Here is an 83,343-nt window from a genome sequence, read left to right on the forward strand (position 1 = left end):
GCGAATAAAGAACTTAAAAGATTATTGCATATGTGTGCATTATCTCTAATTCAACATAATCAGGAATTCAAAACATATTACAACAGAAAAAAGGATGAAGGGAAGCACAGCATGAGCATAATTAATGCCGTCAGAAACAAGATAGCGTTAAGGGTTGCTGCAGTTATAAAAAATCAAGTCAGCTATAAAAATAACTATAATATAGCTGCTTAAAATTTGTTTTTATCATAACAATCATCTCGACTGAAGCGCAGCGAAATGGAGAGATCTTTAAATAGATTTAGCTTCGCTGAGCACTGCGTGGTTCTCGACTACGTTGCACTCCGAAATGACGACACTGGAGTGGCTGTCCCTAATATTGATTTTTATGAAATAAATTAACCCTCAGCATTACAGGCTCCGCTAGTTATTTCCCACAGATTACGCTGAATACGCAGACTGGATTATTATTGCGAACCGATGGGTTGCTGGTGGGGTAGCGTGAAGCAATCTATTAAAGAGATGCTTCGCTGCGCTCAGCATAACAGCTTACTGAGGTGCCCTAAAATGTCTAAGGTGGTAGAATTAATTGAAGATCTGCGCTAATCCTTTTATATTTAAGGATGATTATTCAATATAAGTTAGATGTTAATCTTTGGAATGTAGACCGCACAAGAACCGATAACAATGGACAATGACATCGCTTATAAAATCATCCAGCCCGATCAAACTCTTTCGGATTTTGTAGATAGTTTTTGGTTTTTGCGCAATACATCAGCCAGCGACAAAGAAACAACCGAATTGCCCGATGGCCGCATTGATTTAATTCTTTTCCAATCGGCCACAGAACCGTTTCGCATTGCCTTACTAGGGCTCGGCACCGCGCACAACCAAACCATTATACCGGCCAACACTGTGATGTTTGTAATTAGCTTTAAATTGCTCGCCGTCGAATATATTTTTCAGGAACCCATTGCTGATCTCGTAAATAAAGGAAAATTGATGGTAGCGGATTTTTGGAATTTCTATGCCGGTGACCTGACCGATTTCGAGTCGTTTTATAAAAAGGCCAGCCTTAAAATCACATCGCTCTTACCTGCTGAAATTGATGAGCGCAAGCGCAGATTATTTGAGTTAATCTATGCCACAAAAGGATCGGTTACTGTTAAAGAACTTTCAGAAAAAGTGTTCTGGACCAGCCGGCAAATTAACCGCTATTTTAACCAGCAATACGGCATTTCATTAAAAACCTATTGCAACATCCTGCGTTTTCGGGCATCTTTAGATCATATTGCAGCAGGAGAACGCTTTCCCGGCGAGAATTTTTTCGACCAAACACATTTCATCAAAGAGATAAAAAAGTTCTCTGGCGTGATACCTAAAAAGTTATCCCAGAATGAAAACGACCGATTTATACTATTATCAGCCTTAGCTAAGCAATAGTTTTGCATTGTAAAACAAATTTCAAAGTAATGCTGATAGCAAATAAAAAGATAGCCATTATTGGCGGAGGAATGGCGGGCTTAACTTTAGCACGTTTGTTGCAACTGCAAAATGCCGAAGTGAAGGTTTATGAACGCGATTTTAACTGCGAGGTACGCGTTCAGGGTTCAACACTCGATTTACACGAAGGATCTGGTTTAGAAGCAATGAAACGTGCAGGTTTACTCGCCGATTTTTATGCCAATTATCGCCCAATGGCAAGCAAGTTGCGGATTGTAGATAAAAGCCTCGATATAAAATTTGATGACCACAACTTCGATAAAACGATTGCAGAAAACAGGCCCGAAATAGATCGTGCACCCTTGCGCAATATCTTGTTGAACGCGCTCAAACCCGATACAGTTGTTTGGGATAGCCAGTTTGTGGCTATGCAAAGGGAAGGAAGCGGTTGGTTGCTGCAGTTCGGCAACGGAAGCAGTGCTTATGCCGATCTGGTAATCGTTGCCGATGGCGCGAATTCAAAAGTCCGACCGTATTTAAGTGCCGAAAAGGCTGTGTACTCGGGCATAACCCTGGTTGAAGGCAATATTTACCATGCGGCAGAAAATGCACCTAAGCTTTTTCAGTTATCAAAAGACGGAAAAGTGATGGCTTTTGGCGATGAACAAACGCTGATGTACGGAACAAAGGGCGATGGCTCAATGATGTTTGTGGCAAGCTTTAAAGTGCCACAGAACTGGCTTGACCAAAATGCTATAGACTTTAAAAATAAGGAACAGGTGCTTGACTGGTTTAAAACTGCTTATACTGGTTGGAGCGACGAATGGCAGGAGCTTTTTACCAGTAATGAGGTGAACTTTATACCGCGGCCGCAATATTATTTTCCATTCGATCAAAGCTGGGAAACACAGGAGAACCTGACCATGATTGGTGATGCAGCACACCGTATGCCACCATTTGCAGGCGAAGGAGCAAACGTAGCCATGCAGGATGCTTTTGAACTCGCAGCTTGTTTAACCGGCAATTCGTTCACTGATATTAAAACAGCGATAGCGCATTTTGAAAAACAAATGGTTGAAAGGGCTGCAATAGCAACTCAGGAAACGCTGGTAAATACTGAACTTATGCATTCAACTGATGCATTGGCACAAATGGTCGGTTTTTTTAGCCAGGTAGAAGGTGTCTGAGGTGGTGAGCTGTGGTTTGTAGTAATTGCGAACCGAAGGGTGGCTGGTGGGGTAGCGTGAAGCAATCTATTAAAGAGATGCTTCGCTGCGCTCAGCATGACAAATCCCGTTGCTGTTATGTTCCGTGTATTAGATTACCCCTCATGCGATCAAATACCTTAGATGTACTTAGGTGTCTGAGGTGGTGAAATATGTGATGTGACATTTTAAAGAGATGCTTCGCTGCGCTCAGCATGACACCTTTAGACTTGCTCCAGTTTTAGCACCCTGCTAACAATTAAACAATTAACCAGTTTAAACAATTAACCAATTAACCCGCCAATTAAAACAAAATCACCTCGATTCGAGCGGGTAGGCGAGGTCGCGTTTAACTTCGTTTACCACAAAACTGCTATGCGATTTGAGCACATTTTCAAGAGTCATCAGATCTCTGGTAATGAAACGGGTGTATTCCTGCATGTCTCTAACCACAATTTTAAGCAGGAAATCATAATCGCCGGTGGTGTGGTAGCACTCGAGCACCTGCGGAAATACAGCTACTTTTTCCTGGAAATTGGTGAGGGCATTGCTGCTGTGGTCTCTGAGGGTAACGTGCGAGTAAGAAACCATCAGTTCTTTAAACTTTTCGCGGTTAATGATGGTAATGTTACCAGCTATAAAACCCCGTTCGCGCATGCGGTTAATCCGCTCGTAAATGGTGCTTGGCGATTTGTGAAGTTTATAAGCGAGTTCCTTATAATTTAAATCGCCTTGCGTTTGCAACAGCGATAAAATCTCGTAATCAAGCTTATCCAAAATATCGTCGTGCATGGCGCAGGTCTTTTTTAGCTATTTTTTTGCGGTAAATAATCAGGTAAATTGATATTGCCGATTGAGCTCCCGGCATTGCAAACATAATAAGTTTATTTTTAACTCCCAATTCCGGAAACATTATTTGGAATTTGGTTTAGTGCCTATACGGGCTCAAAATTATGTTTGGCTTTTACTGTCGCTTCTCGAATAATCTTCGAACTAAAATCAACTGCAAGGAATTCTGTCCAACTCTTTCCAATTTTGTTTTATCAAAAACTAAAATAAACAAGCCTGCAGCTGGCTCCTTACCAACTGTATGCAAGTCCTTGAATTTCAAAAAAGAATATGAATAAAGAAACAATATTAGTGATCGGAGCCTGTGGGCAGATTGGGAAAGAGCTGTTGGTTGCCCTTAGAGCGAAAAACGGACATGATAACGTTATTGCTGCAGATATCCTTCCGCAAGAGAACTTGCCGGCTGATACTGCGCCTTATGTTAAGCTGAATGTTTTAGATGCCCAGGCCCTTGAAGCTTTAATTGTTGATCAGAAAATTACCCAGATTTATCACCTTGCTGCAGTACTTTCGGCAAAAGGAGAAAGCAACCCAACATTGGCATGGGACCTTAACATGAACAGCTTGTTAAGTGTATTGGATCTTTCGGTAAAACATAAAGTAAATAAAGTATTCTGGCCAAGCAGTATTGCCATTTTCGGACCAGATTCGGAGAAAATTAACTGCCCTCAGCAAGGAGTTACCGAACCATCTACGGTTTATGGAATCAGTAAGGCTGCAGGAGAGCACTGGTGTAAATATTATTTTGAAAAATACGGTCTGGATGTGCGCAGTTTGCGTTATCCCGGACTAATTAGCTATACTGGTGCCCCAGGTGGTGGTACTACCGATTATGCAGTAGATATTTTCCACCATGCCGTACAAGGCAAACCATTTACCTGCTTTTTGAGCGAAGAAACGGCATTACCCATGATGTTTATGGAAGATGCAATTAACGCTACGCTACAGTTAATGGATGCTCCGGCAGAAAATGTTCAGATCCGTACGGCTTATAACCTGGGCGCATTGAGCTTTACCCCAAAAGAACTGGCTGCAGAAATTAAAAGCCATGTGCCTGATTTTGTGGTAAGTTATGCACCCGATTTCCGCCAGGCCATAGCCGATAGCTGGCCATCGAGCATTGATGATAGCGCTGCAAGAAAGGATTGGGGCTGGAAACCTGCTTACGATTTAAAAGCAATGACTGACGTGATGCTGGAAAACCTTTGGGTATTGCAGGCAGATTAATTTGACCGGAAAGTATTAAAATAATTAACCCGAAAGGGTTGGTATCTAGGGAAAACCCCTATTTGTTTTTTTGTAAGTCATTTAAGGTGACTGAAATAGGTTTTAGTTAATAAGCGGTTGTTTCCGGATGGAGACAATCGCTTTTTGTTTTATACGGGTTTGCGTGCCAATCCATCCTTGGCGGGATTAACAGAAAAGGAGTACCTTTGTCCGGTTTAAAGAATTTTCGTTAAAATCGTATGGCTGCTGTGAAGGTAAAAGGATATGTATGTGCGCTGGTATCGGCGGTAACTTATGGTTTAATCCCCCTTTTTATCCTGCCCTTAAAGGCCATGCATTTTTCGATGGATGTAACCCTCTTTTACAGGTTTTTTATTTCTGCGGGGATCATGTTAATCCTGTTGCGGTATAAGAAGGAACATTTAAAATCGACGCCGAAAGAGATGGGTATATTTCTGGTACTCGGCATATTGTTTAGCCTGAGCTCCGATTTCCTCTTTCTGGCTTACGACTATTTATCGGCGGGGATTGCCTCAACCATTCTTTTTGTTTTCCCTGTAATGGTGGCCCTTATCCTGGCTGTTTTTTTTAAGGAAAAGATCAGTACCGTGATGCTGCTTTCGATGGTAATTACCTTAGCCGGAGTGTACCTGTTAAGCGGAGCCTCAGCTGCCGGCGTTAATTTTGTGGGGCTTGGCCTGTCTCTGGGTAGTGCGCTGGCTTATGCGATATATATGGTTACGGTAAACAAATCAAATATTAAAGCATCAGGGGTTAAAATCACTTTCTATTCCCTGCTTTTTTCTTCCCTGTATTATATGGCCAAATCTCTTGTTGCAAAAGAATCGCTGGTGATACCCGATTTACATATCCTTCTTCATATCTCACTATTTGGGCTCATTACTTCGGTTATTTCCATTACTACACTGGTATATGCCATCGGATATATCGGCTCTACACCAACAGCCATTCTTGGCGCATTAGAACCCGTGGTAGCCGTAACAATTAGTGTAACACTTTTTGCTGAAAAGCTAACCTATGCCTTGCTGATTGGAGGGGTTTTGATCCTCACCGGGGTTTTAGTAAGTATAGTGTTTTCGAAGCATGAAGAATTATCGGACGAACGGCCTACCTTGTAAGTGATTTTTTAAACGAAAGGATACTATTATATTTTTGATTTGAATTTCTTAATTTTGTGTTATGGCAGCTAAAGTCGAGCGTTCTGTATCCGAATTTAATAATGACCTGAAATTAAAGGGCTTTAATGTATGGGAGATAGAAAGTGATAGCAACGCCACCAAAATCTACAGCAGAAAAGATTTTTATAAAATTTGCCTCACTACCGGCAAGAGCGTTATTCATTATGCTGATCGTAGTTTCGAACAGGAGGGGACAGTTTTGTTTTTCGGCAATCCACATATCCCTTATTCCTGGGAAACGCTTTCTACTACTTATGTGGGGTACACAGTGTTGTTTTCAGAAGATTTTCTGGGACAATCAGAACGTTTAGAGAGTTTGCAACAATCGCCTTTTTTCAAGATTGGTGGTACTCCTGTACTTAAAATTAGTGAAGCGCAGCGGTTGTTCCTTAACAGTATCTTTCAGAAGATGATGGAAGAGCAGCAGACAGACTACCGTTACAAAGACGAACTGATTCGCAATTACATCTATCTGATTATTCACGAAGCACTTAAATTGCAGCCTTCTGAACATTTCGATCAACATAAAAATGCATTGAGTCGCATTGCTTCTGTTTTTTTTGAGCTTTTAGAACGCCAGTTCCCTGTAGAAACAGCAGAGCGTCCGCTAACCCTGAAAACTGCTAACGATTATGCCAATGAATTGGCTATCCATGTCAACTACCTCAACAAGGCAGTGAAAGAAACTACTGGCAAATCGACCACAACACATATTGCCGAGCGTATTTCTCGCGAAGCAAAAGCGTTATTGCAGCATACCGATTGGAATGTTGCCGAAATTGCCTATGCGCTGGGCTTTGAATATCCTACCTATTTTAACAATTTTTTCAAAAAAAACACGGGAAGCAATCCTGGTGCGTTTCGAGAAACTATGGTTTGAATTTCTTAATCATTGGTTTGAAATCCTTTATCCTGTAGGTTCTTTTTGACGGAACTTTGCGGTATGAAAAATATCTTTGAAAGATTAACGGCGGGAGATCTTGTGCAGCTCAACGATCCCGAATTTCAAAAAATCGACGAAATTGTTTCGCATACATTGGCACTTTTGCCAGCTTTAAATGCTGCAACCAGCACCAATGAGGTTAGGAACAAACTCAGCGAAATTATTGCATCGGATGTAGACCATAGCACTACTCTATTTGCACCTTTCTATACTAATTTTGGCCAATTCATTAGTCTGGGAAAAAATGTATTTATCAATCACGCCTGTTCCTTTCTTGATATGGGTGGCATTACGCTTGAAGATGATGTTCTGATTGGGCCAAAAGTGAACCTGATTACCGAAAATCACCCAATAGATCCTTTAAATCGCCGTGGTATGTTGTGCCAGCCAATTCTAATTAAGCGCAATGCCTGGATTGGCGCTGGCGCTACGATTTTGCCTGGAGTAACCATAGGCGAAAATGCTGTTGTAGCCGCCGGGGCAGTGGTAAGCAAAAACGTTAACGACAATACGGTAGTGGCGGGTATACCTGCTAAAATAATTAAACAAATCCATTAAATATGAAAAAGACAATATACATCGCGGCTATTTTGCTGGGCTTTGGAAGTCAGCTATTTGCTCAAACGACTAAACAAGATAAAGTAAAACAAATGCAACAAACTTCAAAAAAAGATCAATATACTTTCACTTTGAGTGATCTGGTGACAAGGAAAAAGGTAAGTTTTAAAAATAGATATGGTATCACTTTGAAGGGCGACTTGTACCTGCCTAAAAAAAGTGGCAACCAGGCATTACAAGCGCTGGCCATAAGCGGGCCATTTGGTGCAGTGAAAGAGCAGTCATCTGGTTTGTATGCCCAGAGTATGGCCGAACGTGGCTTTGCAGCGCTAGCTTTCGATCCTTCGTACACGGGTGAAAGTGGCGGATCGCCACGTAATGTAGCATCGCCCGATATTAATACTGAAGATTTTAGTGCAGCAGTAGATTATCTTGGTCTGCAGGCTTTTGTCGATAGAAACCGCATTGGCGTAATTGGAATTTGTGGCTGGGCAGGTATGGCGCTAAACGCTGCTGCTGTAGATAAGCGCATTAAAGCTGTGGCTACCACGAGTATGTACGATATGTCGCGCGTAATGGCAAAAGGCTATTATGATAAACTTACCACAGAAGAACGTACAAAAATGCTGGAGCAGATGAGCCAGCAGCGCTGGGAGGATGCACAAAAAGGTACACCGGCACCATCACTAAATAATTTACCTGAAAAACTGCAGGGCAATGAGCCACAATTTGTTGTAGACTATTTCAATTATTATAAAACAGCCCGCGGTTTTCATCCTCGTTCTATCAATTCGAATGCCGCATGGACCGCAACCAATGCGCTTTCATTTATGAATATGCCCTTATTGAATTATATTAAAGAAATTGCCCCACGTGCCGTGCTGTTAATTGCCGGTGAAAAAGCACATTCGCGTTATTTCAGTGAAGATGCATTCAAGGCAGCTGCAGAGCCCAAAGAACTAATGATTATCCCCGGGGCCAGTCATGTTGATTTGTACGATCAGCTAAACATTATTCCTTTTGATAAACTAACAACTTTTTTTAAAAACAATTTAAAATAGCGCTGTATTGGTTTAAGTATTGCTAATTTAAATGATTTAATAATAAAATATGGAAATTACAAGAGTAGGTTCAAAAGCATCGGTTAAAGGTCCAGAGGATTGGTTTACCGGAGCAGTAAGGATTGATTCCTTATTTGATGCGAATAATTCGAGGCGGGCTGTGGCGGCAAGTGTTACTTTCGAGCCGGAAGCAAGAACAGCCTGGCATACCCATCCGCTTGGGCAAACCTTAATTGTTACTGCCGGTTGTGGCTGGGTGCAGCGCGAAGGAGGCCCGGTAGAAACCGTATTTCCGGGCGATGTAATCTGGTTTGAAGCAAACGAAAAGCATTGGCACGGTGCATCTGCCACTGTTGGGATGACACACATTGCCATTCAGGAAAACCTCAACGGAAAAGTGGTAGATTGGCTTGAACAAGTTACAGACGAGCAATATAATGCCAATACTACTTTGTAAGGTGCTATTAAAATAATTTTATAATCGATTTTATTGGCCGACAGCTTTTAGACCGACCGATAGAATCGATTATGATCTTAGTAGCTAGCCGGCCTGCAGATGTTCTTCTGATTTGTTATAATTGGCCAGAATAATGCCTTTGCCGGTTGTTTTACTGTCTGTTAATGTAAAGGTGGCTGGAAGTCCGCTATCAAACAACTTTTTTCCTTCGCCCAGTATAAGCGGATAGATTTTGAGGCGAAGCTCATCAACCAGATCGTGCTTAAACAATAGCTGAACCAACTGGCTGCTTCCCCATACCTGAATATCGGCACCCGCTGAGTTTTTAATTTTTATGATATCATCCAGGCTTTCGATAAACTCGGTGTTTTCCCAATCAGATTCTTTTCTGGTGCCTGTAAGCACATATTTGGTGCCGCTATTGATACCAGGCCAGAAGTCGCCATGGTGTGGCCAGTAATTTTCCCAGATATTAAATGTTTTCCTGCCCAGAAAATAATCTGCCGGCTGTTCGAGTTCTTTTTTAACTTCAAGGCCGCTAAGCTCGTCGTTGTAGCGCATAGCCCAGCCTCCATATTTAAAACCATTGGATGTATCTTCCTCTGGTCCGCCCGGAGCCTGTATTATCCCATCCAGGCTTATCATGGCCAACACAATTATTTTTCTCATCAGATCTGTTTTTGTTGCGTATAAATTTCGCTAAAAAAATACCGTGCAGGCTGTAAATATTATGACAAGTTTAGTGGGGTGATGCGACAGCTTCAATGGAAAGGGTTTCGTTCATTTTGGGTATTCAGCAACACGTGCTCTCCGAAGATACATATACCTTTTTTAGAAGGTTTTAATGTGTTTTTCCAGGTCCTCGCGAAAGTTACGCCCGATCGGGATTTGCTGGCCGTTTAAGAAAATACTGTTGCGATCGAGCTGCTGAACTTTTTGCAGGTTAACGATAAAAGATTTGTGCACGCGTAAGAAACGGTTGGATGGAAAAAGATCTTGCATCGCTTTGATCGAGCCTTTTAACAATATTTTTTTAGCAGGGGTGTGGATGATGGCATAATCTTTTAAACCCTGGATATGCGTTACCTCACTGAATTGAAGTTTAATGCGCTGCACGCCACTTTTAACAAAAATAAAATCATTACTATTCTCGGGGTTTTCTTCCAGGTGGCTATGCTCTTTTAAAGCCAGAAGCTCACGGGCTTTGGTTATGGCCTGTTCAAATCGGTTAAAGGCAATGGGTTTTAATAAAAAATCAATTACGCCCAGCTCGTAACCTTCAAAAGCATAGTTGCGGTAGGCAGTGGTAAAAATGGTTAATGGCGGGTTAGGCAGTCGCTTCAGGAACTCGATTCCGCTCATTTCAGGCATTTCGATATCCAGTAACAAAAGTTGGGTTCCTGTTCCTTTTAATCCGGTTAAAGCAGCCATCGCATTAGGGAAAATCAATACTTGTGCAATGCCAGGCAGTCTTTTTAAATAGCCTTCCAGTACTTCACGGGCCAGCGGCTCATCGTCTACTACAGCAATTTTCAATAGTGTTTCCATCACAGTTCAATTATCAATAAGACACTAAAACGGCTTGACTCATCCAGGAGTTGTAAATCATGTTTGCCCGGGTAGAGCAGTTCGAGGCGTTTGCGCAGGTTGCTGAGACCAATGCCACCCTTGGATGGCAACGCAGGCGTAAGTGGTTTGGTGTTTTCTACCTGTACGGTTAATGCAGTTTCCTTAAATGCAATCGCAATATGCAGTTCGCTATCAGTTGTTTGCCTACTCAATCCATGTTTAAAGGCATTTTCTACCATGGGCAATAACAGCAGTGGCGCAATGGTTAGTCCGGGAGGTATTTTAGTTGTGTTAAACGTAATTGTGGCTTCTGTACCAAAACGCAGCCTCTCCAGTGCTACATAATTTTGCAAATATTCCAGTTCCTTATCAAGCAGTACCCTGTCATCGTTGCTATCGTACAGCATATACTCCATCATGGATGATAGCTTCAGTACCACATCTGGAGCCAGCTCCGATTTTTTAAGGGTAAGTGCATAAAGGTTATTGAGGATGTTGAACAGGAAGTGCGGGTTTACCTGGGCACGTAAAAAATCTACTTCGGCATTTAATTTTTCGACTGTAATGCGCTGGATGAGCAATTGCTGGCTGTACCAGTCGATACTTAATTTTAGGGCAAGCATAAGTCCCAGGTACCATAAAGTGCTGAAAAAGTTATAAGAGAGCGACTCGTACATGTTGCTGCGATACAGCGGCCCCACAATATAGCCGTATAAATACCAATCGTACAGGCTTTGTATAACGAGGTAAGCCAGTACCGAAAGTAAGATGGCGGCTGCATAAGCACCGTATCGCTTTTTGATGAGGTATTTGGGTAAAAAAATGTGTAAATTAAGGTAAGCAATAACGATAAGCAGGAAGAGCCTTACACTTACGCAAGCCAAAAAATAAGGCATATTGGCTTTATAGAGCAAATACTTTTTCTCATACAGGAAAAAACCGGTAACCAGTATCCAGTAAGCGAAGTAAATCAGGTTCTTTTTGTTTAAAAATCGGTTCATGCCCAAAGGAACTTAAAAACGTTGGCCCGGCAAATAAATGTCGACTAACGACTTAAATAATAGAGGAAGATACAGATAAAAATACGCTTGTCGATTAGATTGGTCGTTACTCTACTATTTTTTAGCGGTGTTTGCTGAACACCTAACTTGGTTTTAAATCAAAAAATAAACGATATGAAAAAGTTATTAGTTTGTGCTTTCCTGGTTGTTGCACTGGGAAGTTTAAGTTTCACCACCAGATTTGGATTGGATGGTTATGAGATATTCCTCAATAACAAATCGGTGCTCAAACAGTACATCAATCAGCCGCTTAATTTACGGGTGTTAAACCTGGATAAGGCTAAAGAAACCGATCAGCTACGCATTGTTTACAAACATTGCCGCCTGGATAATGGTGCAGGTACCGGGAGGGGCATTGCACTTAAAGACGAAGCCGGTACAATATTGCACCAATGGACTTTTACCGATGCAGGCCAGATGACCATTCTGGTAAAAGATTTGCGCCTGGCAGAAAAGAAAAGTGGTAAAAACAAACTCAGCCTGTATTACACTGCCCGCGAGCTTGAAAAAGGGGAAATGCTGGCGATGGTTAGTTTGAAATAAGCATTCGGGATACAGCTTACTGTATAAGTCTGCACATTGCTACGCCAACAGCTGTATAATGTTGTGTTACTTTATACAATATATGCTACAATGTAGCTACATGGTGTTGAAATGAGGAAGGAGCTACTATCTTTGAAACACAATCGCCTCACTCGATTGAAACAAATTTTGTCTGCTCCAGTGAAGTTTCACTGGAGTGGTTTTTTTTATGGCTATTGGGTTTTTAGCTAAAGTACAGTCAGTTTGCACTGCCTAGCCTGCCGGATAAGGCAATTTGAAAAGGCCATTGGGTTTAACGTAAACCACTTTACGATCGGCGCTGATTACAATATTGAACCGTTTAAGCAACTCACCACCAATTATACTCATCTTCTGACGACCAATTGCCCCTTTAAAAAATCCGGCTGGTACTGAATCCAATCTGTTTTCGCTGAGCAGCAAGGCAGGTAATACCGCTTTTTTAACAGTAAGGATATTTCCAAAAGAATCTTTCAGGTCTTTTTCACTAATGATTTTGAGTTTTTGATCCAGCTGGTTGTTATTGGTAAAGCTATCATCAAAAAGAACTGCACCTGCATATCCCGAGTGGATGAGAAAAGGTAGGCTAAGCAGTTCTGTGCCGATTTTACAAGAGGCATTGATGAATAGCATGTCGTCTTCGTATTTGGCCTCGAGTTTGGAATAGCTTTTTAATTTAGCAGGTAAATTGTTGCTGATGGTGATGATTTTCCGGTCGAAATCAATATCAATAACCTGACCTGCAAAAAGTTCAGGGCCAAACTTACCGCCGGTTCCGGGGCCTGAATTCAGGTTTTCCCACAATGGGGTATGTTCCCATTTGTTTTTTCCGATCTGGAGCAGGTTGTCTTTGCTGTAACGCGAAGGGTTTTCTCCTCCGCCCCAGCTTTTTACGGTATCGGCACCTTCAAAACGCAGGCTTTTCATCTTTGCTATGGCCTCGCTGGTGAGGGTAAGCGAATTTGCCGCCGTATGGAACATAAGCGAAACAGTATCTTGCCCGTTAATGAGCGCGCTGATGGCAATATTGTTTTGGCTGGTTAGCTTAAATGGAATGGTATATGTTTTTGGGCCTGAAGATTGCGCAACGGCCAGGCTGCTGTAAATAACCCAAAACGATAAGGTGAGCAGTAGTTGAGTGCGTTTTTTAGTAGTTGGCGTTTTCATGATGCTAATGTAATCATTTCAGGTAAATGGATGAGGGAGTTTATTTCAAAATAGCCATCAGGAAAATGCCTGTAAAAAAAGAACCTCACTGATTTTGCAGTGAGGTTCTTTTAAGTCAATAAAGCATCTATTACTTCAGCTGCACTTCCGCTAAAACCGGGAAATGATCAGAAGGAAACTTTCCGAAGTAGGTATCTGTTAAAATGCCCCATTTGCTGGCCGTAAACTGGCTGCTCATAAAAATATGATCGATAACAGAATTGCCGCGTGGGGTTCTAAAGCCATTAGATGATGAATTGTTGGCGTATGGAAATTTCACCTTGCTGTGCACATCAACCAATTGCTCAGAAGTGGCTATGGTTTTGTACCATTCGCTGTCTCTGCCGCCGTTAAAGTCGCCGGTTAACAAAACAGGTTTATTACCAGCGATTTCAGTTATCTTTTTCAAAATCAGTTTACTGCTTTCGCGGCGGGCAATTACCCCCTGGTGGTCGTAGTGCACATTAAAGGCGTAGAATTGTTTTTTGGTTTTCAGATCTTCCAGATAAACCCAGCTGCAAATTCTGTTGCAGCAGGTTACGTCCCAGCCTTTGCCAGGTACATCTGGCGTTTCTGATAACCAGAAATCACCACTTTTGAGCAATTTAAACCTGTCTTTTTTGTAGTAGATTGCTGAATGTTCTCCGGCTTGTTTTCCGTCGTCGCGACCTTTTCCGTACCGTGCATATTCTGGTAAGGCGGCAATAATATCGTCGAGCTGGTTTTTCAATCCTTCCTGTACACCAAGGATATCAAAGCCATGAAAGCGGATTAAATTCGAAACGATGGGCGCACGGTCAACCCAGAGATTACCCGAATCGCGTGGGTTATCATAGCGGATATTGAAAGTGCCGATGGTGATTTGCTGAGCTTTAAGCCCAACCGATACTAAAGAAAACAGCGATGCAACGAGCCAAATTTTTATTTTCATCTGTTTGTGATTTAAATAGACGGGGACTTATTCCCAGCCCTTGTTTTGTTTAAGATTAGGATTTCTTTGAAGGTCGGCCAATGGGATCGGGTAGTAGTAGTTACGCTCATTCCATTTACGTGGAATTTCTTTCATCCAGGTTAACTCGCCCGAACTGCCATTTTTAAGGAGTTGAGAATTTACGGCAGCACCAATATTGGCCGAAACATCTACATAAGTTACACCCGATACAGCCGGCGAGGGGCGTGTTCCCTGGTAAAAGGCAACATCAAGAATTCCATCTTCATTCAAATCCATTGGAGTATTTAACGTTGGTACATAGAAACCATTCCATTCCTGCTCCATTAAAGGTCCGCGTTTCCAGCGCAGTAAATCTGCATAGCGCAAACCTTCCAGACTCAGCTCTATGCCGCGCTCTCTTCTGATTTCCAATAAGGTGGCATCAGATATCCCCGGGAAATAGTTAGTCACCAGATAGGGATCTGCTACAGTCGGTTTAGTGGTTAATCCACCTGTAATACCTGCCCTTGCCCTGAGTGCACCTACGGTAAGTGCCCAGTCTGCATCACTTAAAGTACCCAATTCGGCCTTCGCTTCTGCATAGTTTAACAAGACTTCGGCATAGCGGAATAATGAGATCGCGTTCGTATTTAATGCACCTGCATCAAAGTAAATATCATCCAATGTCCATTTAATAGGCTGGTAACCGGTAAAGGTGTAAGAGAAAACCGGAGGAGCCGGTACCTGCTGGCCACTGCTAATGCGTTTATAATCGCCCAAACGTATGGTTTGCTTCAATCTCAGGTCCCTGTTTTTAACCTCATCTTTAAATAACATGGTTTTATAGGCCGGATCATTAGTATAAGGCGTTCCATCAAGCTTTAAATAGGTATTGATGAATGTACGTGTAAAACTTGCTTTTGCACCGTAGGTTCCACTTGTCCACCACCAGTTGGCCTCGTTAAGCACACCAAGATTGATGTCGGCCACTGCAGCTTGTAAAACCTCGTTTGCCATTGGCGTATTGCTGGTAAATACCTGACGGTATGAAACACCGGCGCCACCCGCTGTGTTTAAGGAATAACCTCCCTTTTTTATAATTTCATCAGCAGCAGATGCAGCGTCTTCCAGCCATTTACCGGCTGTAGCCGATAGGCTTAAATCGGTATGGTATTTACGGAAAGTCCCTTCGAAAAGGCATAATCTCGATTTAAAGGCATAAGCAACCCATTTGGTGATGGTTGTACGGCTGGCATCGTTCGTACTGGTAATGTTTGCACAGGCAAAATTAATGTCGGCCAGTACCGAATCCATAACCAGTTCGCGTTTGTCTCTGCCAGCGTTTAATGCCGGATCATCGATATTCAGCGGTTTTCCAATCCAGGGCACATCACCAAACCTTTTCACCTTTTCCATATAGAAATAGGCCCTGAAATAACGGGCAATACCAAGGTAGTTGTTGCGTATGGCTACCGGAACTGCGGGATTTTTACAGTTTTCGATAAAGTAATTGATGTTTCTGAGGTCTCTCCAGGTCCAGCCAGAGCTGTTATTGGCAGCAAAGCCACCCTCGCGGATAAAATCAGGAACAGATTTCACAGCCAGGTAATCAGACATGGCATCCTGACTGGTTGAGTTCTTCGGCAGGAAATCCATGCCATAAAATGAATTGGTGTAGAGTTTAAGCCCGTTTTCTGTTCCGAAAACCGCATCTTTTGTTGCACTTGATTCGGGCTTTTGATCAAGTTTTTTGCAGGCTGCCAAAGCCAGGCAGGCCAGTAAAATATAGATATAATGTTTTTTCATCTTCTTTTTTATCAAGCTATTTATAATCCAATGTTCAATCCCAGAGAGTAGCTCTTCATTAAAGGATAATTGTAACCATCTCCGTTTGTGCTGCCTGCGTTCAAATCCTGATCGGAAGGCACAGCATTTTCAACATCGATGGTATGTTTAACTATTTTATACATTGGCGAATAGGTAAACAGGTTCTCGCCCGAGAAAAATATTTTGGCACTGCGCACACCAATGCGGTTTATCCATTTGCCCGGCAATGAATAGCCAAACTGCAGGTTTTTCATGCGGAGATAGGCCACATTTTGCAGGTAACGGGTTTGCGCCACACCCAATGTACGGTTGGTATTGCTCGATGCTGCCCTCGACATTGTTCTCGGGAAATAAGCATCGGTATTGTCTGGTGTCCACATGTTGCCCAAATGGAAGGTTGGGATATTGTTGTATGGCCTGTTGTACTGTCCCCAGAACATTTCTGTTTCGGTGCTCGGGTACCATTGCTGTTTGCCAACTCCCTGAAAGAAAACAGAGAAAGAAAAGTTATGCCAGTCGGCACCAAGGCTTACACCATACAGGTATCTGGGAGCAGAATTTCCGATAATTCTCCGGTCACCCGATTTGCCTACCTTGTTTTCGCCCACATTGATAAAGCCATCGCCGTTCAGGTCTTTTAGTTTAATATCGCCGGGGAACCATTTACCGGTAGGCGAGGCCCTCATTTGCGGATCTTGTTTGGCATGTGAAGCAATGTCTGCATCGTCGATAAAGAAACCTTCGGTTTCGTAGCCCCATATTTCGCCCAGCGTTTGCCCTTCGTAATAATCGCTCAGCAATTTATCGGGGTTATTGTATTTGTCTATTTTGGTTTTGCTATCCGATAAAGTCAATCTTACATTGTAATTGAAAGGCTTCGATTTTCCTATTTTATCGTTCCAGGTTAACGAAAGCTCCCAGCCACGCGTAGTTAAGTTGGCATAATTTCCTTTGGGTACATCGGCTCCGAAAACAGCAGGTGGCGTTAAACCGAAAGTAAACATATCAGTTGTTTTGCGGATGTAGGCATCGCCGGTAAAGCTCAACCTGCCCGAAAGCATGGTTAAATCGAGACCAAAGTTGGTGGTGGTCGAAGTTTCCCAGGTTAATCCATCGGGAAGTACATTCGGGATGCGCGTGGTTTGTGGTCTAACACCGTTTAAGATAACGCCCGACTGGCTGATGTTAAAGATTTCCTGAAAGGCATAAGATGCGATGTTACCGTTTCCAAGCGAACCGTAAGAAGCCCTTAATTTTAAATCTGAAATCAGCTTATCAGAAACTCCCCAGAATGGTTCTTTGTTAATTCTCCATCCGGCCGAAACAGAAGGGAAGAAGCCATAGCGCTGATCGGCAGGGAATTTAGAAGAACCATCGTAACGGGCATTAACTTCTAAGAGGTAACGGTCTTTAAAAGTATAATTTAACCTCGAGAAACCACCCAGGATGGCCCATTGCTCGTAACCACCACCGGTAGTGATAGACTGGCCAAGTGCCAGGTTTAAATCTGTTGCATCTTCGAAAATAATTCCGTTTCGTTGTACTGCAATGCGGTTATAGGTAGATTGTTCGTAGTTGTACCCCGCCATAGCTTTCAGGTAATGGTCGGTACCAAACCTGTTTTCGTATTCGGCGTAAATATTGGTTGCCAGATACTGGGTTTCGCGCTGATCGAACAACAGATCGTTGGTGGTGGTACCAACAAAGGCGGTAACCCCGCGGGTATTGCTGTATGGAACCTGAACCCTTTTCTGCTCGATGTTGTTATTGGTATTGCGGAAAGTAAAATCGGCATTTACCCTAAACTTGTTGTTGAAGAAATTGGTTCTCAAACCTGTTATATTTCTAAAAACCTGGCGACGGGTATCGATGCCGTTCTTTCCATAAATAAAATCGCCCACTGTGTAAGCTGCAGCAAAAGTTAATGAACCATCCGGATTGAAAATCGGCATGGTAGGTTTACCTTCGTCGGCAATATTTCTCCAGATTCCACCTCCTTCACCAACATTGATCGGGTTGTGGTAATTCATCACCGAGTAATCGGCGTTATTTTCAATGCTTAACCACGGAAAAACCTGAACCGAGCCTCTTGCACGGATGTTTTTCATGTCGTAATCGTCGGTGTTGTACCTGAATAAACCATCCTGGTTAAGGAAACGCCCCGATACCAGAAACGATGCTTTATCGCTGCCACCGCTTACCGAAAGGTTATTTTCGGTAGCTGCAGTATTTTTTTTGTACAGTTCGGCATAGTAATCGGTACTTCCATAATAGGTATACTCGCCTGTGGTAGGGTTTATTTCTATCTGGTTGTAAGGCTGACCCGATTCTGATCTTTTTTTGAATTCATCAAGATAGGCCTGCGAAAATTTCTGTGTTTTATTTGCATTCTGCGGAAAAGCGCCATCACCGTTTACAAAAGCTTCTGCAAACATCTTAGCCCAGGTATAACCATCGGTTACAAAATCAGGAACCTGTAAGGGGTTTTTAATGGCATAGTTGGTTGAGAAAGCTACGCTGGTACGGCCTTTTTCGGCTTTTTTAGTGGTAATGAGCACCACACCAAATACCCCTCTTGCACCATAAATGGCGGCTGAGGCTGCATCTTTTAAGATGGAAACACTTTCCACATCGTTGGGGTTAAGTAAGCTTGGATCGCCTTCAAATCCATCAATCAGGATTAAAGCGCTACCACCTTGCCCGATTGAAGTAGTACCACGGATATTGTAACTTGGCGACTGTGTAGGCTTTCCGTCCATCATTTTCAAATTCAGGTTGGGAAGTAAACCTTGTAAACCCTGTGTAAGGTTGGTAATGGGTCTGTTTTCTAATTTTTTCGCGGTAATCTGATCTACAGCACCCGTGGCGTTTTCCCTTTTCTGGGTTCCGTAACCCACAACAAGCACCTCATTCAAACTCCCCGATTCACCTTTTAGGGTTACATTTAAAGGAGCGTTTTCGCTTGCTTTTACCTGCACTTTACCCAAAGTAACCGTGGTATAAGAGATAAAACTGATCTGGATGGTATAAGTGCCTGTTGGAACACTCAATTTAAAGCTTCCATCCGGATTGGTTTGCGCAACTTTGTTTAATTCTTTTACGAGGATGCTGGCGCCGGGAAGGGGATCGCCCTTCTCATCAACCACCTTACCACTAATTGTTCCTTGCTCCTGGTTTTTTAAAGCAACAGGATGATTGGGTAGATTCGCCATGGCTATGACAGGTGCGCCGGGTGCTGTGGTAAGTAATGCAGTTGCCGAAGCAAACAGCACCGCCCTCAGCATGGCTGTTAAGTTTTTTTTCATTAGCTTAATAATTAGTTTTGAAACTAAAGCGTTTTAGCAAGTTTCTGTGGTTCCTTTACAATGGCGCAAAGCTAGAGGGCCTATATAAACCCAATATTAATTTACTTTAACTTTTGACGACTGTTTTCGGTGTGCTTTGTATTGTTTTTGTTAAAGGCGGGGAGTTTTGATACAAAAGGCAATAGATTTTTTGTTTGCAGGTTAAAATAGTGCAAAAATACAATAGCTTTTAAGGTGTTTTTTAATGGCGGGTTGTAATGTGAGGTGTTATGGTGATGAATCGGGGAGCTAAAAATAAACTTACTTAAGTTTACAAACGAAAACGAGATCGGTAATGATTAGTCCATCTTTATCAGGAGCGCTATAGCGTTCTATGCTTAGGGTTTCGAACCCGCTTTGAATAAGGGCTTGTGATAAATAATCTTCGCGATGATAATGCACGAACACGCGGTCGCCGGTACTGGATATTTGGTGCCTGGATTTGTTGTTTTCATCTTCCTCCATGGTGCTTAAATAGAAAACACCACCTGGATTTAATAATGCCGATACATTTACAATCAAATCGATAGCTTCTTGGCGTGTTAGGTAGGGCAGGCAAAAGCCACAGGTAATGCCGTCAAACTTTTGTTCGAGCGTAGCAATTTCACGGCAGTCCATGAGCAGAAATTGTGCTGTTGGATTGTTGATTTGGGCAAGTTCGAGCATATTTGGCGAAAGATCGATTCCCAAAATCCGGTAAGCAGGTTTCAGCTCAAGCAAATATTTGCTAATGTTTCCGGGACCACAGGCAATATCCAATATACTGGCATCTTCGGTCTTAATGTTATCGCAAAACGTTTTAAACGGTTCGGCATACAAGCTAACATTCATAAACTTATGGGCATATATTTTAGCCGATTTATCAAAAGCCTCCTCAGGTTTTAGTGTTTTCATGATCATGAGTTATTTAGCCTGCCATATTTGCAACCATTTACATAAAGTTATGAAAAATAGCAGGATAACCGTTTTTTGTTATCTGGATAACTATCTTAGCTAAAACGTTAAACCCAAATGAATGGCGGCATGTTAACCTGCCGGATTAGCGTAAACCTAACCTTTTATAAACCCATGATCAGAAAAATTTTAGCCGGTATATTTTTACTCCACTGTACATTATTCACATTTGCACAGCAGAAAGCCCGGGAGTACAACGCTGACATCGTTATTTACGGCGGAACCTCGGCCGGAATTATTGCCGCAGTACAGGCCGCCAAGCTGGGTAAAAGTGTACTGGTTGTTTCTCCTGATACCCATCTGGGAGGACTTTCTTCATCAGGTTTGGGCTTTACCGATACCGGCGATAAATCGGTTATTGGTGGGCTGGCCCGAACATTTTATGCAAGGGTTTACCAGCATTATCAAAAAGCCAGTGCATGGAACTGGCAGGCACAAGCTGCTTATGGCAATAAAGGGCAGGGCACGCCGGCCATTGATGGTAAGGAACGGACGATGTGGGTTTTTGAGCCTCATGTAGCCGAGCAGATTATGGAAGAAATGGTTAAGGAAAATCACCTGAAAATTTACCGGAATGAGTGGCTGGATAGAAAATCAGGATTGGAGATGAAAGCAGGAAAGATTGTTAAACTGACTACACTGTCTGGGAAAAAGTTTGCTGCCAAAATATTTATAGATGCCAGTTATGAAGGTGATTTAATGGCAGCAGCTAAAGTAACTTATCACGTAGGAAGGGAAGCCAATAGCACCTATTCAGAACAATGGAACGGCGTGCAGGCACTTGTTTTTCAGCATGGCCATCATTTCAAGAATAAAATAGATCCCTATCGTGTTGCCGGTGATAAAAACAGCGGAATTTTAAATGGTATTTCTACTAACCTGCCGGGAGAGAATGGTTCAGCCGATCAAAAAATACAGGCCTATTGTTACCGGATGTGCTTAACCGATCAACCCGAAAACAGGATTGCTTTCCCCAGGCCAGATCATTACAATCCGATGGATTACGAATTGCTGTTAAGGGTTTTTAACGCTGGCTGGAATGAGCTCTTTAATAAATATGATCCGATTCCCAACCGCAAAACAGATACCAATAACCATGGCCCTTTCAGTACCGACTTTATCGGGATGAATTACGACTATCCGGAAGCTTCGTACGAAAAAAGGAAGCAGATTATTAAAGCACACGAAGACTACCAGAAAGGCCTCATGTATTTTATGGCTAACGATCAACGTATGCCCCTGCAAATCAGAGAACAGTTAAAAAACTGGGGATTGGCAAAAGACGAGTTTAAAGATAACAACAACTGGCCATACCAGCTTTATGTGCGCGAAGCCAGAAGAATGATCAGCGATTTTGTAATGACCGAAAATGAAGTACTAGGCAAAAAAACTGTTCCCAATCCCGTGGGGATGGGCTCTTATTCGCTCGATTCGCATAATGTTCAGCGTTACGTTACAGCCGAAGGCTTTGTTCAGAATGAAGGTGATATCGGCGTAAAGGCACCAAAACCTTACAGCATTGCCTACCAGTCTATTGTGCCAGCCAAAAAAGAATGTCAGAATCTTTTGGTACCGGTATGTTTATCTGCTTCGCACATTGCTTATGGTTCGGTACGAATGGAGCCTGTATTTATGATATTGGGCGAATCGGCAGCAACCGCCGCGGCTCTGGCTATTGATGGGGGTAAAGCCGTACAGGATATCGATTATGATGTATTAAAAAAGATGCTGCTCAACCAGAAACAGCATTTGGTATTGGGCGATTAAACCTCAGCAACAGGCATTGCGAATGGCTATTGCTATTAATTATGAAACGTGATATTGAAACTCGTTTCCTGCCCGGGTATCGATGTAACTGCAATGCTCAGGTTTAAATAACTGGCAATGCTTTTTACAATGGCAAGCCCAAGGCCGTAGCCCGTGTTTTCTGCATGACCTGTTTTTTTGAAACGGTCAAAAATGAACGGAATTTCTGAGGTTTGTATGCCTTGCCCGCTGTTGTTTACCTGGATAATGTATTTGCCTTTTTCAAAATGATCGGCAATACGGATGTGTCCGTTTTCCTGGTTAAACTTAATTGCATTATTAATTAAATTGTAAAACAGTTGAAACAGCAGGTCGTGGTTCATTTGATTAAGCGTTTTGTTGTGCTTGAGATCAATGTCCATGCGAATGTTTTTTTCTTCTAAACGATGGCCTATTTCCTCCACAATTTCGTTAATCAGTTTGAGTGGTTCTATTTGTTCCTGCTTCGAAAACTGTTCATTTTCTATTCGCGAAATCAGGAGGAGTGAGCGCGAAATCTTTTTTAACCTTTCAAGCGTTCTCATCATATCCACAATATGCTCCTGTATTGCTTCTGGTTCAATATCCTCCGTTAGCAAGTTTTCCATCTTGTTTTGTAAGATACTGATGGGGGTCATAAATTCATGCGAAGCATTGGCGGTAAACTCGCGTTCTTTTTCAAAAGCCTCGTTAATCTGGTTCATTAAGGAAATGAGCGATTGATCGAGGTATTTGAAATCGTGTGTATTGGTTTTAATGGCTTGCTGGTTTCGTTTAAAAGGGAAGCGGGTGTTGGCCAGCCTCAGCTTAATAATTTGTCCCAATGGGTTAATCAGCCGACGGGTAAATATCAGGTCGATGATGATACTAAGGGCAATCAGAATAATCAGTACGTAAAGGGCAAAACGTTGCAATGCATCGTTATAGAGGTTAATGCTGGCAGTGGTTTTGCCAATTTCAAGCAGGTAATTTTTCTGACCTTTGGTAAAGGTAAAGCTTAATACCCGGTAAGCCAGCGTATCCTGTTCTACAATACGTCTGGTATCCCTGATGGTATCCAGCTTAAGGTTTGGTGCTGCAATTTCGAGTGCAATGTACTCATCTTTAAGCATGGTATAACTGCCGTAGCTATCCTGGCCTTCGAGATAATAATCCAAACCTTTGTTGTTGATGTTCTGGATCACTTTCTTTCGCTGGTTTTTGAGCGAAAAATTGGTGTAACTGGAAGCAACCTGCCCAATTAAAAAGGGAAGCAACAGAATAAACAGTCCTACAATGGCGAGTTTAGAACCGGTAATAAATAAAGTAAGTTTTGTAGAAAGTTTCAATTACTTTTTAATTCTATAGCCAACACCCCTTACTGTTTCTAACCATTCGGTTGGGGCGTAAATGTTTAATTTTTTCCTGATATTTTTAATGTGGGCATCAATATAATTGGAATCGTAATCTCCGTCTGTAAAGGTTCCCCAGATGTGTTCGCTTAATTGAATCCGGGTAAGCACCCTGTTTTTGTGAAGTAACAAATAACTTAATAAATCAAATTCCTTGCGCGAGAGTTCGATCTGTTCTTCTTCAAAGAAAACAAAGCGCTTCTGGAGATCGATATTGAAATTTCCCAGCGGCAGCAGCTCTTCCGAAACTTTAAATTTTCGCCGGGCAATGGCCTGCATGCGCGATTGGAGCTCGGGCAGGAAAAAAGGTTTGGCCAGGTAATCGTCTGCGCCCATATCCAGTCCGGCAACCCGGTCTTCGAGCTTGCCCCGGGCTGTAAGGATGATATAGGCCGCATCGGGATTGCTTTTCTTTGCCTTTTGCAGCAAATCGAAACCATCTCCGTCTGGCAACCCCAAATCGATCAGCACATAATCATATTGGTTAATCTCCAGCTTTTCTACGCCCTGGTTAAAACTATGGGCAAGATCGCACAGAAAAAACGCCTTTTTGAGGAATTTCTCCATCTCAAAAGCCAGTGTTTTTTCATCTTCTACGATTAATACCTTCATATTTTAAAACTGATAATAAGCTGCAAGGCCAAAAAAAGATTGCTGATGCTTTACATCTTCTTCTTTGCTGTTTCCTAATATAGAAAACTGATAGCTGGCTTCGGCCAGGAAATTTCCGCGGCTAAAGTTTAGGGGGAATTTAAAGTTATAGGCCAATAATTTGAATTGATTGACCGAATTTTCGACAATCTCGGTGGTATTCCCCTTGGTAATGCCAGGTGCCGAACCGCTTTTCCCATTGCCATTTGAATTTTGCCTTTTGCTTTTTTCGATAATGTAACTTTCGTAAAAGCGCGTAGTACCAGCGGTAATTTCGATGGCCGGGCTTATTGAAATTAAGTTTTTTTCGTTGAAAATGGTGCCTAGCTCAATTTCTTTTGAGTTTCCAAAGCTGAGAAATATATCGCGCTGCTTCCCGAATGCAAAATCGAGACTAAGGTCGGTTTTAAACCAGGGCCATATATAGGCTCCAGAAGCATTAATATTATTGCTGTTGGAGGCTTGCAGCAAAGGCGAGCTGGCAGGAAAAAAGGAATGAGAGTAAGCTAAACCTGCGCTAAGCTTGTCATTAAAATCGTGGTCGTAACCAATGCCCAAATCTGTTTCCGATATGCCCGAACCATAATTTAAAAGTTTATAACCACCACCCGTAAAGTATAAACCACTGGGAAATCTTAATGTGGCATTAAATAAAGCATAAGGATATTTTTCGGCTGTTACCTGTCCGTAATAATTAATATTGCTGTTGTACATGGTAGCAAGGGTAAGTGTAGCTTTAGTCGAATCTTGCTGGGCCTGAACTTTAGCAGTAACCAAAAACGAGCAGATAATTAAGAGACGGATGTTCATATATTTATCCCCTAAGGTCTTTTAATTTTTGGTTTAATAATTTTAATTGGTTTAACTTTTACATTAGGCTTAACGGCCATCGGTTTTAGCTGCCTTCTGGCTTTTGGTACTTCTTTAATTTTAGCCGGTTCTGGCTGCTGTTGTTTCTGGTCTGGTTTATTGTTTTGCTTTACGTTTTCCTGTTCGTGATCTTGTTTAATTGTTAGCAGGCTTGCCGATAATGTATCTTTTTGCAACGCAAAAGTGTGGCTGCAGATCAGAAAGGCCAGGCAGAAAAGGAAGGTAAATCGCTTCATTTTATAAATATAAAAAAGTTTACCCTACAAGAGGGTAAACTCTTACCAAAAACCATCATAACAATGGCACTTATTGCTTCAAATGTAAATGGCCAACATGAAAATAAGATGAAAAAAATAATTTTAAAATTTCATGTTGGTTTCATCTTCGGCTTTCAACTTTGAGGAATAAAATCTATACATTATGAAAACAAAATTTGTGAATAGCATTTGGATAGTCCTGGTAATAGCAGGCATGATTGCTTTTAATGGCTGTAAGAAAAATGGATCGGGAGAGGGGACTACTAAAGTTCAGATTAAAATGACTGATGCTCCGGGTAATTTCGATAAGATTAATTTAAGTGTAAAAGAAATTGTGCTGGTATCGGGAGATAAACCTTATGTTTTTGCGGCAAGTACCGGAATATTCGATATCCTCGATTTTCGCATTGGTACAAGCAATCCAGATATTTTAGTAGCCTCGGGCGAAATGCCAGCCGGCGAAATTACAGAAATCAGACTGGTACTGAATGAAACCGGAAATACTATTGTGGTAAATGGCATTCAGCAAGAGCTTAAAACACCAAGTGCCCAAACATCGGGCTGGAAGGTGAAACTAACTGCAAACCCTAATTTGGTTGAGGGTTCTGCCTACACTTTGTTGTTAGACTTTGATGCAGCTAAATCAATTGTAAGTACAGGAAATGGTAAGTATTTATTAAAACCGGTAGTGCGTGGGGTAGCTGCTGCAACTACAGGCCTAATTTCAGGAACCGTTTTGCCTTTAGCCAGTCATCCGGAGGTATTGGTTATTGCCGGCACTGATACTGTAGGTACTGTTGCAGATCCCTTAAGCGGTAAATTTACAGTTGGTGGTTTAGCCGCCGGTACATACTCGGTTAAATTTGCACCGGTTGCAGGTTATAAAGATAGTACGGTTACAGCTGTAAAGGTTGCCCTCGGACAAAACACTGCGCTGGGTACCATTACCTTAAAACAGTAAAAATAATTACCATCTAAATATTAAACAGATGAAAAAGTTAATCCTGTTGTTGTTACTCGTAACGGGTACCAGCATCTCTTTCCAGACTAAAGCACAGGTAAGTGTAAATATAAATATTGGTGCGCAGCCACAATGGGGGCCATCGGGGTACGATTATGTTGATTACTATTACTTACCCGACATAGAGAGTTATTACTATGTGCCGAAAAAACAGTTTATTTATTTGGGAACTGGTGGCTGGGTTTTCTCCCTGTCATTACCGCCCAGGTATCGTGGATATGATTTATACGACGGATACAAAGTTGTAATCAATTCGCCCCAACCATACCGCTATTTTACTACGCACAAGGTGAAGTATGCTAAGTTTAAAGGTAACCATGGTCAATCGTTCATTGCAAAAAGCAAAGGCAGGAAATATAGCGGTAGCCATGCTGATGCGGGCCCGCAGTACCGTGGGTATGCTTCCGGTCAAAAAGATAAGCCGATGAAGATGAAACATAATGGTAATGGCAAGGGAAATGGCCACGGTAATGGAAAAGGAAAGCATTAGTTGTTTGTGTTATCTAAAAAGAAACCCTCCAATTTTGGAGGGTTTCTTTTTTTTATTCTTTTTTTGTTGCCCTGGTGCAAATGGTTTCGCCGATTTAGAACTTTAGTGATTAATAGCAACTAAAACCAGGATGCCCAAAAAATATGGACACCCCGTTTTTTTTGATAAGCGATAACATTATAGTCTGTTAAAAATAGGACTGTAGTTACATGCCGTCTGAGCGCATGGCATAAACTAATTTTACATGCCTGAAAGCGTTTGTTTCGCTCCATTCATTATCGTAGTTTAAGCCGTATGGCCAAAAATGACCACCTCCGGTATGTATAGCGCCGCTGGTACCGTCAAAAATTTTAACCAGTGCCACCGTATTGGCTCCAAGGAAATCGCCTGTTGAGGTATTGGTTGTCCAACCGCCACTAAGGCCTACGCCATAAGTATGTGCAATTTCGTGCATGGCTGTACGAACGTTTTGATAGCTGGTATTTGCTCCAAAGCGAATGTTGCCGTTTGTGCTGCCGTCGGCCGTAGCTACACCAGTATTGTATTGTACAGTAAGGGTACGCGAAGGCCAGTTTGCACCAGCATTATACCTGGCGCAGGCATCGTTCATGGCATTGGTAATGCGGGTAACCACATCAGCTGGTACGCCTGTACTGGTGAGCGTCCAGCTTAACTGACCGCCGGCATTAACCGTTAATAACGACCATTGCTGATTTTCGCCTCCCCAATAAGTCCATTGGTCTACATTGGCACCATTATCAATAGATTGACCGGCAACATCGAGGTCTTTACCACTGTTTCGGTTAATAATGCGGTAGTAGCCGTTGCCGATTGAGGTAAATTGCCATTGCTGGTTGTTGGCGCCAGTATTGGTAGAGATGTTTACGTTATCGCCATCGGCTGTGCCAGCCTGGTCTACCTGGAGCGCCTTTGAACTGTGTACACCAATAACCGAATAATAACCACCCGAAAGTGCGGTTAGCGTCCATTTTTGGTTGGTGCCGCCTGTACCGGCATATTGAGAAACATTAGAACCGTCGGCGGTTTGAAATGCACCTACATCGAGCACCTTGCCGCTTTTGCGGTTTACAATATAAAAGGTACCATTAGCCACCGTAAGTTGTGGTTCGTTAGGTGGTATGGCTCCCAGTTTGCCCTTTATGGAAAGCGTTTCGCTGGGGCTGGCATCGGGAAGATCATTTTTTTTACAGCCGCCCGAAAATAGCAGGATACCAAGCATAAGCGCGCTGGCTGAACGTAAGATAGAAGGTTTAGTTTTCATAATGTTAAGTAGGGATGAGTGAGCATGCGTATAAAATGCCCGTTTGGTTAATTTAAAGAAGGCATACGCCCGGTTAAACCGAATCCTTCTATGCTTATCAAAAAGACTATAATGACAGTTTAGGGGATTTGAGCTGCAGTAGCCAAATGTTTAAGTACCAGTAGTTTCCGGTAAGAGATTTTAGCGTATAATTTAGTTTTTTCATAGGTAGGTTTTTGCTGTTTTAAAGGATGATTCTTTAAAAGAATACATGATCAAATGCCACAAGCGTTTAGCTCCCTAGTAATGAACATGTATTTTTTGTTATATCTGGTTTGAGCAAATTAACTACAAAAACGATGCGTTAAGTGAGGGGGGATTTGATAAAAATGAGGGGGCAAACTCTTATATTTTACTGTTTTACAGTATCATATTGAGTGCTTCACAGAAAATGAATAATTTTTGAATGTATTAGCTACGCCAAGCGCGCTCTTATTTTGAAATCAATCATTAAAAATTAATCCAGCGCTTTAAGCCTGAACGAGAATGTGGATCCCTTTCCGCTGCCGCTTTCCAGTTCAATGCGGCCGCCATGGAGTTCGAGGATGGTATAGACCAGGTAAAGTCCGATTCCAAAACCACTAATGGTTCTGGTTTCCGCGGTTTGTATCCGGTAAAATTTTTGGAACAGGTGTTTCTGGTCTTCTTTAGAGATCCCGATTCCATTGTCTTTCACGCTCACGATAAGTGCGTTATCCTGTTTTTTGCAGCTAATACTTATTTCTCCACCATCAGGCGAATACTTTATGGCATTGCTAATGAGGTTAATCAGCACCAGCGAAATTTTTTCAGCATCGCCGATTGCCAATGCCTGTTGTTCGCCAAAATAGCTGAAATGATGTTTGGATGTGGTTATGGTAGCGTCGGCTATACAATTGTTAATCAGTGCTGATAAATCGAAAGAGTTTAAGTTTAGCTTTAACTGCCCATCCTCCATGCGCGAAATGTTCAGGAAATCCCTGATCATATTTTCCATTTTTTTAGTTTGCAGTTCAGCTTTGGAAAGCGCTTTATCAATAAAGTCGTTGTTTTCTTTCCTGGCTTTAAACAAGGCAACCTGTACATAAGAACGTAAAGAGGTAAGTGGTGTTTTCAGCTCATGACTTACCAGACCGATAAATTCTTCCTTTTTCTTATCCGCCTGTTTTTTTTCGGTAATATCTCTGGCAATTTTAGAGAGGCCGATTACCTTGCCTGTGCTGTCTTTAATGGGCGAGATGGTTAAGGATACGTCTATCAGTCTGCCATCCTTACGGCGGCGTATGGTTTCGAAATGATCTACACGTATGCCCTGACTAAGCTGAGAAAGGATTTTGGGTTCTTCATCCAGTCGGTCTTGAGGTATGATTTTGAGAATTGATTGTCCAATCATCTCTTCGGCACTGTAACCAAATATCCGCACAGCCGATTCGTTCCAGCTGGTTACCATACTGTTCAGGTCTTTACTAATAATCGCATCGTCTGATGATTCGATTATGGCGCTCAGCCTTTTACTGTTCACCTCTGCCGATCTGCGTTCTGTAATATCGCGTGCAATTTTCGATACCCCAACAATTTCCCCTTTCGAATTTAGAATGGGGGATATGGTAAGTGATACATCAACCAGACTGCCATCTTTGCGCGTACGCCTGGTTTCAAAATGATTGATCTTGATCCGTTGATGCAGTTTCGAAATGATTTCGGTTTCTTCATGCAGCAGATCGGCCGGAATAAGCCTGAGTATAGAAACGCCAATCATTTCTTCGGCAGTATAGCCAAAGATGCGCGATGCTGAACTGTTCCAGCTGGTAATAACCCCATCCAGGTTTTTACTGATGATGGCATCATCCGAAGATTCGTTAATAGATTGAAGTATAGCGTTCTTTTCTTCGGCAGTTTTTAATACCGCATTTAAACGCTGCAACTGATCTTTGTTGAGATTGAGATCTAATGCAAGTTTTTCCAGTTCACCTATTACTGCGGCAATATCATTAGATTCTGTCATGCGATGTTATGAGCAAACAATATAGGTAATATTTATATGGTCAGTTGGCTTGTTATGATAATGACCGTAAAAAATCGGGTGATTTCACTGGGTTGTAACGAAAATGCTACGCGTTCAGGTGCTTTCGAAGAAATTTAAGGCCGGGTACCTCGTTTTTTGAGTAAAAGTTTATCCTTTTTAATGCTTTCTCTTAAAATCCTTAGGTCAGTTTTTCTGGTTATCAGCTGCTACCGTTTGCTGAAGGAAGGGGGTGTCCAGAATGGTGATCCGTTTGCCCTGAGCCAAAATTTTACCACCTTTAGTAAATTCAGTAAAAATCTTGAAAAGTGTTTCATAGGTGGTCCCTGAGTAGGAAGCTACATCCTGACGGGAGATATCAATATCTATAGCGCCCGAGGTATCGGTGCCGAACTGAGTTTGTAAAGATAAGATAGCGTTAGCAATTCTCCCTTTTACCGACATGTGGGCCAGATTGCGCATCCGCTTATGCGATTCCTGAAGTTCAGCAGCAAAGAAATGCATAAGCTCGTAGGTAAAATCAGGGTTAACGCGCAGGCTCGATCTAAAAAACTGGAGGTCGATAAAACAGACTGTTGCCTCTTCGAGTGCAGTAGCTGAAACCGGATAAACGGGGTTTTTCCCTAGTCCAAGGTGGCCAATTACATCGCCTGATCGGGCAAAGCGTATAATCAGTTCCTTTTCATTATCCCACTTCTTGTGTACTTTGATTGTTCCTGAGTAAACAAAAAAGATACCGTTTACCACATCACCTTCTGAAAAAAGCTGTTCGCCTTTTTTGATCTGGAAGTTTTTTTTCTGCTGGGCAACCGCAGGCAGCCAGTCTGCTATTATGCGGCTGCACAGATAGCAGCGATTGAGGTCACAGGCATTGTTGCATTCTTTCATCGTCAGGTTCTTACCGAGGCAAAAATACGATTATTAATCAAGTTGCCTGAGATATTTATAAATATATTATAAAATATATTATTTTATGTTTATTAGCTATATTAATCGATTTAAATATTGTTTAAAATATATTTTATGCTTTACTTTTGCTTTTTTATTTCTACTTTTGTGTCATTCTCAAATAATGAAATGAATAAGACAAAAAATATCATACCGATAGCGCCGGCGCTAGGCATTTTCGGTAAGTTTAAAATGGGTAAGCACAAAGAGAAGAACTCAAAAAAGCGCCTTCTATTTATATCAATGCTTTCGGTTGGTGTAGCTATCGGAATTTCTTTCATCGCAAAAGTGCTGGTGTCGCTAATTAATCTGGTAACCAACATCTCTTTTTACCAGCAGTTCGATTTCAGTTTTCATAGTCCTGCCGATCATCACCTTGGTTTACTGGTAATCATCGTTCCGGTTATTGGCGGGGTAATAGTAGGCTTTATGGCCTTCTATGGGTCGAAAGCAATTAGGGGGCACGGTATACCTGAAGCCATGGAGCAGGTACTAACGAACCAAAGTAAAATAAAACCTTCTATAGCCATATTAAAACCAGTATCTTCTGCAATTGCAATAGGTACGGGCGGGCCATTTGGTGCCGAAGGACCAATTATAGCTACCGGTGGTGCATTGGGCTCTACGCTGGGACAGTTGTTTACTGTAAGCCCTGTTGAACGCAAAATTATCCTCGCTGCAGGGGCAACTGCGGGTATGTCGGCCATTTTTGGTACACCGCTGGCCGCGGTATTTCTTGCCATCGAACTGTTATTGTTCGAATTTTCTCCGAGGGCAATTATACCAGTGGCACTTGCCTGTATCACAGGAGCGGCAGGACACCATCTGCTTTTCGAAGCTGGACCTGTGTTTCCCATGCCAGTGCTTTCCGCGCCGTCAAATGCAGCATTGGGTATTTACAGTCTCATCGGGATTCTTGTAGGGCTCGCATCACTGGGGCTTACCAAAGTGGTTTATTTTATAGAGGATGCCTTTGAGCATTTGCCTATACACTGGACGTGGTGGCCGGCAATAGGTGGTCTGGCAGTTGGTGTTGTGGGGTATTTTGCCCCCCGCACATTGGGTGTAGGTTACGATAATATCATTTCGCTCTTAAGCGGGCAGCTCTCTATCTCGGTTATTCTTTCCTTGTGCCTGTTTAAATTTATTTCATGGGCCATTGCCTTGGGTAGCGGAACTTCGGGCGGAACACTTGCACCTTTAATGACCATTGGTGGTGCAACCGGCGCAGCATTGGGTTACCTGCTGCATGCTGCTTTTCCAGCTTTAGCTATAAGTATTCCGATGTCGGCGTTGGTGGGCATGTCGGCCATGTTTGCAGGTGCTTCGCGGGCTTATTTAACCAGTATTCTTTTTGCGCTCGAATCGACCCAGCAAATACAAGGGCTGCTGCCATTGCTTGGAGCCTGTTCTGGCGCTTATCTCGTTTCAGTGTTTTTAATGAAGAATACCATCATGACCGAAAAAATTGCCCGCAGGGGAATCCATACACCAGATAGTTATGAACCAGATTTGTTGTTGAAATTGCGTGTTACGGAAGTGATGGACCGTAATCCGGTTTTTATCAGTTCGTATAATACCATTGCCGAGGTGCGGAAATATTTTGTGGCAAATCCGCCTAAAGAAAACCAGTACGCCGTTCGCGATACGGCAGGAGCTTACCTGGGTACCATTTCCGTGCTGGATATTTTTCAATGGGTGAAAGAAGATATGGCAAGTATCACGGCTATTATCAGATCAGGGGATGAGCAGATTAAAGGAAATGAACCCGTTAGAAAAGCATTAGAATTGATGCACAGCTCCGGAAACGATTTTGTGGCAGTAGTTAGTGGTAGAGATGGTACATCGTTCGAGGGATTGTTAAGTTATAAAGATATCGTGAGGGCCTACAGTACAAATCAGGAAAAGGAGAGCAGGGTTGGCAGAAACCTTTCGATGGACAGGCAAGCCAAAAAGATGATTGTGAAGGGTAAAAAAATGATGGCCGACCGAAGAGTTTAATGGTATTATTTAATTAAAGTTATGAAAAAGACAAGTTATTACCTGATGGCAGGCGGCCTGGTGTTGCTGCTGGTTACCTTATTAACGGGCGGACCGCTCAATGCGATCAATCCGGTAGATTCTCACCCCTGGACCATCAATATCAATGGAATCCGCTCGTTTCCCTGGCCAGAGTTTACCGGAGGCTTGCTGATTGCGCTGGGGTTTATTTTTAATATTGCTACCTGGCACCAGAAAAAATCGAGGATAGCCTAATCGTGATGGGGCTATTTGCAACTTTCAATTAACAGGTTTACAAAGTATTAATCAGCCCAAATGATATGATAGCGGAGAATAATGCGCTTGAAGAAGCCATAGTGCAACTCAAAGCCAAAGGATATACTTTAACCTTTAGCCCTGATGATGACCACACTGCGGCCTGGGGTGTGGCTGGGCCCTGGCCAACGGATATTGAATATCATATTGATGAAGAGCTATCCTGCAGGGTTTACAACGATGGAGAAGAAACCCGGATCAGGGTGCTGGCGATTACGACCAAGCCCTTTGGTTTAAAAGGGATCCAGTTGCTAAACGCTGAACAGCAACGCTATTGGACAGTTGATGAGATTTTAGTTAGCTTTTCAAAAATGCTGCAAGCAACCAAAACATTTCTTTTCGGTTCAAAGGCAGGTTAGTTATCCTGCTATTGGCCTTAATGCCTATACTGCTCAGGTGTTTTCGGATTTACTCCGGAAGCACCTCCAGTTTTGCAGCGATTTCAGTAATAATCGTCATGCTAAAGGTATGTCTGCCCGAAAGCCATCTTTTAATTTCATCGGGATTAACATCCAGGGCAATAGCCAGGTCTTGTTCTGATAACTCATTATTGGCAATTGCGGCTGCAGTTTTTGCCGCAACAGCAAGGTTTAGCTGCGATAAGCGTTCGATAGCAGGGTTTCCGGTTTCTTCCAGCCAGATAGCAACAAAATCGTTTTCTTCCATTCTATAATCGTAATAATTGGTTTTCCAGCCCATAACAGCCGGTTTATTCAGGCGGCAAATTTAACGATCCTCAGCCAATCATTACCATGCTTTTTCCATTTTTCGACTGGTAAATACGGAGATATCTGATTTATTTAGTTAATTTCAGGTTTTAACCTGCCTGCGATTAGCAATGATTGTGAAATAGCTGTTTTAAGCCTGGCAGGCGCTACATTCATAAAAAACGTTTCTTTCTCTTAAAATTGCGCCCATGGTCCCGAATTTTTCAGCCGCAGAACAAGCCGTTCACTACCCCGCGGATCGACGAACTTTTATTGGATTAAAACCACAGGTATGGTATATTTTAGCTATTGTATTAATGGCAACAATGGGCCTTGCCTGGTTACAATACTTAATATGGGGCCTGCCAGCGGATCCGGCACTAAGCCCTATACCTCATGAAAAGCTTGCTGTGGGCTTTCCTTGGTGGCTAAGGCTAAGCCATTGGGTAAATTTCTTTTTCTTAATTACCATTATCAGGAGTGGTCTTTCTATATTGGCCGATCATCCGCGTTTATATTTTAACAACAGTTGCACACCGGGTTCTGAATGGGCCAAATTTACGCCATTAAACATTCCGGCAGGGAAGGTGTGGACGGCTAAAGAAGATGCCCGTTATATTAGCCCGGTATTGGGCTTACCCGGGTACAGGCATACTGTTGGTTTAGCGCGTTGCTGGCATTTTATCAATGTGCCATTTTTCTTGTTAAATGGCGTTATATTTATCGTTTTGCTCTTTTCAACCGATCAGTGGCGTAAACTGGTGCCGACCTCGTGGAGCATTATTCCCGATTCGTGGAGTGTATTTGTGCACTATGCTACTTTCAATATGCCCATAGAGCCGAACGGATTTTATCAGTATAACGCCCTGCAGCAAATATCTTATTTTGCCGTGCTGTTCTTGCTGGCACCTATCGCTATGCTCAGTGGGATGGCAATGTCGCCCGCCATCGAAAATCGTTTTCATTGGTTTCCAAAGATTTTTATTAACCGTCAGGGCGCGCGCTCTGTTCACTTTCTGGTGATGCTGGCTTACCTGGCCTTTCTGGTGGTGCATGTGGCCATGGTGGTGGCAACCGGGTTGGTTAGAAACATGAACCACATTGTTCAGGGTAGCGATAGCGAAACCGATCGGACGGGTTTATACTTTGGCATTGGCTTCCTTGTTTTTCTGGTTTTGTTTGCGGTATTTGCCCATTGGCTCTCCTGGCATAAGCCAAGGCTGCTGCAAAGGTTACAATCGATAATTAACGGCACACTTTGGGAGAAAACCATTAACAAGTTGAAACCTAAACTAACCTATCGCAAGGAGGATATAACCCCTTACTTTTGGGCCAATGGTAAAGTACCCGAATCGGCTGAATGGAAAGCGCTTGCTGCCAATAACTTTCATGATTTTAAGCTTAAAGTTGGTGGACTGGTAGAAAACCCAATGGATTTTTCGCTGGAAGAACTAAAAGCTTTAGGGCAGGATGAAAACATTACCATGCACCATTGCATTCAGGGCTGGTCGGGCATAGCAGAGTGGGGCGGTTTACCCATGAGCAAGCTTATTGCAACAGTAAAGCCGCATCCATCCGTTAAAACTGTTGTATTTTATTCTTTTGGCGAAGGTTTGTATGGCGGAGATTATTACGATACGCACACCCTCGATAATTGCCAGAAACCGGGTGCTTTACTGGCCTGGGAAATGAATTACGAACCCTTGACCGAACTTTATGGCGCTCCTTTACGCTTGCGGGTAGAAAACCAACTGGGCTATAAAATGGTAAAATGGATTGCCCGGATAGATTTTGTTACTTCGCACACTACAGTAGGTAAGGGGTACGGCGGTAAGAACGAAGACGACGAATATTTCGATTTACTGGCCAACACCTAAATCTGTACAATATGGGTTTAGCACAACGGATAAAAGAAATGCCACCGGCTTATTTCTCGATGGTAATGGCTACAGGTATAATTGGCATAGGCTTTTCTTTACAGGGATGGCCTCTGCTGGCTAAAATTTTCCTGCTTTTAAATCTAAGTATTTTTAGCGCATTGATTGCCGCTAACATTTACCGTTTTGTTCGGTTTTACACCGACATAAAGGCCGATTTTCATAGTTACGAACGGGGACCAGGTTTTTTAACCATTATAGCTGCCTGTTGCATTGTGGGCAATCAGTTTGTTTTAATAGGTTTCGATCCCGTAATCGCAATCATTTTGCTGTCTTTTGCTGGTGCAGTTTGGTTGTTTCTTGCTTATGGACTTTTCTTCAGCCTTACGGTTGCCCATCAAAAGAAAAGCTTAAAAGATGGCATAAACGGAGGCTGGCTGCTTTTTGTAGTTGCGCTTCAGGCGATATCGGGTTTAACCACGCTAATTGCCCGGGGAGACGAAAACTTAATTTTCATTTCGTTGTGTTTTTTCTCTGTTGGCGCTTTATTCTATTTGTATATCATGTCGCTGATTATTTACCGCATGTCTTTCTTCGAACTTCATGCGGCCGAATTGGGCGCTCCTTACTGGATTAACATGGGCGCAACAGCCATAACGGTACTGGCAGGTTGTATGTTAATGCATTTTGCAGGAGTATTGCCGGTAATTGCCGAAATTACGCCTTATTTAAAAGGAATAGTTGTGCTTTTTTGGGCTGCAGGTACCTGGTGGATTCCTTTATTGCTATTGCTGGGTGTTTGGAAACATGTAATCAAAAAGGTTAAAGTTCCGCTTACTGCCCAGGGCTACGATCCGGGTTACTGGTCGCTGGTTTTTCCTATCGGTATGTATTCGGTAAGCACATTCAGGTTAAACGAGGTGCTCCATATTAGCTTTCTGCCTTTTATTTCTACCTGTTTCTGTTTGTTTGCGGTAGCTGCATGGGCTGTGGTAATGACTGGTTTTTTGCGAAAACTGTTTAATTCAGCTCAAAAAGGTTAATTGCAAAACTTACAGTTTAGCAATTTGCGGTCTGAGGCAGGTAGCGGTTAACCATGGTGGTAAGTCTGGCAATATCAAAAGGTTTGCGCAAGTAGTTATTAAAGCCCATTTTTCGGTAAGTAAGGTCGATGTCGGGATTACAACTCGACGCAATGAGCGTGGTATGAGGGCATAAAGTTCGGATAACCCTGCACAACCGCGCAGGCCTCAGAAGATCCTGAAAACAATCCATAATAATCAGATCGGGAGCATAGCTTACTACTGCTGTAGCCAGATCACCATCCCAGTATGGAAGCGTTTTTACCTCGCAACCTTCCTCAGATAATATGAGGCTTATGATTTCAAAAATAGCAACATCTGGTTCGTGAAGATATATCCTTTTCATGGTAGTCCTCCGAAAAAGATAGATCCCATACGTCCGGCGGGAATATTTTAAGGATATTACAATATAGCCAAAATAAGCTTACAAAACCAATTTTTGGGCAATATAATTTACTCGCTGCTAATACAATATGCTTTAATTTACGCCCTTTATTTGATCGAGGTTAATGTTAACCAGGCATCTGGAAGTCCTGGCGAACTTACCTCCAGTTTAATGTCGCCTGCTTTAGCCGAACTTTTCAAAACTACCAATGCACGGCCGTTCCAGGCTTTTCTTTCCTTAGCCGTGTAAGGTGTAATGTCTTTAAGATTGGCATTATCTGTAGCCACAATGCTTGCAGGTCCGGATAATTTAAAAGTTAAGTTATGTTCTGCATCCGGCCTGATATTTCCTTGCTTATCTACTATTTCTACCGTAACAAAAGAAAGGTCCTGCGCATTTGCGTAAAGCTTTTTTCGATCGGCCTTTAGTTTTATCTGTGCAGCCTGACCGCTGGTGTTTAAAATAACCGCTTCTTTTTCTTGTCCATTTAGTAGCCCCACAGCTTTTAACTGGCCTGGCTGATAGGCGAGGGGGAATGTTGCTTTAAATTGTTGGTTTACCGTTGTTGCTTGTTCTCCAATTAACTTGTTATTGAGGTACAGTCGTACAGCAGGGTATTTGCTGTAAACTTCTATCTGTATTTCCTTGCCCTCGTAACCTGGCCAGGTCCAGCTTTCCCATGTTGGCCAAACCGACCACATGGTTTCTTTAATCGAGCCATTAGCCGGATTCGGCTCTCTTACAGCCATGTAAATTTTTTCGTTGTCATTGTATAACATGCTTCGGTAGTGCGAAATTGGCTTTCTCCAGCCAGTTAAATCAATATCTCCACAATAAGCACCATGCCAGGGAAATAAATCACGCTCCCAATGTTGTCCTGCCAGTTCGCCTGGGTAAAAATAACGTCCAATTCCGGATTCGCCAAGGTAGTCCATGGCAGTCCAGACAAAGTCGCCGATGATATAATTGTTTTGCTGTACCAGCTCCCAGTTGGCAAAAGCATCTCTCGGATAGGATTCGGTTTGTACAATGATGCGCGAGGGCACCCGCTTATGGTCTGCTGTGGCATGGTGCAGCTGGTAGTTATATCCGGCCACATCGTGGGCTGCCATTAGCGGATCAAACATTTCCCAATCTTTATCCCAGGTGGTCATCGCCGAAGTTACTGGCCTGGTCTGATCATGTTTCTTTACATAGGATGATAGTAGTTTGGCTGTTTCAACTGCCTGGGCTTCCTTTCGCTCAATAATTTCATTGCCAATGCTCCAGATAATGATGGCGGGGTGGTTGCGATCGCGTTTAACCATTGCCGCAATATCGCGTTCAGACCAATCGTTAAAATATAAAGCATAGTCATATTTGTTTTTTCCGGTGCGCCATCCGTCAAACGCCTCATCAATAACCAAAAGACCAAGCTTATCGCAGGCATCTAAAAAAGCCGGCGAAGGTGGGTTATGGGAAGTACGCACAGCGTTAAATCCTGCTGCCTTCAGTAGTTCTGCCTTTCTTTCCTCAGCGCGGTCAAATGCTGCTGCACCCAGGCTTCCATTATCGTGGTGTACACAACCACCATTTAGCTTGATGGTTTTCCCGTTCAGCTCAAATCCTTTGGTTGGGCTGAACCGTATAGAGCGGATGCCAAAATTTTGTACTTCTTTGTCTAATAGTTTTTTATTATCCTTAATCTCAACTATTGCATCATACAGGTTTGGTGTTTTTATATCCCACAAAAGTGGCTTATTCAGTGCCAAATTTTCGGTTATGCTGTTTGAACTACGCGGTTGAAGCTTAACCTGTACTGTTTTGGTTGCAGCTTTGCGGTGGCTTTTATCGTAAATTGAAATGGATACGGCTACATTTTTTGACTGGTCGGTATCGTTATTTAACCTGGCCTCAACCCGAACAGTAGCTTTTTTGGTGCTTACTGCAGGAGTGGTGACAAAAACACCCCATTGATCGAAATGTACAGGATCATTACTCATGAGCCATACGTGGCGATAAATCCCTGAGCCGCTATACCAGCGCGAATTTTTTTGTTGCGCATTATCTACACGCACCGCTATGGTATTTTTAGTGCCGTATTTCAAATACGGACTCAGATCGTAGCTAAATGAAGAATATCCGTAAAGGTAAACACCAAGCGATTTGCCATTTATAAAAACCTCCGCATTCATGTAAACTCCTTCAAAATAAACAGCTATCTTTTTGTTTTTCCAGTTAGCGGGTAACGAGAAGGCTTTTCGGTACCAGCCTATGCCTGCCGGAAAGTATCCGCCGTCATTGCCCATTGGATTTTTTGCATCTATCTTACCTTCAATGCTCCAGTCGTGTGGCAAATCGAGCGTACGCCAGTTTTGGTCATCCAGTTCAGCCGCACTGAAGTTAGCTGATTTATCTGCCAGATTAAATTTCCATCCATAATCAAAAAGCTGCTTATCGCCGTTAAAAGCTTGCTGTGCACTTGATTTTAGCGCTATAAGCATCAACAAAACGATTACAGCCGGATAATGAAGACCTGGATAAGCATATCTTTTCATTGTAAAATGGGTTTATACATGGTTAAGGCATGAAGATACAAATAATAAGCGTTGTATGTACGTTTAAAATTTGAAATACAATCTGGCTATTTGCAGCAATCAGCTGGTTAATGAATGTACAGTTGATTTATTTGAAAAATGAAGAAGATATCCAGCGGAGCTGTTTGTATTGAATGGATTACAGCCTTTAATGTGCTGCTGTTTTTAAGAGAGAGGAGAAGTTCTGAACCAGAGATGAGCAGATCGGTGTTTAAACTTTGATGTTTTTTGAGCCGAATAAAAAAATCTATTCGGCCCTTTAAACTTAAAACCGCCTTTCTCGGCCTTTGTTACGAAGTAATTCGATCAAAATACCGAAACCAGAAAGTAGTGAGAATACGCCGATGATTAGGTTGGTTCTGTCATCCATGAAGTTTTTAGTTTAGGTTTTCAAGATATAAACTTCAGATGACATTAAAAAGACATTTTACGAAAAAAGAGCAAAAAAGAGTAAAAAAAATTCGTAAGCTTAAATCCTGACTTAAGCTACACACACGATTTTGCACTTTCCTTAGCCTCAATTACCAGATTTTAAAAACCATTATTTGTGGTAAAGGTTTCTTTAATAGCCGTTTCAGTTTAATGGCATTTAACATTTGGTTTAAACAAAAAACGATGAGTTTACAGGCCTACAATCAAAAACGGGATTTTAAAAAGACCACTGAGCCTAAGGCTGGAATAAGCAAAGATAGTAAAAGGCTGATGTTTGTGGTGCAAAAGCACGACGCTTCCAGACTCCATTACGATTTCCGACTGGAGATGGGCGGTGTTTTGAAAAGCTGGGCAGTACCCAAAGGTCCATCGCTCGATCCTAAGATTAAACACCTGGCCATGATGGTAGAAGATCATCCTTTCGATTACCGCAATTTTGAAGGGATTATTCCAAAAGGAGAATATGGTGGCGGAACTGTGATTGTTTGGGATCAGGGCTGGTACGAAACCATCACCGATATTAAAGGAAAGAAAGCACAGGAGAATAATTTGCTTAAAGAGCTGGCTAAAGGTTCGGTTAAAGTGCGTTTGCATGGTCAGAAATTAAATGGGGAGTTTGCGTTGGTAAAAACCAAAGGCATGGGAGAGAATGCCTGGCTGCTGATTAAACATGATGACGAGTATGCTTCTAAAAAGGACATTACTAAGCAGGATGGATCTGTACTGTCGGGAAAAACCCTGGCAGTAATGGAAGAAACCAGTGAGAAAGTATGGAAATCGGGGAAGGAGCAAAAGCTGAGCACTGATAAATTAGCTAAAGTTGTTAAAAATAAAAAGGGCAGGGATGAGGGGCAGAATGCAGCACCTGATGTTGCCAAACTACTCCGCAATGCTCCTAAATCGGCTATACTGAAAAACATAAAACCCATGCTGGCCACTTTGGTTGATAGCGCTTTTGATGATGAAGACTGGCAATATGAAGTGAAATGGGATGGTTACCGGGCGCTTGCTTTTTTAAACAAGGATAAAGTAGAGCTGCTTTCGAGAAATAAAAAATCATTTAACGAAAAATTCTATCCCATTTACGAACTGCTGAAATCGTTGAAAATCAATGCGGTTTTAGATGGCGAGGTGCTGGTATTGAATGATAAAGGCATTTCGAACTTTGGCCAGCTTCAAAACTGGAGAAATGAAGCCGACGGGACACTGATTTATTGCGTTTTCGATATTTTGTGGTACAATGGTAAAGACCTTACCGGACTCACTTTAGTAGAACGACAGACTATATTGAAGGAGATATTGCCTCAAACCAACGATAGTATCCGTCTTTCTAAAGTATTTGATACCAGTGGAATTGAGTTTTTTAAGGCTGCCGAAAAGATAGGGCTGGAAGGAATTATAGCCAAACGTAAATCTTCTGTTTATACCCTAAACAATCGGTCTAAAGACTGGCTCAAAATAAAAATCAGCAAAAGACAGGAGGTGATTATTGCAGGTTTTACCAAAAACAAGGCTACTTCCAAATCTTTCAGTTCGCTTATACTGGCCGTTTACAAAAAAGGGAAACTAAGTTTTGCCGGCAAGGTAGGTACAGGATTTTCTGATCAGCAACAAAAACAGATGATGAAAATGTTCGAGCGCTACATAAGCAAGAAGAGTCCGTTCGAAGTTGTTCCGGATGTTAATAAGCGTTCTAGATTTCAATGGATGCAGCCTGATGCAGCGATAACCTGGATGAAAGCCGAACTGGTTGCTGAAGTTGAGTTTACCGAAATTACCAGTGAAGGTGTGTTCAGGCATCCCTCATTTAAAGGTATGCGCGAAGATAAAAAGGCTAAAGAAGTAGTAAGAGAAGAAGCAGAACCTACTGAAGATATTATTGAAAAAGATGATGATAAAAAAATAGTAAACAAAGAGATATCAAAAATGGATTCAAGCGGATTGTTGAATGCTAAAGGAGACAGACAGGAAATAAGAATAAAAGGGAAAACCCTCGAGTTTAATCACCTTTCTAAAGTTTACTGGCCTGGTGAGGGGATAACCAAGCGCGATTTGTTAAATTATTATGCCGATGTTGCCGAATACATGTTGCCATATTTAAAAGATAGGCCGCAATCGTTAAACCGTTTTCCGGGCGGGATAAAAGGCAAGCCATTTTACCAGAAAGATGTTAAAGGCAAGGCACCCGACTGGGCAAAAACTTTTCCTTACTCAACTGGCGATGGCGAGAAAAAGGAATACCTGCTGGGCAACGATCTGGCTACGCTTTTATGGATGGTATCGTTAGGTTGTATTGAAATCAATCCCTGGTTTTCGCGGGCTAAAAAGCCCGATTATCCTGATTATTGTGTGATTGATCTCGATCCCGATCAACAGGATTTTGACCAGGTTATTGTTGCAGCGTTGCAGGTAAAGGAAGTGCTGGATGCCATCGATGTGCCCAGTTATCCTAAAACCTCTGGGTCGACGGGCATTCACATCTATATTCCGATGGGAGCGAAGTACACCTATGAGCAAACTCAGCTTTTTGCCCGCATTGTTGTAGAGGCTGTTCATGCTGCTTTGCCCGAATTTACGACGCTTAAGCGCAGTATAGCGGCCAGGAAAGGGAAAATGTATCTCGATTTTTTACAAAACCGGCCAGGCGCAACCATTGCAGGACCATATTCGGTAAGGCCAAAGCCCGGCGCAACTGTTTCCATGCCATTAGCATGGGATGAGGTAAAACCAGGCTTAAAGATGAAAGATTTTACCATTTTTAATACCATGGCCAGATTAAAGGAAAAAGGCGATCTTTTTAAAGGTGTGCTGGGCAAGGGGATTGATCTGAAAAAAGCCATTCAGAAAGCTAAAGTTGGCCCTGGTGCGGTATGCTGAACTTCTGCCAAGTCGGATGTTTAGCTACCGAACCTGATGCAGAAAGCTGGTCGGTGCGGACACCGACCAGTAGATCAACGCTATCGGTTGGTGTCCGCACCGACCGAAACAGATAATCTGTAGCTGATCCACAGCTCAAAGCAATTGGCCTCGCCTGTGCGGTATGCTGAACCTCTGCCAGATCGGATGTTTAGCTACCGAACCTGATGCAGAAAGCTGGTTGGTGCGGACATCGACCAGTAGATGAAAATAAGAGTTCCTGAAACAAGTTCAGGAAGACGATCGTATGAGATAAACGCTATCGGTTGGTGTCCGCACCGACCGAAACGTAGCTAACCCACAACTCAAAACAATCGGCTTCGCCTGACTGTTAGTATTGAAGCTTAAAATATAGTTATGAGATCGATCTGGAAAGGTTCAATTGGATTTGGGCTGGTTAATATCCCCGTTAAGTTATTTTCTGGCGTACAAAACAGTCATTTAGATTTGGATATGCTTGATGAACGCGACCATGAGAAAATCAGGTTTTTGCGCGTTAACGAAAAAACACATAAAGAGGTGCCCTTTGATAAAATTGTGAAAGGTTACTTCCTGAAAGATCGCTACATTGTTTTAGATAAACACGATCTGGAAGAAGCGGCTCCTGAAAAAACGAAGATTATTGAACTCGAGAATTTTGTCGACATTCAGGATATTAATCCGATATATTACGAAACTTCGTACTATTCAGAACCCGAAAAGCAGGGGAAAAAAGCGTACGCCTTGTTGTTAAAAGCATTGGTGAAATCGAAAAAAGCCGGCGTTGCCCGCTTTGTGCTGCGCAATACCGAAAATCTATGTGTTATTCACCCGATGGACAATGTAATTGTAATCACTAAAATCCGTTTTCAGCAAGAAATCAGGAGCTTATCCGAAATTAATAAGGTAGAGGATATCAATATCACTAAAAAGGAAATGGATGTAGGTATGGCCTTAATTAAACAATACAGCTCGGCATTTGATTTAGGTGCATTTAAGGACGAGTATAGTGAGGAGCTGCTTAAAATTATTAAAGCCAAGGCCAAAGGTAAGCGGGCTACTGTAAAGAAAATGAAACCACAAAAGGCAGCTAGCGATGATCTTTACGATCAGTTGATGGAAAGCCTGGGATCTAAAAAAGGAGCCTAAGGCCAAATGCATGGAGATGCAATTTGGTTAGACAAGCTCCCTGTAAACATTTGTAGCCTACCATAAGGCAGGCTACATAAAATTGCTATCAGGTTCTGGCTGGCTAATTAACCAAACTTACGTACCCGGTAAATTAACGATAACATAAAATAACGACCCAGGCGGTTTACCTGCCTGTCGACAATTACGTTATCAAATACATCTCTCGAAATGCCCGAATTCTGATCAAAAAGATCAAAACCTTCTACACGGATAGCTGCCATATCGTTTTTCATAAATTTGTACTCCATCGACAGACGTAACAGGGTAGGGTTGCGAACGGCTCCGTTATCGAATCCATTATTAATCTGCTTGCTGAAATCGTAACCCAGGGTTAGGTCTTTAAAGAAATAATTACGGCCTTCAATGCCATACTCAAAGCGGTTCGATTGGCGGTTGCTTAAATTGGTGTTGGTGTAGCTGGTCAGGTTTTGAGAATAAGACGTTTCGATCTCGAAATTGGTAATATCCTTAAGGTCTACCCTGAACTCCAGCTCTTGTCGCCACGAAATGTTTTTCGCTTCGATCCTGCTATTATCGGTAAAAGAAATGTTGTTGTTCAATTGCCCCGAACCCGAATACCCGATGGTAAACTTCCGTTCAGACGATAGTGGCTTACTGATGTTGTAATCGCCTTGTATAGTGTAGTAGCCATCGGTATTGGTGTAACTCGTTAACTGGTTTACAGTGCCGGGTACACGTGCTTTGGTGGTTACAATTTTGTCGTCAGTTCGTTCATATCTGAAATTAGCCAGAATCACTTTACCTGCACTCCAGTCGGCCAGTTTGTAGTGGGCGTTAACGCTGTGTACAAATTCCGGCTTCAAATCGGGGTTTCCGGTAATTTCATTCTGCAGGTTGGAGTTATCGGTAATTGGTTGTAACTGCAGAAAACCCGGTTGGTTATTTCTGCCCCAATAATTTACATCCAGCGACTGCTGATTAGAGAATTTATACGAAAACCTACCCGATGGGATCAGGTTAAAAGTACGGTTCTCGGTTTTAACGTTACGGCTAAGGTTCTGTCCGGTTAAAACAGCCGGCTGGGCATTAATCCCAACGGTATAATTCAACTTTTCGCCAATGTAACGGTAGTTCATACCAACTTTGTTGGTTACAAACTGATAATCGTAAATGTTGCTTAGCTGTGAATTGAAAACCTGGCTAGCACCCATTACATCGTAGGTTTCTTTCGTATTGTTGGTCGAAGTACGGTTCCAACTATAGTTAAGCTCGATAAAGGTTTTATGCCATAAAGGCTCCATGTACGATGCCCCAACGTTTAAACCGAAGTTATTGTTATCCTGATTGTTTAATTGGTTTTGAATTAACGAATCAGTTTTGCTGCCCTGTATATTAATGTACTGGTTGTACCCATTTCTGTTATTGCCACCGTTAGAGTAGTTAATGTTACTCCAGCTGCTCAGGTTACGCCCTTTTTTCGCAAACTTGTGGTTATAAAAAATATTTGCCTTGGCACTAAAGCTGCTCGAACTGTTTGCATTGGTCGATTCGCGGCGCGTAAACAGCGTATCTTGGGTAACCAACGATCCGCCGGTACTATTGCCTATACCAGTGTTATAGTTAAAGTTTGGCGAAATCTTCAGGTAGTTCATCGTATCGATTTTATACTCGAGGTTACCACCCATCCAGTGACTATAGTTATCGCTCTTATTGTTGTTTTGTGCATCTTCAATGCGATTGATGTTTTGCCCCGCATCTTGCAAAAAGTTCTGCGTGTAAGTAGTGCTGATGGTATTATTACGATCGTTGTTGAAATTATAACCGGCATCAAGCGAAAGTTTGGGGCTAAACTCATTTTTGAAGTTTAAGCCCGCTGCATTTCTGGTTGTTACCCCATCGCCTCCACCGCCACGCATATTGGCATTGGCTGAGGTTGCATCAAACGAAAGTTGTCTTTCGCCTTTCATGCTGTTACCTCTAAGGCTGGTATTATAGCGGTCGGCATTACCCACACCCGCCGAAGCACGGGCAAAATAGCCTTTCTTTTTATCTTCCTGGATGGTTAGGTTCAGGATTTTCTCGGGTTCGCCGGTTTTAATGCCGGTTAATTTAGCCTGATCACCATAGTCATCAATAAACTGCAGGTTTTTAATAATATCGGCCGGAAGGTTTTTAATGGCAGTTGCCACATCCGTTCCGAAGAAATCTTTTCCGTTAACCCGTATTTTGGTTATGGGCGATCCCTGACTGGTTACATTTCCATCTTTATCTACTTTTACGCCGGGCAGCTTTTTAAGTACTTCGTCTACAGCATCACCTTCTCTCACCGGAAAGGCTTTGGCATTAAAACTCACCGTATCTTCTGTTACTTTTACCGGGGGTACACCCGATATCACCACGGCATCGAGCGTATTGGAAGATGGCTTTAGTTTAATGTTTTCGATAGTAAGGCTGTTTCCTTTTTCAATCAGATATTGTTTGGTAAAGGTATCGTAGCCAATAAAGGCAGCCGATAAGGTAAACTGTTTGGATTTAATTTTGCCAATGATAAAGCTACCATCCGGATTGGCTGAGATGCCAACGCTATCGGTTTTCGATTTAATTCTAACTACAGCTCCGGGTAAAGGCTGTCCAGCGGTATCGAGCACGATACCCTTAACAGAATAATTTTGGGCAAAGCTGTTTGAGCAAAATCCTGCAAGCAGGAGCAGCAGCCAGGCCGACTTAATAAAAAACTTCATAATACATTTGTGTGCTATAAAGGTACACTACAGGCTTTTAAAAGCTGTGGCGCGTAATCAACATGTTACCGATTGTTCTGTAAAGGATATGTGATAAAGCAGACAATGGTCAATAGCCGGATCGAGGGGAGATGTGCAATGGCTTTTACGGGGATAATGTAAAGACTATGAAGCATTGAATGATCAAAACTTGTATCATAAATCGTCATTTCGACCGGTGCGCCTGCCTTTACAGGCGGGAGAAATCCTTTTGGCGTTTCTACACCAATCGAAATGACGGGATTAAAGGTTATTTATTGGTAATAACAGTCATTTTAACATTGGCGCTATTTTCGCTTCTGTCGCCGGTAGCAATAATGGTGTAAATTTTACCACTTTCGATTTTTACCTTTTCAAGGCTATTGATCACCTGATTATTTCCGTTTTCGCGTAAGTCGAAGTCTACCTCGGTAGCTACCGCCATGTTTTCGAAGTTGGTTGAACTTTTATAAGCCAGGTTACTAAATATGGGCTGTTTTCCGCGTACGTTTAAATCGAGCCCTTTTGCACCCTGACTTAAGTTAACAAAACGGATTTTTCCACTGTCTTTTACCGGTACATTAAGGTTATCTTCTATTAAAACAAGCGTGGGAGCGCTTGCTGTACCGCAGATAAATACCGAGTAATTGCGACCTGCGGTAAGGGTAAAATCGGTACTGGCAAGCGTAGCCGACGAACCTGTGTTGCTTACTTTAATTGTTGATTTTCCTTCAGGTACTTCGCTGTAATCGCTGTGGATCAGCGCATCGAGACTCGCTTTTTTAGTGCCATTAACGTAGAAGTCGAATTTGCCAGTAAGATCGAGGCCGTTGTTGAACGAGAGGGTAGCAGTTGTAGCTACAGGTTGATCAGTGCTGCTTTCCTTTTTGCAGGCAGCAAAACTAAGGGTTAGCAGGGTAATGGCCAGGATGTACTTCAAATAATTTACTGTTTTTTTCATAATAGAGATAGGGATTTTGTTTCGCCATAGAAACGGGCCCTGGAATCTTTTTGCTACAAGAAATCAGATTGTATCGGTTTCTTTGAGCTTTAGAGGCTGATTATCTAGGGTTTAAATTTGATATGCTAAAGGATTAAATGGAGTTATTAGCAGGATTGATGGTCGCTCAGCTATTTTTTTTTCAAACTTTTACCAAAGGGTTTACGCGAATGTGTACAGGCAGAGGCACTTCCATAGGGTAATAGATTTTAACTATTTGCACATAGAATTATGTGATTGTGATTATTGACAGGAATCCCTTAATTTTATATCAGTTCATAAATTTAAACTAACAAATCATAAGATAAAAGATGGAAAAAGACCCGAACGATATCAGCAAATGCCCGTTCCATAACGGCAGCATGAAAAACAATGTAGGTGGTGGCGGTACCAGAAATAACGACTGGTGGCCGAAGCAGTTAAAGCTTAATATTCTCCGTCAGAATTCAGCTTTATCAAATCCATCTGATCCTGATTTTAATTACGCCGAGGCTTTTAAAAGCTTAGATCTGGAAGCTGTGAAAAGTGATCTGCATACTTTGATGACTGATTCGCAGGATTGGTGGCCTGCAGATTTCGGGCATTATGGTGGTTTATTTATCCGTATGGCCTGGCATAGCGCAGGTACTTACCGGGTGGGTGATGGCAGAGGTGGCGCAGGAGCCGGATTACAGCGTTTTGCACCTTTAAACAGCTGGCCTGATAATGTGAGTTTAGATAAAGCGCGTCGGTTACTTTGGCCAATTAAACAAAAATATGGTAATAAAATTTCATGGGCCGATTTAATGATTCTTGCCGGCAATATTGCTTTAGAATCAATGGGCTTTAAAACCTTTGGCTTTGCCGGTGGTCGCGAAGATGCCTGGGAAGCTGACGAATCGGTTTATTGGGGTGCTGAAACAACCTGGTTAGGGGGCGATTTACGCTACGCACATGGCTCTGATGGTGCCGATAAAGCACATGGTGTAGTGGTAACCGACGATGATGCTGATGGTGATATCCATTCGCGTAATTTAGAAAAACCACTGGCCGCAGTACAAATGGGCTTGATTTATGTAAATCCGGAAGGGCCAGACGGCAACCCTGATCCAATTGCAGCAGCCAAAGATATTCGCGATACTTTTGGTCGCATGGCCATGAACGACGAAGAAACGGTTGCTTTAATTGCAGGCGGCCATACTTTTGGTAAAACCCATGGTGCAGCTTCTGCCGATCATGTGGGAAAAGAACCTGAAGCGGCCGATATTGCCAGTCAGGGTTTTGGCTGGAGCAGTAGTTTCGGTTCGGGTAAGGGCGCAGATACCATTACCAGCGGATTGGAAGTAACCTGGACAACCACGCCAACAAAATGGAGCAATAACTTCTTCGAAAACTTATTTGGTTATGAATGGGAATTAACCAAGAGCCCTGCGGGTGCACACCAGTGGGTAGCTAAAAATGCCGAAGCGATTATCCCCGATGCGTACGATAGTGCAAAGAAACATTTGCCAACGATGCTAACCACCGATCTTTCATTAAGGTTCGATCCGGCTTACGAAAAAATATCAAGAGGCTTCTTAGAAAATCCTGATTCATTTGCCGATGCCTTCGCGCGTGCATGGTATAAGCTTACACACCGCGATATGGGGCCGCGCGAGCGTTATCTTGGTGCCGATGTGCCGCAGGAAGAATTGCTTTGGCAAGATCCGATTCCGGCAGTAAACCACATTTTGGTTAACGAAAGCGACATTGCTTCACTAAAATCTACAATTTTGGCTTCGGGTCTTACTACCTCTGAGCTGGTAGGTACCGCCTGGGCTTCAGCTGCAACTTTCCGTGGTTCAGATAAACGCGGTGGCGCTAATGGTGGTCGTATCAGGTTAGCACCACAAAAAGATTGGAAGGTAAATAATCCGACTCAGTTGCAAAAAGTATTGGGCGTTTTGGAGAATATTCAGCAAGATTTTAATGCAGGTCAAACAGAGAATAAGCGGATTTCTTTGGCCGATTTAATCGTACTGGCTGGTAATTTAGGAGTAGAGCGTGCCACAAACAATAGCGTTAATGTTCCATTTGCTGCAGGGCGGATGGATGCTTCACAAGAGCAAACCGATGTAGAATCGTTTGGCTATTTAGAGCCGGCTGCCGATGGTTTCCGTAACTACCGCAACCCAAGGGTACCTGTGGCTACAGAAGAGCTGTTGATTGATAAGGCGCATTTATTAACTTTAACAGCACCCGAATTAACTGTGCTAATTGGTGGTTTGCGTGTGTTGGATATCAACTTTGATGGTGCTAAGCATGGTGTATTCACGCAAAATCCAGGTCAGTTAAGTAACGATTTCTTTGTGAACCTGTTGGATATGAATACGGCCTGGAAAGCCACTTCTGAGGATAGGGAACTGTATATTGGTAGCAGCCGCCAAAGCGGACAACCCAAATGGACAGCTACTCGTGCCGACCTGGTATTTGGCTCAAATGCAGAACTAAGGGCAATTGCCGAAGTTTATGCCAGCACCGATGGGCAGCAGAAATTTGTTAAAGACTTTGTAGCCGCCTGGACCAAAGTGATGAATTTAGATCGTTTTGATCTGGCTTAACAGTTTTTATTAGTCTTAAATACTGAAGGATTGCTGCATGGGGCAATCCTTTTTTTATCTCACTTCATTGTCATCCTGTGGGTTAATTTATTTCATAAAAATCACTATTAGTGACAGCCCCTTCGGAGTCGTCATTTCGAGCGGAGTGCAACGTAGTCGAGAACCACGCAGTGCTCAGCGAAGCTAAATCTGTCTCTATAGATTTCTCCATTCCGCTGCCAGTGAAAAACTGGCTTGCTCCAGTCGAAATGACGATTCTTCTATTGTGGCAGTCAATGGTAGGTGAGTTGAATAATATCGTTAAACAATGCTAGCTCACTTTTCTTAACCATAAAAGCAGATAAGCGTCCTGTAAATCTAAATGCCCTTAAATGTCTTAGGTGGTGAAAAATAACTTAAGCAATTAGCATTAAGATTCCCGCTTTCGTGGGAATGATGATCCGGAAAGTTAAATGCCCTTATATGTCTTAGGTGGTAAAAAAAAAAAATAAACAATTAGCAATAAGGACCGCTTTCGCGGCAATGATGATCCCCAAAAAACTTAACCCAACAAATACATCACTGCTAACAACGCCGGTACCGAAATCAATACCCATAAAACCAGTCCTTGCAAAATGGGTTTAAAACCAACTGAAGTAAATACCTCTCTTGATAACCCCGAGCCAATCAGAAACAAAGTAAGTGTTAAACCAACTTTAGAAAGCTGTACGATTTGGCTTCCAATAATTTTTACAAAAGGCAAATACGTATTCAACACAATAGCCAGTACAAACAAAGCAATAAAGTAGGGGATTTTGATTTTAGCCCCCTTATTCCTGAACAACAACGAGCTAAGTATAGCAATTGGAATAATCCATAAGGCCCTGGTTAACTTAACCGTGGTGGCAATTTGCAAAGCTTCAGCGCCGTATTTGCTGGCCGCGCCAACTACCGAGCTGGTATCCTGAATGGCAATCGCACTCCAAATCCCAAATTGTTGCTGCGAGAGGTGCAGACTTTGGCCGATCAGCGGGAAAATAAATAAAGCAAAGGCATTGAGAATAAAAATAGTACCTAAGGCAACACTGATTTGTTTTTCCTGAGCTTTAATTACCGGTGAGATAGCCGCAATGGCGCTACCGCCACAAATGGCTGTGCCTACTGTAATGAGAAAAGACGATTTGCGGTCTACCTTTAAAAGCCTGCCCAGTAGATAGCCCATAACCAGTGTGGTTAAGATAGATAAGATGGTAAAGGTAAAACCACTTTTGCCTGCCTGCAAGGCTGAATCTACATTCATGCCAAAACCAAGCCCAACAACCGAAAATTGGAGCAGGATATGTGTAGCCTTGTGGTTAAGGTGTAAAAAAGGATGGCCGATAGATTGTGCCACAACAATTCCCATTAAAAGTGCTACGGGAGGAGAGACAAAGGGCATCAAACACAACAAGAGAAAAGCAAAAAAGATGATTTCCCTAACTGTGACCGATTTATTCAATATTTTGTTATCCATGATTTTGTTGTTTTTACACCACAAAGATGGACAAGTAAGAAAGCGTTTAGAAATGAATAATTGCTATATCTTATAACTTAAAGTTATGAGAGGTGAGATGTTTGATGAAAATTTCCTGCAAGTCGGGTGTATCGCCCTGCTGTGTAATGAAATAGAATACACGTGTAATATCGAGTCCTTTAACATCAACCACTTTTAGTTCACCGCTTTTAAGCTCTTTGAGTATGGCGTGGATAGAAAGGAAAGCGAAAGCAGTTGTATTAAGGAGGTAAGCCTTTATACTTTCGGCACTTTCCAGTTCCAGATCCCTGTTAAGTTGCGATAAGCTTAAGCCTGCGTTTTTCAGCGCAGCAGCCACTACTTCAAGCGAACCAGAACCCGGCTCGCGCAAAACCAGGGGTAGTTTCTGGAGTTCAGTCAGGCTAATAATGGCTTTTTTGGCCATCGGATTAGTATTGCTGGTACAGAGTACAATTTCATCCTGAACAAAAGGCGTATATTTAATGTGCGGGCGTTTAGATTGTCCTTCAACTAATCCAAGGTCAATTTTATTTTCAATCAGCAGGTTTTCTATCGCTTCGGTGTTGTTCGATTTGAGCGATACCATTATATCGGGAAATTGTTGTCGGAAAGAAGCCAGATATTTGGGTAAAAAGTATTGGGCAATGGTTGTACTCGCCCCCATGCGAAGTGTTCCTTTGATATTTTTAGCGAGTGTGGAAAGCTCAAAATCAATGTTACGGTGGATGTTTATCAGGGCTTCGGCGTGTTTCAAAAGGATATTGCCAGCCTGGGTAATTTTAATTTTCGTTCCATTACGATCGAAAAGCCTGGTTTTATAAAAAGCCTCTATCTCCTGTATGTGCTTGGTAACTGCGGGTTGTGTAATAAATAATTCTTCAGCAGCCCTGGTAAAATTAAGCCGCTTGGCAACGATATAAAAAACCTTCAGTCTAAAGTCAAACATCTAAAAAATGGGTTAAGCTTTTGCAACGCGCTAAATTAACGAAATATGTGATTTAGTCAGGTAAATTAGCCCAAAGCGTGGCTGATATGCTAAAGATATGTAAATACTTAGTTCATTGATTACAGTTTACGATTAAATCCGGGCATATGTTTTATTTTTGCAGCCGAATAATACCTAAAAGGGATGATGAACATAACCGACCTGATTATAAGCGATAAAGAACAGATCCAGTTAAATGATTTGTTTTTAGACGAATATAACCGAACCATGCTTAACCAGCTGATCAGAGAGCATAGTTACATAGAACAGCTGCGCAAGTACGAATTGCCGGTTAATAATAAAGTGATGTTGCATGGTAGCTCGGGTTGTGGTAAAACCACTACTGCTAAAGCCATTGCAGCTGCTCTGGGTAAGAACCTGCTGGTGCTTAATCTCAGCAATGTAATCAGCGCCCGCTTAGGTGAAACCGCCCAGCATGTTAAAATGGTTTTCGATAAGGCCAAACGCGAGAAAGCGGTTCTTTTTCTCGACGAGTTTGATCAGATCGGTAAGGCCAGGAGCGAAGGCGATAAAGATGTGGGCGAAATGCATAGGTTGGTTAATACGATGATTCAGATGATTGATTATTTCCCTGAAAACGCGCTGTTAATCTGTGCCACCAATTACGAATCATTTATCGATCCGGCTTTGTTAAGGCGTTTTCAGCTTCGCTTAAGTTTTACCATGCCTGGCAACGGAGTGTTGGATGCTTACTACGATAAACTGCTTTCGCGTTTTCCTGAGCATATCCGGATCATTGAGCGCAAATATGGTATTTCCTTTGCCGAAGCCAAAGATCATGCTTATCGCCTGGTTAAAGATGCGCTAATCAGTGAATTTGAGCTGCAAGCAACTTTGAGTGAGGTAGAAGAAACCCAAACACTGGTTAATTAGCATTCAAATACAGGCATGTTACAAAACCGGGTAAATCCATTTGGCGAAATCATTAAAACCAGGCATAGGGGCAGCTGGCTGGGTAACCGTGGTGTAATCCACAACAACACTCAAGAAATTGTACGCCAGTTTAAAGTTAAAGCATGGATAACCTGTGTGCTCGAATTTAGGGGCAGGCACCGTGAGGTGATGCAACCCAATCGTTGGACCGAGCTTTTCTTTTTAGACGAAGCTACTGCTTTTGCAGCCGGACACAGGCCCTGCTTTCAGTGCCGCTATGCAGATCACCAACGTTTTAAAATATTTTGGCTAAAAGGTAATCCAGGGTATCAGTTCAACATGAAAACCGCTGTAAGCGAAATAGATAATATCCTCCACAACGAAAGGATTACAGCCGATAAAACGAAAGCTTATTACCACGAAAGTTTGGATGTATTGCCTGACGGGACTTTTGTGTCTTATCAAAACAATCCTTATCTCGTTAAAGATAAACAACTGTACCTGTGGACACCAGCAGGTTATGAGGAGCCTGTTCCTTTTCCCGTTTTGGATAAAATAGCGGTATTAACGCCTAAATCCTTTGTAAATATGTTCGCTGCCGGCTATGTGCCACAGATGTTGGCTTAGCTTTTTTACTGAATGCTGAGATTAGCTAAAAAATCTCAATCTTTCTTGGTTTTGTCTCTATTTGGCACCTTGCCCTTAAGTTCAATTGATAAAATATTATCATTGCTGTTCAACACACAACACAATGAACTTAAGTATTACACCAAACGGCCTGTTAAAAACCAAACAGCATTTCGAAATTTTAGATGGTCTCAGAGGACTGGCTGCGGTAGCGGTCGTCGTTTTTCATTTTATGGAGTTTGCTACTCCCGACTACAAAGACAACTTTATTGCACATGCTTACCTGGCAGTCGATTTCTTTTTCTGCCTTTCGGGTTTCGTTATTGCCTATGCTTACGATCACAAAATAGCCGATCTGGGTATTATTCCTTTCTTAAAACTCAGGTTCATCCGCCTGCATCCGCTCGTAATTATCGGTTCCGTTATTGGTGTATTGGCTTTCATTTTCGATCCATTTAGTAATCTTCAGGCGGTTTATGGCTTTGGACAAACCTTTATTATGTTTCTTTCTTCATGCTTTATGGTGCCTTATCCGCTGGTGCAGGAGCGTTATTTTAATCTCTTCCACCTCAATCCGCCAACCTGGTCGTTATTTTGGGAGTATATTGCCAACATTGCTTATGCGGTGTTGCTCATTAAATTGCCCAATAAGGTACTGTGGTTCCTAACCGCAATTGCTGCGGTAATGCTGGGCTTCGAGGCGCAAAAGGCAGGTTACCTGGGCGTAGGGTGGGGTGGCGATAATTTTTTAGGCGGGGGCATCAGGGTTATGTATGCTTTCCTCGCCGGAATTTTAGTGTACCGTTCTAAATGGATTATCCGTTCGAAACTGGGCTTCGTTTCAATGGGAATTTTACTTCTGGCGGTTTTTCTTGTCCCATTCTCCAAAGCAAATTCCATTATCGATCCGCTTCTGGTAATAATTTATTTTCCTTTTTTAGTGGCCCTGGGGGCCGGCGCTACACTGCAACCAAAGCTGGCCAAAATCTGTAAATTCTCAGGCGATATCTCTTATCCGCTTTATGTAATCCATTACCCTTTTCTTTGGCTCTTTTTAAGTTATATCGAAGTGAATAAGCCCACTATGGCAACTATGCAATGGCTCATCCCTACAGGAACAATTGCATTGGTTTTGCTGGCCTATGGCATACTTGTTTTTGTCGATCTTCCTGTGCGGAAATACCTTAAAAGTATTATGTTTAAAAGGACTTAGACCATTGGATATTCACCTTTTTTAATCATCATATCAATTTCTGACTGGTAAAGATTCTCTTTTTTATATTTATCTGTTGTTTTAATTAATCTTCATAAGTTATTGATTATAAAAATTATAAAATGATTATTTTTAAGCTTTTGTCATTTTAATAACGCATTGATCTGAGCAGGATCGTGACCAGTTAGATTCGTTTTCTAAAACTAACCATATTAGTATTTCCAATAGTGTGAAATTTATGAATTGAATTTGAAAGTTAGTCGTTTTTGGGAGAAAAGATTCTGGCAGAAATGCTATTATTTTTAGTAATTATTTTGTAGGTTTGTTTGTCCCTACAAAATAATTATGATCGAGTTAGATTATTTCTTTACGCAAAATGATGAAAAATCAGGCCATTATCAGCTTATTCAGTTTGCGCAGAACGAGCCATGGCGTTTGGTACAAGATGGAGAGCTATTGGGGAGTTTAGAAAAGTGGAATGGTAAATGGCAGCAGTTAAGTGGCAATCCACTTTCTGATGCTTTGCTGCAGGGCATCAGTAAAATGATCGAATCGCAGCACTATCATCAGCTCCCTGCGCAGCTCTTATCACGCTGGGGAAATGTAATTGCCGAAGTGGTTACTAAATCAGATCATGAGTACCTGATCATTTGTAAAGAGGAGGTGAGTTTCAGAAGTTTTGTAACCATATTCTCAAAGTTTGTTTCTACTATGCTTAAAGATGAATGGCCGGTAAGTTTTAAGCTTTTTAACGCTGATTTTAGCGAAGATTTCGAACTTACCGCCCATCCTGTTAAAGCAAGCTATAGCTTTGGTTGGAAAGATTGAAGCTACCAGCCAATACCATAATCTTCGCCATGGTTACTCGAACCACCCCATAATGTACCATGTTCACGGTCAAAATAAATGGCATTAATAGGCCCGCTGGTGCGATCGCCAAAACTGAGTATATAGCCCATATTTTTTAAGGCCGTTCGTACTTCTTCTTTCGTATTGCTGTTGAGTAAAATTTGTCCGGCTTTTGGTGCCCTGTCTGCTGTTTTGCTTCCACCCAGCGAAAGCCACAATTGGTTGGTGTTAAAGTTGGCGGCTTCGGTTGCCTTTTGCACCGTCATGCCAAACTCTGCCATATTTAAAAAGAACTGTAACAGGTTCTGATCTTGCGTATCGCCACCTTGTACAGCCGCCGATACATAGGGTTTGCCATCCTTTAAAAATAGTGATGGCGATAGGGTTACCCTTGGCCGTTTGCCGGGCGCTACTACATTAAATGGGTTTAGGGTAGAGTCGAGCACAAAGCTTTGCATACGCTGGCTCATGCCAATGCCCGTATTGCCGGCAATGCAGGCAGGTAACCAGCCACCGCTTGGTGTAACCGAAACTACCCAGCCTTCTTTATCAGCAGCCTCTATAGAAGTTGTTCCTCTCCATAAGCGGTCTTCATACACTTCCTTTGGCGTATAGTTCCCTAAATCATGTTTCGGGGCAAAGTTGCGTTTGGTCGTATCAATTTCAAAACCCCGGCTTTTTAGCAGGTTAAGGTAGGGGTTCTTTTGTCCATGGAAAGGATATGGGTCGCCAGGACCAATTTTAGCGTCGTTTTTTTCAAACTGAATTAACGATGCACGTTGTTTGGCATAATCTTTACTCAATAAGCCTTTCATGGGTTCTGTAGGTGCCTGATTGGGATCGCCATAGTAAAAGTCACGGTCGGCAAAGGCCATGTTCATTGCCTGGTAAACCGTATGGATATATTTCGGACTGTTATAGCCCATTTCTTTCAGGTTAAAATTTTCGAGGATATTTAAGGCCTGCAAAAGCATCGGCCCTTGTGTCCACTGTTGCAGTTTGTACACCTCAATGCCTTTGTAATTGGTAGTTAAGGGCGCTTCTTCAATGGGTTTCCATTTGGCCATGTCTTCCATGGTAATTAAACCGCCTTGTTCTTTGCTGCCCCTTACAAACTCACGGGCAATGTCTCCTTTGTAAAAACGATCATAAGCAGCCATTAAAGCCTCTTTGCGGCTTTTCCCTTTTTTCAGGGCTTCTTTTTCGGCTTCAACCATTTTGGTTAAAGTGCCAAGCAGGTCCTTTTGAACAAAAATTTCTCCTCCTGCGGGTGCTTCGCGTTTTTCGCCAGGATGAGTTAAAAATACTTTTTTGCTGTATGGCCAGGTTTTAATGCGTTCTTTATCGCGCTCTATGCTGTTGGCTGCCTGCGCTTCTATAGCGTAACCTGCCGCCATCTGCATTGATGGAGCCAATACCTGCCCAAGGCTCATGGTGCCATATTGGCTCAGCATGTAAATTAATCCACCGGGCGTACCAGGTGTTGTGGCTGCCAGCGGACCATATTCAGGCGGAAAATTATAACCTTTACTTCTGAAAAAATCGACAGTTGCACCTGTTGGCGCAATACCCATGGCGTTAATGGCGATTACTTTGCCCGTTTTAGGATTGTAGATGAGCGCTTGTGTTTCACCTCCCCAGCTTAGTGTATCCCACATGGTGCAGGTAGCGGCCAGCATGGCACAGGCTGCATCTACAGCGTTACCCCCTTGCTGGAAAATCATCGATCCGGCAGTGGCCGCCATTGGTTTTCCGGTAATGGCCATCCAATTACTGCCATATAACATGGGTTTTTGGGTTTGCTGGGCCATGGTGCGTGCAGTTACCATGCCGCATAAAAGAAACAGAACAAGCTTTTTCATGAAACTAAGGTAAAAAAAGCCCGATTCAAGCCCGCAAGATAATGCAAACATGTTTGTTACAATATGTGGTCAGCAGGCTGTATATCACAGGCCTAAGCCCTTCAAGCCTATACCAAAGCCAAAAGAGACTATAATTTTACAAATCTAGGTTTAAAAAACTGTGAGTTTAAATAACTTTGTCCTTTCGGTTGTATTAAAAAAACGATTTAACTAGATTTAAATTTTTAAAAATCAAATGCTTTTAATAATTCTCAACAGCATCTTCTGTTTATCCTTTATCGGTTTCGCTTATGTTAACCTCAACGATGAAGATCCTTACCTTTGGGTATCTATTTACATGAGCGCTGCAATTTGTTGTGGTTTAGCTGTTTTTGGTCTGTACTATCCTTTGGTTTATTTGTTCTTAATGGCCTTTTATCTTGTTTATGCCACTATTCTGTTTTTTGCAAAAGATGGCGTTCGCGATTGGGTAATGAAATATAAAAGACCCAGTTTGGTAGAGAGCATGCAGGCTACAAAACCTTATATCGAACAAACAAGAGAGTTTTTTGGCTTATTGATTATTACAGGAGCACTGCTAATCGATTATCTGGTAGCCGCGGGCACCGTCTAAAAAGCATTGATCCTAAATTTCGTGATGATGAAAGCATGTGATGTGGTAACAGCAAATAAATTGTTACTGGATATTATTAAAACCAACTTAAGCGGCGAGGCACTGAACTGGGTTGAAGCCTGGGAAGCAACGCCAGATCAGATAAATGGGTTAGGAAAAGCCTTTGTAATGGCACCGCGCAAAACCGGGAAAGCTATTGTTCAGCCTTCAGTATTGCAGTTAGCGGCACTGGAAGATGCAGGATTAGCTAACGTATCGCAATGGAGTATCGACAGACTTTTCAGGGTTTGGTTATTGGGAAATTTGCCAGCTACCGCTCAGGATAAGTTATATGCTGCTATCGATCAGTTATTCTTGTCGGCAGAAATGAACGAAGCTGTGGCATTGTACTCAGCGCTTCCTTTTTTACCTTTTCCGGCCATTTGGGCAAAGCGTTGTGCCGAAGGAATCCGGAGTAATATCGGTTCGGTATTGGAGGCCATTATGGAAAACAATCCTTATCCTGCGCAATATCTCGATGAAGCAGCATGGAACCAGCTGGTATTAAAAGCATTCTTTACCGAGAAAAATATTAACCTCATTGTTGGCTTAGATGAGAGAGATAACCTTGAACTGGCTTTAACGTTAACCGATTATGCTAAAGAACGTTGGGCTGCCGGACGTAAAGTAAATCCGCAGTTGTGGCGCCTGGTGGGTAAGTTTACCAATGAGGAGATTTTTGAAGTATTAAAAACCGGTTTACAACATTACGATCAGGTAGAACAACGCGCTATTGCACTGGCAGTTGCTGCTTCTGATTATGAACCGGCAAAAGATTATATTGATACTTTTCCTGAGCTTAAAGCCGTTTTAGCAGAAGGCAGTTTAAGCTGGGATAAATTTTAACATTAGAAAGAAAAATATAGATTACATATGTGTTGCAGTAATTCAATTGAAAGAGATAAAGCGATGATGGGAGAGCCTGAAGCGTTTGATATTAGTGTGGTAAGTGGCATGAAATTCTTCGATCCACATGTTCACATGACTTCCAGAACAACCGACGATTACCAGGCGATGGCCGATGCCGGAGTAGTTGCATTAATAGAACCTGCATTTTGGCTGGGGCAGCCACGTACAGGCTTAGATAGCTTCAGGGATTATTACAGCAGTTTAATCGGTTGGGAAAGGTTCCGTTCATCGCAGTTTGGCATTAAACATTATTGCACCATTGGTTTAAATTCGAGAGAGGCCAACAACGAAAGTCTGTCGGAGCAGGTAATGGAAATTTTGCCACTGTTTATTTATAAAGAAGGTGTGGTAGGGATTGGCGAAATAGGCTTTGATGACCAGACTGCTGCAGAAGAAAAATATTACAGGTTGCAGTTGGAACTGGCAAAAGAAGCTGGCCTTCCGGTGCAAATCCACACGCCGCACCGCGATAAGAAAAAAGGTACGCAACGCAGCATGGATATTGCTATTGAGCACGGATTAGATCCTTACAGCATCATTATCGATCACAACAATGAAGAAACCGTAAAAGAAGTATTAGACAGAGGTTTTTTTGCTGCTTTTACCATTTATCCTTTTACCAAAATGGGTAACGAACGTATGGTCGAGATTGTAAAACAATATGGTCCTGAACGCATTATGGTTAACTCAGCCGCCGATTGGGGGATCAGCGATCCGCTTGCTGTGCCTAAAACTGCAGCTTTAATGAAAATGCGTGGTTTAAGCAACGAAGCTATCGAACTGGTAACCTACCGCAATGCCATTACAGCCTTTGCCCAAAGCGGACAGATTGATGAAGCTGATTTTAATGCGCCACAAAGTATCGATCAATCTGTAAAATTTGAAGGCAATACCATTTTACGTGGCGGACAACAACCACGTACAGATAAATCATCAATAATCATTAGCTAGTACCTTGAAAAAAATAATCGTTTACCTGCGCATTATGCGCCCGGCAAATGTGGTTACTTCGGTAGCCGATATTTTAGCTGGTATTGCTATTTCCGGTATTTTAACTGCGGGTTTTGTCGTTCCATGGTTATCTGTTTTTTATTTATGCGCATCTACTGCCTGCCTTTACGCAGGAGGTATTGTTTTTAACGATGTTTTTGATGCCGAATTGGATAAGATAGAACGTCCGGAAAGGGCTATTCCAAGTGGAATTATTAGCCTGCAAAATGCCACACTTTTGGGCAGCCTGTTATTATTGGCAGCTATTGGTCTGGCTTTTTTGAACAGTGTAGAATCAGGCACGTTAGCGATTTTGGTCGCTATATTTGCTTTGCTTTACAATAAATTTGGCAAGCATCATTCGTTTTTTGGACCTTTAAACATGGGGCTATGCCGTGGTTTTAACCTTTTGTTAGGCTTAAGTATAGTACCCGAAATGCTTTACAGTCACTATTACCTGGCCATTATTCCGGTAATTTATATTTTCTCGATCACGATGACAAGTCGTGGAGAGGTGCATGGCGGTACGGCTAAGAATTTATACATGGCTGCTTTGTTATATGGCATCGTAATCTGTGCCATTGCTTATTTTGCTTTTATTAACGACAGGTTATGGTGGTCGCTGCTGTTTTTATTGCCTTTTGCCTTTATGATTTTTAAACCATTGTTAAAAGCCATTAAGCAACCAATTGGTAAAAACATTGGTGCAGCGGTTAAAGCTGGTGTAATATCCTTAATTTTGATGGATGCCGCCTGGGCAGTAACTTTCGATGCATTGATCCTCGCTTTTGTAATTGCGGCATTGCTACCCGTTTCGATGTGGCTCTCTAAATTATTTGCCGTAACCTGATCCGATTTAACCTGATTATCCAATTATTATGGAACATTTACAACAATCCTTTACTGTACAATACAATTATAATGTTTTCTTTACCTCAGCACTTTTTGCTGCTGAAAATAAGTTATTCAGTGATTTTCTAAGCCAGCTTAACCCGGCTGTAACCATAAAAAAGATCCTTTTTGTAATTGATGAAGGGGTGGCTGAAGCGCATACAGCTTTAACCGCTGAAATAAAGCAATACTTTAATAAGTATAATCAAACACAACTTGTTCAGGATATTATCGTAATTCCCGGTGGCGAACTGGTTAAAAATGATACCCAATATCTCGATCGGATTTTAGAAGCCATCAATACCCATGGTATCGACAGGCATTCTTTCGTAGCAGCTATTGGTGGTGGTGCCGTGCTCGATATGGTGGGTTATGCGGCAACCATTGCGCACAGGGGTATTAAACACATCCGCATACCGAGTACAGTACTTTCTCAGAACGATTCGGGAGTTGGCGTTAAGAATGGTATCAATTATTTCAATAAGAAAAACTTTCTGGGCACTTTCTCACCGCCTGTTGCAGTGTTTAACGACGAATTGTTTTTAAATACCCTGTCTGATCGCGATTGGCGTTCGGGCATTGCCGAGGCGATTAAAGTAGCCCTGATAAAAGATCTTGAATTTTTTGAGTGGTTAGAAGCCAATGCTACGGCGTTGGCTCATCGTGATAGGGAAGCCATGAATTACCAGATCTGGAAATGTGCCAAACTACACCTGGAACACATTCGCAGCGCCGATCCTTTCGAAAACGGATCCGCACGCCCGCTTGATTTTGGCCACTGGAGCGCACATAAACTCGAATATTTAACCAATTTCGAAATCAGACATGGAGAAGCAGTGGCAATGGGCATTGCTTTAGATACCGTGTATTCGAACCTATCGGGTAGGATAAGTGCTGCAGATGCCCAAAGGGTTATTGCGGTAATCCAGGCTTTGGGCTTTGAATTAACGCATCCATTACTTCAGGTAGAGGGCGATAACAGCCCTATTTTACAAGGTTTAGAAGAGTTTAGAGAACACCTGGGTGGACAGCTTACCATTACCTTGCTCACGGCCTTGGGTAAAGGAGAAGAAGTTCACGAAATAGATGCCGTAATCTTAAAACAAGCGGCCGAATCGTTGCAGAATCAGGCTGCTGCACATTCAACTACTACCGCATTATGAAACTAAGTTCAGGTCATTTAACCTTTTGTACCAATATATATGCCGGCGAAAGCTGGTCAGCACATTTTGCAGTACTGAAAGATAGCTTTCCAAAGCTAAAGGCAGCTTTATCGCCCGATGAACCCATGGGTATTGGCTTGCGTCTTTCTAATCTGGCCAGTATCGAATTGCTTGAAGCAGCACAGCTAACAGCATTTAAACAATGGCTGGATGCAGAGGGGGCTTATGTTTTTACCATGAACGGTTTCCCTTACGGAGGCTTTCACCATACCCGCGTTAAAGATCAAGTACATGCACCCGACTGGACTACAACAGAACGATTGGATTATACCTTACGTTTAGCTGAAATACTGGCACAACTGGTTCCTGATAATATGGATGCGGGTATTTCTACCTCGCCATTGAGTTATAAACCCTGGTTTAAAGCGGATTCGGAAAGACAGGCAGCAACAGTTAAAGCAACAAGTCATGTTTTGGCTATAGCTGAAGCGCTGAACAAAATATACCAGAATACCGGCAAACTGATTCATTTGGATATTGAGCCAGAACCAGATGGTTTTCTGGAATCTGGTCCTGAATTTATCAACTGGTATGAAAACGAACTTTTACCAGCCGGAAAAACTGCATTTGCAGCACAGGCTGGTTTAACTCCCGAAAAGGCTGTAGAAATAATTAAAAGACACATTTGCCTGTGTTACGATGTTTGTCACTTTGCCATCGGCTACGAACCGCATGCTGCAATTGTACAAGAGTTGCAGGAAAAAGGCATTCAGGTGGGTAAGATCCAGATCAGCGCTGCTTTAAAGGCAAAACTGCCTGAAGCCAGTGCCGACAGGAGCGCGGTATTAGCTGCACTTGCTGGTTTTGATGAACCGGTTTACCTACACCAGGTAATTGCGCAACAGAAAGATGGCAGTTTAATCCGCTATCCTGATCTGTCAAACGCATTGGCTGATGCCGAAAGACAAGAAGTGCAGGAGTGGCGCGCGCATTTCCATGTGCCAATCTTTGTAGAGGAGATGGGTTTAATTCAATCTACCCAGGCCGATATCAGGGCAGTGTTGGCATTACAAAAGAACAATCCTTTTACCAATCACCTCGAGGTAGAAACTTATACCTGGGAGGTATTGCCTGCACAATTGAAGGCACCTTTAAACGAATCTATTATCCGCGAACTCGATTGGGTAAAAAATACATTAGCACAGTAAAAACATGCATAAAACAGTTGTAATCGATATTGTAGGCTTATCTAAGTCAGTTATTGGCGCAAATACACCTTTCTTACAGAAATATATTGCCGAAAAGCATTTAACTACAATAGCGCCTTTGCTGCCTGCAGTTACCACTGCTGCACAATCGGCTTATTTGACAGGGAAATACCCTGCAGATAATGGTATTGTTGGCAATGGCTGGTACGACCATGCAGAAAGTGAAGTAAAGTTCTGGAAACAATCGAACAAACTGGTTCAGGGCGAAAAGATTTGGGATAAAGCCAAACAGGAGGACCCTAATTTTACCTGTGCAAATATGTTCTGGTGGTACAATATGTATTCGACTGTTGATTATTCGGTAACCCCGCGACCAAATTACCTTGCGGATGGGCGTAAACTACCCGATTGTTACTCGCAACCTGCTGAATTAAGGGACCACCTTCAAGCGAAATTAGGTCAATTCCCCTTATTCCAGTTTTGGGGACCAGGGGCTAACATTAAATCGACCCGATGGATTGCTGATGCAGCTATGGAAACCGAAAACCTGCACAACCCAACACTAACGCTGATCTATTTGCCGCACCTGGATTACTGCTTGCAGAAGTTTGGTCCGGATGAAGCTAAAATCGGTACTGAATTGCAGGAGATAGATCAGGTAGTTGCCGATTTGGTTGCTTTTTACGAAAATAAAGGTGCACGCGTAATTTTACTCTCCGAGTATGGGATTGCACCGGTAAATAACCCCATTCACCTTAACCGTTTGTTCAGGGAGAATGGTTTGATTCAAATCCGTGAAGAACGTGGTTTGGAATTGCTCGATGCTGGTGCTTCAAAAGCATTTGTAGTAGCCGATCATCAGATTGCGCACGTTTACATTAATGATAAATCGGTTACCGAACAGGTAAAAGCTTTGCTTAAAAACTTACCGGGTATAGAACTTGTTCTCGATAAAGCGGCACAACAAACGCACCACATTAACCACGAACGCTCCGGCGATCTGGTATTGATGGCCGATGAAAATAGTTGGTTTACCTATTATTTCTGGTTAGATGATGCCAAAGCTCCCGACTACGCCAGAGTAGTTGATATTCACAAAAAGCCAGGTTACGATCCGGTTGAAATGTTTATGACCTCTAAATTAAGGGCGGGTTATAAATTGTTGCGAAAGAAAGCAGGCTTCAGGTACGTGATGGATGTGATTCCACTAGATGCTACCTTAATAAAAGGATCGCACGGACGAATTAACACCAAAGAAGAATTCAAGCCCGTATTGGTTACGCCTAATAAAATCGATAAAGCTTTAACGCCGGTAGATGTTTACCAGGTGATATGGGATAGTTTGACTTTGTAAGGGGAGCTATTAGTATCAGGTAGCAAGTATCAAGTATTGAAGATCGGTTAGACTGTCTTGAAACTCAATACCTGATACTTTTTTTCCTAATTAACCGTAATCCATTTGTTCAGGCTATTATTCGCACCCTCTACAATAATTTTATAAAAAGTAGCCGGATAATCTTTCAAATCGGCAAAATAGTGCTGTTGGTTGAGGTCTACAGTCGCCAGTAAATGGTAATTGTCTTTCCTGCCTGTTTTAAACTCATTGGTAGTAGCCAGCCATATTTTTACCTTTCCATTCTTTTCGAGTGCCTTCCAGCTAATATCGAGGTGTTTCTGCATAGGATTGAGTTTAAGGTTAGCCAAAGAAACAGGGCCGATAAATGGTGTTCCATCAATTTCCTGTAAAACACTTTCGGGCAGTTGTACATGGAGGTAACGGGCTATCGAAGGCATAATATCTACTACACCCAGATCAAAATACTGTGCATAGGTATTCAGGTTTTTGTAATTGCTAACCATCCAGGTAGATCTTTGCCTATCCGATTGCCCACCATGACCACGCCCGGTTTTCTCATCGCGGCCATGGTCGGTAGTGATGATAATTAACCAGTCTTCTTTAAATTTCTGCTGACGATAGTTAATTGCATCCCAAATTTTTCCTACCTGTGCATCAAGCAGCGCAATGGCATTAGAAAACTCCGGGCTATCTCCGTAGCGGTGCCCCATGTCATCAGTATATTCCAGATAGATCCATGAAAGATCAGGAGCATTTTGTTGCAGGGTATGGGCAGCCTGTTTGATAACTTCTTCATCAATCTGATGCATATAAGCCGATTTTTTGTCGTGCTTAAATCGTACAGTATCCAGTTCATAGCCATCAAGAGCATAATCGGGCTTAAAGTTGCCGGTAGCAGCAAGCCCATCGCCAAGCAATTTGGTTCTGTTATCGGTCCAGCTCGAAAATATAGCTGTTTTTTTATCAGGATACTGGTTTTTGAACACCTTGAAAATATGCTGATAATTGTAATTAGGCGCCTTAATATCGTTATCAGGCACATTGTGCTTATTTACCCAGGTACCGGTAAGTAAACTGTTATAGCCTACAGCCGAGATGGTTGGTGTTTCGTTATAGGTGCCTTTGTCGCCACCCACATGCATACGCGAGTAAGCACCTGCCGTGATGATCTTCTTAAAATTAGGCAGGTTTTCTCGTTCTATCACATCTGCAGGAATGCCATCAGCGATGATGTAAACCACCTTCTGCTGACGCTGTTGTGCATTTACAATGGTTGATAAACCCATGCAGGTAGTGAAAATAACAATCTTTAAGCGTTTCATATTTTTTTAGCTTAAATGTTAAAAGGAGTGAGGATAATAGGTGTTTTCTACAGTGCCATCAGTATATAGTTTTAACATGGCGTATCCCGGAGGCGTTTCCAGATAATAACCCGGGCCAGCTGATTCGGCATCGCCTTTACCCCACCAAAAACCACTCATTGCACCATTACAACAATAAAGCACACCGTTGTATGCCGTGTGATCGGAAAGGTGGTTATGGCCACTTAAACAGATTTTAACTTTATCGCGGTGTTTATAGAAAAGATCCTTTAGCTTTTTGGCATCCGAATGACCTCCACCTACCAATACCTGTGTGGTACCCAAAATAGGATAATGCGACATGATTACCGCAGGTGTAGCCGCTGGTAATTTTTCCAGCTCCTGCTGCAACCAGTCATACTGCTCATCATCAAGTGATATTTTACTGTTGTTGCCATCCAGAATAATAAAGTGCCAGTTCTTTTTCGAAAAGCTATAATAACGGTGTGGGATTTTTAAACGTTTAACAACATAGTCTTTACCGTACATTTCATCAGTTTTTGCAGGGGCTTTCCACCAGGGATCGTGATTACCAATGCAGCTGTATACCTTATGTTTTTCCATGCCTTTCAGGCAATCGTCCCAAATTGCCCATTGTTCGGTAACCTGATCGCGTACCACATTATCGTACGATGCATCGTTAATGGAATCGCCTCCATTTAAGAAAAAATCAGGCTTATGCTTGCTGATGATCTGTTTTAGGCAGCTCTTAAAACGCTCAGGTGCATTATCACCCGGCCGGATGTGTACGTCGGTAATGTGTGCCACGCTAAGTGCCAGTTTTTTATCCTTTCTGTTTTCGCTTTCATTAGCTGTAGCGAAGGCAGGAAGGCTGCCGGTTGCTAAAGCACCGGCAGCCAAGCCTACTGTTTTTAATAGTGTTCTTCTTTTTATTTCCATGGTTTACCAGCCAAAAATCTGTTTAAGTTTAGGGTTTAGGGTAACTTGTTGTTGTGGGATAGGGCGGTAGTAGAATTTAGGCTCTTCAAAATTCCTGATTACATTTTCGGTTACTATGTTACCTCCACCATTGCCAGCTTTCAGGTACACGGTAGCATCCGTTCCAATGGTTCCGGCACGGTAATATACCAGTTTAACACCCAACGAATTTTTCTCTTTTTGTTCTTCTGCCGGAACGGTAGCTGTTCTGTCGATTAGAATAATGTCATCTACACCATCGCCGGTAAGGTCGTATTTACCCAAGCCAGCAAAGTACATGCCTTCCGGACTTCTGGTTAATAATTTACCTGCTTTCCAACGCATCAGGTCATCGTATCTTAAGTTTTCGAAAGCAAATTCCACCCTGCGCTCGCGTCTGATTTCGAAGATTACACCTGCATTGGCCGTAACATTAGGATATTGAAGCTGTAAAAAAGCATCTGGTCCTGCGTTTGCTACTCCCATGTCGAGGTTTGGCATGCCCGCTCTTTTTCTTAGTAAATTTACCGATTGGTCTAAGTCTGATTGGGTTAAAGTGCCCAGTTCGGCAAGTGCCTCCGCATAGTTAAGCAAGATCTCTGCATAACGGTAAACCGGGAAATCGACACCATTTAAGATGTTATTATCGGTACTGTTTACATAACCTTTTAGCTGGTGGTAACCGGTAAAGTTTTTGTTTAAACGCTGAATGTAAGGTGTTGCATCGGGTACCCTGGTCCAACCGGGATATACCATCGTTTGCGACATGCGAGGATCGCGGTTTTTAAATTCATCAACAAAACTCTTTTGTGCATAACCAGCTATATCAGTAAAACGCGTACCATCTTTCATCAGGTAGGTAAGCAGCAAGTCTTTTGCTGGAGCCTGTTCGTAATCGCCAAATACCACACCGTTAACGTTTTGTCCTTTACTTTTGCTCAGGTCGAAAATGTTGGCTAAAATCACTTCACTGTTTCCGGTTAAATCCTGGCTTGCAAATAGCGTGGCATAATCCTGATCAGGGCGGTTAGTGTTGTAAATGCTGAATTTTTTGGCTGCTATAATTTCGCCTGCAACCTTTGCAGCGGTTTGTAAAAATGTATTGGCAGAACCTCTAAGGTTTAATTCGCTATGGTATTTGCGATAAGTACCTTCGTATAAAGCCGCACGGGTGTATAAGGTTGCTACAGCCCATTTGCCCGGGGTACCAACAGGTACGCTTTCCCTAACATTTTTATAGGCGAAATCTAAATCAGCCATAATACTATCGGCGATTAATGCGCGTGTATCGCGTGGCTTATAAAGTTCTTCATCACCAGGCTCTAAGGTACCTGAGTACCAGGGCACATCCGAAAAGCGCTTTATTTTATCGAGATAGAACTCTGCACGGTAATAGCGGGCAAGACCGGCATAGTGGTTTTTAATCGCACCATTAACCTGTGCTTTCTTAAAATTCTCTAAAAAGTAATTGATGTTACGCAATCTGCTCCAGCTCCAGCCAGTTGTAATGTTTTGGGCGTTAGCAGTGCCCAGCATGATGTTTTTAACCTCAACGGCGGCTGTAGTGGCTACGTTATCGGTACTCTGATCGTTCAGGTAACTGTTGCGATCGGGTTGCGATAACAGACCGTTTACATACAAGGCCAAATCCTCTTCTGTATTGAAGAAAAGATTGGGTGAAATAGAGGTTTGCGGATAGCGGTCTAACTCGCCTTTTTTACAGGCGGCAAATGTACCGGCAAGACCAATAAACAATATATATATGTACTTTTTCATTTAATTGTTTTTGAAATGTGATGAATCTTTGTTGGATTAGAAATCAAGGTTTAAACCTACAGCATACCTGCGTTGGTAAGGATAAGCCCAGGCTGTTGGCCCCTGGTTAACTGCTTCAGGATCGATAAATTTCTTAATGCTAGAGAACTCGTAAAGATTATCGGCTGTTACAAATAAGCGCAAACGGCTGATGCTTACTTTTTTAGTCCATTTAGCAGGAAAGGTATAACCCAACGATACGTTTTTGATACGCAGATAAGCACCGTTTAACAGGTATTTGGTTTGCGGAATATCCAATCCGGCACCGTAGTTGGCATCAGCTAGCCACGATTGTAATACAGGATATTGCGAATCGGTATTGGCATCGGCCAAACCAGCTGCCAGATAAGAAGCCGAGTGTTTTGCACGTTGCTCTGGAGAATCTGCTGCACCACGGTAAAAATCAAGGTTCCATGGATATACGTTTGCATAAGGCTGCTGATAAGGTCCCCAGAAAAGGTAATGGTGTGGATAAAAATCTCTTTTCAATACCCCTTGTAAGAATACCGAAATATCAAAACCGTTCCAGTCCATATTCAGGTTTGCACCAATGGTATAGCGGTCGGCGCTGTTACCAATTATTTTTAAATCTTTCGGATCGTTAGCGCTTAAACCGCGTTCTATTTTCTTATTGCCATCCAGATCTACATATTTTGGCCAGCCTTCTACAATAGATAATGCACCCCATGGAATAATAGCCGATTCATCTAAAGCGGCAATTTCTGCTTTACTGCGGAAAACACCATCGTTTTCCAATCCCCATATTTCGCCAAGGGTTTGTCCTTCACGGTAGTTCGAAAACAGGTTCTGATCGTTCTTGAATTTGGTGATTTTGGCCTTAGAATCGGCAAGGAATATTTTGGTTTCGAAATTGAATGGTTTATCTGCTACCATAAACTTATCTCTGTACGATACCGAAAGTTCCCATCCTTTAGTGCGTAAATCGGCAGAATTTTGTCTTGGTACTGATGTACCAAGCACACCTGGTAACTCCTGACCAGCCGTTAACATCCCTTTAGTATCGCGGATGTAGTAATCGAATGTGAAAGAAAGTTTATCGTTTAATAAACCGATATCAGTACCCAGGTTTAAAGTCGATACCCTTTCCCAGGTATAGGTCTGAGGATCTACGTTTAAGCCCGGTGCTCCGGTTATAATCTGGTTCTGGCCAGCACCACCAATCAGGTAACCTGAAGTACCTGCAGCCAACGACTGGATGTAACCGAAATCGCCTACGTTTTGGTTACCCAAATCGCCATAAGAAGCACGTAATTTAAAAGTGTTGAAAGCAGGTGAAAGCGGTTTAAAGAATTCTTCGTTACTGGCTATCCAGGCTACAGAGGCCGATGGGAAGAATCCCCAGCGTCTTTCAACAGGGAAACGCGATGAACCATCATATCGTCCGGTTGCCTCTAAAATATATCTGTTTTTATAGGTATAGTTTAAACGGCTGAATGCACTGTTGGTGGCATAGGCAGAATATCCTCCCGTGGCTGTAGCCGCACCACTGGTAAGCGAAAGATAAGGTGTTGATGAAGAAATAAGCACCTGTCTCGACGCATTTACTGTAGAATAATTGTAGTCTTCGCTGTTAAAACCAGCCATGGCACTAAAGAAATGATCGCCTATTGTTTTTTTATAGGTGGCATATAAGTTAAAGGCATTATTGTACAGGTAACCATTGTTTTCGGTTACTGAGCCGGTTCCGCCTTCTTCGCGGATATCGTTAGGACCATAACCAATTTTATATTTTTTGGAGTCGGCATGGCTTTTCCAAAGCTCGCGTTTAAAAGAAGCATCACCATTTACCTGTAAATCGCCATTTAAGAAAAGGGCAGTTGCACTGGTAATATTCTGGAAACCAAACATGTTTTGTAAGTTGTTTCCACCATCAACCAATCTTGCAGCCAATCTTCCGGCTGACGTATTGGCCCAGGTACCATCCGGGTTTGTAGCCACATCGGTTGGCATCAGGTAATAAAGGTCGGTAATACTCGAGTTTGGTAATGCCCGTTTGGTTTCATAAATGTTCAGGTTATTATCAACCTTAAGCCACGAAATTGGCGAGAAACCTACTTTTGATCTTAAGCCATAACGATCCCAGTAATCGGCCGTTAATTTGTTTAAACCATTATCTTTAGCATAATCAGCCGATAGATAATAGGTTAGTGGCTTGTTATTTACAGTAGCACCGCCCGAAAAAGTAAGGGTGTGGCTTTTAGATAAACTCTGGTTGTTAAAAAAATAGTTGTACCAGTCCTTGCTACCCATATAGGCCCATTTGGTTGGGTCTTTCGGATCAAGACGGGTATCGGCTATAGATGGATCGTCTGATCTTTCCTTAGCCCAACGGTAGTATTCGTCAGAATAATTAACATAATCCCATGGGGTATTATCTGTTGCTGTTTCCAGCACCCTCGAGAAAATGTAAGGATCGGTTACAGGCTTAGGTAACAAAGTTGGTTTAGCCCACGATAGGTAGGTGTTGTAACTGATTACATTACGACCTGCAGCACCTTGTTTAGTGGTGATCAAAATTACCCCGAAAGCCGCTCTGGCACCATATATAGCAGACGAAGCTGCATCGCGCAATACGGTAAACGAAGTAATATCAGAAGGGGTTAAGCGCAACATATCGTCGTTGCTTGTAGCCGGAATACCATCAATTACAATTAAAGGAGAACCACCGTTAATGGAAGTATATCCCCTGATATTGATATTGGGCAGTGAGCCTGGCGAACCACCGGCATAGGTAATGTTTAAACCCGGGCTAATACCCTGCAAGCCTTGCAGTACATTGGTTACAGGCCTTGACTCGAGTTGCTTACCCGAGATCTGATCGATTGCACCGGCAATGTTGATTTTTTTCTTTGTGCCAAAACCAACTACTACAACTTCATCCAGGTTAGCGTAATCGGGCATTAGGGCTACATCTATTTTGGTTTGCCCGTTTAAAGCAATTTCCTGTTGTTTATAGCCAATGTAAGTGAAAACCAGAACGGCATTTGCCTTCAGGTCGTTAATAGTGTAAGCACCATTGCCATTAGTAGCGAGGTGCAGATTGGTTCCTTTTACCGAAATGTTTACGGCAGGGAGGGTTTCCTTAGTCTTTGCATCAGAGACTACCCCTTTTACGGTAATCCCCTGGGCAAAGGCGCTGGCCGATAAAATCAGCAGCGTAAAAATCCATAATAGTTTTTTTTTCATTTTGCTTGATAATTGTTTGGTTTAAATGTGATAGTTGTTTTTTTGCGGCCGCTAAATTGAACATATCATATTAAGGTTAAGTTAAAACTAAATTAATATATTGATTGAACATTCATTTAATTTATTTAAAAAATAAATTTTGCTAATGCTGCTACTTTTGGTTAGTTTGCCCCTTTAAATTAACAGCAGTATGGGAAGGAAAAGCCTAAAAGAGACAAGGCAACTGGAAATTATCAAGGTATTTTATCAGGTAGCCAAGAAAGAAGGTTATGAAAATAGCTCTATAGCCAAAATTGCCAAAGTAATGGATATTAACCCAAGTTTAATTATTCATTATTTTAAAACTAAAGAAGACCTCAGCTATGCACTGATCGATTATATATTGGAACGGTATTTACTTATTTATACCATAAAAGATAAAGGCGAACCCAGGCTCGAAGACCTTCAGAAAACGGTAGAAATGTTGTTTTCTAAAAAATGGAACCTGCTTTTTGATGATGGCTTGTTTTATACTTTTTATGCGCTGGCCTTTAGGGAGAAAAAGATCAAAGCGAAGTATAAATTAATACTGGACTCGCTGCGCAAAGGATTGGCTGATATGATTGAGGTTTGCAATGCCAAAGGATTAACCTCAATTAAAAATCCGCAAACTACGGCAGATCTGATTTTTGTACTGGTAGATGGGGCGTATTTTTACCTATCGCTGGAAAGCGATAAAAAAGCCTATACAGAAAGGCTTGGCTATTACAAACATAAGGCTTATCAGATTTTGGGGATAGAACAGTTAAGCCTCGCTGGTACGCTTTCTGCTGGTTAACTGCCGGCCAAGCGCGTAAATGCCAATGGTCATCCACAAGAGGTTGGCCGCTGCATTAGGCAGGTCGCTGGTATCAAGCGCGGTTAACGCCAGGCACAGGCCACCCACAACGTTAAGCAACTGAAATGTCCACGATTCTGCCTTAATTACTTTTAAACTTAATAAGAGGTAACCTAAGGTACAAAGCAGTACACCGAGCCAGCCAATACAGGTCATGATTAATTTTGTCATATCGCTAAAAATTGCGTCCAATATAACAAATTACCATTAGCAGTACAGTCTATTTTGAATACATTATAAAAGATCATCGATTGCTGGTTAATTGCAGCATGCTTAAAAATCTTAGTAAAAGTTTTTGCCCGATATGAAACAAAATGTTCGATATCGGGCATTTTTTGTTTCTGAATAATTTTTAAACAATTGTTTTTCAGTGTTTTAACTTTGGTATTGTGCTTGTAATGGATGTGCTAAAAATATTTAGATGGACACACTCATTGCCGAAGAAGTTTTAGCGAAAAAGAAGCAGAAAAAATACCTCATTGCCGGGATCTTCCTGCTGGTAATTGTAGCCTGTATCTGGTGGGTAAGGTTTTATTTTAAACCTGCCTTAACCCTTGCCGATATTACCACAGCAAAGGTAGAAGTTGGTATCATCGAAAATACCATTAACGCTACCGGTGAGGTGCTACCCGAATTTGAAGAAGTTTTAACCAGTCCCATTAATGCATCGATTAAAAAAGTTTTAATGGATGCCGGCAATAAGGTTACCAAAGGCCAGTCGATTTTAACCCTCGATAAATCTGTAAGCCAGACAGATTATGATAAACTTCAGTTCCAGATGGAATCGAAGCAAAACGAGATCCGCAAGCTGAGACTCGATCTCGAAAAAAGTTTTTACGATATCAAATCCAACAACAGCATCAAACAATTGCGGATCAGTAACCTTACCGATGCGGTTTCTTCGGCCAAAAGATTGCTTAAAGCGGGTGGCGGTACCAAAGAAGATGTTGAACGTGCCGAACTTGAACTTAAAGTAGCCGAACTCGAAAAGTTACAGCTCGAAAATGAAATCAGGAGCAAACAGCAAACGATGAAAATCGAGATCAGGGAGGCCGAAATTGCTTTGGCCATCCAGCGGAACGACCTCGATGCATTGAAACGCAGGCTCGATCTGGCTGATTTAATTGCTACAAGACCGGGTGTAATTACCTGGGTAAATAAAAACATTGGTTCGGCGGTTCACGAAGGTGATGCATTGGTGCGCATTGCCGATTTAAGTGGCTTTAAGGTTGCGGGCAGCATGTCTGATAATTTATTGGACAAAATCCACAACAATATGACTGCGATTATCCGCATAGGCGATACGCAGTTAAGGGGCTCAATTGTAAATATTTCGCCAGCAGTAAACAATGCGATTGTTTCCTTCGATATCCAGCTGAACCAAAAAGACAGCAAGGTGCTAAGGCCAAACCAAAAAGTAGATGTTTTTTTGGTTACGGCTACACGTAATGGTGTTTTGAGGGTGGCCAATGGTCCGGCATTTAACGGTACCAATCTGCAGGAAATTTTTGTGCTCAAAAATGGTATTGCCGAACGCAGGACTGTTAAAACGGGGTTGAGCAATTTCGATTATGTTGAAATTTTAAGTGGTTTAAAAGCCGGCGACGAGGTAATTACTTCGGATATGGGCGACTACAAAAATGTTAAAACAGTAACCATTAGCAATTAAGTTATGACAAAGCAATTTTTAATAATGCCTTTGTTATGGTGGATCGGTTTAGGGGTTTTTGCCTTTCCCAAAAACGATACGCTAAGGTTAAGCCTGCCCCAGGTGGTAGCAATGGCTAAAGCCAATTCCATTGCTGCCAAGCAGGCCCTCACGGTTAAAGAAACCAAATATTGGGAGTGGCGTACATTTAAATCCAATTATCAGCCTCAGCTGGCTTTAGAAGGGGTGTTGCCGGGTTATACCAAAACCTATACCCAGGTGCAGCAACCCAACGGAAGTATTCTTTTTCAGCCCGTACATTACGATAATTCGTCGCTTACTTTAAATTTTAGCCAAAGTATTGCAGCAACCGGTGGTACCATTTACGGCACTACGCAATTGCAGCGCTTCGATGATTTCGACCGCAAAAACGTACTTTACAATGGTATTCCTTATGGCTTAGGCTATACGCAACCCTTGTTGCAGTTTAATGCCCTAAAGTGGGACAAAAAAATAGAACCCCTGAAGTTTAACGAAAGCAAGCAGGCTTTTATAGAAACACAGGAGAAAATATCGGTTACCGTAACCGAATACTTTTTCGATTTGCTTTTGGCGCAGGTTAACCTCGATATTGCCGAACTGAATTACGCCAATACGCAGCGGATATTAACCATTGCCGATACCAAATTTGAACTGGGGAAAATTTCCAAAAATGAAATCCTGCAGTTGCAGTTGGAGGTTTTAAATGCCCAAAAGGCAGTAGGCACAGCCAAACGTGATGTAGAAATTGCCACATTGAACCTAAGAAGTTATACTGGTATTGAGGGCGACGACCGGATCAAACTGAACATGCCGGCGGTAGTTGCACAAATGAGTGTAGCTACAGAAAAGGTATTGAGCGAGGCTTACGAAAACCGCTCGGATGCCATTGCATTTGTACGCAGGTTGGCCGAAGCCAGAAGAGATGTGGCTAAAGCCAAAGGTGAAAATGGCTTGAAAGCCACTTTGAGGGCTAATTTGGGTTATTCAAATGCGGCAACAAATGCCTTTGATGTGTACCGCTCGCCTAAAAACCAGCAATCAGTAGAGCTGCAGCTTTCAATTCCGGTGATGGATTGGGGTAGGTCTAAATCGCGCACCAAAACCGCACAGGCCAACGAGCAATTTACCATTTACGCTGTTGAACAGGATAAGCAAACCTTTAAACAGCAGATTGTTACACAGGTTACCCTTTTTAACATGATGAAAGAACAAATACAACTGACGGATAACGCCGAAAAAATTGCTGCAGAGAAGTACAAAATAGCCGGTGAGCGTTATGTATTGGGAAATTTGAGTATTACCGATCTCAGTATTGCCTTTCAGGAAAACGACCGCGCCAAACGCGATTACGTTTCTTCATTGCGCGATTTCTGGGCTGCCTATTACCAGCTGCGTTACTTGTCCCTTTACGACTTTGAGCAAAATAAAAAAATCAGCTATTAAATACATATTTAAAACCTTACATTTTACATCAAACATTATGATACGCTTACAGAACATCGAAAAAGTTTACCGCACAGATACGGTAGAAACGCTGGCCATAAATGGCATTAACCTCGACATTGCCAGGGGCGAATTTCTATCCATCATGGGACCTTCGGGTTGTGGTAAAAGTACTTTGCTTAATATTATGGGCTTGCTGGATGAACCTTCAAAAGGCAAAATACAGATCGATAGTCAGGATATCAGCAGTTATTCAGATCAGAAACTGGCCCGGTTCCGGAACGAAAAACTGGGGTTTATTTTTCAAAGCTACCACCTCATTAACGATTTGCAGGTGCTTGATAATGTAGAGTTGCCGCTATTGTACCGCAATTCATCGGCCAAGGAACGTAAAAGACTGGCTACTGCAGCTTTAGAAAAGGTGGGCCTGAGTAATCGTTTAAAGCATTTTCCTACGCAGCTATCTGGTGGTCAGCGCCAGCGGGTGGCCATTGCACGGGCAGTTGTTGGCAATCCGCAGATTATCCTGGCCGATGAGCCGACCGGTAACTTAGATAGTGCTATGGGTAATGAAATTATGGATATCCTGATTAACCTTAACCAGAATGAGGGTACCACCATTGTGATGGTTACGCATGATGAAAATATGGCGCACAAAACACACCGTTTGGTTCGCCTCTTCGATGGTTCTCAAGTTCAATAAAATACCGCTATGTTAAAAAACTACTTTAAAATCGCCATAGCTGTCCTCAAAAGGAGGAAGTTTTTCACCTTCGTAAGCTTGTTCGGAATCAGTTTTACACTAACCATTCTAATGGTTACCGCTGCGTTTATGGATAAAGTTTTAAGTCCGGATTATCCCGATTTGAAACGCGAACGCTCGCTCTACGTGGGCAGTATGGAATACAAAAATACCAAAGAAGGCTGGCTGAACCGTAGCGACGTTTCTTTCTACTTTTTCAAACATTATGTATCAACCTTGAAAACAGTAGATAAGATGGCCATTTCCTCTAATCCAAAAGCTTCTAATGCCTACGTAAACAATAAAAAGATTGTTATTGCCTATAAATATACCAATGCCGATTACTGGAATGTACTCGAATATCGCTTCCTGGCAGGCAAACCTTATTCGCAAAAGGAAATAGAAAATGCCGATAAGGTAGCTGTCATTTCAGAACAAACCCGAAAGGCTTATTTCGGCAATGTAGCCAATGTGATTGGTCAGTACATATCGGCCGATAATATCAATTACCGTGTAATTGGCGTAGTGGCTAATGTATCTAAAACTGTGAATAGCTTAAGCGGCGACATGTACCTGCCATACACCGTATCGACCGAAAATTACAATAAACCCGATTTAATGGGCCCATATAACGCAGTATTGCTGGCCAAAAGCAAAGCTGATGTACCTAAAATGCAAAAGGAATTTCAACAAATGATGCGCAGGGTACCGGTACCCAAAGATTTTGACAGGGTATACAGCAATGCAGATCCTTTTTTCTCCTCGATGACCAGGAGAATAGCAGGCGATGGCGCAAATAACGGTACAACCCGGGTGGTTTCCATCATGAGTATTTTTGTTTTGCTCTTTTTGTTGTTGCCCACCATTAATCTGGTAAATATTAACGTTACCCGCATTATGGAGCGCTCGTCAGAAATTGGTGTACGTAAGGCTTTCGGCGCTTCTTCTAAAACCCTGGTTTACCAGTTTATCGTCGAAAACATGATCCTGACTTTTTTAGGTGGCCTGATTGGTATTATACTTTCCTTACTGGCTATTTACCTCATCAATGGTGCAAATGTCATTTCAAATATGCGCCTTAGCATGAATTTTACCGTATTGTTTTACAGTTTTATTGCCTGCGTATTTTTTGGTTTAATTTCTGGCGTTTACCCGGCCTGGAGAATGTCGAAACTTAACGTAGTTAAAGCACTTAAAGCGCAATAATCCTAAACCGAAGCTATTATGATGTTCAGACATTTATTTAAATTAATATGGAACAAGCGGAAACAGAATTTCCTGTTCCTTTCCGAAATACTCGTTTCCTTTATGGTGATATTCGCCGTATTTTCTTTCCTTACCTTTTATTACCAGAACTATAGCAAGCCGCTAGGTTTTCAATATAAAAAAGTATGGTCAATCAGTTACGATAACGGCTTGCTGACCAAAGACCGCGATTCGCTCAGCATCTTTTACGATAATTTGTATAAATCGCTCAAAGCCATGCCCCTCATTGAGGAAGTAACCTATACTGGTGCAAATTTTCCCTATTCAAACAGTACCATGAGTACCGGTTTGCATTTAAACGGTAAGAAATTTAACCCTGTATACAGTTATAACGTGAGTGAAGATTATAGAAAGGTTTGGAATATAACTGTAATTGCCGGCAGGTGGTTTTTGCCCGAGGATGCCGTAACCAGGAATAAAAACCTGGTGATTAACGAAACCCTGAAGAAGCAGATGTTTGGCGAGGGAAATGCGATCGGTAAACTCATCGGCGATTACGACGATAAAGAAAAAATGAAAGTGATTGGCGTAGTACAGGACATTAAAGCTAACGGTGATTTCTGGCCTGCCGGCAATGCTATGTTTAGCCGCTTAGATACCGGATACTTACGCAATACCAGCCACATCCTCATTAAAGTGCGCGATGGAGCCGATGCTACTTTCGAAACTCAGTTGTATAAATTCATGACCAACACCATGAAAAATTCGGTAGAGATACAACACCTGAGCGAAATGCGCGATGCTAAAAATGAAGTTACCATTATTCCGATGGTCATTTTTATCATCATTGCCGGTTTTCTCATTATCAATGTGGCGCTGGGCTTATTTGGCGTGCTATGGTACAATATCAATAAACGAAAAAGTGAAATCGGCCTGAGGCGTGCCATTGGGGCAAGTGGCAGTTCCGTATCGTTCCAACTGGTAATGGAGGCCATGATTTTGGCTACCATGTCGTTAATAGTAGGCTGTTTTTTTGCCATTCAGTTTCCCTTGCTTAGCGTTTTCAATATTCCGGCAAGTGTGTACATCGTGGCCATGTTGCTATCCGTTTTATTTATTTATCTGCTGGTTTTTGCCTGCTCATTGTATCCCGGCAAACAAGCGGCAGGTATTCATCCGGCTATTGCATTGCATGAAGAATAATACTTATCTTAACTTCGTATATGATATTAATTGTTGATGATGATATTGCGGTGAGAACTTCTCTTTCGTTGCTGTTAAAAAGTGCAGGAAATGAAGTGCTTATAGCAGATGAAGCGGTTATGGCTTTTGAAATTGTTAAAACGCAAAGTCCAGAACTCATTATCCTTGACCTGAACTTTTCGATCGACACCTCGGGAAAAGAAGGGATGGAACTGCTTAAAAAAATCAGAAATTTTGATGCCGCGGTTCCAATCATCCTGATTACCGGTTGGGCAAGTATCGAACTGGCGGTGCAGGGAATGAAGCTTGGCGCAAACGATTTTATCAATAAACCCTGGGATAACGATTATGTACTCCAGTCGGTAAAAACCCTGCTTCAACTCAATCAGCAACAGCCACTTTCGCGTACGCGAAAGGAACTGGATAAAAAATACAATTTTAAACAAATTATTGGCGAAGATGCCGGCCTGCTGAATATTTTAGAAACCATTGGCCGTGTAGCCGGAACCAACGCTTCGGTTTTAATTACCGGCGAGAGTGGTACCGGAAAGGAATTGATTGCAGAAGCCATACACGAAAATAGTATGCGTGCTGCAAAGCCTTTTGTTAAAGTAAATCTGGGTGGTATTTCTGCTTCATTATTCGAAAGCGAAATGTTTGGTCATGTGCGGGGCGCTTTTACCGATGCCCGCTTTGATCGGGTGGGACGCTTCGAAATGGCCAATAAAGGAACCATTTTCTTAGATGAAATCGGCGATCTGGAAACGGCAAGTCAGGTAAAGTTATTACGCGTACTGCAAGATAGAACTTACGAGGTTTTAGGTAGCAGCCGAACGAAAACTGTTGATGCCCGTGTAGTTTGTGCCACCAATAAAAACCTGAACGAAATGGTGAATGCCGGCTTTTTCAGGGAAGATCTTTTGTACCGCATTAATTTAATTACCATTCATTTGCCTGCGCTTAGGGAACGCGCTACAGATATACCTTTGCTGGTAAATTTCTTCATCAATAACATGAAAGAAATTTATAACCGCCCCGATTTAACGGTTTCAGGGGCAGCCATGCGCTGGCTGCAGCGGTTGCCTTTGCCCGGCAATATCCGCCAGTTAAAAAACCTGGTCGAAAGAACTGTTTTAATTAGCAGAAACGAGGAACTGGGACCCGACGATTTCAAAGCCCAGTTAAATTTATCGCCATTAAAAAACGAACAGGTGAAACTTCCGGGGGTGGGTACCATGACCCTCGACCAAATGGAGGCTGAAATGGTTAAACAAGCCATGAATTTCCATAAAAACCGGATTACCAAAGCCGCTGCATCGCTGGGCATTACCCGAAATGCACTTTATCGTCGCCTGGAAAAATATCAAATTCCGTTTAATGAAACTGAAGACTAAATACATCCTGTTTCTGGTTATCCTGCACCTGATTTGCCTGGTGATGAGCTTTTTTATCTTTCAGGATAATAAGGTTATTTTCATGCTCACAGAGGTTTTTATCATCATTTCGGTATTGATTTCGCTCAATCTCTACAAACAGCTTATCTTGCCGCTTACTTATTTAAGACAGGGTATCTCAGCCATAAAAGACCAGGATTTTAACGTCAAATTTTTATTTACAGGTAAAAAAGAGGTAGATGAACTGGTGGAGGTATATAACCGCATGATAGATGAATTGCGGAAAGAACGCACGAGGCAACAGGAACAGCATTTTTTCCTCGAAAAACTAATCCAGACTTCACCAACAGGTATTATTGTGCTTGATTTTGACGGACAAATTAAACAGATTAACCCCAAAGCCACGGCTGTGCTGCAGGTTAATCCGGGTTTGTTGTCGAATCATATTCAGGATATGGAAACCGGAACCGCCAGAACGATCCGTATGGATGGTTTACGGACCTTTAAGATTCACAAATCGAGGTTTATGGACCGGGGTTTTGAGCGTGTTTTTGTAATGATGGAGGAAGTTACCGCTGAAATTTTTGAGGCCGAAAAAAATGTTTACAGCAAGGTGATCCGCATGATGGCGCATGAAGTGAACAATACGGTTGGCCCGGTAAATTCCATCATGAACACTGCTTTGGCTCAACAGCATTTATGGCTAAACGAAGCCGACGACCAGCTGAAAAGCGCACTTAAAATTGCAGTCGACCGCAACCAGAACCTGAATATGTTTATGCGCAATTTTGCCGATCTGGTTAAAATACCTGTTGCTAAAAAAACGCAGATTGATATCGTTGCCCTGCTTAAATCGGTTTCCGAACTCATGTTTTTTCAGGCAAATGAAAAACAGGTCAACTTTAAATTCGAGCTCCCTGATCAACCATACTTCGTTCAGGCTGATGTAGAGCAAATGGAGCAGGCTCTCATTAACATTGTAAAAAATGCAATTGAAGCAATTGAAATTGGTGGATCTATTTTGTTTACGATCGATGTAAACGAGAAAATCCTGGAGATTTCGGATTCGGGGAAGGGAATAGCAGAGGAGCATATCGGGCAATTGTTCAGTCCGTTTTTTAGCACCAAAAAAGACGGACAGGGCATAGGTTTAACCCTCGTAAGGGAAATTCTGCTAAACCATGGCTTCGAATTCTCTTTAAAAACCTTCGGTGAAAGCGATACCCGTTTTACCATTAAGCTGATTTAGACGAAATAGGTTTATGAGAATCGTCCTTTAGATTTGTTTTGATATATTCTTATTTAAGAAAGACTAATATTTATTTACTTAAATTAAATATCAGATTACCTAAAGCGGTAGCGGCACATTACTATGTCGTCAAGGTTTTTATGCCTAAGAGATGATGCAATCCGCTACCGTTTTTTCCCTTAGTGACCAGATAACAATTAGGGTAATACCCATTATTAAGGACTAGGATCGATGGGGTAAAATTTAGGTAACTAT

At 42.2% G+C, this 83,343-nt stretch carries 68 protein-coding genes and 1 pseudogene; 40 read left to right on the forward strand and 29 right to left on the reverse strand.

The genetic code is table 11. The features are described 5' to 3' along the window. The 3 genes and pseudogenes from HWV58_RS24355 to HWV58_RS22965 form a co-directional block, all read left to right on the forward strand. Positions 1–213 (forward strand): annotated as a pseudogene (locus HWV58_RS24355) (hypothetical protein); the annotation flags it as partial. Positions 214–666: 453 nt separating this feature from the next. Continuing rightward, positions 667–1,422, forward strand: coding sequence for a helix-turn-helix domain-containing protein (locus tag HWV58_RS22960; protein ID WP_175636349.1), 756 nt, complete (start codon positions 667–669; stop codon positions 1,420–1,422). 29 nt (positions 1,423–1,451) lie between these two features. After that, a complete protein-coding gene (locus tag HWV58_RS22965; protein WP_175636350.1) occupies positions 1,452–2,609 on the forward strand; it encodes an FAD-dependent oxidoreductase in 1,158 nt (385 codons plus the stop codon). A 333-nt stretch (positions 2,610–2,942) separates the two neighbouring features. On the opposite strand, the gene HWV58_RS22970 is transcribed toward HWV58_RS22965, so the two are convergent. Continuing rightward, positions 2,943–3,419 (reverse strand): Lrp/AsnC family transcriptional regulator, encoded by a 477-nt coding sequence (locus HWV58_RS22970; protein ID WP_124560432.1) that lies wholly within the window; start codon positions 3,417–3,419, stop codon positions 2,943–2,945. 327 nt (positions 3,420–3,746) lie between these two features. Here HWV58_RS22970 and HWV58_RS22975 point away from each other — a divergent pair, with 327 nt between their 5' ends. From HWV58_RS22975 to HWV58_RS23000, 6 genes are all read left to right on the forward strand, one after another. Then, entirely contained in the window at positions 3,747–4,703 is a 957-nt protein-coding gene (locus HWV58_RS22975; protein WP_175636351.1) for an NAD-dependent epimerase/dehydratase family protein, read from the forward strand. A gap of 239 nt (positions 4,704–4,942) precedes the next feature. Continuing rightward, the gene (locus HWV58_RS22980) at positions 4,943–5,842 is read left to right on the forward strand and encodes a DMT family transporter (protein WP_175636352.1); all 900 of its coding nucleotides are present in this window, start codon (positions 4,943–4,945) and stop codon (positions 5,840–5,842) included. A gap of 61 nt (positions 5,843–5,903) precedes the next feature. Continuing rightward, on the forward strand, positions 5,904–6,782 hold the full coding sequence (locus HWV58_RS22985; RefSeq protein ID WP_175636353.1) for a helix-turn-helix domain-containing protein: 879 nt from the start codon (positions 5,904–5,906) through the stop codon (positions 6,780–6,782). 63 nt (positions 6,783–6,845) lie between these two features. Further along, on the forward strand, positions 6,846–7,403 hold the full coding sequence (locus HWV58_RS22990) for a DapH/DapD/GlmU-related protein (protein ID WP_175636354.1): 558 nt from the start codon (positions 6,846–6,848) through the stop codon (positions 7,401–7,403). 2 nt (positions 7,404–7,405) lie between these two features. Then, positions 7,406–8,464 (forward strand): alpha/beta hydrolase, encoded by a 1,059-nt coding sequence (locus tag HWV58_RS22995; RefSeq protein ID WP_175636355.1) that lies wholly within the window; start codon positions 7,406–7,408, stop codon positions 8,462–8,464. A 49-nt stretch (positions 8,465–8,513) separates the two neighbouring features. After that, entirely contained in the window at positions 8,514–8,921 is a 408-nt protein-coding gene (locus HWV58_RS23000) for a (R)-mandelonitrile lyase (RefSeq protein ID WP_175636356.1), read from the forward strand. 84 nt (positions 8,922–9,005) lie between these two features. Here HWV58_RS23000 and HWV58_RS23005 read toward each other — a convergent pair whose 3' ends face one another. The 3 genes from HWV58_RS23005 to HWV58_RS23015 form a co-directional block, all read right to left on the reverse strand. After that, positions 9,006–9,590 (reverse strand): dihydrofolate reductase family protein, encoded by a 585-nt coding sequence (locus HWV58_RS23005; protein WP_175636357.1) that lies wholly within the window; start codon positions 9,588–9,590, stop codon positions 9,006–9,008. A 162-nt stretch (positions 9,591–9,752) separates the two neighbouring features. Beyond that, complete coding sequence (locus HWV58_RS23010) at positions 9,753–10,469, reverse strand: LytR/AlgR family response regulator transcription factor (RefSeq protein ID WP_175636358.1); 717 nt, start codon at positions 10,467–10,469, stop codon at positions 9,753–9,755. Further along, the gene (locus tag HWV58_RS23015; RefSeq protein ID WP_175636359.1) at positions 10,469–11,491 is read right to left on the reverse strand and encodes a sensor histidine kinase; all 1,023 of its coding nucleotides are present in this window, start codon (positions 11,489–11,491) and stop codon (positions 10,469–10,471) included. The genes HWV58_RS23010 and HWV58_RS23015 overlap by 1 nt, the downstream gene beginning before the upstream one ends. Before the next feature lie 174 nt (positions 11,492–11,665). Here HWV58_RS23015 and HWV58_RS23020 point away from each other — a divergent pair, with 174 nt between their 5' ends. Beyond that, on the forward strand, positions 11,666–12,094 hold the full coding sequence (locus tag HWV58_RS23020) for a hypothetical protein (protein WP_175636360.1): 429 nt from the start codon (positions 11,666–11,668) through the stop codon (positions 12,092–12,094). 252 nt (positions 12,095–12,346) lie between these two features. Here HWV58_RS23020 and HWV58_RS23025 read toward each other — a convergent pair whose 3' ends face one another. The 5 genes from HWV58_RS23025 to HWV58_RS23045 form a co-directional block, all read right to left on the reverse strand. Next, positions 12,347–13,279, reverse strand: a complete 933-nt coding sequence (locus HWV58_RS23025; protein WP_175636361.1) for a hypothetical protein — start codon at positions 13,277–13,279, stop codon at positions 12,347–12,349. Between the two features lie 130 nt (positions 13,280–13,409). Further along, entirely contained in the window at positions 13,410–14,249 is an 840-nt protein-coding gene (locus HWV58_RS23030) for an endonuclease/exonuclease/phosphatase family protein (protein WP_175636362.1), read from the reverse strand. A 27-nt stretch (positions 14,250–14,276) separates the two neighbouring features. Then, on the reverse strand, positions 14,277–16,055 hold the full coding sequence (locus HWV58_RS23035) for a RagB/SusD family nutrient uptake outer membrane protein (RefSeq protein WP_175636363.1): 1,779 nt from the start codon (positions 16,053–16,055) through the stop codon (positions 14,277–14,279). 20 nt (positions 16,056–16,075) lie between these two features. Next, complete coding sequence (locus HWV58_RS23040) at positions 16,076–19,381, reverse strand: SusC/RagA family TonB-linked outer membrane protein (protein ID WP_175636364.1); 3,306 nt, start codon at positions 19,379–19,381, stop codon at positions 16,076–16,078. Between the two features lie 300 nt (positions 19,382–19,681). Then, positions 19,682–20,314 (reverse strand): class I SAM-dependent DNA methyltransferase, encoded by a 633-nt coding sequence (locus tag HWV58_RS23045; protein WP_175636365.1) that lies wholly within the window; start codon positions 20,312–20,314, stop codon positions 19,682–19,684. Between the two features lie 174 nt (positions 20,315–20,488). Between HWV58_RS23045 and HWV58_RS23050 the strand changes: the two genes are divergently transcribed. Then, positions 20,489–22,141 (forward strand): FAD-dependent oxidoreductase, encoded by a 1,653-nt coding sequence (locus HWV58_RS23050; protein ID WP_175636366.1) that lies wholly within the window; start codon positions 20,489–20,491, stop codon positions 22,139–22,141. A 35-nt stretch (positions 22,142–22,176) separates the two neighbouring features. Here HWV58_RS23050 and HWV58_RS23055 read toward each other — a convergent pair whose 3' ends face one another. Genes HWV58_RS23055 through HWV58_RS23070 form a run of 4 tightly spaced genes read right to left on the reverse strand, consistent with a single transcriptional unit; the run spans position 22,177 to position 25,307 of the window. Continuing rightward, a complete protein-coding gene (locus HWV58_RS23055; RefSeq protein ID WP_175636367.1) occupies positions 22,177–23,487 on the reverse strand; it encodes a sensor histidine kinase in 1,311 nt (436 codons plus the stop codon). Then, positions 23,488–24,162 (reverse strand): response regulator transcription factor, encoded by a 675-nt coding sequence (locus HWV58_RS23060; protein WP_175636368.1) that lies wholly within the window; start codon positions 24,160–24,162, stop codon positions 23,488–23,490. A 3-nt stretch (positions 24,163–24,165) separates the two neighbouring features. Next, positions 24,166–25,011, reverse strand: a complete 846-nt coding sequence (locus HWV58_RS23065; RefSeq protein ID WP_175636369.1) for a hypothetical protein — start codon at positions 25,009–25,011, stop codon at positions 24,166–24,168. Positions 25,012–25,022: 11 nt separating this feature from the next. Further along, a complete protein-coding gene (locus tag HWV58_RS23070) occupies positions 25,023–25,307 on the reverse strand; it encodes a hypothetical protein (RefSeq protein WP_175636370.1) in 285 nt (94 codons plus the stop codon). A 184-nt stretch (positions 25,308–25,491) separates the two neighbouring features. Here HWV58_RS23070 and HWV58_RS23075 point away from each other — a divergent pair, with 184 nt between their 5' ends. Further along, positions 25,492–26,289 carry a DUF4382 domain-containing protein gene (locus tag HWV58_RS23075; RefSeq protein ID WP_175636371.1) on the forward strand — a complete coding sequence of 266 codons (798 nt, stop codon included), beginning with the start codon at positions 25,492–25,494 and terminating at the stop codon, positions 26,287–26,289. A gap of 28 nt (positions 26,290–26,317) precedes the next feature. Further along, a complete protein-coding gene (locus HWV58_RS23080) occupies positions 26,318–26,839 on the forward strand; it encodes a hypothetical protein (protein ID WP_217707060.1) in 522 nt (173 codons plus the stop codon). Between the two features lie 205 nt (positions 26,840–27,044). On the opposite strand, the gene HWV58_RS23085 is transcribed toward HWV58_RS23080, so the two are convergent. The 3 genes from HWV58_RS23085 to HWV58_RS23095 all read right to left on the reverse strand — a co-directional run bounded on the left by HWV58_RS23085 (position 27,045) and on the right by HWV58_RS23095 (position 31,050). Beyond that, a complete protein-coding gene (locus HWV58_RS23085) occupies positions 27,045–28,121 on the reverse strand; it encodes an RICIN domain-containing protein (protein WP_175636372.1) in 1,077 nt (358 codons plus the stop codon). Between the two features lie 496 nt (positions 28,122–28,617). Then, the gene (locus tag HWV58_RS23090; protein WP_175636373.1) at positions 28,618–30,144 is read right to left on the reverse strand and encodes a PAS domain S-box protein; all 1,527 of its coding nucleotides are present in this window, start codon (positions 30,142–30,144) and stop codon (positions 28,618–28,620) included. Positions 30,145–30,348: 204 nt separating this feature from the next. Beyond that, a complete protein-coding gene (locus tag HWV58_RS23095) occupies positions 30,349–31,050 on the reverse strand; it encodes a Crp/Fnr family transcriptional regulator (protein ID WP_175636374.1) in 702 nt (233 codons plus the stop codon). Between the two features lie 189 nt (positions 31,051–31,239). Between HWV58_RS23095 and HWV58_RS23100 the strand changes: the two genes are divergently transcribed. From HWV58_RS23100 to HWV58_RS23110, 3 genes are all read left to right on the forward strand, one after another. After that, positions 31,240–33,111, forward strand: a complete 1,872-nt coding sequence (locus tag HWV58_RS23100) for a chloride channel protein (RefSeq protein ID WP_175636375.1) — start codon at positions 31,240–31,242, stop codon at positions 33,109–33,111. Positions 33,112–33,132: 21 nt separating this feature from the next. Then, entirely contained in the window at positions 33,133–33,366 is a 234-nt protein-coding gene (locus HWV58_RS23105) for a hypothetical protein (RefSeq protein ID WP_175636376.1), read from the forward strand. A 65-nt stretch (positions 33,367–33,431) separates the two neighbouring features. Continuing rightward, positions 33,432–33,785, forward strand: coding sequence for a hypothetical protein (locus tag HWV58_RS23110; RefSeq protein ID WP_175636377.1), 354 nt, complete (start codon positions 33,432–33,434; stop codon positions 33,783–33,785). 49 nt (positions 33,786–33,834) lie between these two features. Here HWV58_RS23110 and HWV58_RS23115 read toward each other — a convergent pair whose 3' ends face one another. Next, entirely contained in the window at positions 33,835–34,125 is a 291-nt protein-coding gene (locus HWV58_RS23115; protein WP_175636378.1) for a helix-turn-helix domain-containing protein, read from the reverse strand. Between the two features lie 217 nt (positions 34,126–34,342). Between HWV58_RS23115 and HWV58_RS23120 the strand changes: the two genes are divergently transcribed. Then, on the forward strand, positions 34,343–36,010 hold the full coding sequence (locus HWV58_RS23120; protein ID WP_175636379.1) for a molybdopterin-dependent oxidoreductase: 1,668 nt from the start codon (positions 34,343–34,345) through the stop codon (positions 36,008–36,010). A gap of 11 nt (positions 36,011–36,021) precedes the next feature. Then, complete coding sequence (locus HWV58_RS23125) at positions 36,022–37,053, forward strand: tellurite resistance/C4-dicarboxylate transporter family protein (protein ID WP_175636380.1); 1,032 nt, start codon at positions 36,022–36,024, stop codon at positions 37,051–37,053. Between the two features lie 16 nt (positions 37,054–37,069). On the opposite strand, the gene HWV58_RS23130 is transcribed toward HWV58_RS23125, so the two are convergent. Beyond that, the gene (locus HWV58_RS23130) at positions 37,070–37,438 is read right to left on the reverse strand and encodes a response regulator transcription factor (protein ID WP_175636381.1); all 369 of its coding nucleotides are present in this window, start codon (positions 37,436–37,438) and stop codon (positions 37,070–37,072) included. A 146-nt stretch (positions 37,439–37,584) separates the two neighbouring features. Then, positions 37,585–40,014 (reverse strand): sugar-binding domain-containing protein, encoded by a 2,430-nt coding sequence (locus HWV58_RS23135; RefSeq protein ID WP_175636382.1) that lies wholly within the window; start codon positions 40,012–40,014, stop codon positions 37,585–37,587. Between the two features lie 654 nt (positions 40,015–40,668). Here HWV58_RS23135 and ligD point away from each other — a divergent pair. Both ligD and ku read left to right on the forward strand, forming a co-directional pair. Next, positions 40,669–43,362, forward strand: a complete 2,694-nt coding sequence (gene ligD / locus HWV58_RS23140) for a DNA ligase D (RefSeq protein ID WP_175636412.1) — start codon at positions 40,669–40,671, stop codon at positions 43,360–43,362. A 396-nt stretch (positions 43,363–43,758) separates the two neighbouring features. Continuing rightward, on the forward strand, positions 43,759–44,529 hold the full coding sequence (gene ku, locus HWV58_RS23145; protein ID WP_175636383.1) for a non-homologous end joining protein Ku: 771 nt from the start codon (positions 43,759–43,761) through the stop codon (positions 44,527–44,529). Between the two features lie 107 nt (positions 44,530–44,636). Here ku and HWV58_RS23150 read toward each other — a convergent pair whose 3' ends face one another. Next, on the reverse strand, positions 44,637–47,273 hold the full coding sequence (locus tag HWV58_RS23150; RefSeq protein ID WP_175636384.1) for a TonB-dependent receptor: 2,637 nt from the start codon (positions 47,271–47,273) through the stop codon (positions 44,637–44,639). A gap of 289 nt (positions 47,274–47,562) precedes the next feature. Further along, positions 47,563–48,252, reverse strand: a complete 690-nt coding sequence (locus tag HWV58_RS23155; RefSeq protein WP_175636385.1) for a DUF4397 domain-containing protein — start codon at positions 48,250–48,252, stop codon at positions 47,563–47,565. Between the two features lie 350 nt (positions 48,253–48,602). Here HWV58_RS23155 and katG point away from each other — a divergent pair, with 350 nt between their 5' ends. Further along, positions 48,603–50,870 carry a catalase/peroxidase HPI gene (gene katG, locus HWV58_RS23160; protein ID WP_175636386.1) on the forward strand — a complete coding sequence of 756 codons (2,268 nt, stop codon included), beginning with the start codon at positions 48,603–48,605 and terminating at the stop codon, positions 50,868–50,870. Positions 50,871–51,411: 541 nt separating this feature from the next. On the opposite strand, the gene HWV58_RS23165 is transcribed toward katG, so the two are convergent. Together HWV58_RS23165 and HWV58_RS23170 are read right to left on the reverse strand one after the other, a co-directional pair. After that, positions 51,412–52,362 carry a YeiH family protein gene (locus tag HWV58_RS23165; protein ID WP_175636387.1) on the reverse strand — a complete coding sequence of 317 codons (951 nt, stop codon included), beginning with the start codon at positions 52,360–52,362 and terminating at the stop codon, positions 51,412–51,414. A 70-nt stretch (positions 52,363–52,432) separates the two neighbouring features. Continuing rightward, positions 52,433–53,329, reverse strand: a complete 897-nt coding sequence (locus HWV58_RS23170; protein WP_175636388.1) for a LysR family transcriptional regulator — start codon at positions 53,327–53,329, stop codon at positions 52,433–52,435. A gap of 183 nt (positions 53,330–53,512) precedes the next feature. Between HWV58_RS23170 and HWV58_RS23175 the strand changes: the two genes are divergently transcribed. From HWV58_RS23175 to HWV58_RS23190, 4 genes are all read left to right on the forward strand, one after another. Further along, the gene (locus tag HWV58_RS23175; protein WP_235972805.1) at positions 53,513–54,262 is read left to right on the forward strand and encodes an AAA family ATPase; all 750 of its coding nucleotides are present in this window, start codon (positions 53,513–53,515) and stop codon (positions 54,260–54,262) included. A gap of 15 nt (positions 54,263–54,277) precedes the next feature. Further along, positions 54,278–54,889, forward strand: coding sequence for a hypothetical protein (locus HWV58_RS23180; RefSeq protein WP_175636389.1), 612 nt, complete (start codon positions 54,278–54,280; stop codon positions 54,887–54,889). 124 nt (positions 54,890–55,013) lie between these two features. Next, entirely contained in the window at positions 55,014–56,102 is a 1,089-nt protein-coding gene (locus HWV58_RS23185; protein ID WP_175636390.1) for an acyltransferase family protein, read from the forward strand. Between the two features lie 345 nt (positions 56,103–56,447). Further along, positions 56,448–56,930 carry a hypothetical protein gene (locus tag HWV58_RS23190; RefSeq protein ID WP_175636391.1) on the forward strand — a complete coding sequence of 161 codons (483 nt, stop codon included), beginning with the start codon at positions 56,448–56,450 and terminating at the stop codon, positions 56,928–56,930. Between the two features lie 2 nt (positions 56,931–56,932). On the opposite strand, the gene HWV58_RS23195 is transcribed toward HWV58_RS23190, so the two are convergent. Continuing rightward, complete coding sequence (locus tag HWV58_RS23195; RefSeq protein WP_175636392.1) at positions 56,933–58,813, reverse strand: gamma-glutamyltransferase family protein; 1,881 nt, start codon at positions 58,811–58,813, stop codon at positions 56,933–56,935. 235 nt (positions 58,814–59,048) lie between these two features. On the opposite strand from HWV58_RS23195, the gene HWV58_RS23200 reads away from it, so the two are divergent. From HWV58_RS23200 to HWV58_RS23230, 7 genes are read left to right on the forward strand one after another with little or no spacing between them, the layout of a single operon-like run. Next, positions 59,049–59,426 (forward strand): transmembrane 220 family protein, encoded by a 378-nt coding sequence (locus HWV58_RS23200; RefSeq protein WP_175636393.1) that lies wholly within the window; start codon positions 59,049–59,051, stop codon positions 59,424–59,426. A gap of 24 nt (positions 59,427–59,450) precedes the next feature. Next, complete coding sequence (locus HWV58_RS23205; RefSeq protein WP_175636394.1) at positions 59,451–60,311, forward strand: EboA domain-containing protein; 861 nt, start codon at positions 59,451–59,453, stop codon at positions 60,309–60,311. A gap of 27 nt (positions 60,312–60,338) precedes the next feature. Then, the gene (locus tag HWV58_RS23210) at positions 60,339–61,325 is read left to right on the forward strand and encodes a TatD family hydrolase (RefSeq protein ID WP_175636395.1); all 987 of its coding nucleotides are present in this window, start codon (positions 60,339–60,341) and stop codon (positions 61,323–61,325) included. Between the two features lie 4 nt (positions 61,326–61,329). Next, positions 61,330–62,214, forward strand: a complete 885-nt coding sequence (gene eboC, locus HWV58_RS23215) for a UbiA-like protein EboC (protein ID WP_235972806.1) — start codon at positions 61,330–61,332, stop codon at positions 62,212–62,214. A gap of 28 nt (positions 62,215–62,242) precedes the next feature. Continuing rightward, positions 62,243–63,418: a 3-dehydroquinate synthase gene (locus tag HWV58_RS23220; RefSeq protein WP_175636396.1), complete on the forward strand. Its 1,176-nt coding sequence runs from the start codon at positions 62,243–62,245 to the stop codon at positions 63,416–63,418. Next, on the forward strand, positions 63,415–64,626 hold the full coding sequence (eboE, locus tag HWV58_RS23225) for a metabolite traffic protein EboE (RefSeq protein WP_175636397.1): 1,212 nt from the start codon (positions 63,415–63,417) through the stop codon (positions 64,624–64,626). The genes HWV58_RS23220 and eboE overlap by 4 nt, the downstream gene beginning before the upstream one ends. Before the next feature lie 4 nt (positions 64,627–64,630). Next, positions 64,631–65,980 carry an alkaline phosphatase family protein gene (locus HWV58_RS23230; RefSeq protein ID WP_175636398.1) on the forward strand — a complete coding sequence of 450 codons (1,350 nt, stop codon included), beginning with the start codon at positions 64,631–64,633 and terminating at the stop codon, positions 65,978–65,980. A gap of 86 nt (positions 65,981–66,066) precedes the next feature. On the opposite strand, the gene HWV58_RS23235 is transcribed toward HWV58_RS23230, so the two are convergent. The 4 genes from HWV58_RS23235 to HWV58_RS23250 are packed head-to-tail and all read right to left on the reverse strand — an operon-like array spanning position 66,067 to position 73,284. Continuing rightward, positions 66,067–67,305, reverse strand: coding sequence for an alkaline phosphatase family protein (locus HWV58_RS23235; protein WP_175636399.1), 1,239 nt, complete (start codon positions 67,303–67,305; stop codon positions 66,067–66,069). Positions 67,306–67,323: 18 nt separating this feature from the next. Next, positions 67,324–68,244, reverse strand: a complete 921-nt coding sequence (locus tag HWV58_RS23240; RefSeq protein ID WP_175636400.1) for a metallophosphoesterase family protein — start codon at positions 68,242–68,244, stop codon at positions 67,324–67,326. A 3-nt stretch (positions 68,245–68,247) separates the two neighbouring features. Then, the gene (locus HWV58_RS23245; protein ID WP_175636401.1) at positions 68,248–70,038 is read right to left on the reverse strand and encodes a RagB/SusD family nutrient uptake outer membrane protein; all 1,791 of its coding nucleotides are present in this window, start codon (positions 70,036–70,038) and stop codon (positions 68,248–68,250) included. A 36-nt stretch (positions 70,039–70,074) separates the two neighbouring features. After that, positions 70,075–73,284 (reverse strand): SusC/RagA family TonB-linked outer membrane protein, encoded by a 3,210-nt coding sequence (locus HWV58_RS23250; RefSeq protein WP_175636402.1) that lies wholly within the window; start codon positions 73,282–73,284, stop codon positions 70,075–70,077. A gap of 190 nt (positions 73,285–73,474) precedes the next feature. Between HWV58_RS23250 and HWV58_RS23255 the strand changes: the two genes are divergently transcribed. Next, complete coding sequence (locus HWV58_RS23255; protein WP_175636403.1) at positions 73,475–74,101, forward strand: TetR family transcriptional regulator; 627 nt, start codon at positions 73,475–73,477, stop codon at positions 74,099–74,101. Here HWV58_RS23255 and HWV58_RS23260 read toward each other — a convergent pair. Further along, positions 74,069–74,332, reverse strand: a complete 264-nt coding sequence (locus HWV58_RS23260; protein ID WP_175636404.1) for a CBU_0592 family membrane protein — start codon at positions 74,330–74,332, stop codon at positions 74,069–74,071. The genes HWV58_RS23255 and HWV58_RS23260 overlap by 33 nt on opposite strands. A gap of 250 nt (positions 74,333–74,582) precedes the next feature. On the opposite strand from HWV58_RS23260, the gene HWV58_RS23265 reads away from it, so the two are divergent. The 7 genes from HWV58_RS23265 to HWV58_RS23295 are packed head-to-tail and all read left to right on the forward strand — an operon-like array spanning position 74,583 to position 83,088. Further along, positions 74,583–75,830: an efflux RND transporter periplasmic adaptor subunit gene (locus HWV58_RS23265; protein ID WP_175636405.1), complete on the forward strand. Its 1,248-nt coding sequence runs from the start codon at positions 74,583–74,585 to the stop codon at positions 75,828–75,830. Positions 75,831–75,833: 3 nt separating this feature from the next. Then, the gene (locus HWV58_RS23270; protein ID WP_175636406.1) at positions 75,834–77,294 is read left to right on the forward strand and encodes a TolC family protein; all 1,461 of its coding nucleotides are present in this window, start codon (positions 75,834–75,836) and stop codon (positions 77,292–77,294) included. Between the two features lie 37 nt (positions 77,295–77,331). Next, positions 77,332–77,997 (forward strand): ABC transporter ATP-binding protein, encoded by a 666-nt coding sequence (locus HWV58_RS23275; protein ID WP_175636407.1) that lies wholly within the window; start codon positions 77,332–77,334, stop codon positions 77,995–77,997. 9 nt (positions 77,998–78,006) lie between these two features. Beyond that, the gene (locus tag HWV58_RS23280) at positions 78,007–79,242 is read left to right on the forward strand and encodes an ABC transporter permease (RefSeq protein WP_175636408.1); all 1,236 of its coding nucleotides are present in this window, start codon (positions 78,007–78,009) and stop codon (positions 79,240–79,242) included. 18 nt (positions 79,243–79,260) lie between these two features. After that, positions 79,261–80,445: an ABC transporter permease gene (locus HWV58_RS23285; RefSeq protein WP_235972807.1), complete on the forward strand. Its 1,185-nt coding sequence runs from the start codon at positions 79,261–79,263 to the stop codon at positions 80,443–80,445. Between the two features lie 20 nt (positions 80,446–80,465). After that, positions 80,466–81,839, forward strand: coding sequence for a sigma-54-dependent transcriptional regulator (locus HWV58_RS23290; RefSeq protein WP_175636409.1), 1,374 nt, complete (start codon positions 80,466–80,468; stop codon positions 81,837–81,839). Beyond that, complete coding sequence (locus tag HWV58_RS23295; protein ID WP_175636410.1) at positions 81,823–83,088, forward strand: sensor histidine kinase; 1,266 nt, start codon at positions 81,823–81,825, stop codon at positions 83,086–83,088. The genes HWV58_RS23290 and HWV58_RS23295 overlap by 17 nt, the downstream gene beginning before the upstream one ends. The last annotated feature ends 255 nt before the right edge of the window (positions 83,089–83,343 follow it).

This window comes from Pedobacter ghigonis (assembly GCF_903166585.1).
Taxonomy (GTDB): Bacteria; Bacteroidota; Bacteroidia; order Sphingobacteriales; family Sphingobacteriaceae; genus Pedobacter; species Pedobacter ghigonis.

What these genes read in the sequence shown, in the direction of transcription:
- HWV58_RS23070 (WP_175636370.1), bottom strand. Translation starts at nt 25,307, where the DNA reads ATGAAGCGATTTACCTTCCTTTTCTGCCTGGCCTTTCTGATCTGCAGC.
- HWV58_RS23045 (WP_175636365.1), bottom strand. Translation starts at nt 20,314, where the DNA reads ATGAAAACACTAAAACCTGAGGAGGCTTTTGATAAATCGGCTAAAATA.
- HWV58_RS23150 (WP_175636384.1), bottom strand. Translation starts at nt 47,273, where the DNA reads ATGAAGTTTTTTATTAAGTCGGCCTGGCTGCTGCTCCTGCTTGCAGGA.
- HWV58_RS22985 (WP_175636353.1), top strand. Translation starts at nt 5,904, where the DNA reads ATGGCAGCTAAAGTCGAGCGTTCTGTATCCGAATTTAATAATGACCTG.
- HWV58_RS23120 (WP_175636379.1), top strand. Translation starts at nt 34,343, where the DNA reads ATGGTCCCGAATTTTTCAGCCGCAGAACAAGCCGTTCACTACCCCGCG.
- HWV58_RS23135 (WP_175636382.1), bottom strand. Translation starts at nt 40,014, where the DNA reads ATGAAAAGATATGCTTATCCAGGTCTTCATTATCCGGCTGTAATCGTT.
- HWV58_RS23085 (WP_175636372.1), bottom strand. Translation starts at nt 28,121, where the DNA reads ATGAAAACTAAACCTTCTATCTTACGTTCAGCCAGCGCGCTTATGCTT.
- HWV58_RS23015 (WP_175636359.1), bottom strand. Translation starts at nt 11,491, where the DNA reads ATGAACCGATTTTTAAACAAAAAGAACCTGATTTACTTCGCTTACTGG.
- HWV58_RS22990 (WP_175636354.1), top strand. Translation starts at nt 6,846, where the DNA reads ATGAAAAATATCTTTGAAAGATTAACGGCGGGAGATCTTGTGCAGCTC.
- HWV58_RS23065 (WP_175636369.1), bottom strand. Translation starts at nt 25,011, where the DNA reads ATGAACATCCGTCTCTTAATTATCTGCTCGTTTTTGGTTACTGCTAAA.
- HWV58_RS23230 (WP_175636398.1), top strand. Translation starts at nt 64,631, where the DNA reads ATGCATAAAACAGTTGTAATCGATATTGTAGGCTTATCTAAGTCAGTT.
- HWV58_RS23050 (WP_175636366.1), top strand. Translation starts at nt 20,489, where the DNA reads ATGATCAGAAAAATTTTAGCCGGTATATTTTTACTCCACTGTACATTA.
- katG (WP_175636386.1), top strand. Translation starts at nt 48,603, where the DNA reads ATGGAAAAAGACCCGAACGATATCAGCAAATGCCCGTTCCATAACGGC.
- HWV58_RS23265 (WP_175636405.1), top strand. Translation starts at nt 74,583, where the DNA reads ATGGACACACTCATTGCCGAAGAAGTTTTAGCGAAAAAGAAGCAGAAA.
- HWV58_RS23040 (WP_175636364.1), bottom strand. Translation starts at nt 19,381, where the DNA reads ATGAAAAAAAACTTAACAGCCATGCTGAGGGCGGTGCTGTTTGCTTCG.
- HWV58_RS23185 (WP_175636390.1), top strand. Translation starts at nt 55,014, where the DNA reads ATGAACTTAAGTATTACACCAAACGGCCTGTTAAAAACCAAACAGCAT.
- HWV58_RS23020 (WP_175636360.1), top strand. Translation starts at nt 11,666, where the DNA reads ATGAAAAAGTTATTAGTTTGTGCTTTCCTGGTTGTTGCACTGGGAAGT.
- HWV58_RS23125 (WP_175636380.1), top strand. Translation starts at nt 36,022, where the DNA reads ATGGGTTTAGCACAACGGATAAAAGAAATGCCACCGGCTTATTTCTCG.
- HWV58_RS23130 (WP_175636381.1), bottom strand. Translation starts at nt 37,438, where the DNA reads ATGAAAAGGATATATCTTCACGAACCAGATGTTGCTATTTTTGAAATC.
- HWV58_RS23165 (WP_175636387.1), bottom strand. Translation starts at nt 52,362, where the DNA reads ATGGATAACAAAATATTGAATAAATCGGTCACAGTTAGGGAAATCATC.
- HWV58_RS23030 (WP_175636362.1), bottom strand. Translation starts at nt 14,249, where the DNA reads ATGAAAATAAAAATTTGGCTCGTTGCATCGCTGTTTTCTTTAGTATCG.
- HWV58_RS23275 (WP_175636407.1), top strand. Translation starts at nt 77,332, where the DNA reads ATGATACGCTTACAGAACATCGAAAAAGTTTACCGCACAGATACGGTA.
- HWV58_RS23190 (WP_175636391.1), top strand. Translation starts at nt 56,448, where the DNA reads ATGATCGAGTTAGATTATTTCTTTACGCAAAATGATGAAAAATCAGGC.
- HWV58_RS23035 (WP_175636363.1), bottom strand. Translation starts at nt 16,055, where the DNA reads ATGAAAAAACATTATATCTATATTTTACTGGCCTGCCTGGCTTTGGCA.
- HWV58_RS23290 (WP_175636409.1), top strand. Translation starts at nt 80,466, where the DNA reads ATGATATTAATTGTTGATGATGATATTGCGGTGAGAACTTCTCTTTCG.
- HWV58_RS23210 (WP_175636395.1), top strand. Translation starts at nt 60,339, where the DNA reads ATGTGTTGCAGTAATTCAATTGAAAGAGATAAAGCGATGATGGGAGAG.
- HWV58_RS23250 (WP_175636402.1), bottom strand. Translation starts at nt 73,284, where the DNA reads ATGAAAAAAAAACTATTATGGATTTTTACGCTGCTGATTTTATCGGCC.
- HWV58_RS23095 (WP_175636374.1), bottom strand. Translation starts at nt 31,050, where the DNA reads ATGAAAGAATGCAACAATGCCTGTGACCTCAATCGCTGCTATCTGTGC.
- HWV58_RS23105 (WP_175636376.1), top strand. Translation starts at nt 33,133, where the DNA reads ATGAAAAAGACAAGTTATTACCTGATGGCAGGCGGCCTGGTGTTGCTG.
- HWV58_RS23110 (WP_175636377.1), top strand. Translation starts at nt 33,432, where the DNA reads ATGATAGCGGAGAATAATGCGCTTGAAGAAGCCATAGTGCAACTCAAA.
- ku (WP_175636383.1), top strand. Translation starts at nt 43,759, where the DNA reads ATGAGATCGATCTGGAAAGGTTCAATTGGATTTGGGCTGGTTAATATC.
- HWV58_RS23270 (WP_175636406.1), top strand. Translation starts at nt 75,834, where the DNA reads ATGACAAAGCAATTTTTAATAATGCCTTTGTTATGGTGGATCGGTTTA.
- HWV58_RS23175 (WP_235972805.1), top strand. Translation starts at nt 53,513, where the DNA reads ATGATGAACATAACCGACCTGATTATAAGCGATAAAGAACAGATCCAG.
- HWV58_RS23025 (WP_175636361.1), bottom strand. Translation starts at nt 13,279, where the DNA reads ATGAAAACGCCAACTACTAAAAAACGCACTCAACTACTGCTCACCTTA.
- HWV58_RS23075 (WP_175636371.1), top strand. Translation starts at nt 25,492, where the DNA reads ATGAAAACAAAATTTGTGAATAGCATTTGGATAGTCCTGGTAATAGCA.
- HWV58_RS23220 (WP_175636396.1), top strand. Translation starts at nt 62,243, where the DNA reads ATGGAACATTTACAACAATCCTTTACTGTACAATACAATTATAATGTT.
- HWV58_RS23235 (WP_175636399.1), bottom strand. Translation starts at nt 67,305, where the DNA reads ATGAAACGCTTAAAGATTGTTATTTTCACTACCTGCATGGGTTTATCA.
- HWV58_RS22970 (WP_124560432.1), bottom strand. Translation starts at nt 3,419, where the DNA reads ATGCACGACGATATTTTGGATAAGCTTGATTACGAGATTTTATCGCTG.
- HWV58_RS22995 (WP_175636355.1), top strand. Translation starts at nt 7,406, where the DNA reads ATGAAAAAGACAATATACATCGCGGCTATTTTGCTGGGCTTTGGAAGT.
- HWV58_RS23010 (WP_175636358.1), bottom strand. Translation starts at nt 10,469, where the DNA reads ATGGAAACACTATTGAAAATTGCTGTAGTAGACGATGAGCCGCTGGCC.
- HWV58_RS23115 (WP_175636378.1), bottom strand. Translation starts at nt 34,125, where the DNA reads ATGGGCTGGAAAACCAATTATTACGATTATAGAATGGAAGAAAACGAT.
- HWV58_RS23240 (WP_175636400.1), bottom strand. Translation starts at nt 68,244, where the DNA reads ATGGAAATAAAAAGAAGAACACTATTAAAAACAGTAGGCTTGGCTGCC.
- HWV58_RS23180 (WP_175636389.1), top strand. Translation starts at nt 54,278, where the DNA reads ATGTTACAAAACCGGGTAAATCCATTTGGCGAAATCATTAAAACCAGG.
- HWV58_RS23200 (WP_175636393.1), top strand. Translation starts at nt 59,049, where the DNA reads ATGCTTTTAATAATTCTCAACAGCATCTTCTGTTTATCCTTTATCGGT.
- HWV58_RS23060 (WP_175636368.1), bottom strand. Translation starts at nt 24,162, where the DNA reads ATGAAGGTATTAATCGTAGAAGATGAAAAAACACTGGCTTTTGAGATG.
- HWV58_RS23280 (WP_175636408.1), top strand. Translation starts at nt 78,007, where the DNA reads ATGTTAAAAAACTACTTTAAAATCGCCATAGCTGTCCTCAAAAGGAGG.
- HWV58_RS23285 (WP_235972807.1), top strand. Translation starts at nt 79,261, where the DNA reads ATGATGTTCAGACATTTATTTAAATTAATATGGAACAAGCGGAAACAG.
- HWV58_RS23260 (WP_175636404.1), bottom strand. Translation starts at nt 74,332, where the DNA reads ATGACAAAATTAATCATGACCTGTATTGGCTGGCTCGGTGTACTGCTT.
- HWV58_RS23245 (WP_175636401.1), bottom strand. Translation starts at nt 70,038, where the DNA reads ATGAAAAAGTACATATATATATTGTTTATTGGTCTTGCCGGTACATTT.
- HWV58_RS22975 (WP_175636351.1), top strand. Translation starts at nt 3,747, where the DNA reads ATGAATAAAGAAACAATATTAGTGATCGGAGCCTGTGGGCAGATTGGG.
- HWV58_RS23155 (WP_175636385.1), bottom strand. Translation starts at nt 48,252, where the DNA reads ATGAAAAAAACAGTAAATTATTTGAAGTACATCCTGGCCATTACCCTG.
- HWV58_RS23100 (WP_175636375.1), top strand. Translation starts at nt 31,240, where the DNA reads ATGAATAAGACAAAAAATATCATACCGATAGCGCCGGCGCTAGGCATT.
- eboE (WP_175636397.1), top strand. Translation starts at nt 63,415, where the DNA reads ATGAAACTAAGTTCAGGTCATTTAACCTTTTGTACCAATATATATGCC.
- ligD (WP_175636412.1), top strand. Translation starts at nt 40,669, where the DNA reads ATGAGTTTACAGGCCTACAATCAAAAACGGGATTTTAAAAAGACCACT.
- HWV58_RS23295 (WP_175636410.1), top strand. Translation starts at nt 81,823, where the DNA reads ATGAAACTGAAGACTAAATACATCCTGTTTCTGGTTATCCTGCACCTG.
- HWV58_RS22960 (WP_175636349.1), top strand. Translation starts at nt 667, where the DNA reads ATGGACAATGACATCGCTTATAAAATCATCCAGCCCGATCAAACTCTT.
- HWV58_RS23005 (WP_175636357.1), bottom strand. Translation starts at nt 9,590, where the DNA reads ATGAGAAAAATAATTGTGTTGGCCATGATAAGCCTGGATGGGATAATA.
- HWV58_RS23090 (WP_175636373.1), bottom strand. Translation starts at nt 30,144, where the DNA reads ATGACAGAATCTAATGATATTGCCGCAGTAATAGGTGAACTGGAAAAA.
- HWV58_RS23205 (WP_175636394.1), top strand. Translation starts at nt 59,451, where the DNA reads ATGATGAAAGCATGTGATGTGGTAACAGCAAATAAATTGTTACTGGAT.
- HWV58_RS23170 (WP_175636388.1), bottom strand. Translation starts at nt 53,329, where the DNA reads ATGTTTGACTTTAGACTGAAGGTTTTTTATATCGTTGCCAAGCGGCTT.
- HWV58_RS22980 (WP_175636352.1), top strand. Translation starts at nt 4,943, where the DNA reads ATGGCTGCTGTGAAGGTAAAAGGATATGTATGTGCGCTGGTATCGGCG.
- HWV58_RS23255 (WP_175636403.1), top strand. Translation starts at nt 73,475, where the DNA reads ATGGGAAGGAAAAGCCTAAAAGAGACAAGGCAACTGGAAATTATCAAG.
- HWV58_RS22965 (WP_175636350.1), top strand. Translation starts at nt 1,452, where the DNA reads ATGCTGATAGCAAATAAAAAGATAGCCATTATTGGCGGAGGAATGGCG.
- HWV58_RS23000 (WP_175636356.1), top strand. Translation starts at nt 8,514, where the DNA reads ATGGAAATTACAAGAGTAGGTTCAAAAGCATCGGTTAAAGGTCCAGAG.
- HWV58_RS23080 (WP_217707060.1), top strand. Translation starts at nt 26,318, where the DNA reads ATGAAAAAGTTAATCCTGTTGTTGTTACTCGTAACGGGTACCAGCATC.
- HWV58_RS23195 (WP_175636392.1), bottom strand. Translation starts at nt 58,813, where the DNA reads ATGAAAAAGCTTGTTCTGTTTCTTTTATGCGGCATGGTAACTGCACGC.